At 73.0% G+C, this 115,343-nt stretch carries 96 protein-coding genes and 1 riboswitch (1 of these 97 cut by a window edge); of the genes, 53 read left to right on the top strand and 43 right to left on the bottom strand.

The annotated features are described in order from the left end of the window. The 4 genes from ASD48_RS25130 to ASD48_RS25115 all read right to left on the bottom strand — a co-directional run. A protein-coding gene (locus ASD48_RS25130; RefSeq protein WP_057603979.1) for a hypothetical protein crosses the window boundary here: on the bottom strand, positions 1-1,603 show its 5' portion. It extends 1,193 nt beyond the left edge of the window; the window shows 1,603 of its 2,796 coding nt (coding positions 1-1,603); the start codon lies at positions 1,601-1,603; its stop codon lies beyond the left edge, outside the window. Positions 1,604-1,782: 179 nt separating this feature from the next. After that, complete coding sequence (locus ASD48_RS25125) at positions 1,783-2,196, bottom strand: zinc ribbon domain-containing protein (protein WP_057603978.1); 414 nt, start codon at positions 2,194-2,196, stop codon at positions 1,783-1,785. A 195-nt stretch (positions 2,197-2,391) separates the two neighbouring features. After that, complete coding sequence (locus ASD48_RS25120; RefSeq protein ID WP_199875972.1) at positions 2,392-3,150, bottom strand: TetR family transcriptional regulator; 759 nt, start codon at positions 3,148-3,150, stop codon at positions 2,392-2,394. Positions 3,151-3,271: 121 nt separating this feature from the next. After that, positions 3,272-4,120, bottom strand: a complete 849-nt coding sequence (locus ASD48_RS25115) for a bifunctional methylenetetrahydrofolate dehydrogenase/methenyltetrahydrofolate cyclohydrolase (RefSeq protein WP_057603976.1) — start codon at positions 4,118-4,120, stop codon at positions 3,272-3,274. A gap of 185 nt (positions 4,121-4,305) precedes the next feature. Between ASD48_RS25115 and ASD48_RS25110 the strand changes: the two genes are divergently transcribed. Together ASD48_RS25110 and ASD48_RS43655 are read left to right on the top strand one after the other, a co-directional pair. Beyond that, entirely contained in the window at positions 4,306-5,133 is an 828-nt protein-coding gene (locus ASD48_RS25110) for a hypothetical protein (protein ID WP_057603975.1), read from the top strand. 56 nt (positions 5,134-5,189) lie between these two features. Continuing rightward, positions 5,190-6,041, top strand: coding sequence for a peptidoglycan-binding domain-containing protein (locus ASD48_RS43655; RefSeq protein ID WP_057603974.1), 852 nt, complete (start codon positions 5,190-5,192; stop codon positions 6,039-6,041). Positions 6,042-6,258: 217 nt separating this feature from the next. Here ASD48_RS43655 and ASD48_RS25100 read toward each other — a convergent pair whose 3' ends face one another. From ASD48_RS25100 to ASD48_RS25075, 6 genes are all read right to left on the bottom strand, one after another. Beyond that, positions 6,259-8,640 (bottom strand): SpoIIE family protein phosphatase, encoded by a 2,382-nt coding sequence (locus tag ASD48_RS25100; protein ID WP_057603973.1) that lies wholly within the window; start codon positions 8,638-8,640, stop codon positions 6,259-6,261. Between the two features lie 102 nt (positions 8,641-8,742). Continuing rightward, the gene (locus ASD48_RS25095) at positions 8,743-9,123 is read right to left on the bottom strand and encodes a hypothetical protein (RefSeq protein ID WP_199875952.1); all 381 of its coding nucleotides are present in this window, start codon (positions 9,121-9,123) and stop codon (positions 8,743-8,745) included. A gap of 302 nt (positions 9,124-9,425) precedes the next feature. Then, a complete protein-coding gene (locus tag ASD48_RS25090) occupies positions 9,426-10,349 on the bottom strand; it encodes a MurR/RpiR family transcriptional regulator (RefSeq protein ID WP_057603972.1) in 924 nt (307 codons plus the stop codon). A 98-nt stretch (positions 10,350-10,447) separates the two neighbouring features. Then, positions 10,448-12,106, bottom strand: coding sequence for a phospholipid carrier-dependent glycosyltransferase (locus ASD48_RS25085; protein ID WP_057604343.1), 1,659 nt, complete (start codon positions 12,104-12,106; stop codon positions 10,448-10,450). Positions 12,107-12,202: 96 nt separating this feature from the next. Continuing rightward, positions 12,203-14,119 (bottom strand): phosphatase PAP2 family protein, encoded by a 1,917-nt coding sequence (locus ASD48_RS25080; RefSeq protein WP_057603971.1) that lies wholly within the window; start codon positions 14,117-14,119, stop codon positions 12,203-12,205. A gap of 276 nt (positions 14,120-14,395) precedes the next feature. Next, positions 14,396-15,304 (bottom strand): BadF/BadG/BcrA/BcrD ATPase family protein, encoded by a 909-nt coding sequence (locus ASD48_RS25075; protein ID WP_057603970.1) that lies wholly within the window; start codon positions 15,302-15,304, stop codon positions 14,396-14,398. 321 nt (positions 15,305-15,625) lie between these two features. Here ASD48_RS25075 and ASD48_RS25070 point away from each other — a divergent pair, with 321 nt between their 5' ends. The 6 genes from ASD48_RS25070 (at position 15,626) to ASD48_RS25045 (ending at position 23,920) form a co-directional block, all read left to right on the top strand. Continuing rightward, positions 15,626-16,759 carry an ROK family transcriptional regulator gene (locus tag ASD48_RS25070; protein ID WP_242432726.1) on the top strand — a complete coding sequence of 378 codons (1,134 nt, stop codon included), beginning with the start codon at positions 15,626-15,628 and terminating at the stop codon, positions 16,757-16,759. 278 nt (positions 16,760-17,037) lie between these two features. Then, positions 17,038-18,360 (top strand): sugar ABC transporter substrate-binding protein, encoded by a 1,323-nt coding sequence (locus tag ASD48_RS25065; protein WP_057603968.1) that lies wholly within the window; start codon positions 17,038-17,040, stop codon positions 18,358-18,360. Positions 18,361-18,482: 122 nt separating this feature from the next. Continuing rightward, positions 18,483-19,394: a sugar ABC transporter permease gene (locus ASD48_RS25060; protein WP_057603967.1), complete on the top strand. Its 912-nt coding sequence runs from the start codon at positions 18,483-18,485 to the stop codon at positions 19,392-19,394. After that, complete coding sequence (locus ASD48_RS25055) at positions 19,391-20,293, top strand: carbohydrate ABC transporter permease (protein WP_057603966.1); 903 nt, start codon at positions 19,391-19,393, stop codon at positions 20,291-20,293. The genes ASD48_RS25060 and ASD48_RS25055 overlap by 4 nt, the downstream gene beginning before the upstream one ends. A 2-nt stretch (positions 20,294-20,295) precedes the next feature. Then, positions 20,296-22,014 (top strand): hypothetical protein, encoded by a 1,719-nt coding sequence (locus ASD48_RS25050; protein WP_057603965.1) that lies wholly within the window; start codon positions 20,296-20,298, stop codon positions 22,012-22,014. Between the two features lie 70 nt (positions 22,015-22,084). Beyond that, the gene (locus ASD48_RS25045; protein WP_057603964.1) at positions 22,085-23,920 is read left to right on the top strand and encodes a hypothetical protein; all 1,836 of its coding nucleotides are present in this window, start codon (positions 22,085-22,087) and stop codon (positions 23,918-23,920) included. On the opposite strand, the gene ASD48_RS25040 is transcribed toward ASD48_RS25045, so the two are convergent. Continuing rightward, positions 23,910-24,545: a DUF6461 domain-containing protein gene (locus ASD48_RS25040; protein ID WP_057603963.1), complete on the bottom strand. Its 636-nt coding sequence runs from the start codon at positions 24,543-24,545 to the stop codon at positions 23,910-23,912. The genes ASD48_RS25045 and ASD48_RS25040 overlap by 11 nt on opposite strands. A gap of 10 nt (positions 24,546-24,555) precedes the next feature. Further along, positions 24,556-25,227 carry a nucleoside/nucleotide kinase family protein gene (locus tag ASD48_RS25035; protein ID WP_057603962.1) on the bottom strand — a complete coding sequence of 224 codons (672 nt, stop codon included), beginning with the start codon at positions 25,225-25,227 and terminating at the stop codon, positions 24,556-24,558. A 64-nt stretch (positions 25,228-25,291) separates the two neighbouring features. On the opposite strand from ASD48_RS25035, the gene ASD48_RS25030 reads away from it, so the two are divergent. From ASD48_RS25030 to prcB, 4 genes are all read left to right on the top strand, one after another. After that, positions 25,292-25,687 (top strand): SgcJ/EcaC family oxidoreductase, encoded by a 396-nt coding sequence (locus tag ASD48_RS25030; RefSeq protein WP_057603961.1) that lies wholly within the window; start codon positions 25,292-25,294, stop codon positions 25,685-25,687. Positions 25,688-25,744: 57 nt separating this feature from the next. Beyond that, positions 25,745-26,524 (top strand): beta-phosphoglucomutase family hydrolase, encoded by a 780-nt coding sequence (locus ASD48_RS25025; RefSeq protein WP_057603960.1) that lies wholly within the window; start codon positions 25,745-25,747, stop codon positions 26,522-26,524. After that, the gene (locus ASD48_RS25020; RefSeq protein ID WP_057603959.1) at positions 26,521-28,863 is read left to right on the top strand and encodes a glycosyl hydrolase family 65 protein; all 2,343 of its coding nucleotides are present in this window, start codon (positions 26,521-26,523) and stop codon (positions 28,861-28,863) included. Before ASD48_RS25025 ends, ASD48_RS25020 begins: the two co-directional genes overlap by 4 nt. Positions 28,864-28,949: 86 nt before the next feature. Further along, positions 28,950-29,816, top strand: coding sequence for a proteasome subunit beta (gene prcB / locus ASD48_RS25015; protein WP_057603958.1), 867 nt, complete (start codon positions 28,950-28,952; stop codon positions 29,814-29,816). 16 nt (positions 29,817-29,832) lie between these two features. Here the strand turns inward: prcB and ASD48_RS25010 are convergent, their stop codons facing one another. Then, on the bottom strand, positions 29,833-30,723 hold the full coding sequence (locus tag ASD48_RS25010; RefSeq protein ID WP_057603957.1) for a sigma-70 family RNA polymerase sigma factor: 891 nt from the start codon (positions 30,721-30,723) through the stop codon (positions 29,833-29,835). An 81-nt stretch (positions 30,724-30,804) separates the two neighbouring features. Between ASD48_RS25010 and ASD48_RS25005 the strand changes: the two genes are divergently transcribed. Beyond that, complete coding sequence (locus ASD48_RS25005; RefSeq protein ID WP_057603956.1) at positions 30,805-31,254, top strand: carboxymuconolactone decarboxylase family protein; 450 nt, start codon at positions 30,805-30,807, stop codon at positions 31,252-31,254. A 41-nt stretch (positions 31,255-31,295) separates the two neighbouring features. Here ASD48_RS25005 and ASD48_RS25000 read toward each other — a convergent pair whose 3' ends face one another. Next, entirely contained in the window at positions 31,296-32,255 is a 960-nt protein-coding gene (locus ASD48_RS25000) for a hypothetical protein (RefSeq protein ID WP_057603955.1), read from the bottom strand. Positions 32,256-32,266: 11 nt separating this feature from the next. Next, the gene (locus ASD48_RS24995) at positions 32,267-33,739 is read right to left on the bottom strand and encodes an APC family permease (protein ID WP_057603954.1); all 1,473 of its coding nucleotides are present in this window, start codon (positions 33,737-33,739) and stop codon (positions 32,267-32,269) included. Positions 33,740-34,068: 329 nt separating this feature from the next. On the opposite strand from ASD48_RS24995, the gene ASD48_RS24990 reads away from it, so the two are divergent. Further along, positions 34,069-34,530, top strand: a complete 462-nt coding sequence (locus ASD48_RS24990) for a DUF5709 domain-containing protein (protein WP_057603953.1) — start codon at positions 34,069-34,071, stop codon at positions 34,528-34,530. 30 nt (positions 34,531-34,560) lie between these two features. On the opposite strand, the gene sthA is transcribed toward ASD48_RS24990, so the two are convergent. Together sthA and ASD48_RS24980 are read right to left on the bottom strand one after the other, a co-directional pair. Then, positions 34,561-35,964 carry a Si-specific NAD(P)(+) transhydrogenase gene (gene sthA / locus ASD48_RS24985; protein ID WP_057603952.1) on the bottom strand — a complete coding sequence of 468 codons (1,404 nt, stop codon included), beginning with the start codon at positions 35,962-35,964 and terminating at the stop codon, positions 34,561-34,563. A gap of 62 nt (positions 35,965-36,026) precedes the next feature. After that, the gene (locus ASD48_RS24980; RefSeq protein ID WP_057603951.1) at positions 36,027-36,233 is read right to left on the bottom strand and encodes a hypothetical protein; all 207 of its coding nucleotides are present in this window, start codon (positions 36,231-36,233) and stop codon (positions 36,027-36,029) included. Positions 36,234-36,380: 147 nt separating this feature from the next. Between ASD48_RS24980 and ASD48_RS24975 the strand changes: the two genes are divergently transcribed. Continuing rightward, entirely contained in the window at positions 36,381-38,636 is a 2,256-nt protein-coding gene (locus ASD48_RS24975) for an MMPL family transporter (protein ID WP_057603950.1), read from the top strand. Here the strand turns inward: ASD48_RS24975 and ASD48_RS24970 are convergent. Further along, the gene (locus ASD48_RS24970) at positions 38,581-39,684 is read right to left on the bottom strand and encodes a PP2C family protein-serine/threonine phosphatase (RefSeq protein ID WP_057603949.1); all 1,104 of its coding nucleotides are present in this window, start codon (positions 39,682-39,684) and stop codon (positions 38,581-38,583) included. The genes ASD48_RS24975 and ASD48_RS24970 overlap by 56 nt on opposite strands. A 230-nt stretch (positions 39,685-39,914) precedes the next feature. Here ASD48_RS24970 and ASD48_RS24965 point away from each other — a divergent pair, with 230 nt between their 5' ends. After that, on the top strand, positions 39,915-40,802 hold the full coding sequence (locus ASD48_RS24965) for a GNAT family N-acetyltransferase (protein ID WP_057603948.1): 888 nt from the start codon (positions 39,915-39,917) through the stop codon (positions 40,800-40,802). Positions 40,803-40,976: 174 nt separating this feature from the next. Here ASD48_RS24965 and ASD48_RS24960 read toward each other — a convergent pair whose 3' ends face one another. The 4 genes from ASD48_RS24960 to ASD48_RS24945 form a co-directional block, all read right to left on the bottom strand. Beyond that, positions 40,977-41,867 (bottom strand): Gfo/Idh/MocA family oxidoreductase, encoded by an 891-nt coding sequence (locus tag ASD48_RS24960; protein ID WP_057603947.1) that lies wholly within the window; start codon positions 41,865-41,867, stop codon positions 40,977-40,979. Between the two features lie 178 nt (positions 41,868-42,045). Continuing rightward, complete coding sequence (locus ASD48_RS24955) at positions 42,046-42,249, bottom strand: hypothetical protein (protein ID WP_057603946.1); 204 nt, start codon at positions 42,247-42,249, stop codon at positions 42,046-42,048. A gap of 71 nt (positions 42,250-42,320) precedes the next feature. Next, positions 42,321-43,712 carry a hypothetical protein gene (locus ASD48_RS24950; RefSeq protein WP_057603945.1) on the bottom strand — a complete coding sequence of 464 codons (1,392 nt, stop codon included), beginning with the start codon at positions 43,710-43,712 and terminating at the stop codon, positions 42,321-42,323. 150 nt (positions 43,713-43,862) lie between these two features. After that, positions 43,863-45,989, bottom strand: coding sequence for a helix-turn-helix domain-containing protein (locus ASD48_RS24945; protein ID WP_057603944.1), 2,127 nt, complete (start codon positions 45,987-45,989; stop codon positions 43,863-43,865). Positions 45,990-46,237: 248 nt separating this feature from the next. On the opposite strand from ASD48_RS24945, the gene ASD48_RS24940 reads away from it, so the two are divergent. The 14 genes from ASD48_RS24940 (at position 46,238) to ASD48_RS24875 (ending at position 65,587) form a co-directional block, all read left to right on the top strand. After that, entirely contained in the window at positions 46,238-47,158 is a 921-nt protein-coding gene (locus ASD48_RS24940) for a lipase (RefSeq protein WP_057603943.1), read from the top strand. Positions 47,159-47,386: 228 nt separating this feature from the next. Then, positions 47,387-50,737 (top strand): LuxR C-terminal-related transcriptional regulator, encoded by a 3,351-nt coding sequence (locus ASD48_RS41365; RefSeq protein ID WP_063887498.1) that lies wholly within the window; start codon positions 47,387-47,389, stop codon positions 50,735-50,737. Positions 50,738-50,845: 108 nt separating this feature from the next. Then, positions 50,846-52,207, top strand: coding sequence for a helix-turn-helix domain-containing protein (locus ASD48_RS24930; RefSeq protein ID WP_057603942.1), 1,362 nt, complete (start codon positions 50,846-50,848; stop codon positions 52,205-52,207). 493 nt (positions 52,208-52,700) lie between these two features. Then, complete coding sequence (locus ASD48_RS45560) at positions 52,701-53,444, top strand: hypothetical protein (RefSeq protein WP_057603941.1); 744 nt, start codon at positions 52,701-52,703, stop codon at positions 53,442-53,444. A 197-nt stretch (positions 53,445-53,641) separates the two neighbouring features. Then, positions 53,642-55,843: a glycosyltransferase gene (locus ASD48_RS24920; RefSeq protein WP_057603940.1), complete on the top strand. Its 2,202-nt coding sequence runs from the start codon at positions 53,642-53,644 to the stop codon at positions 55,841-55,843. Continuing rightward, the gene (locus ASD48_RS24915; protein ID WP_057603939.1) at positions 55,840-57,132 is read left to right on the top strand and encodes an acyltransferase; all 1,293 of its coding nucleotides are present in this window, start codon (positions 55,840-55,842) and stop codon (positions 57,130-57,132) included. Before ASD48_RS24920 ends, ASD48_RS24915 begins: the two co-directional genes overlap by 4 nt. Before the next feature lie 339 nt (positions 57,133-57,471). Beyond that, positions 57,472-58,251 (top strand): ABC transporter ATP-binding protein, encoded by a 780-nt coding sequence (locus ASD48_RS24910; protein WP_057603938.1) that lies wholly within the window; start codon positions 57,472-57,474, stop codon positions 58,249-58,251. Then, a complete protein-coding gene (locus ASD48_RS46045; protein ID WP_057603937.1) occupies positions 58,248-59,138 on the top strand; it encodes an ABC transporter ATP-binding protein in 891 nt (296 codons plus the stop codon). The genes ASD48_RS24910 and ASD48_RS46045 overlap by 4 nt, the downstream gene beginning before the upstream one ends. Then, positions 59,135-60,031, top strand: coding sequence for a branched-chain amino acid ABC transporter permease (locus ASD48_RS24900; protein ID WP_057603936.1), 897 nt, complete (start codon positions 59,135-59,137; stop codon positions 60,029-60,031). Before ASD48_RS46045 ends, ASD48_RS24900 begins: the two co-directional genes overlap by 4 nt. Further along, the gene (locus tag ASD48_RS24895) at positions 60,024-61,136 is read left to right on the top strand and encodes a branched-chain amino acid ABC transporter permease (protein WP_057603935.1); all 1,113 of its coding nucleotides are present in this window, start codon (positions 60,024-60,026) and stop codon (positions 61,134-61,136) included. The genes ASD48_RS24900 and ASD48_RS24895 overlap by 8 nt, the downstream gene beginning before the upstream one ends. After that, positions 61,133-62,410 (top strand): ABC transporter substrate-binding protein, encoded by a 1,278-nt coding sequence (locus ASD48_RS24890; protein ID WP_057603934.1) that lies wholly within the window; start codon positions 61,133-61,135, stop codon positions 62,408-62,410. The genes ASD48_RS24895 and ASD48_RS24890 overlap by 4 nt, the downstream gene beginning before the upstream one ends. Before the next feature lie 169 nt (positions 62,411-62,579). After that, a complete protein-coding gene (locus tag ASD48_RS24885) occupies positions 62,580-63,440 on the top strand; it encodes an aldo/keto reductase (RefSeq protein WP_057603933.1) in 861 nt (286 codons plus the stop codon). A 26-nt stretch (positions 63,441-63,466) separates the two neighbouring features. Further along, a complete protein-coding gene (locus ASD48_RS24880) occupies positions 63,467-65,236 on the top strand; it encodes an ABC transporter ATP-binding protein (RefSeq protein ID WP_057603932.1) in 1,770 nt (589 codons plus the stop codon). A gap of 105 nt (positions 65,237-65,341) precedes the next feature. Then, entirely contained in the window at positions 65,342-65,587 is a 246-nt protein-coding gene (locus ASD48_RS24875; protein WP_057603931.1) for a DUF5133 domain-containing protein, read from the top strand. A 64-nt stretch (positions 65,588-65,651) separates the two neighbouring features. Here the strand turns inward: ASD48_RS24875 and tgmB are convergent, their stop codons facing one another. The 3 genes from tgmB to ASD48_RS24860 form a co-directional block, all read right to left on the bottom strand. Further along, positions 65,652-66,638 carry an ATP-grasp ribosomal peptide maturase gene (gene tgmB / locus ASD48_RS24870; protein WP_057603930.1) on the bottom strand — a complete coding sequence of 329 codons (987 nt, stop codon included), beginning with the start codon at positions 66,636-66,638 and terminating at the stop codon, positions 65,652-65,654. 16 nt (positions 66,639-66,654) lie between these two features. Further along, a complete protein-coding gene (tgmA, locus tag ASD48_RS24865; protein WP_020129087.1) occupies positions 66,655-66,846 on the bottom strand; it encodes a putative ATP-grasp-modified RiPP in 192 nt (63 codons plus the stop codon). Positions 66,847-67,069: 223 nt separating this feature from the next. Further along, positions 67,070-67,354: a DUF1232 domain-containing protein gene (locus tag ASD48_RS24860; protein ID WP_057603929.1), complete on the bottom strand. Its 285-nt coding sequence runs from the start codon at positions 67,352-67,354 to the stop codon at positions 67,070-67,072. Between the two features lie 227 nt (positions 67,355-67,581). Here ASD48_RS24860 and ASD48_RS24855 point away from each other — a divergent pair, with 227 nt between their 5' ends. Next, the gene (locus ASD48_RS24855) at positions 67,582-68,712 is read left to right on the top strand and encodes a hypothetical protein (protein ID WP_057603928.1); all 1,131 of its coding nucleotides are present in this window, start codon (positions 67,582-67,584) and stop codon (positions 68,710-68,712) included. Here the strand turns inward: ASD48_RS24855 and ASD48_RS24850 are convergent. The 4 genes from ASD48_RS24850 to ASD48_RS24835 form a co-directional block, all read right to left on the bottom strand. Continuing rightward, on the bottom strand, positions 68,709-70,823 hold the full coding sequence (locus ASD48_RS24850; RefSeq protein WP_057603927.1) for a xanthine dehydrogenase family protein molybdopterin-binding subunit: 2,115 nt from the start codon (positions 70,821-70,823) through the stop codon (positions 68,709-68,711). The genes ASD48_RS24855 and ASD48_RS24850 overlap by 4 nt on opposite strands. Further along, complete coding sequence (locus ASD48_RS24845) at positions 70,820-71,860, bottom strand: xanthine dehydrogenase family protein subunit M (protein ID WP_057603926.1); 1,041 nt, start codon at positions 71,858-71,860, stop codon at positions 70,820-70,822. Before ASD48_RS24845 ends, ASD48_RS24850 begins: the two co-directional genes overlap by 4 nt. A gap of 51 nt (positions 71,861-71,911) precedes the next feature. Further along, on the bottom strand, positions 71,912-72,472 hold the full coding sequence (locus ASD48_RS24840) for a 2Fe-2S iron-sulfur cluster-binding protein (RefSeq protein ID WP_057603925.1): 561 nt from the start codon (positions 72,470-72,472) through the stop codon (positions 71,912-71,914). Between the two features lie 159 nt (positions 72,473-72,631). Continuing rightward, entirely contained in the window at positions 72,632-73,801 is a 1,170-nt protein-coding gene (locus ASD48_RS24835; RefSeq protein ID WP_057603924.1) for a hypothetical protein, read from the bottom strand. A gap of 574 nt (positions 73,802-74,375) precedes the next feature. Here ASD48_RS24835 and ASD48_RS24830 point away from each other — a divergent pair. The 4 genes from ASD48_RS24830 to ASD48_RS24815 all read left to right on the top strand — a co-directional run bounded on the left by ASD48_RS24830 (position 74,376) and on the right by ASD48_RS24815 (position 78,364). After that, on the top strand, positions 74,376-75,464 hold the full coding sequence (locus ASD48_RS24830; protein WP_057603923.1) for an enoyl-CoA hydratase/isomerase family protein: 1,089 nt from the start codon (positions 74,376-74,378) through the stop codon (positions 75,462-75,464). A 58-nt stretch (positions 75,465-75,522) separates the two neighbouring features. Beyond that, positions 75,523-75,670, top strand: a riboswitch (cobalamin riboswitch). A 36-nt stretch (positions 75,671-75,706) separates the two neighbouring features. Continuing rightward, positions 75,707-75,928 (top strand): CbtB-domain containing protein, encoded by a 222-nt coding sequence (locus ASD48_RS24825; protein ID WP_057603922.1) that lies wholly within the window; start codon positions 75,707-75,709, stop codon positions 75,926-75,928. 25 nt (positions 75,929-75,953) lie between these two features. After that, the gene (locus ASD48_RS24820) at positions 75,954-76,715 is read left to right on the top strand and encodes a CbtA family protein (protein ID WP_057603921.1); all 762 of its coding nucleotides are present in this window, start codon (positions 75,954-75,956) and stop codon (positions 76,713-76,715) included. Between the two features lie 560 nt (positions 76,716-77,275). Continuing rightward, entirely contained in the window at positions 77,276-78,364 is a 1,089-nt protein-coding gene (locus ASD48_RS24815; RefSeq protein WP_057603920.1) for an FAD-dependent oxidoreductase, read from the top strand. A gap of 61 nt (positions 78,365-78,425) precedes the next feature. Here ASD48_RS24815 and ASD48_RS24810 read toward each other — a convergent pair whose 3' ends face one another. Both ASD48_RS24810 and ASD48_RS24805 read right to left on the bottom strand, forming a co-directional pair. Then, the gene (locus tag ASD48_RS24810; protein WP_057603919.1) at positions 78,426-79,412 is read right to left on the bottom strand and encodes an NADPH:quinone reductase; all 987 of its coding nucleotides are present in this window, start codon (positions 79,410-79,412) and stop codon (positions 78,426-78,428) included. Next, positions 79,409-79,999: a PadR family transcriptional regulator gene (locus tag ASD48_RS24805; RefSeq protein ID WP_057603918.1), complete on the bottom strand. Its 591-nt coding sequence runs from the start codon at positions 79,997-79,999 to the stop codon at positions 79,409-79,411. Before ASD48_RS24805 ends, ASD48_RS24810 begins: the two co-directional genes overlap by 4 nt. Before the next feature lie 186 nt (positions 80,000-80,185). Here ASD48_RS24805 and msrA point away from each other — a divergent pair, with 186 nt between their 5' ends. After that, on the top strand, positions 80,186-80,698 hold the full coding sequence (msrA, locus tag ASD48_RS24800) for a peptide-methionine (S)-S-oxide reductase MsrA (protein ID WP_057603917.1): 513 nt from the start codon (positions 80,186-80,188) through the stop codon (positions 80,696-80,698). A 346-nt stretch (positions 80,699-81,044) separates the two neighbouring features. Here msrA and ASD48_RS24795 read toward each other — a convergent pair whose 3' ends face one another. Continuing rightward, complete coding sequence (locus ASD48_RS24795; RefSeq protein ID WP_057603916.1) at positions 81,045-83,303, bottom strand: serine protease; 2,259 nt, start codon at positions 83,301-83,303, stop codon at positions 81,045-81,047. A gap of 69 nt (positions 83,304-83,372) precedes the next feature. Then, on the bottom strand, positions 83,373-83,690 hold the full coding sequence (locus ASD48_RS24790) for a trypco2 family protein (RefSeq protein ID WP_057603915.1): 318 nt from the start codon (positions 83,688-83,690) through the stop codon (positions 83,373-83,375). Positions 83,691-84,381: 691 nt separating this feature from the next. Here ASD48_RS24790 and ASD48_RS24785 point away from each other — a divergent pair. Beyond that, the gene (locus tag ASD48_RS24785) at positions 84,382-85,956 is read left to right on the top strand and encodes a protein kinase (protein WP_057603914.1); all 1,575 of its coding nucleotides are present in this window, start codon (positions 84,382-84,384) and stop codon (positions 85,954-85,956) included. A 144-nt stretch (positions 85,957-86,100) separates the two neighbouring features. On the opposite strand, the gene ASD48_RS24780 is transcribed toward ASD48_RS24785, so the two are convergent. After that, the gene (locus ASD48_RS24780; protein ID WP_057604342.1) at positions 86,101-86,511 is read right to left on the bottom strand and encodes a MarR family winged helix-turn-helix transcriptional regulator; all 411 of its coding nucleotides are present in this window, start codon (positions 86,509-86,511) and stop codon (positions 86,101-86,103) included. Positions 86,512-86,575: 64 nt separating this feature from the next. Between ASD48_RS24780 and ASD48_RS24775 the strand changes: the two genes are divergently transcribed. After that, positions 86,576-87,337, top strand: a complete 762-nt coding sequence (locus tag ASD48_RS24775; protein ID WP_057603913.1) for an alpha/beta fold hydrolase — start codon at positions 86,576-86,578, stop codon at positions 87,335-87,337. Between the two features lie 92 nt (positions 87,338-87,429). On the opposite strand, the gene ASD48_RS24770 is transcribed toward ASD48_RS24775, so the two are convergent. The 3 genes from ASD48_RS24770 to ASD48_RS24760 form a co-directional block, all read right to left on the bottom strand. Beyond that, positions 87,430-88,131 (bottom strand): response regulator transcription factor, encoded by a 702-nt coding sequence (locus tag ASD48_RS24770; RefSeq protein WP_057603912.1) that lies wholly within the window; start codon positions 88,129-88,131, stop codon positions 87,430-87,432. A gap of 189 nt (positions 88,132-88,320) precedes the next feature. Next, positions 88,321-89,028: a CBS domain-containing protein gene (locus tag ASD48_RS24765; RefSeq protein WP_057603911.1), complete on the bottom strand. Its 708-nt coding sequence runs from the start codon at positions 89,026-89,028 to the stop codon at positions 88,321-88,323. 41 nt (positions 89,029-89,069) lie between these two features. Next, the gene (locus tag ASD48_RS24760; protein ID WP_057603910.1) at positions 89,070-89,540 is read right to left on the bottom strand and encodes a cyclic nucleotide-binding domain-containing protein; all 471 of its coding nucleotides are present in this window, start codon (positions 89,538-89,540) and stop codon (positions 89,070-89,072) included. Positions 89,541-90,086: 546 nt separating this feature from the next. Between ASD48_RS24760 and ASD48_RS24750 the strand changes: the two genes are divergently transcribed. From ASD48_RS24750 to pflA, 3 genes are all read left to right on the top strand, one after another. Further along, positions 90,087-91,010 carry a carbamate kinase gene (locus tag ASD48_RS24750; protein ID WP_057603908.1) on the top strand — a complete coding sequence of 308 codons (924 nt, stop codon included), beginning with the start codon at positions 90,087-90,089 and terminating at the stop codon, positions 91,008-91,010. Positions 91,011-91,172: 162 nt separating this feature from the next. Further along, positions 91,173-93,431 carry a formate C-acetyltransferase gene (pflB, locus tag ASD48_RS24745; RefSeq protein WP_057603907.1) on the top strand — a complete coding sequence of 753 codons (2,259 nt, stop codon included), beginning with the start codon at positions 91,173-91,175 and terminating at the stop codon, positions 93,429-93,431. After that, positions 93,428-94,165, top strand: coding sequence for a pyruvate formate-lyase-activating protein (pflA, locus tag ASD48_RS24740; RefSeq protein ID WP_079073967.1), 738 nt, complete (start codon positions 93,428-93,430; stop codon positions 94,163-94,165). The genes pflB and pflA overlap by 4 nt, the downstream gene beginning before the upstream one ends. On the opposite strand, the gene sulP is transcribed toward pflA, so the two are convergent. Then, positions 94,159-95,871, bottom strand: a complete 1,713-nt coding sequence (gene sulP / locus ASD48_RS24735; protein WP_057603906.1) for a sulfate permease — start codon at positions 95,869-95,871, stop codon at positions 94,159-94,161. The genes pflA and sulP overlap by 7 nt on opposite strands. A 219-nt stretch (positions 95,872-96,090) precedes the next feature. Between sulP and ASD48_RS24730 the strand changes: the two genes are divergently transcribed. The 4 genes from ASD48_RS24730 to ASD48_RS24715 all read left to right on the top strand — a co-directional run bounded on the left by ASD48_RS24730 (position 96,091) and on the right by ASD48_RS24715 (position 99,723). Beyond that, entirely contained in the window at positions 96,091-96,720 is a 630-nt protein-coding gene (locus ASD48_RS24730; RefSeq protein WP_057603905.1) for a DoxX family membrane protein, read from the top strand. A gap of 152 nt (positions 96,721-96,872) precedes the next feature. Then, positions 96,873-97,778 carry a universal stress protein gene (locus tag ASD48_RS24725; protein ID WP_057604340.1) on the top strand — a complete coding sequence of 302 codons (906 nt, stop codon included), beginning with the start codon at positions 96,873-96,875 and terminating at the stop codon, positions 97,776-97,778. Between the two features lie 44 nt (positions 97,779-97,822). Further along, a complete protein-coding gene (locus ASD48_RS24720) occupies positions 97,823-98,845 on the top strand; it encodes a zinc-dependent alcohol dehydrogenase (protein ID WP_057603904.1) in 1,023 nt (340 codons plus the stop codon). A 5-nt stretch (positions 98,846-98,850) separates the two neighbouring features. Then, entirely contained in the window at positions 98,851-99,723 is an 873-nt protein-coding gene (locus ASD48_RS24715) for a universal stress protein (RefSeq protein WP_057604339.1), read from the top strand. A gap of 15 nt (positions 99,724-99,738) precedes the next feature. Here the strand turns inward: ASD48_RS24715 and ppk2 are convergent, their stop codons facing one another. Next, positions 99,739-100,542 (bottom strand): polyphosphate kinase 2, encoded by an 804-nt coding sequence (gene ppk2, locus ASD48_RS24710; RefSeq protein ID WP_057603903.1) that lies wholly within the window; start codon positions 100,540-100,542, stop codon positions 99,739-99,741. 36 nt (positions 100,543-100,578) lie between these two features. Between ppk2 and ASD48_RS24705 the strand changes: the two genes are divergently transcribed. From ASD48_RS24705 to ASD48_RS24690, 4 genes are all read left to right on the top strand, one after another. Then, positions 100,579-102,987 (top strand): phosphoketolase family protein, encoded by a 2,409-nt coding sequence (locus ASD48_RS24705; protein ID WP_057603902.1) that lies wholly within the window; start codon positions 100,579-100,581, stop codon positions 102,985-102,987. Positions 102,988-103,020: 33 nt separating this feature from the next. After that, positions 103,021-104,034 (top strand): type I glyceraldehyde-3-phosphate dehydrogenase, encoded by a 1,014-nt coding sequence (gap, locus tag ASD48_RS24700; RefSeq protein ID WP_057603901.1) that lies wholly within the window; start codon positions 103,021-103,023, stop codon positions 104,032-104,034. Positions 104,035-104,186: 152 nt separating this feature from the next. Beyond that, positions 104,187-106,907 (top strand): bifunctional GNAT family N-acetyltransferase/acetate--CoA ligase family protein, encoded by a 2,721-nt coding sequence (locus ASD48_RS24695; protein ID WP_057603900.1) that lies wholly within the window; start codon positions 104,187-104,189, stop codon positions 106,905-106,907. Positions 106,908-106,999: 92 nt separating this feature from the next. Beyond that, positions 107,000-107,512, top strand: a complete 513-nt coding sequence (locus tag ASD48_RS24690; protein WP_057603899.1) for a flavodoxin domain-containing protein — start codon at positions 107,000-107,002, stop codon at positions 107,510-107,512. Between the two features lie 102 nt (positions 107,513-107,614). Here ASD48_RS24690 and ASD48_RS24685 read toward each other — a convergent pair whose 3' ends face one another. Together ASD48_RS24685 and ASD48_RS24680 are read right to left on the bottom strand one after the other, a co-directional pair. After that, the gene (locus tag ASD48_RS24685) at positions 107,615-108,310 is read right to left on the bottom strand and encodes a universal stress protein (RefSeq protein WP_242432725.1); all 696 of its coding nucleotides are present in this window, start codon (positions 108,308-108,310) and stop codon (positions 107,615-107,617) included. Between the two features lie 280 nt (positions 108,311-108,590). Further along, complete coding sequence (locus ASD48_RS24680) at positions 108,591-109,172, bottom strand: hypothetical protein (RefSeq protein WP_057603898.1); 582 nt, start codon at positions 109,170-109,172, stop codon at positions 108,591-108,593. Positions 109,173-109,507: 335 nt separating this feature from the next. Here ASD48_RS24680 and ASD48_RS24675 point away from each other — a divergent pair, with 335 nt between their 5' ends. The 4 genes from ASD48_RS24675 to ASD48_RS24660 all read left to right on the top strand — a co-directional run bounded on the left by ASD48_RS24675 (position 109,508) and on the right by ASD48_RS24660 (position 112,904). Continuing rightward, positions 109,508-110,578: a zinc-dependent alcohol dehydrogenase family protein gene (locus ASD48_RS24675; RefSeq protein WP_057603897.1), complete on the top strand. Its 1,071-nt coding sequence runs from the start codon at positions 109,508-109,510 to the stop codon at positions 110,576-110,578. Positions 110,579-110,597: 19 nt separating this feature from the next. Next, entirely contained in the window at positions 110,598-111,272 is a 675-nt protein-coding gene (locus ASD48_RS24670; protein ID WP_057603896.1) for a pyridoxamine 5'-phosphate oxidase family protein, read from the top strand. A gap of 113 nt (positions 111,273-111,385) precedes the next feature. After that, on the top strand, positions 111,386-111,826 hold the full coding sequence (locus tag ASD48_RS24665) for a pyridoxamine 5'-phosphate oxidase family protein (protein WP_057603895.1): 441 nt from the start codon (positions 111,386-111,388) through the stop codon (positions 111,824-111,826). 247 nt (positions 111,827-112,073) lie between these two features. After that, the gene (locus tag ASD48_RS24660) at positions 112,074-112,904 is read left to right on the top strand and encodes a universal stress protein (protein WP_057603894.1); all 831 of its coding nucleotides are present in this window, start codon (positions 112,074-112,076) and stop codon (positions 112,902-112,904) included. Positions 112,905-113,012: 108 nt separating this feature from the next. Here ASD48_RS24660 and ASD48_RS24655 read toward each other — a convergent pair whose 3' ends face one another. Together ASD48_RS24655 and ASD48_RS24650 are read right to left on the bottom strand one after the other, a co-directional pair. After that, positions 113,013-113,465 (bottom strand): pyridoxamine 5'-phosphate oxidase family protein, encoded by a 453-nt coding sequence (locus ASD48_RS24655; RefSeq protein ID WP_057603893.1) that lies wholly within the window; start codon positions 113,463-113,465, stop codon positions 113,013-113,015. A gap of 250 nt (positions 113,466-113,715) precedes the next feature. Continuing rightward, positions 113,716-115,287, bottom strand: coding sequence for an oleate hydratase (locus ASD48_RS24650; protein WP_057603892.1), 1,572 nt, complete (start codon positions 115,285-115,287; stop codon positions 113,716-113,718). Positions 115,288-115,343 lie beyond the last annotated feature (56 nt).

The following is a 115,343-nucleotide window of genomic DNA, read 5'->3' as shown; positions in this document are numbered from 1 at the left end:
CCGGGTCGGGGTCCGCCCAGCACACCCGGCCGCCGGTCACCTCGACGCCGCCGTCGGGCACGAAGCCGCCCGTACGGCGGGCGCCGACCGCGTGCGTCAGGACGCGGGCCGGGTCGGCGGAGGGCGCGCGCTTCCCGGTGCCGTCGAGCAGCGGGCGCACCCGGTCGTCACCGGCGACGAACAGCCGGGCCGCGGCGGCGATGTAGGTCGCGCCGGCCCGGTGCTGCTGGTCGGCGGTCAGCCGGGTGGGGGCACCGGTGGAGCAGACCGGGTCGGGCTGCTGCGCGTCCGGGTCCTCCCAGAAGTCGTCGAAGGAGGGAGCCACGGCCTTGCCCGGCGTCCACTCGGTGTTGAAGAAGTTGTGGTTGGCGCCGACCATGTAGACCGCGCTGTGCAGGGCCCTGCCGTTGCTGATGCCGCGCGTCCCGTCGAGGTACGTCTCGCCCTCGAGATCGGCGACGTCGCCGTCGCAGCCGGGCAGGATGGTCGCGGACGGGACGTCGGCGACGGGATTCTGGCCGAAGACGGTCGGTCCGACGAGAACGGTTCCCCGGATCTTCCAGCGGACCGGGCCCCGGTAGCCGTCCTGCGCGGCGGGCGGCGGGTACAGGCTGTCCAGGGCGGCGCGGTTGACGCCCTCGCCGCCCCGCGAGTGGCCCACGAGCAGGACACGGGAGAGGTCGGCCTTCGTCGCGTCGGGCACCGACGCCGGGGCGTGGCCCGGGTGCGCGGCCCAGTCGGCCCACATGGCGAGGTGCCGGCGCACCAGCGAGGAGCGCGCCTGCGCACCTCCGTCCTCGGCCTCGCCGTCCTGGCCGTTGATGCCGTTCGCGGAGATCGACACCGTGACGTAGCCCTGCGAGGCGAGGAGCTTCTGGTCCTCGCGGTAGCCCTGGTGGCTCGGGATCGACTTCATGCCGGCCGGGCAGGGCCAGGAGATGTCGAAGTCGTCGCTGCCCGGCCGGTAGCAGGTGGTGTGCCGGCCGTGCAGGAACAGCGCGAAGGGCCGCTTGCCGGTGGCCCCCTTCGGTGCCACCACGACGGCTTTCATCTCCACCGGTTGCGCGAACCCCGGCAGCTTCACCGGGGCGAGGTCGTACTCGCCGCTCACCGTGCGGTACGCGCCCGGCCTGCCGGGGTCGACGGAGTTCGCCGGAGCCGGAGCCGGGGCAGGGGGCTGGGCCGGGGGCTGCTCGGCGGTGCGGGAACGCCGTCCACCGGGGGCGGAGTTGTCGGCGGCGGCGTCCAGACGGCGTCCGCCGGCCAGTACCCGCAGGTCCGTCAACGGGGCGTCGCCCGCGTCGGCGAGGGAGAGCCGGAACGTGCGGCCGTCCCGCTCCGTCCTCGGTGTCCCGAGCAGTCGGTCGCCCGAGCGGAACTCCACGCGGGCGTCGCCCAGGGGCACGGGCGTGGGCGACCGCCAGACCAGGGCACGCGCGGCGCCCTCCCCGCCGACCTGCCATCCCTGTGGCAACGGGCTGTCGGTGGTGGTGGTCGACGGTCTTGTCTCGGACGGCTGTCGGGCTTGTGCCAGTCCCGGTGTTCCCGCCAGGGCCGCGAGCGCGGCCACGGCGGTGACACCTATTCGCCGGGCACGGATCAAGGTCCACTCCTCAACATTCGGAGCGCGGGGACCCCGTCCGTATCGGGAGCCCCTCGCGCCCCGAAGGAAGCGAAAGCACCTCTGTGGGTTGCCTGTGACCAGGAATCAGGTCGGCGCAGCGCAAAGATCCGGACAGCGGGGATCCGCTGTCCGGACTCGGCCCGGGTGACGCGAGGGTTCTAGTGCCAGGCCCGGTACGGCTCGTCGAGGAGCTGGAACACCGGCTCGCCGCGTACCGGGTCCTTGACCGTGGACAGCCTGACGCGGTCACCGCTGTGGATGCCGATGAGCGGGCCCATGACCCGGCCGCGTACGACGAACCCCTCGGCCATCTCGACCAGGGAGACATTGCGGGCGGCGGGGGTGTTGCGGTTCACCACCGTGGCGTGGCGGACCGTGCCGGAGCCCTCGCTGCGCTCAGTGCGCAGGTCGCTGCCCTGACACACCGGGCACAGCAGCCGGTGGTACATGGCGGTGCCGCACCAGGTGCAGCGCTGGAAGAGGATCGTGTCGCCGTCGGTGTCCGCGCGGTCGAGGACGCCCGCCGCGGAGCCGGCGGCCTGCTGTACGGCGTTTCCTGAGTAGTGGTACACGCGGGTCAACTCCCTGCACTCGGCCGGAATCCACGTGCCCGGCCCACCCGTGCACGCACGTGCCCGGTCAGCCGTGCCACCGTGCACGCCCACAGCGTATGGCACTCAGTGCCACTCGTAAAGGCACTGCGTACCCACAATCTTGAGGGGGTTCGGCGGGCGTTCGGCGGTGGTCCGGCGGGGGTGCCGAGGGGTTCAGTCCCGTCCGAGGGTCGTCTCGATCTCCTGCACCACACGCCACAGCGGTGCCCCGCGCCGGCAGACCACCACGACGACATCGTCCGGCACCTCGTCGGCGGGCGGCATCGGGAGAGACGGGAGAGACGGGAGAGACGGGAGCGGCGGGAGAGGCGAGAACGCGGGGCGGGCCGTGGGGGTCGTGGACGCCGGGGCGGCGGAGGGTGTGCCGAACGCCGACTGCACGTACCCCAGCGCGTGGTCCACGGTCGTGCTCGCGTCGCCCTGTCCGGCCGAACGCAGCCAGGAGCGCAGGGCGTTGTTGTGCGCGGCGACCACCGCGGCCGCGATCACGTCGGCCTGCAGGTTGCCGTCGGGCCGGCCGGTGAAGCGGTCCCGGAGGTAGTCGGCGAGGGCGCGTTCGTAACGCCAGACGACCGACAGTTCGTACGCCCGCAGCCCGGGCACCTGCTTGGTGAGCCGGTAGCGCTGGACGGAGAAGGAAGGGTTCTCGGCGTACATCAGCAGGACGAGCCGGGCGGCGTCACAGACGCGGCGCACCGGCTCGTGCTCCGCTCCGCTCGCGGCGAGGAAGGCCGTCATGTCGGCGAGGCACCGCTCGTGGTCCGGGAAGACCACGTCCTCCTTGGAGGGGAAGTAGCGGAAGAAGGACCGCCGGCCGACGCCCGCGAGGGCAACGATGTCGTCGACGGTGGTCTGCTCGTAGCCCCGCTCCAGGAACAGCCGGAAGGCCGCCGCGACCAGGGCGTCCCGCATGGGCGGTTTGGCCTCCGCCTTGTGAGTGGCGCTCATGGACGCGAACGTAACACCTGATCGGCGCCGATGGCACTCAGTTCCCTCCGTCGGGGAACCGAGTGCCCGGCGCCGGGTGCCGAGGTCACATCCGCTCGGCGGCCTCGACCACGTTGGTCAGCAGCATCGCCCGCGTCATCGGCCCGACACCGCCGACCGGCGGCGAGAAGGACCCGGCGACATCGCTCACGTCGGGGTGGACGTCGCCGAGGATGCCCTCGACCGTGCGCGTCAGACCGACGGACAGCACCGTCGCGCCCGGCTTGATCCAGTCGGGCCTGACCAGGTGGGCCACTCCGGCCGCGGCCACCACCACGTCCGCCTCGCGGGCGTGCGCGGCCGTGTCCTGGGTGGCCTCGTGGCACAGGGTCACGGTGGCGTGCTCGGTGGAGCGCGTCAGCATCAGGCCCAGCGGCCTGCCCACCGTGACACCGCAGCCGATGACGCAGAACTGCTGCCCGGTGATCTCCACCCGGTTGCGCCGCAGCAGGTCGATGATGCCGCGCGGGGTGCAGGGCAGCGGGGCCGGGATGCCCAGCACCAGCCGGCCGAGGTTGGTCGGGTGGAGTCCGTCGGCGTCCTTGACCGGGTCGATCAGCTCCAGCACGGCATGGGTGTCGATATGGGCCGGGAGCGGGAGCTGCACGATGAAGCCGGTGCACGCCGGATCGGCGTTGAGCCGCAGCACGGCGGCCTCGACGTCGGCCTGGGAGGCGTCGGCGGGGAGTTCCACGCGGATCGAGGCGATGCCGACCTGCGCGCAGTCGCGGTGCTTGCCGCCGACGTAGGAACGGCTGCCCGCGTCGTCGCCCACGAGGATCGTGCCCAGCCCCGGATGGATGCCGCGCTCCTTCAACGCATCGACGCGGAGGGCGAGTTCGGTCTTGATGTCGGCCGCGGCGGCCTTGCCGTCGAGCAGTGTTGCGGTGGTCACGGGAGTCGACGAGCCCTTCGGGAGAAAAACGACGGTCCTGTCATCGTACGACCCGCGCGCCCGCCGTCCCTCGGGAGTCCCGGGGGCCGCTGCCGTCCCTCCGGCCGCCGCGGACCCGCCCCGGACCGCCCGCACACCGTCTGACGTAACCTTTCCGCACCGTTCGACCGCCCTCAGGAGACCGCATGTCCGCCGCCCGCCCCCGTCTCCTCTACGTCACTGACCTGGCCTACCAGGCGCGCGGACGCCGCTACTGCGACGAGGACGTCTTCCTCACCTCCCGGCTGCGCGCGGAGTTCGACCTGGCCCTGTGCCACCCGCTGGACGCCGCCGCCCTGATGCACTCCTTCGACGGCGTCGTCGTCCGCAACAGCGGCCCGGTCCTGGGCTATCGGAAGGAGTACGAAGCGTTCCGGGAGCGCGCGCTCCACGACGGCGTACGCGTCTATAACCCGCTCACCGGCCGCGCCGACATGGCCGGCAAGCAGTACCTCCTCGACCTGAGCGCCGCGGGCCACCCCGTCATCCCCACCGTCGACCGACCCGAGGACCTGCACCGGCTGCCCGCGGCCGAGCGGTACGTCGTCAAGCCCAAGCTCGGCGCCGACTCCATAGGCCTGCGGATCCTCCCGCCCGACGCGCTCCCCGCCCTGGCCGACGGATCGGTGCTGGTCCAGCCGTGCGTCGACTTCGCCTACGAGGTGTCCTTCACCTACATCGACCACGACTTCCAGTACGCCCTGTACGCACCGCATCCCGACCGCCGCTGGCAGCTGGAGCCCTACCGGCCCACCGTGCGGGACCTGGAGTTCGCCCGGCGTTTCATCGACTGGAACGGCCTCGCGCACGGCATCCAGCGCGTCGACGCCTGCCGTGCCCCCGACGGCGAACTGCTGCTGGTCGAGCTGGAGGACCTCAACCCGTATCTCTCCCTCGACGCGCTGGACGAGGCCGGACAGGACTCCTTCGTCGCCGCGACGATCAGGTCCCTGCACCGTTTCCTCGCCGGCTGAACCCGTCCGCCGGTCCGCCCGTATCTCTCCTGGGGGACCCACGGGAGGAGACGAGCGTGCCGACACCGGACGAACCCGGAAAGCCGCACGAACGCCCGGTCCTGGAACCCATCCGGGTCCTGCGGCCGCGCAACACCGACGCCCTCGCGGAACTGTTCCGCGAGATGACCGAACTGACCCAGGACCCTGACGCCTACGAGTCGATACCCCTGCGGCCCGAGCCGCAGGCTGTGGACGAGGCGGAGACGGAGGAGCTCCCGCCGCTCTCGCCACCGGAGCCCCTCGGGGCGACCACGGCCACGCGGATGCCCACGACCACGCCGACGCCACGCGGCGGCCGGGACTGGGCGAGTGAGCGCGGCGGCCCCCGGCCGCTGCCCGGCGGCGACGGCCCGGGCAGCCGCGACCGTGCGGCGCGGGAGCGGAGCGGATCGCGGGCCGCACCGGCGGCGGGCGGTGCGCGGGCCCGCGCCCGCACCGGGTCCGGTGCGGGGGTGCGACGCGGCGCCATCACGGTCGGCGTGTGCGCGGCGGCCCTCGTCGGCTTCGCCGGCGCGCTGCTGCTGCCGGGCCGGGGCGGCGAGGCCGCCGCGCAGACACCCCCGCCGGCGGCGGCCACCCCTTCGCCGGCCGACACCGCCACCGCCCCCGAGTCCGTCGACCCCGACGGCGCCGGCACCCTGCGCGAGGGGGACAGCGGCGCCGAGGTGAGCGACCTCCAGCAGCGCCTGCTGCGCATCCCGGACGTGTACGCCGACGGCCCCACCGACGGCCGGTACGACACCGTCCTCACCGAGGCCGTGGCACGGTTCCAGCTCTGGTACGGCATCCGCGGCGACGAGAGCGGCGTCTACGGCGACGACACCCGCCGCGATCTGGAGTCCCGTACCGGCTCGGCCGGCGGATGACCGGGTAAAGCCTCGGAAACAGGCCCCGGCCGGGCGGTGTGCCGCGTGTCACCATGGACGGCGGGCCGGCGCGCGTTCGGCACCTCGGCCCGCCGAGCCGAAAGCCGTCCGTATGAACGTGTCCCGCGTCCCGGGTCTGGTGCTGCCCGTCGTGTTCCTGCTCGCCGTCGTCGTCGGGGCGCTGTGGTACTGGCGGCACCGCGACGACTGAGCCGTCCTACCGCCCGGCGTCCGCCGGCACCCTGATGTCGAGCACGCACACGTCGTCCCGTCCCTCGGGTTCCAGCGTCGCGCCGAGCAACTGGTCCAGCGAAGCGGGCGCGGCCCCGGCCCGGGGTGTGGCGGCCCCGGCCAGTCGCTCCAGGCCGCGGTCGATGCTCTCCGAGGGCCGCTCCACCAGACCGTCGGTGTAGAGCAGGATCTGGTCGCCGGGCTCCAGACGGACCTCCGCCGCCTCGTAGCGCGGCGCGTCGGTCGCGCCGAGCAGCATCCCGAAGGGGCGCTCGAGGTAGCGCGCCTCACCGGCGCGCACCAGCAACGGCGGCATGTGGCCGGCCTGCGCCCACTCCAGCCGCCGTCCGCGCGGGCTGTAGCGGGCCAGCGCCATGGTGGCCGAGCCGTGCGCGTCGCGGGAGTGCAGCAGCAGGGCGTTGAGGCGGCTGAGGGCTCCGGTCAGCGACGAGCCCGTGATGACCATGCCCTTGGCGGTGAACCGCAGCAGCGCCATCGAGGCCACGGCGCCCATCCCGTGCCCGGCCACGTCACCGACCACGAACAGGGCGTCGCCGTCGGGCAGTTCGATGGCGCTGAACCAGTCGCCGCCGACGCTGAGGCCCGACTGCGCGGGCAGGTAGGCGATGTCCACGCGCAGCCCGGCCAGCCGGACGGGCTCCTTCGGCAGGGGCAGCAGCGCGTCCTGCAGCCGGGCGGCCACCAGACGCTCGGCCTCGAGCATTCCGTGCTGGGTGAGCATGGCCCGCTCGCTCGCGACGAGGGCGAGTTCGGCGCTGCGCTGCGCGGTGAGGTCCTGTACGAAGCCGTGCACCTCGACGGGGGTGCCGTGGGCGTCCGAGACGGCCTCGGCGACCACCCGCAGATGCCGGACACCGGCCTGGGCGGCGATCCGGAACGGCACGTCGCACGGCCGCCCGTGCCGCACCAGCTCGCCGACGGCGCGGGCGAGCGTCGGCAGGTCCTCGGGGGCGGCGAGGCGCGGCAGCCCGGAGAGCGGGACGACACCCTGCGCGGCGTCGCGCTCGAAGATGCTGAAGACCTGGGAGGACCAGTTCCCCTCGCCCGTGTCCAGGTTCCAGGTGACCCAGCCGAGGTTGCCCAGCCGCTGCACGTCCGCGAGCCGCTGTTCCTGCCGGTCGGACGGATCGTGCCGGACCCAGCTGACGACCAGTCCGTCGCCCAACCGCATCACCCGTGCCGAGTAGGTGGCCAGCTCACTGACCCCGGAGACCATCTGCTGCCGGGCGAACGGCTCGCTCTCGTACGGCCGTTCGTCGGCCAGGACCTTCAGGCACCCCTCCCACAGCGGATCGCGGGCGATCTCCGGCCAGCACTCCAGGAAGCGCAGGCCGACCAGCTCGCGCCCGCTGCGGCCCACGGCGTCGGATGTCACGCTGGTCGCGGCGTCGACGCGGAAGTCCTCGACGTCCCCCGACGCCGAGCGCAGCGGGGCGAGGAGCACGGCCGCGACGGGCAGCCGGTCGAGCACCGTCTGCACGGCGTCGGCGGTCTCACCGGCGGCGGGGTGCGGCCGGGTGCCGAACGTGCGCAGCGGGCCCGCGCACAACTGGGCGACGGCCAGCAGGTGTTCGCGTACCGGGGGCGGGAAGCCGCCCTCGCGGTGGCGCAGGATCCCGAGCACGACGTCGGCCGACTCGCCGGTCACCACCGGCAGCCAGGCCCGGGACGGCCACCGCTCGGGCGGGTCCCCGATCAGCTGGTACCGGTGGGCGTCCTCCGGGAGGTTCTCCAGCCAGCGGGGCTTCCCGGCGGTGAGGGCGTCCAGTGCGGCGATCCCGCTGACCGGCGGCACCCGGCTCCACTGTTCGGCCAGCGTCCGGTCGATGCCGGCGTGCCCGGTGAGCTCCAGCCAGCCGCCCGGCCGCCGGGCGAAGATCATCACCGCGCCCGCTCCCACGTCCGCGGTGAGCCGGTCCAGCAGGCACCGGGCGAGATCGTGCGGGGTGCCGACCCGGACCAGGGCCCGGCTCAGGCGGCCGAGGGCCGCGGCGTCGATTTCGTCGGGGGCGGGCCCGGGCGTGATCCCGCGCGCGGGGGCTTCGGCCGGAGTCGGCCCGGCGACGTCGTGCGGCCGGCCGGAGAGTGCGCCGAGGCTGATCCAGCATTCCTCCAGCAGCGTCCGCTCCCCGGCCTTGGCCCGCTGCTGAAGCTCCTCCTGCGCGGCGTCCGGCGAGCAGCCGAGCCGGGCCATCACCGCGCCCTTGGCCCGCTCCAGCACGGCCGCGGTGGCCGCCAGATCCTGCAGCCGGTCCAGCTCCGCGCGCTGGCGCGCCACGACCCGGGTCAGCGCCGCCACGTCGGGCGCGTCGCCGGAGTGTGCGGGCAGGGCGGGTTCGCTCGTCACGCCTTGAGCATGGCACATCGGGGTGACTTCGATCCGGGTCTTGTGGCAACGCTCCCGCCAGGCGTGATACCCGTCCGGGGGGCGCCGGACGGATCTTCCGTCTCAGCGTCCGGGGGTCTGCTCGGCCAGGGCCTGGGTGACCGCCCGGACGCTGCGGGCGATGTGCTGCAACTGCATGACCTCGGCCGCGTACATCTTGATCGTGTGCTCGATGACGGACTCGGGCAGGCCCAGTCGGGGCAGGTCGGCGCGGGCGGTCTGGAGGGCGGTGCGGGCCACCCGGACCTCGTTCTGGACCTGGATCTGCGCGTGACGGGCGAGCAGCACCGGGTGGCGCAGCAGCGCCGGGTAGCTCGCGTAGCGCGCGGGCACCAGCTCGCGCAGCCACTTGGCCGCCGAGCGCTCCCAGTCGTAGCTGCCGGGAGTCTTGACCTGGCACGGCCAGTCCGAACTGATGCGCGTCGTCGTCAGGGTCATGATCATCGCTTCCGGTGTTGGCGTCGTGACGGTGGTCCGACGGTTCGGGGCGGCCCCGGCCCAGGGGAAGACCGGGGCCGCCACGGGCGCTCGCGCAAGCGATGCCCCGAACACCCTGGGCGCCGACGCGGGTAGGGGACGGCGGCTTCGGGTGCCCGTATATGAGCCCTTGGCGGGCGGATGCGGCCGTGAGCAGTATTTATATATGCCGACCTCTTTGCAAGACGTATGAAAACATTCATGCGCGAAATGCCCGCAATGATCCCTCTGTGTCGTGCGGGGGAGGGGGGTGGCCTTCGGGAGGCCGGTCACTCACGCAGGAAGAACTGGTGCTGCTCGGCGATCTGCTCGTACTCCTCGAGCCGCGCCTGGGTGCGTTCGGGGCCCGCGTCGGTCATGGCCTGGAGCAGCGCCGCGGCCATCACGCCGGGAGCGGCGTAGGAGTCGAAGACCAGGCGGGACCCGGTGCCGGTGGCGAAGGTGGCGTCGGCCTCGTCGGCCACCGGCCCCAGTGCCAGGTCGGTGATCAGGGCGACCTTGAGACCGGCACTGCGCGCGACCCGTACGGCGGTCAGCGTCTCCTGCGCGTGCCTCGGCATCGAGAACGCCAGCACCCAGGTCCCGCCCGCCTCCCGGGACTGCAGGAGCGCGTCGTAGGCGACGCTGCCGCCCCGGGTCACCAGCCGTACGTCCGGGTGGACCCGGCGGGCGGCGTAGGCGAAGTACTCGGCGAGCGAGACGGAGATCCGCAGCCCCAGGATGGTCAGCGGCGTCGACTGAGACAGTTTGCGGCCCACGTCGATGACCCGGTCCGGGTCGGCGAAGTCGCGCCGCAGGTTCTCCAGGTTCTCGATCTCCGCCTCGACCGCCGCCTGGAGCTCGTTGCTCCGGTTCTCCTCGGCCGCCGCCGGACCGCCGGCCAGGGCGCCCAGCGCGATCGACTGGAGCCTCTCCCGCAGCGCGGGGTACCCGCTGAAGCCGACCGCCGCGGCGAACCGGGTCACCGAGGGCTGGCTTACCCCGACGCGGTCCGCGAGGTCGGTGATCGACAGGAACGCCGCCTCGGTGATGTGTTCGATCAGATACTGGGCGATGCGCCGTTGCCCCGGGGACAGATGGGGTCCGTCGAAGAGCGCCCTGAGCCGGGAGGTCGGGGACACCTCCGTCTCCGGACCGCTTCTGCCCGAGGTGATCGCGGATGCCTGTGCGCGTGCCTGTTGCGGCGATGGCACCGGTGCGCCTCCTTTGTCTTCCACGGGCTCAACATACTTCAGGGACCGTGTCGGACAGGGTGGGCGAAGACGCCCCTCGCGCACCCGGTGATCGTGGATTACCGCCGGTACAGCGTGATCGAGTCGCCGACCTCGTCGACCGGCCGGCCGGAGCGCAGCAGCACGTCCAGCCCGTCCCTGCCCTCGGCGACCGCGGAGTCCGACACCACCAGCAGCCCGTGCACCTGCTCCGGCGGCACCCGCCTCGGGTCGGAGGCCTCGATGCCGTAGTAGGCGGGCACCCCGCTGCCCTTGTACACGAGCCACACCCGCTCGCCCCGGTAGCGGCCGTGCAGCCGGTCCGCCAGCCGTCCGAGGTCCTGGCCCCAGTCCACGTTGGAGTCGTGCAGCAGCAGATGCGTCCTGGCCGGTCCGCCGAACGCCTCGTTGGAGTAGGGCAGGTAGCAGGGGTACGTCCGCAGCGAGCTGACGGCGACGAACACCGTCAGCGCCCCCACCACCACGGGGGCCCACCGCCGGCGCACCGCCAGGACGCACCCCGCGGCCACCGCGAGGAACATCGGCAGGAAGACGGCGTACCGGGTGCCCAGGTCCCGTGCCCCGGTCATGGCCGAGGCCAGCAGCACGGCGGCCGGGACCAGCACGTACGGCGCCGCGGGCCGCAGCCGTCGCAGCGCGACCGTCGCGACCGCCCCGGCCGTCCACAGGGCGAGCATGCCGAGCGGGGTCTTCACGACCAGGGCGACCGGCAGGTAGTACCAGCGGGCGCCCGAGTACCGGTGCCCGAACAGGAAGCCCTGCCACGACCGGTTCTCCAGACCGAACTGGATCCGCATGCCGTCCCGGTACGCCTCGGGGAAGGGCAGCATCCGGACGAGGTGCCCGTGCAGGCCGTGCACGACGGGCACATGGGTCGCCCCGGGATCCCAGCGCAGCAGCGGATCGACCGCGAGATACGCGGCCCAGACCACGGCGACGGCGGTCACCGTCACCACTCCCGCCGCCCGCAGCGCACGCCGGGCGTCGAGGGGCCGCCCGGCGCACACCGACAGCGCCGCCAGGGCCGCCAGCACGGGGACCGCGGGCAGCGTGCTCATCTTGGTGGCGAGCCCCGCGCCGAGCGCTGCCCCGGCGAGCGGCAGGAAGCGGCGGGCGCTGCCGTCGCGGGCCCGCCACAGCAGCCACACCGAGGTCAGCAGGAAGCCCGCCGCCGGGACGTCGAGCGTCGCCAGCGAGCCGTGCGCGACGACGTCGGGGGAGAGGGCGTACAGGGCCAGTGCCGTCAGCGCGGGCGCCGGCCCGGCGAGGTCACGCGTGAAGGCGAACACCACCAGGCCGAACAGCAGGGTCAGCGCGATCACCGGCAGCCGGGCCCACAGCATCAGCCGCCAGGGGTCGTTGCCGGACTCGTAGAGGAGGTGGCGGCCCGCCGCCTCCTGCGTGCCGGTGAACGACGGGTCGAGGTGCGGGCGGGCGAAGGCCACGCCGGCGGCCACCACGAGTTTGCCGAGGGGCGGGTGCTCCGGGTTGAGCCGCACCCGGTGCTCGCGCAGGTAGCCGGCCGCCGTGGCGACGTACACCGGCTCGTCGATGGTCGGGGTCTGCCGTACCGCAGCGGTGACCATCGCGACGGCCATCTGGGTCAGCAGGACGGCCACCAGGACCGGCACGAGCAGGCGCCGGCGGGCCGGTCGCGGGGGCCGCGCCGGCTCCGCGTCGGGGGTGGTCCCCAGGACCGGATGCGCTGGGATCGCCATCGTCCGCCCTGCGGTGACACCGGCCGGGCGGCGGCCGGAGCCGGTGCGGAGCCGCCTCGGGGGCTCGCTCCGCACCGGCTCCCGCCGCGCGGGGTGTCAGCGCTTCAGGAGTCGTACCGACAGACCGTCTGCCGTGTACACGGGTACGGCGCGCAGGCGGTCGGAGTTCAGCTCGACGCGGTCGAACCGGCCGCGCAGCGCCGAGGCGCCGATCACCGGGACCGTCGTCCCCGCGGCCGGCGGCCGGTCGGCGTCGAGGCGCAGCGACAGCACGGCCCCCCGCTCCAGCCGGACGCGGCCGGACACCGTGAGGACGGGCCCGTGGTGCCCGCGCAGCGTCAGGTCCAGCACCGCGCCGGACTCCTGGGCCCACGCGCCCCGCACCCGCACCGGGGCGTCCGCGCGCAGTGTGCCGCCGGTCAGCCGCACATCGCCCTGGCCGAGAGCGTCGGCGTGCCCGGCGACGAGCGCGCCCTCCGCCAGCACGGTGCCGCCGTGGTAGCGGTTGTGCCCGGTCAGGGTGAGCGTGCCCGAGCCGCGCTTGGTCAGACCGCCCTCGCCCTCGATGTCGTTGCGCCAGACGTCGGCGGCGTCGAAACCGCCCTTCGCCGCGTCCAGCGTCACCGTCACGCCGGAGTCGAAGGCGCCGTACCCGTCCGCCGCCGCGAACAGGTTCAGCCGGCCCCACTGCTCGAAGCCGTCCAGCAACACGTACCCGGAGGGCAGCGCGGTCGTGCGCAGCACCTCACGGCGCTGGGCCGCGCTCAGGTACGGCTGCCGGGTCTCCAGCAGCACCTCGGCGCCCTTGGGCACGGTGAGCGGCGTCCTGCGGCCCTCGCGCTCGAGGACATAGGTCAGGCGGGGCTCGTTGGCGCGCGCGTTGGCCTCCCGGTCGGCGTACGCGTCCGAGGCGTCGGAGTGCGCGTAGGCGGCCAGGGTGTCGGCCGTGGTGCCGGTCTTCTCGGTGAAGTAGGCCAGGGCCTGGGCGCGGGCGGCGGCCTTGAGCTCGGCGTTGGCCGGGTCGGCGAGCGCGGCCGCGGCGAGGGCGGTGGCCATGATGCGGCCGCCGAGGACGTCCACGGTGGAGTGCATGCCGGAGACGATCCGGGTGTGGCTGAGTTCGAGGGCGCGGGTCACCAGCTCCTGGAACCGCTCGGGCACGGCGTACGCGAACGCCAGCGACGCCAGGTGGAAGGCGTTGGTGTGCCCGCTGGGGAAGCCGCCGTCGTCGGTCGCCGAGGTACCGCGCTGACGCAGCAGCTGCGGGACGACGACCACCTTCGAGTCGTACACCGGGAAGCCGAGCGCATCGGTCTTCCCGGTGTCGACGACCTCGCTGTTCTCGTTCATGCGCCAGGGGCGCGGGTACTGGAAGGCGTACTTGCCCGGGTTGCCGGAGGCGAACGGGCCGCGCACGGTGTCGACGAGCCTGGCGACCTGACCGAGGTCGGAGGTGTAGGAGCCGGCGCCGATGGCGGAGCCGGCGGGCGCGTCCGCGGGCACCGCGTCACTGATCGTGGTGGCGGGAGTGGTGTCCGGCGCGCTGGTGATCGACGTGACGGCCCTGGCGCCGCTCTTGTAGAGCTCCGTCAGGGGACCGAGTCCGCCGATCATCGCGTAGCTCTGGTGCTGGCGGTCGTAGACGAACGCCTGCCGGCCCGCGGCCTCCGTGCGGGAGCGGGTGACCGCGATGCAGTAGCGCATGTTGGCGCGCAGGGTCTCCGGGCGCAGCGGGGTGCCGGTGTTCCAGGCGGCGCCGGTCTTCCACACCTGGGCGAAGCCGCCCAGGATCCGCACCACGGCGTTGGTCTCGGGCGTGAGGTTCGTCGTGACGTTCGTCTTGTAGTCGTCGACGAACGGCAGCGGGCCGGTGGCGGCCTTGGCGTCGGCGGCGCCCAGCCAGGAGACGAGCGTCGGAGCGGCCACCAGGGCCGCTCCGCCGCCGAAGGAGACCTGCAGGAAACGCCTTCTGTTCACGGCCGAGGGGGTGGACTGCCCGGCGGGTGACGGCATGAGTGTGCCTCTCTCGAGCTCTTCGGCCGTGCGGCCGGGAGGACGTGCGGGATACCTGCGGTGATGCGTGCGGAGCGGTGGTGCGCGGGGAGTTGCGGGGAGGTGCGGGACACGTGCGGGGCACGTGCACGTGCGGTCGGGCGCGCCCCGGATGTCTTTTCGACGACGGGTGAGCCGTAGGACGCGTACGAGCGAAGATCTACGGCCGAGTCGTGTCGCGTCCGCGATGACCCGGCGACCGGTGCGTGTCCTGCGGGTGAACGAGGGGCCCGCGCCTCACAGGAGGGCGCGCGCCAACGCCACCGCGCCCTCGACCGGCGGCACGGTGAGCGGCCGGGGCCGCGCCCCGGGCACGGCGTCGGCGAGCCCGGCGGCGAACGCCTCGTAGAGCGCCGGCTGGCCGAGCACCGTGCCGCCCGCCACGACGACGTCGTCGACCGCGACACCGCGTGCGGCGAGGCGGGCGACCAGCGCGGCGAGCGCCGCACCGGCCTCGGCGATCACGGAGCGGGCGAGCGCGGAGCCGCCGGCCGCCGCCGCGAAGACGGCGGGCGCGTGCCGTCCCCACTCGGCGGAGACGTCCGAGGCGCCCTCCAGGGCCGCGCCGAGCGCCGGCACCTCGGGCACGCCGAAAGCGGCGAGAAGGGCCCGAGCCAGCGCTCCGGGTTCCTCGCCGCGGTCGTGGGCCGCCCACACGGCCCGGGCCGCCTCGCGGACCAGACCCGCGGCGCCGCCCTCGTCGCCGAGGACCGCGCCCCAGCCGCCGACCTGGACGGGGTCGCCGTCCGGCAGCCGGCCCACCGCCACCGAGCCGGTGCCGGCCACGAGGCCGACTCCCTTGTCGAGTCCGGCGGCGGGCACGAGCAGTTCGGCGTCGCCCACCACGCGCGCGGGCACACCGAGGGAGAGTTCGAGGGCTTCGCGGATCGCCGCGCACTGGCGGGGTGTCTCGCAGGCGTGCGCGCCCACGGCGACCGCGGCCGGGCGCGCGCCCTCGGGCAGCGTCGCGCGGACGAGCCCGGTCAGCAGGCGGGCGGCCGCGGCGGGGTCGTGCGGCCGCCAGCCGGTGCTGGCGCGGACGTGGTCGGTCACGACGGCGTCGCCCGTGAGGGCGCGGAGATGGGTCTTGGTGCCGCCCACGTCGATGCCGACCACGAGGGCGGCCGAAGGTGGAGAGTCCTGCACGGATCCTCTTTCGTCGTTGCTGCGCGGAGCAGCGACGGCGGGCGAACCGTGTCTGAGGGATGGCGGATCGGTGAACTAGGGAAGCCCCGGGACGGGCTTCTGACGAGCACGGCAGGCGAGTACCGTGAAGTTCGTTAGGAAGTTAACTAACGAAGTACAGTGCGTCAAGAGCAATCGCGCACTCGACCGTCCAGGCTCCCGTCCGGGCCGCCGCGGGACGGGAACGCGCGACGTCGGAGCATCCCATCGCCGCAGCCCGCCGGGACGATCGGTCCGGGCGCGCGGCCCTGTACCCGTGTGGGGGAAACTGTGGAACTCGACGTGGCGGAAGCCCCCCGCCTGACCGAGAGCGCGAGTGCGGTGTTCGCCGTGCTGGCCCAGGCGGGCAGCGCGACCCGGCCGCAGCTCGCGAGCCTGGCGGGCCTGTCCAAGCCGACGGTGTCCGCCGCCGTGGCGGAGCTGGAGAGCGCCCGGCTCGCCACCCACTCCGGGACCTCCTCCAGCGGCACCGGGCGTACCGCGGCCGTCTACTGCCTCGGCCCCGCCGCCGGGGCCGTGCTCGCCGTCGACCTCGGCCCCGCCCTCACCCGGGTCCGCGGCTGCGCCCTGGACGGCTCCCTGCTTGCCGAGGCCACCGCCTCCCGGACGGACGCGGCCGACGCCGTGCGCGAGGCGCTCGGCGCGCTGCCCGCCGGCCTTCCGCTGCGCAGCATCGTCGTCGCCGTCGGTGACGTGGCCGCGCGGGACCGGCGGGGCAGCGGTATGCGGCCCGCGACCGCCAAGGCGGGCCCGGTCTTCGACGCCATGGCCGTCGCGCTGCCGCCGGGCGTGCCCGTCCACCTGGAGAACAACGTCAACTGCGCCGCGCTGGCGGAGCTGCACGAGGGGGCCGCGCGCGGCCGGCACACCTTCGGCTATCTACGGATCGGTGTGGGCATCGGCCTCGGCATCGTCGTCGGCGGCTCGGTGCTGCGCGGCTCGAACGGCGCCGCCGGAGAGCTGTCCCGGCTGCCCTACCCCTGGGACGACGGCCGTGAGCCGCGCCAGGAGGCCCTGGAGGAGTACATCGGGGCCCGTTCTCTGCTGCGCCGGGCCGCGGCGGCCTGGAAGGCCGCCGACGGCCCCTGCCCGCGCACCACCGAGCGGCTCTTCGTCCTGGCCGGGGAGGGCTGTGCCCCGGCCGTCGAGGTCGTCGGCCGCCATGCCGCGGACGTGGGCCGGCTGGCCGCCGCCGTGACCGCCGTGCTGGACCCGGGCCTGATCGTGCTGGGCGGCGGTACGGGCGCCGATCCGCAGCTCCTGCCCGGTGTGCGGGCCGAGCTGGCGCGGCTGAGCTGGCCGACCGAGGTGGTCAGCAGCACGGTCGGGGACACCGGCACCGTCGCGGGTGCCGCGCGGCTCGCGGTCGCCCGGGGAGTCCAAACCGTGACCGAGGCCGCGCGGGTCAAGGATTGACGGCCCGCAACTCAGTCTGCCAATGTCCGGACAAGCGCTTTCTAAGTCGGCCGGGACGCCGGCTTGGGTTGAGCATCCCGCCCGTACGTGAAGTACGGCAGCCGCACGAGGGCGTGCTTGTGCGACGACGGCCCTCATGGCCGGGGATCCCACCCGCAGAGGCGACGCGGCCGGGCGAGGCCGACGCCATCGGAAAGCAAACCTTCCTGCAAAATGCACCCGTGCCGCCTCGGTCGGCGCCGTGCTCCGTCCCCTACGACGAAAAAAAGGGATCGAAGATGACCACTGTGGGTGTGCGGCGCTCCAGCCGACTCGGCCGCGGCGGCATACGCCGCCTGGTTCCCCTCGCTGCGGGGGCCGCGGCAGGTGCCCTGCTTCTCTCCGCATGCGGGTCGGGATCCGGCTCGGGCGGGACCTCCAAGTCGCTGACGTTCTGGATCTCCACGGTTCCGGGACAGGACGCGGGCTGGAAGAAGATGGTGGCGCAGTACAAGAAGGAAACCGGCGTCAACGTCAAGCTCGTCAACATCCCCTACGACGGCTACACGACGAAGCTGCACAACGCCGCGCAGGCGAACTCCCTGCCCGACGTGGCGGCCGTGCCGGCGCTGGACCCGATCTGGTCGAGCAAGCTGATCGACCTCAGCTCGATCGCCAACAACAAGACCAACAAGATCAACGCCAACTTCCTGGCCAAGGACTCGTCAGGGAAGGTGCTGTCCATCCCCTCGGACGTCACCGCGTCCGGCCTGTTCATCAACAAGACGCTGTTCGAGAAGGCCGGCGTCGCCGTCCCGACCTCGCCCCAGGACACCTGGACCTGGACGGACTTCATCAAGGCGGCGGACACGGTCCGGGAGAAGACCGGCGCCAAGTACTCCCTGACCTTCGACCAGTCGCCGTCCAGGCTGCGTGCCATGGTCTACGAGATGGGCGGCAAGTACGTCCACGCGGACTCCTCCGGCAAGTTCTCGGTGGACGCGGCGACCAAGAAGGCCGTGAACTACTTCGTCGGACTGAACGACGACAAGACCATGCCGAAGTCGGTGTGGACGAGCGGCGCCGACCCGTCGGCCATGTTCCAGAGCGGTGACGTGGCCGCCTTCTGGTCCGGTGTGTGGCAGGTTCCCGCCTTCGCGGAGAGCATCAAGAAGTTCGAGTGGGCGAGCGTCCCGACCCCCGCCCAGCCGGTGCAGGCCAGTGACGTCAACAGCGGCGGCATGACGGTGGGCTTCAACAACAACGGCGACGCGGCCACCGCCGCGACGAAGTTCCTGTCCTGGCTGTACGAGCCGGCCCACTACCAGGCGCTGTGCGAGGCGTCCGGCTTCCTGCCGGTCGAGAGCGGTCTGAACCCGAAGTACCCCTTCACCTCCGAGGCGGCGCAGGCGGCGTTCAAGCTGTACAACGAGTCGATCCCGCTCTACGCCCCGATCTCCGGCTACTTCAACGGCGCGCAGACGAACTGGGTGCTGAAGGGCAAGAGCCTCACCGAGGACCCGACCAAGACGGAGCTCGGCAAGGCCATCAACGGCCAGCAGTCGGCCGACAAGGCCCTGGAGAACATCGTGGCCGGCTACAACCAGCAGGTCGGCGGCTGATCGCAGGACCGGGGGCCGGGCGGCGGGAACGAGACACCGCCGCCCGGCCCGGGCGCCCACCCAATGCCGGGCTCATGGCGTGAGCCCACAGGAATCCCTTCCACCAGCACGGAGTCAGGAAGATGACAAAACGCGCCTCGGACGTGTCCGCGAGCCCGCCCAGGAGACGCAGCAAGTACACCCTTGCGCCGCTCGTCCTCATCGCGGCCAACGTCGTGCTCTTCTCGCTGTTCTTCGTCTGGCCGGCGGTGATCGGGCTCGTCTACTCCTTCACGAACTACACGGGCGTGGGGGCGTTCAGTTTCGTCGGCCTGGACAACTACCAGAACCTGTTCGGCGACTCCATCTTCTACGACGCGCTGGGCCGGACGCTGCTGTACGCCGTCCTCGTGGTTCCGCTCAACTTCGCGCTCTCGCTGCTCATCGCCAACCTGGTGGTCAGCAAGCAGGCCAAGGGCGCGTCGATCGCCCGTGTCGTCTTCTTCATCCCGTGGCTCATCTCGCCCATCGTCGTGGGCGTCCTGTGGCGGTGGCTGTTCGGTGAGAACTTCGGACTGATCAACTACGTCATCGAACAGCTCGGCGGAGACCCGATCGCGTGGCAGTCGAACGCGGACCTGTCGCTGGGCGTGGTCGTGATGGCGGGCGCCTGGTGGGGAACGGCCTTCTCGATGCTGCTGTTCATCGCGGCGATCAAGAACGTGCCCACCTCGTACTACGAGGCGGCCTCGCTCGACGGCGCCGGCCCCTGGCGCCAGTTCGTCAGCATCACCCTGCCGAGCATCGCGCCCACGTCCTTCATCGTCATCCTGCTCAACACGATCAACGCGATGAAGGAATACCCGCTCTTCCTCGCCCTCAACAACGGCGGACCGGGCACCTCGAACAACCTGCTCGTCCAGTACATCTACCAGACCGGCTTCAAAACGGGCCAGATCGGCTACGCGAGCGCCGCGTCGTTCGTGCTCATGCTCATCCTGATGGCCGTCGCGATCATCCAGCTGATCGTCAACCGGCGGATGGAGAACCGATGACCACCACAGAGGCGCCGCGCAAGACCGACGCCGATTCCGTACGGGCCCTCCCCAGGAAGCGGTCCCGCAGAGCGAGCAGCGGCAGCCTCCGGGGGGCGGTGTCCGCGACCACCCTGCTGTGGATCCTGGCGGCCCTCTACGGGCTCCCGGTGCTGTGGTTCGTCCTCAGCTCCTTCAAACCGGCCGGCGACCTGTTCTCCCTCCCGCTGACGGTGCTTCCGCACAACCCCACCCTGTCGGGTTACGAGGCGGCGTGGGACAGCGCCAACTTCTCGCAGTACTTCGTCAACACGGCCCTCGTGTGCGTCGTCACGACGATCCTGACGGTGGGAGTCAGCTGCTGCACCGGCTACGCGCTGGCCAAGTACGACAACAAGTGGCTCAAGGTCTTCTTCCTCTGCATCCTGGCCACCACGATGCTGCCGTCCGAGGTCATGCTCGCCCCCGAGTTCCTGGTGGTCCGCAACCTCGGCCTCTACAACTCGTTCGCCGGCATCATCCTCCCGGCCGTGCTCACCGCGACCGGATGCTTCATGTTCCGCCAGTTCTTCCTGACGGTCCCCGACGAGCTCGTCGAGGCGGCCCGCATCGACGGCGCCCGCGAACTGTCGATCTTCCTGCGGATCATGGTGCCGATCTCCCGGCCCATCATGCTGACGCTCGCCATCCTGTCGTTCCAGTGGCGGTGGAACGACTACATCTGGCCGCTGCTGATGCTCAACGACCCCGACAAGTTCACCGTGCAGATCGGCATCCAGAGCCTCGTCGGTGCGCAGAACATCAACTGGTCGGTGCTGCTCGGCGGATCGGTCATCTCCATGATCCCGCTGATCGCCGTCTTCCTGGTGTTCCAGCGGTACGTCATGAGCGCCGACATCAATGCCGGACTGAAGGACTGACCTTGCCCACCCCGCTCGACCACGAGTTCGGCCGCGCGGTGGCCCGCGCGGCCGACCGGCCGGCCGCCCCGCTGGCGGCCGGCCCGGACGTGGAACCCGCCGGTGTGACCCACCGCGTTCTGGCCCGCCGGGTGAAGACCCTGGTCGCGGCGTACCGTTCCCCGGACTCGGCACTGCACGGCAGCGGAGCGGCCGTGGCCGCCGCGCTGACCCACCTCCGTGCCCTGCGGGCCGCGCAGACGGCCTCCGGCCTCTTCGCGGGCGGCGACAACGTGCAGTCGCCGCCGGACTCCGCCTTCACCGTCAACGACGTGTGCGACGCGCACGTCCTCGCCGCCGGCGCGGGACCGGAACTGCGCGAGGTCACCGCCGCGCTCGCCGAGATCGCCGGCGCCGCCTCCGGCAGCCTCCTGACCGGCGGGGTGCACACCCCGAACCACCGCTGGGAGCTGTGCGCGGCGCTGGCCCGGCTGCACCGGTCGTTCCCGGACGACCGGCTGCTCGACCGAGTCGGGGAGTGGCTCGCCGAGGGCGTCGACATCGACGCGGAGGGCCTGTACTCGGAACGCAGCGCCGTCTACGCGAGCCATGTGTCCAACCCGTCGCTGCTGCTCCTGGCCGACGTGCTCGGCCGCGCCGACCTTCAGGACGCCGTCGAACGCCATCTCGCCACGACCCTGGACCTCATCAGGCCGGACGGCACGGTGGAGACCGTCCACTCGCGACGGCAGGACCAGAACCACCGGTTCCCGCTGGCGCCCTACCTGCCGCACTACCGGCTGCTCGCGATCCGCACCGGCCGGGGCGACTTCGCCCGCGCGGCACTGCTGGCGGCCGCCGACGGCATCGACGACTCCGACCTGCTCGCCCAGACCCTCCTCACCCCGGATCTGTGCCGCGCCCTGCCCGCACCGGCCGTGGAGCCACTGCCCCGCCACCGCCACCTCACCACCGCCCGCCTCGCCGCCCGCGCCTCGGCCACCGCGCACACCGTGGTGTACGGCGGCTCCGACGTGCCCGGGCACCGGCGCATCCGCTCGGGCCTCGCCTGCAACCCCACCTTCCTGCGCCTGTTCGCCGGCGACGCCGTCCTCGACGCGGTCCGTCTCTCCCGGGGGTTCTTCGACCTGGGCCCGTTCCGCGCCGCCGGCATGCAACAGCGCGCCGAACACCGGTACCGGCTCACCGAAACCCTCACCGCCGCCTACTACCAGCCGCTGCCGCCGGAGCGCCGACGGGACGACGGCGCCTACCGGGTGGCGGACGAGGGACGCTTCTCGGCCGCGATGGCCTTCCCGGACCGCCCCCGGGACGAGGTCTCCCACACGACCCGCGTCGAGGTGGACCTGCGGGAGGACGGCGCCGACCTGCGGATCGACATCGGCGGACCACGGGTGCCCTGGGCCCTCGAACTGGCCTTCCGGCCGGGCGGCGTGCCGGAGGGGGCCGTACCGATCGGCGACGGGCGCTGGTGCCTGACGACCGGGCCGATGACCTACCGGGTCGGCGACGACGAGATCCGGGTCGAGGCCGACGTCGAGGCAGGCGAACCGCTTGCCGGGCCCGACCGGAGCGACGTACTGCGCTACGACCCGGGGCAGGACCACACCGTGGTGGGCGGCACCGACGCGACGACCGGGAACCGCGTCTACCTCGGCGGACACGGCCCGCACACACTGACCGTCGCACTGCGCGCCCGCCGGCCCGCACCCGTCGTGTGACTCCGACGACCCACGCCATGGCCATCTCAGGTATGAAGGGCTGACCCCCGTGCCCCCTACGTCCCCTCCCGTGCACCTCCTCCACCAGCGCGGCCCGCTGCACGACCTGCCCGACACCCCGCAGGCCTACGACGACGTCCTCGCCGACGTCACCGAACAGGCCCTGCGCCGCCTGACCCCGCAGGGCAACCTGGAGCACCCCGACTGCGTCGACGACATCGGCGACACCTCGCTCGGCATCACCTCCCTGCTGGCCCTGGCCTGGCAGCGCACCAAGGACCCGCGGCTGCCGGAGGCGGTGCACCGCAGCCTCGCCTTCCACCTGCGCGAACGGGTCTACCGGGACGACAACCCGGGCTATCCGAACCTGAGGGTGCGCGGCTGCGGACTCCCGTACGCCCGCTACACCCTGGCGGCCGGCGCGCACCCCGTCGGCGACTGGCCGAGCACGGTGTGGGCACTGCTCCAGGCCGTGAACGTGCTCGACACCGCCGACGGCCTGGTGCCGGACGAACAGCGCGCCGAACTGCTGGAGCTGGCGCGCGGCTACTGGAGCTGGCTGACCGAGGCGACCTTCTTCAACCCCCAGGAGGCCGGCAACCAGGCGATCGGCTGCGTGGTCGGCGGCCTGATGCTGGCCCGCCACCTCCCGCCGCGGGACGGCGAGCCGGTCCGCGCACGGGCCCTCGCGCTCTACTCCGAGGAGATCCGCGCCCACCGGGTCCGCGACCGGGGCGCCCTGCTGCCCCCCGAGCACGGCGGCGCCTACGACAACAACTACGGCCCGATCTCCCTCTCCTTCCTCGCCCAGGCGCACCGGATCAGCGGCGAGGAGGTCTTCGCCGAGGACGGCGAGGCGCTCGCCCGCTATCTCGACGCCCGGCTCACCGGCGGCGGCTTCGACAACGGCGGCCCCCGCTACAGCGAGCAGCACTCCGCCTTCGAGTCCGTCCTCGGCCTGCGCTACTTCGGCGCCCGGATCGGCGCCGACCTGGGCCGCTACCGGGGCGACAGCCGCTGGGCACGGCACGCCGTCAAGGCGGACGGCGGCGTCGACGGCCACTTCGCGTGGATGCTGGTCTGGCAGATCCAGGACACCACGCGCTGGCACCGCGAGCCGTCCACCGGATCCGCACGGCACCAACTGCGCTCCGGCACGGTCTCGGTGGCCTTCGACGACCGGATGACCCCGGCACTCGTCGAGGCGGCCGGCACCTACTACCTGCCCGCCGCCGTCGACCGCCAGCACGGCTTCGGCCCCGTCACCGACGGCTTCCTGCTGTGCCGGCCGATGGGCGAGGTCCGGGTCCGCGACGCCCGCGCCGGCGGTCTGACCGCCAAGCTGGTCACCAAGCCGGTCGTCGGCCGCGACCACGTACTGCGCAGCGTGCGCTCCCTGTACGTCACCGACGGCGCCACCCTGTGGACGACGGTCGCCGTCGAGCGCCTCGACGGGACGCCGTACCTGCTGGCCGGCCTGCCGTACGCCGAGGACGACGGCGACCGGGTCCGCCGCACCGCGCACGGAGCGGTCTCCTCGCCGGGCGGCCTGCGCCTCACGCACCCCGAGGCGCAGGGCGCCGAGCACTTCGACGCCCGCGCCGAACTCACCCAGCAGGAGGCCGCCTTCGCGCTCGCCGCCGACCCGCGCGGCTACGGCAACCCCGACGAGGGCTGGAGTCACCTGGTCAGCTCGACGGCGCTGGAGGCGGGACCGCTCCCTGACGCGCCGGACGACCTGCACGTGTTCGCGGTCCGCCACGGCACCCAGGAGCCGTTCACGGTCTCGGTCGAGTGGGCCGAGGAGGGCCTCACCGTGCGGACGGACGCCTTCACCGCCGTTCTCGGCCCCGACGACGCGCACGCCGAGCCGACGCTGACGCTGTGCCCCGCCGTCAGGGGCTGAGGGTCATCCGCGGGGTGCCGCGCACCGCGTACGCGGGCAGCCGGGCGTCCCGGAGGAACGCGGGGGAGAGGGACAGCCCGAACCGCCGCTCCACCACACCGAGGCTGCGACGGGAGCCCGTCCGGTAGTCCTCGTCCTCCGGCGGAAGCCATGTGCCGCCGTCGGAGGACAGGATGCCCGCGGCGACCAGGTCGGGCAGCAGCAGATCCGGCTCCGCGCCCCAGCGCCACACCTCCTCCCGCAGCCCGTAGCCGGACACGAACACGCCGTCGCGCGCGTAGTGGAAGTCGGCGGGCGGGTGCTCCTGGGGCGGCACGTACCGCACGGCCTCCACGCCGTCGCGCGATATCTCCGCGAGCAGGTCCCCGCCGGTCGAGTCCCCGTACTCCAGGGCGAACGACCAGTCCCCGGAGCTGCCCACCCGGACCACGCCGTCCCCGTCCTCGGCCGGCCGCCACTGCGTGATCCCGAGCTGCCACACCTCGGCGTCGGTGATCGGCTCCGTGGCCCCGCCCGGGTCGGCTCCCATGCGCCGGGCCAGCTCCTCGGGGGAGATCCCGCGCGCGAACACGACGCTGGACATCCAGCCGTCCAGATCCACGAGCCACACGATTCCGTCGGTCATGGGATCGAAGCTAGCGCCCGCCACCGACAACGCCCGGGGGGCGGCGGGGCAGGGTCACGACCAGATCGGCCCGGTCCCGCGTCGTCGCCACCAGCTCGGCGTTGCGCTGGTCGCTGCGCAGCACCCAGGCCACGGCCTCGTCGTGACCCTTGCCGAACTCCTCGTGCCGGGCGATCAGCCGACGCAGGCGCTCGTCCTCGTCCGTCTCGCAGAACCACACCTCGTCCAGGGCCGCCCGCACCCGCGCCCACGCACCCGTGCCGACGAGGAGGTAGTTGCCCTCCGTGACGATCAGCCGGGCCGTCGGCGCTACTGGCACGGCCCCCGCGACCGGCTGCTCCAGCTCCCGCTCGAAGCCCGGCGCGTAGACGAGGTCCTCCCCGTCCGTCTCCTCCCGCAGCCGCCGCAGCAGCGCCGCGTACCCGGCCGCGTCGAAGGTGTCGGGCGCCCCCTTGCGGTGCCGTCGGCCGAGGCGGTCCAGTTCCACGTCGGCGAGATGGAAGCCGTCCATCGGGACGTGCGCGACCCAGGGATCCCCGGTGCCGTTCAGCTCCCGCACCAGACGCTCGGCGAGCGTCGTCTTGCCCGCGCCCGGACTGCCCGTGATACCGAGGAGCGCGCGTCGGCGGCCGTCCCCGGCGAGGGCGCGGGCACGTATGAGCAGATCGTCGAAAGTGAGCACACAGCAGAGTGTCGCAGTCTCCTGGAAGGTGACCCGCAAGGCCGCAAGGAGAGGAGGGACGACCGTGTCCGACGACGAACTGCAGATCCGCACCCTGATCACCCGCTGGGCCGACGCCGTCCACCGGGGCGACCTCGACACCGTCCTCGACCAGCACGCCGAGGACCTGGTGATGTACGACGTGCCCGCGCCCCACGAGGGCATCCGGGGCCTGGCCGCCTACCGGGCGACCTGGCCGCCCTTCTTCCTCTGGCAGGCCCAGGGCGCCCGCTTCGACATCGACACCCTCGACGTCACCGCAGGCAACGACGTCGCCTACGCCCACGCCCTGCTGCGCTGCGGCACGCCCGAGGAACTCGCCGAGTGCCCGAGCCTGCGGCTGCGGCTCACCTTCGGCCTGCGCAAGGAGCACGGCCGCTGGCTCATCGCCCACGAGCACCATTCCTTCCCGCACGACTGACCCGGTGTGGCGCGCGACACACCGGTGAGCGGCCCGATGCGGGGGAAGAGGGACCGTATGACGTCGACGCTCGGTCTCCCCGGAACGATCCAGGCCTGTCTCTTCGACCTCGACGGGGTCGTCACCCGAACGGCCGTGGTGCACGCGGCCGCCTGGAAGGAGACCTTCGACGCGTTCCTGTACGCGCACGGAGGCAAGGACTTCCGGCCGTTCGACGAGTCCCACGACTACGACGAGTACGTCGACGGCCGCCCCCGCGCCGACGGCGTCCGCACCTTCCTCGCCTCCCGGGGCATCGAACTGCCCGAGGGCGAACCCGGTGACCCGCCCGACGCGCACAGCGTCCACGGGCTGGGCAACCGCAAGAACGAGCTGCTCCTGGAGAAGATCCGCACCCAGGGCGTCCGGCCCTACGACGGCACCCTGCGCTACATAGCGGCGGCACGCGCACGCGGCCTGCGGACGGCGATCGTCTCCTCCAGCGCCAACACCCGTGACGTGCTGCGCTCGATCGACGCCGAGCACCTCTTCGAGGTACGGATCGACGGCGTCGTGGCGGCCGAGCGGGAACTGCCGGGCAAGCCGCGCCCCGACACGTTCCTGGCCGCCGCCCGCGACCTCGGCGTCGAGCCGGCGAGGGCGGCCGTCTTCGAGGACGCGCTGGCCGGAATGGACGCGGGCCGCGCCGGGAACTTCGGTTACGTCGTCGGCGTCGACCGGGTGGGGCAGAGCGACGCGCTGTACGCGCACGGCGCGGACATCGTGGTGAAGGACCTCGCCGATCTCGCGGAACCGGGAGACCTCCCGGGCGGCGTCGACGGGGGAGAGCAGGAGTGATCAAGGACCGGTCCTACACCGTCGAGCCCTGGTACGTGCGCGAGACGCGGCTCGACCTCGACGTCCTCGCGCAGAGCGAGTCCGTCTTCGCGCTCTCCAACGGGCACGTCGGCTGGCGCGGCAACCTGGACGAGGGCGAGCCGCACGGTCTGCCCGGCGCCTACCTCAACGGCGTCCACGAACTGCACCCGCTGCCCTACGCCGAGGCGGGCTACGGCTACCCGGAGTCCGGGCAGACCGTCATCAACGTCACCAACGGCAAGATCCTGCGGCTGCTCGTCGACGACGAGCCGTTCGACCTGCGCTACGGGCGGCTCGTCTCGCACGAGCGGGTGCTCGACCTGCGCCGGGGCGTCCTGGAGCGGACCTGCGAGTGGACCTCGCCCGCAGGGTCCACGGTCCGGGTGCGCTCGACCCGGCTGGTCTCGCTCACCCAGCGGGCGGTGGCCGCCGTCGCCTACGAGGTGGAGGCCGTCGGCAGCACCTCCCGGGTGGTGATCCAGTCCGAGCTGGTCACCAACGAGAGCCTGCCCGACCCGAACGGCGACCCGCGCGCGGCCCGGGCCCTGAAGTCACCGCTGGAGCCGGAGGAGGACGTGGCCGTCGGCCGCCGGCTGCGGCTCGTCCACCGCACGAAGCGCAGCGGACTGCGGGTGGCCGTGGCCGCCGACCACGAGGTCACCGGCCCGGAGCGGACCACCGTCGCCGGTGAGAGCAACGTCGACGTCGCCCGGCTCACCGTCACCTCCGTGCTGGAGCCGGGTGAGAAGCTGCGGGTGGAGAAACTCGTCGCGCACGGCTGGTCCGGCGCCCGCTCCCGGCCCGCGATGAGCGACCAGGTGGAGGCGGCCCTCGCAGCGGCCGGGCACAGCGGCTGGTCGGGCCTCCTCGACGACCAGCGCGCCTACCTCGACGACTTCTGGTCCCGCGCGGACGTCGAGGTCGACGGCGACGAGGAGATCCAGCAGGCCGTCCGCTTCGCCCTCTTCCACGTGCTCCAGGCCGGTGCCCGCGCCGAGCAACGCGCCATCCCCGCCAAGGGGCTGACCGGGTCCGGCTACGACGGCCACGCCTTCTGGGACACCGAGACCTTCGTGCTGCCCCTGCTCACCTACACCGCTCCCGGCGCGGTCGCCGAGGCGCTGCGCTGGCGGCAGAACACCCTGCCCGCCGCCCGCGAACGGGCCGTCCAGCTCGGCCTGCGCGGCGCCGCGTTCCCCTGGCGGACGATCGAGGGCTCGGAGGGCTCGGCGTACTGGCCGGCCGGGACCGCCGCGTTCCACGTCAACGCCGACATCGCCGACGCCGTGGTCCGGTACGTCACCGCGACCGGGGACCGGGACTTCGAGGCGGCCACCGGCGTCGAACTGCTGGTTGAGACCGCGCGGCTGTGGCGCTCGCTCGGCCACCACGACGCGCACGGCACCTTCCACATCGACGGCGTCACAGGACCCGACGAGTACAGCGCGGTCGCCGACGACAACACCTACACCAACCTCATGGCCCGGTCGAACCTCCTGGCCGCCGCCGACGTCGTCGCACGGTACCCGGGCGAGGCCGCGCGGCTCGGCGTGGACGAGGAGGAGAGCGCGGCCTGGCGGGACGCGGCCGAAGCGGTGCACGTGCCCTACAACCACGAACTCGGCGTGCACGAACAGCACGCGGGCTTCACCCGCTACCAGCAGTGGGACTTCGCGGGCACCCGCCCCGACCAGTACCCGCTGCTGCTCAACTTCCCCTACTTCGACCTCTACCGCAAACAGGTCGTCAAGCAGGCCGACCTGGTCCTGGCGATGTACACCTGCGCGGACCACTTCGACGAGGAGCAGATCGCCCGCAACTTCGCCTACTACGAGCCGCTGACGGTCCGGGACTCCTCCCTCTCGGCCTGCTGCCAGGCGGTGATCGCCGCGCAGGCCGGCCATCTGCGACTGGCCTACGACTACACGACCGAGGCCGCGCTGATGGACCTGGCCGACCTGGAGCACAACACCCGCGACGGGCTGCACATCGCGTCCCTGGCGGGCACCTGGATGGCCCTGGTCGCCGGATTCGGCGGGCTGCGCGGTGACAGCGAGGGCCTGCGCTTCGCCCCCCGGCTGCCGGAGAGGTTCAGCCGTCTCGCCTTCAGCGTCCAACTCCTCGGCCGCCGCCTGCGGGTGGAGATCGGACCGGACAAGGCGACGTACACCCTGCTGTCCGGCTCCCCCCTGAGGATCCGGCACCACGGCGCTCCCGTGCTGGTGAACGGCGACGGCCCCGTCGTCCGCGCCGTACCGCCCGTGCCGGACCGGCCGACGCCCCGCCAGCCTCCGCACCGGGGGCCGAACACCCGCTGAGCGCCGGGCCGGTGTCCGGCGGTGTGTTTCCCGGCCGCCGGGTGCTGGTAGGTAGGGGGGAGTCGCGGTCGGCGAGGGGGAGTGGCATGGCGCGGAGTGGGCACGAGGGGCGGCTCGCGGACGGGTTCCTCACGGCGGGCGGCTCGTCCTTCAGCGATTTCCTGGCGGCGCACCGCCCCGAACTCCTGCCGACGCGCAGCCCGTTCGCCGACGGGTTCCGCGCCGCCCCGGACACCTTCCCGCACGGTACGACCGTGCTGGCCCTCGTCTACCGCGACGGTGTGCTGATCGCCGGCGACCGCCGGGCCACGATGGGGAATCTCATCGCGCAGCGCGACCTGGAGAAGGTGTACCCGGCGGACGACCACACCGCCGTCGCCTTCGCCGGCACGGTCGGACTCGCCGTGGACATGGTGAAGCTGTACCAGGTCGAGCTCACGCACTTCGAGAAGGTCGAGGGCGCCGCGATGACCCTCGGCGCGAAGGCGCGCAGACTGGCCACGATGATCCGGCAGAACCTCGGCCAGGCCATGCAGGGCCTCGCCGTCGTCCCGCTCCTCGCGGGCTACGACACGGCGGCCGCCCCGGGCGCCAGGAGCCGCATCTTCAGCTTCGACGTGGCGGGCGGCCTGTACGAGAAGGCGCCCTTCCACGCCGAGGGCTCCGGATCGCCGTACGCGCGCGGGGCGTTGAAGAAGCTGTACCGCGCCGACATGTCCCGGCGCGAGGCGGCGCTGGCCGCCCTGCAGGCCCTGTACGACGCGGCCGACGACGACTCCGCGACCGGCGGCCCCGACCTCGGCCGCCGTATCTTCCCGGTCGTCTCGGTCATCACCGGGGAGGGATTCGAGCGGCTGCCCGAGACGGAGACGGAGCGACTCAGCCACGAGATGGTCGAACGGCGCCGCGACAGACCGGACGGCCCGCACGCCACCGAGCCGCGTTCGTCGTAGCCGACGCCGTCGGACGTCACCCGGGGCCCGGCAGATCCATCGCCGCGAGCCTGGCCGGATCGGTCACGATCGCGATGGCGATGATCCGGCCGTCGGTGACGGTGAAGGCCATGACCGAGAGCGGTGAGCCGTCCTCGTGCCAGGACACCAGCCCCGGCAGGCCGCCCACGCGCACCGCTCGCCCCCGGGCGGCCGCACCCGCGGCCAGCTTCGCGCCGGTGGCGACGCGGGTGGCGCCGAGGGTGACGATCACGCCGTCGGGAGTGTCGACGGCGAGCCTCACCCCGGGGTCGAGCACGCGCAGCAGTCCCTCGAAGTCGCCCTGGCGGGCCGCCGTCAGGAACGCCTCGACGACCTCCCGCCGCTCCCGCCCCTCCCGCCCGACGAGCGTGGACCGCTCGGTGGCCCGCACCTTTCTGCGGGCGCGGCTGGCGAGCATCTTGCTGGCATCGCCGGACCTGCCGAGGATCCGGCCGATCTCGTCGAACGGCACCGCGAACAGGTCGTGCAGCACGAACGCCAGCCGTTCGCTCGGCCCGAGCGACTCGAGGACGACCAGGAGCGCGAGGCCGACCGAGTCGGCGAGCACCGCGTCGTCCTCCGGCGCGGGTCCGTCGGCGGCCGTCGCCGCCATGAGCTCGGGCAGCCCGTCGTCGTAGGACGCCTCGGGGCGGGCCTGGCGCGCGCGCAGGACGTCGAGGCTGATCCGGCCGACCACCGTGGTCAGCCAGCCGCCGAGGTTGTGGATGGCCGCCGTGTCCTGGCGGGAGAACCGCAGCCAGGCCTCCTGGACCACGTCCTCCGCGTCGGCGTGCGAGCCGAGCATGCGCCGGGCGACCGCGCGCAAGCGGTCGCGCTGGGCCTCGAACGCCTCGGCCACCGGATCCGTCGGGCTGGTGTCGGACATGTTGTTACCTTCCCTGGCTCTGCTCCGTCATGGAGATGACGGGCCCGGAGGGGCACAGGTAACCGATGAAGGAGCCGGACGATGGAAGCACGCATGAAGGGCCCGGCGAACGCCGACGTGATCACCGCGATCCAGCACCTCGTCAAGGCGGTCCACGCGGGGGGTGTCGATCCGCGCCTGCTCGAACTGGTCCACCTGCGGGCAAGCCAGATCAACGGATGCAGCCCGTGTGTGTTCGCCGGTGTCGAGGCGGCGAAGAAGCGAGGGGAGACCGACCGGCGGCTGCACAGCGTGGTCAGCTGGCGCGAGACCCCCTTCTTCACCGACGAGGAGCGGGCGGCGCTCGCGCTGACCGAGGCCGCGACCCGGATCCAGGACGGAGCGGCGGGCGTGACCGACGAGATCTGGGACGCCGCCGCCGACCACTTCGGCGAGGAGCAACTGGCGGCGATCATCCTGGAGATCGCGATGACCAACTTCTTCAACCGCATCAACCACACGATCCGGGAGCAGGCCGGCACGACCTGGTGACCGGCCGCTCCGGGGCCGTGCGGCGGCGGGAGGGGGCGGGCTCAGTCGCGCACGCCCCACTCCTTGCGCCGTCTGGCGATCTGCTGGGCCGGGTCGCCGGTGTACGACCAGGGCGTGCGGGTCGCCCGGTGGCCGAGGATCCGCAGCAGCGGCGTCGCCACGTCCTCGGTGCCCGCCGAACACGCCGCGTGGGCCAGGTAGTTGAAGTCGCGCAGCTCGCCCGGGGCGACGGCGTCGTCCTTGCGGCCCATGACCCATCGCTCCCAGGTGCGGCGGACGTCGCTGACGGCACCGTCGTTGTTCCAGTGCTGGCCGAGCCGCGCCGCGGTGGAGCGGTCCGGTGTGGAGTCGAGGGCGTGGCGGAACTCCTCGACGCGCGCGTACTGCACCAGCACCGGCAGCGGACACCCCGGCGGGGCCGCGCCGGCCGCGTCACGGGCGAAGTCGTACATCAGCCCGTGCGAGCCGTGCCAGCGGGCGGAGTAGTAGTGCAGCACCTGGAGGTGGCCCTCCATGCTGTACGGATCCCGCTGATGCAACTCGTCCCACCAGCGCGCCAGTTCCTGCCGGCGCACCCCGGCCGGGTAGAGACGGGCGACCGAGATCAGCGAGGTCCACGGCGTCGGGTCGTCCAGGTACGCCTCGGCTGCGGACAGACACGACAGCACCGCCGCGTCGACCCGCGTCTGGTCGATCGGCACACCACGGCCCGCGGTGATCGCCAGGTTGAACGCCCGGGCCGTCTCCGTGGCCGCCCGCAGCACCAGCGCGTCGGCGCTGTGCGGCTCGGCGGCCAGCCAGGTCTCCACCGTCGAACTGCCCGCGCAGGCCTGCGCCAGCAGCCGGACCCGGTGGCCGCGGGCGAGCCAGTCGGGGCCGGTGGCGCGCAGCAGGTCCCGCAGGCCCTGCCAGCGGCCGATGACGATGTCGTGCCGGGTGGAGGAGAGGGGAGCGTCCCCGCAGTCGGGGTCGAAATCGGGAGCGAAGCGGTCGCGCGCCATCGGAGCCCCTCTCAGAAGTCGGTGGAGAGGCCCTCGTGGCCGGCCGAGTGCGTCGCCGGGCGGCCCTCGGGCACGTAGTCGGCCTCGACGGTGCGCGAGGCGTCCAGCCGGGCGGGCCGGTAGTAGTCGCTGCCCTGCCGCCAGTACCAGAGCATCGGCACCAGGCCCACGGCGAGCCCGCCGATGCCGATGGCGACCGCCGCGGGGGCCAGTTCACCGAGCGACTCCACGAAGATCCAGAACATGAACGCGGCGCCGAACAGCGGCCACAGCCCGCCGAGGAGGAAGTCGGCGGGGGACTTGAGCAGCGTCTTGCGGTACGCGACGACCGCCGCCAGGCCCGCCAGCCCGTAGTAGACGGCGATCTGCAGGCCGATCGCCGAGATGGCGTCGGCGAGGATGTCGCCCACCGAGCCCAGCGCGTTGGAGGCGACGAACAGCACCAGCGCCACCCCGCCCACCACCGCGATCGCCACCCAGGGCGTGTTCCAGGTGCGGTGCACCCGGCCCAGCGCGGACGGCATCGTACGGTCCCGGCCCATCGCGAACAGCGAGCGCGTCACCTGGATCAGGGTCGTCTCCAGGGTGGCGACGGTGGACAGCAGCACGGCCACCACCAGCACCTTGCCGCCCCAGCCCGGCCACACCTCCTCGCCCAGCGCCGCCAGCACGTTGGCCCCGTTGCTCTCGATCTGCTGCGAGCTGAGGACGACGTTCACCGCGATGGTGAAGACCTCGAAGAGGAGAAAGACGATGCCCACCCCGATCAGCCCCGCCAGGCCCGTCGTACGGCGGCTGTCCCGGGTCTCCTCGCTGAGGTTGCTGGTCACGTCCCAGCCCCAGTAGTAGAAGGCCGCGACCAGGGCCCCCGACGCGAAGCCGGACACCCCGTCGAAGTGGCTGAATCCGAGCCAGGACCAGTCGAACGGCAGCGAGTTGTCCGTGTGGAAGACGGCGAGCACCGCGAAGAGCGCCAGAATCGCCAGCTCCACACCCGACATGATCAACTGCGCGCGCACGGTCAGCCGGGCACCGCCCAGCACCACCGCCAGCATCACCAGGAACCAGGCCGCGCCGACGAGGGTCGACAGCGCCGTGTCGTCGGCGAGGCCTTCGTCGAACAGGGCGAGCGTCATCGACCCGGCCGGCAGCGATCCCGCCACCATGAAGATGGTCGCCGAGATCACCAGCGCCCAGCCGCTGACGAAGCCGAGGAAGGGGTGGAGCGTGCGCCCCACCCAGGAGTAACTGGCGCCCGCGTTGACGTCGATCCGGCTGAGTCGGCTGAAGGCCAGCGCGATGCCCAGCATCGGTATCGCGCAGTACAGCAGCGCCGCCGGTCCGGCCAGGCCCACTGCGCCCGCCAGGACCGCCGTCGTGGCGGCGATGGAGTAGGCCGGCGCGCTGCCGGCGACCGCCATCACCACCGTGTCGAAGGTGCCCAGGACATTCGCCTGGAGACCTCTTCCGGTGCTGTTGCTCATGGTTGCGCTGCTTTCCGTCGTGCACGCCGCCCGGGCGGGGACGACCCGGCGACGTATGGGGGGTGAGGGTGAAGCGCCGCCGCGCGTCGCGAGGGGATGACCTCGGGGACGTCGGCGGAGAAGGGCGCGGAGGGGACCATCCCAGCACTGTGTTCGCGGACGGTCACACCGAGTGTGCGAGTGACTATAGCCCCAACTATTGAGCTTTCAAGATTGACGGACGGGTAAGTTCCGCCTCGCCCGTGCGGGTGGCATGTGCCGCGATTGGAGCGGGCCGCACGGGAAACGCGGACGGGGAGACAACAGACCCCGACGGCAAGGAGCAACCCATGGGTACGGAGTCCGAGGCGATGGGCGACGACGTGTATCAGCCCACCGGAACGAACGAGGAACAGCAGGACGCGGCCCCGCTCGACCTCCAGGACGCCGTCGGCGAACGCACCTACGACGACACCCTCGACGAGGGCTGGTCCCCGCCCGAGAAGCCGCTCGGCGTGACCAAGTACGGCACCACCGCGGCCGAACAGCACGAGGGCGAGAGCCTCGACCGGCGCCTCGCCCAGGAGGTCCCGGACGTCTCGGAACCGGCCGGCGACGGCGTCGGCGACCTCCCCGACGGCGAGGGCGAGCCCGTCGACCCCGAGGCCGGTGACCGGCGCGCCGGCCGGCTCGTCGCCCCCGACGAGGGCGCCCACCCCGACGCCACCCCCCAGGAGATCGCCCGGGACGTGGGCATCGACGGCGGGGCCGCGGGCGCCGAGGAGGCGGCCGTCCACATCGTCGAGGAGTGAGCGCCCGCGGCCCGGGGGTTCGCGCCGCCCTCAGTCGCCGATGCGGTCCAACTGCCGCAGCCGGTTGGTGGCGTCGAGGGCGGCGACCTTGTACGACTCCGCCAGCGTCGGGTAGTTGAACACCGCGTCCACCAGGTAGTCGACGGTCCCGCCGCAGCCCATCACCGACTGCCCGATATGGATCAGCTCGGTGGCCCCGGTGCCGAAGCAGTGCACCCCGAGCAGCGTCCGGTCCCCGGGCGAGACCAGCAGCTTCAGCATGCCGTGGGCGTCGCCGATGATCTGACCGCGGGCCAGTTCGCGGTAGCGGGCTATGCCCACCTCGAACGGCACGCTGTCCTCGGTGAGCTGATCCTCCGTCCGCCCCACGAAGCTGATCTCCGGGATCGTGTAGATGCCGATCGGCTGGAGGCGGTGCATCTGCCCGACGGGCTCGCCGCACGCGTGGTAGGCGGCCGCCCGACCCTGCTCCATCGCCGTCGCCGCGAGCGCGGGGAAGCCGATGACGTCGCCCACGGCGTAGATGTGCGGGACCGGCGTGCGGTAGTGCTCGTCGACCTCGATCCGGCCGCGCCGGTCGGCCGTCAAACCGGCCTTGTCCAGATCCAGTTCGTCGGTCAGGCCCTGCCGGCCCGCCGAGTACATCACCGCGTCCGCGGGGATCTTCTTGCCGCTCTCCAGCACGGTCAGCGCACCGCGCGCATGCCGTTCCACGGCGGCGACGGTCTCCCCGAACCGGAACGTCACCGCCAGGTCCCGCAGGTGGTACTTGAGCGACTCGATGACCTCGACGTCGCACATGTCGAGCATCCCGGCCCGCTTCTCCACCACCGTGACCTTGCTGCCGAGCGCGGCGAACATGGACGCGTACTCCATGCCGATCACACCGGCGCCGACGATCACCATGGACTGCGGAACCCGCTCGATCGTCAGCACGTTGTCCGAGTCGAGGATGGTCCGCCCGTCGAACTCCACGCTGTCCGGCCGCGCCGGGCGCGTCCCGGTGGCGATCACGATGTGCTCGGCGCGGATCAGCCGCTCCTGCCCGGTGATCTCGCGCAGCGCGACGGTGTGGTCGTCGACGAACCGCCCCGTGCCGGCGAACAGGGCGACGTGGTTGCGGGACAACTGACTGCGGATGACGTCGATCTCACGCCCGACCACATGCTCGGTACGGGCGGTCAGGTCGGCGACGGTGATGTTCTCCTTGAGGCGGTAGCTCTGCCCGTACAGGTCCCGCTGCGTGAGACCGGTGAGATACAGCACCGCCTCGCGCAGCGTCTTGGAGGGAATGGTGCCGGTGTGGAGGGAGACCCCGCCGACCATGTCGGGGCGGTCTACGACGGCGACCCGGCGGCCCAGTTTGGCCGCGGCGATGGCGGCCTTCTGACCGCCGGGACCTGATCCGAGGACGAGCATGTCGAAGTCGGGCACGCCCCGGAGTCTGGCAGCCGCAGGGCCGCCGCGAAAGGGCGGACCCCGATTGCCCAGGATTACTAGGGCAGCAGCTTCTCGATCGCGCTGGGTCCCTCCTCGGCGAGCTTGCGCCGCGCCCACTCGAGACTGCGCGGGGTGATGTCCCGGCCGGTGGCGAGGACCATGTCCTCCGGCGACACCTCGGTGCCGGTACGGGTGTGGAGCAGGTTGTCCGGGGTGGCGCGCTCCGGGGAGGGCCGGGAGCCGCCTGGCTGTGACGTCGGCATGATGTCTGCTCCTCGCGTCCGAAGGGAGGCTTCGGCCCGGTGCGGTCATCGGGTCCACTAACACCATTCATCCTGGAGCCGCACCGTGCAATCCCGATCAGCTCGTTCCGGGATGCCGGGAAGATCAAGCGGGCGTCTAATGGCTGCATGGCACCCACCACCGCCGGGAACCCGCACCGCGGGGGACTGCGCAGGCTCGGCGCCTGGTGCGCCCGTCACTTCGTCGTCGTCATCATCGCCTGGCTCGTGGCCGTCGTCGCCCTCCAGGTGGTCAGCCGCTCCGTCGGCGGCGTCTACGAGGACAATTTCCAGCTGCCCGGTGTGCAGTCCACGGACGGCCTGGACGTGCTCAAGGAGCACGACCCGCAGGCCGGCGGCTACAGCAGCCAGATCGTCCTGCACGACGACAAGTCCGTCAGCAGCCTGAGCTCCCAGCTGTCCACGGCCGTCGGCGACCTCCAGAAACTCCCCCATGTGCTCACGGCCGTGAACCCGCTCTCCGTGACGTCGTCGAAGGTCGGCCCGGTGTCGAGCGACGGCAAGACCGCCTATGTCACCGTCCGTTTCGACGTGCAGCCCTCCACCCTCGGCGACGACTACCTGAACGGCGTCGACAAGGCCGTCCAGCCGTTGCGGTCGGCCGGCGCCGACGTCGAGTACGGCGGTTCGCTCGGCGAGCTCGCCCGCCCCGCCGCGAACGACCGGATCAGCGAGCTGATCGGCTTCGCGGTCGCCATCGTCGTCCTGCTCGTCGGCTTCGGCAGCGTCATCGCGGCCGGACTGCCCCTGGTCACCGCCCTGATCAGCGTCGTCGGCGGCCTCGCCTGCCTCGGGCTGCTGGCCGCCGCCTTCACCTTCGCCACCGTCTCGCCGACCCTCGCCACCATGATCGGACTGGGCGTCGGCATCGACTACGCCCTCTTCCTCACCACCCGGCACCGGCAGAACCTGATGAACGGCGCGGATCCCGCCGAGGCCGCCGGGCACGCCAACGCCACCAGCGGCCGCGCCGTGCTCGTGTCCGGCACCACCGTGATCATCGCGCTCTTCGGCCTGTACGCGTCCGGGGTGTCCTTCATCGGCAAACTCGGACTCGCCGCCGCCGTCACCGTCGTCTCCGCCGTCGCGGGCGCCCTCACCCTCGTGCCGGCCCTCCTCGGGCTCATCGGCAGACACATCGACCGCTACCACGTCCGCAAACCGGTCGCCGAGACGGACGCCGAACCGGGCTCCACCCCGCACGGCACCTGGCACCGCTACGCCAAGCGCGTGGAGCGCAGGCCCTGGCAGTACCTCGGTGCCGGTGTCGCCGTCATCGCGGTCCTCGCGATCCCCGTCTTCTCCATCCAGCTCGGCCACATCGGCGACGGCGCCGACCCGACCTCCTTCACCGACCGGCGGGCCTACGACCTGATGACCGACGCCTTCGGACCCGGCTCCAACGGACCCCTCACCGTCGTCATCGACCAGACGTCCGTCCCGTCCGACAGGCGCTCCGACCTCTCCTCCCAGGCACAGAAGACGCTGAGCGCGGTGCCCGGCGCCGCCACGGTCACCCCCCTGACCCCCACCAGCGACGGCGACGTGCTGCTCGCCACCGTCTACTCCCGGCAGGCCCCGCAGGACGCGAGCACCACCGAGCTGACGAACCGGCTCGTCGACGACACCCTCCCCGACGCGGTCTCCGGCTACGACGCCAAGGGCTATGTCACCGGCACCACGGCCGCCCAGGTCGACTTCCGTGACATCGTCGCCAGCCGGCTGCCCCTGATCATCGGCGTGGTCGTCCTGCTCGCCTTCCTGATCATCCTCGCCGTGTTCCGCGGCCTCCTCGTCGCGGTGAAGGCCGCCGTCCTCAACGTCCTGTCGATCACCGCCTCGTACGGCGTCGTCGTCGCCGTCTTCCAGTGGGGCTGGGGCGGGCCCGCGCTGGGCGTGCACGGCGACGTGCCCATCGAGAGCTATGTGCCGATGATGATGTTCGCGATCATCTTCGGCCTCAGCATGGACTACGAGATCTTCCTGCTGTCCCGGGTGCACGAGGCCTGGCTGCGCACCGGCGACGCCAAGGACTCCGTCGCCCACGCCCTGGAGATCACCGCCCGGGTCATCACCTGCGCGGCCCTGATCATGGTGAGCGTGTTCTCGGCCTTCATCATCAGCGACAACATCGTCGTCAAGATGCTGGGTCTCGGCCTCGCCGTCAGCGTGCTGATCGACGCCACGGTGGTGCGGCTGCTCATGGTGCCCGCCGTCATGACCCTGCTGGGCGCGCACGCCTGGTGGACCCCGCGCTGGCTGGACCGGATCCTGCCGCACATCGACGCCGAGGGGGACGCGGAGAGCCTCAGCGGTCCGCCCGGCGGTCCGCCCGACCCGCCGGCTCGAGAACGAGCATCGTGACGTCGTCGCGGACGGCGGGGCAGTGGCGCCGGACGTCCGTCCACACCCGCTCGGCCGTCGTCACCGGGTCGCCGTCGGCGGCGAGGGCGGGCAGCCGGTCGAGCAGGGGGTAGAAGACTCCGGCGGCGTCCCTGGACTCGGATACGCCGTCGGAGGCCAGGAAGAGACGGTCGCCGGGGCGCAGCGGCAGGACGTGGGCGGTGAGCGGGGCGCCCTCCGGGAGACCGAGCCCCAGCGGCGTCCACGGGACGACGGCCAGCTCCGTGGCCGTGCCCTCGCGCAGCAGCACCGGCGGCGGATGCCCGCAGACGACCACGCTCACGGCGTCCGCGTCCGGCGTGAACTCCAGCAGGACCGCCGTCGCGAACAGCTCGGCGTGCGTGACCCGCGCCGAGTCCACCGTCAGCCGCCGGTCCAGACGGGCGGCGACCCGCGCCAGGTCCGGCTGGTCGAGCACCGCCTCCCGGAACGCCCCCAGGAGCGAGGCCACCGTCGCCACCGCCGCCAGCCCGTGCCCCTGGACGTCGCCGAGCACCGCCCGCACCCCGTGGTCGCTCGCCCGGACGTCGAAGAAGTCACCGCCGACCAGCGTCCCGCGCTGGGCCGCCCGGTACAGACCCGCACAGCGCACCGGCCCCACCCGCTCGGGGACCGGCGGGACGACGGCGTTCTGCGCGGCCTCGGCGATCGTGCGCTCGGTGTCCAGCTGGTCGTCCCGGCGGCGGCGGACGTACGCCACGAACACGCTCAGCACCGCGACGAAGGACACCGTCAGCACATCGGTCTGGCCCGGCTGGTCGAGCTGGAACGCGGGCAGGTTGAGCATCACGACCACGGCCGCGCCGAGCAGCGCGGTCGCCGCCGGACCGTACGACAGCACGGCAAGCGGCGGGATCGCGCCCAGCATGAAGCCGATGTCCAGCGGCTCGGGGCTGATGAGCGTGGCGACACAGACGCCCGCGACCAGGACGAGCGGCAGCGCCCGCACCCAGCGCGGCGGCGGCGCGCCCCGCAGCCAGCCCCGCCGGTCCGCGTCCAGTCGTCCCACACCCCCCACGCTCCACCGTGGCCGCGGCGGGCGCACGCCGAAAACCGGTGGACGCGACCGAGGCGGGCCGCCTACCGTGTGATCGCACGCCCGGACACCCACGGAAGGAGGCGAGCGCCATGCGAACCGCATTCATCCCGCGCTCCCGCCCCGTGACCCCGGCGTGCCGCGTCTGACCCTCGTCCGACGCCCCGGGAGCGCACCACGCCGTACGCGACCCGGAGGAATCCGTGACCGATCTGGTCATCCGCGCTCTCGACGAGAGCGACGCCCATCTGTTCGACACCCTGCCCGACCCGCTGCGCGCCGGCGACGCCTTCGGCAGGATCGCCTACCGGCCCGACTGGAAGCGCGTCGCCCTGCGGGACGGCCGGGTCGTCGCCCGCGCCGTCTGGTGGGGCGGGCCCAACGACACCGAACCGCTCGTGGTGGAGTGGTTCGACTTCGCCGACGGCGAGGAGGAGGCCGCGGCCGAACTCCTGCGCACCGCCCCCTGGCAGGTCGGCCTGGAACTGGTCATGCCCGGCGGCTGGCGCGAGGACCCCGCCATGCGGGCCGCCGCCGAGGCCCGGCACGCCGCCGCCCGCGCGGCGGGCCACACCCCGCTGGTGGAACGCTACGTGTACCGCTGGACCCCGGAGTGCGGGCTTCCCGACCGGCCCGGCCGCCTGAGCTTCGCCCCCGAACCGGACGACGCGGTGTTCTTCGACGCACTGCGCCGCATCCACTCCGACACCCTCGACGCCCACGCCCGCAAGGCCATCGCGGAAGGCGGCCTCGACCGGGCGGCTCAGGAGGAGATCGACTTCTTCCGCTGGTGCCCGTCGCCGCGGGAGTGGTGGCAGGTGGCCCGCACCCCGCGGGGAGAACTGGCCGGCATCCACATCCCCGCCCACAACCCCTCGGGACCCTGCGTCGGCTTCATCGGCGTGCTGCCGGACCACCGGGGGCACGGCTACGCCTACGACCTGCTCGCCGAGTGCACCCACTATCTCGCCGAGCGGGGTGCCGAGTTCATCGCCGCCGCCACCGACCAGGGGAACTTCCCGATGGCGGCGCACTTCGCCAGGGCCGGCTATCCCATCGTCCGGGAGCGGGTGAACTTCGAGCTCGGGTGAACTTCGAGCTCGGGTGAGCGTCGTACTCGGGTGAGCGTCGCGCTCGGCTGACCGCCGACCGGGCCCCGGGGACGGACCCGGCCGGGCCTGGCAGGTCCCGGCCGCTTCTGGCCGGTCCTGCCGGGAGCCGGGAGCCGGGAGCCGGGAGCCGGGAGCCGGGGGAGGGGCGGTGCGTCAGTGCGCTCCGTCCTCCAGCAGGGCCTCGACGTCGGCCAGGATCTCCGTGACGCGCAGGCCGAACGCGGCGTCGCAGGCGTGGGGCCGGCCGTCCCGGGCCGACGTGAGCAGTTCGCCGGCGGCCCGGGTGAGGGCGGCGGCGGCGTCGCCGCCGCCCTGGGGGAGCCGCGTCACCCCGGCCGTGCCGCGCAGTTCCACGCCCGAGCCCGTCGCCGCGGGAGGGGCTGTCAGACTCAGCGTCAGGGTGCTGGAGGCGCCGTCCGCATGGTCCAGGACCACATGGACGGTGTCCCGGGGACCACGGGCCGCGGCGGTCACCCGGCGGACGTCGCCCAGGACCGGCAGCAGCACGGACAACGCGTGCGGACCGACGTCCCACAGGGCACCCTTCTCGCCGCGCCAGGGCGTGGCGAAGGGGTGGTCGCCCGTTCCGTGGAACACGTCGCCCAGCCACTCGGCGTGTCCCGTGAACCATCCCCCGGTCTCCGCCTGCGCGGCGATCCAGGCAGCGGCCTCGGGCACGAACCGGGTGGTGAAGAAGACGACCGAGGCGACCCCGGCCTCCCGCGCGGCCCGGACCACGGCCCGCGCTCCCGGCACCGTCGCGGCGACGGGTTTGTCGAGCAGGAGATGACAGCCGGCCCCGGCGGCCCGCACCGCGAGCTGCGCCTGGACGTCCGGCGGCAGCGCGACGGCCACCGCGTCCACGTCCGTGAGCAGGGCGTCCACGTCGTCGTAGGCCCGTGTCCCGTGCCGGTCGGCGAGTTCCTTCGCCGCCTCCGGGCGGCGGCCCCAGACGCCGACGAAGTCGAGAGCTTCGTGCGCTTCCAGGACGGGGGCGTGGACCATCTGTGCCCAGGGGCCGGTGCCGAGCAGACCGATGCGCATACCGCTGACTCTCCTGATGCCGACCGACGTGACGGGTGACGTGACGGTGAAGTGACGGGTGACGTGACGGTGAAGTGACGGATGAAGTGAAGGACGAGGTCCCTCGCCGGGCCGCCGGCTCCGACCGCGAGCCTCGCACACCGCCGCCGTCCGGGACACCCCGGGCGGCCCCCGGCCGTCAGGCCGCCCGGGCCCCCGGCGGGCGGGAGTCGTCCGCCACCGGGGCGGCGGCGGAGGCGCCCCGGACCAGGCGCAGGTGGCGCCTGGGCCCGGCATGGCGCCGCCGGTCCTGGACCGGCGCGAGTACGCGTTCCTCGACCCGGTCCATGACCGCCATCAGGACGGACAGCAACGGCAGCAGCAGCACGGCAACCCAGAGCACGGTTCTCTCCTCGGCAGGCGACGCCATGCCGGGTGCTCAGAATCGGGCCGCTGATGCCTGCCGGAAGCGGGTCAGGTGCGAGAAGGCGCGGCGAAGCCCGTCAGCAGGGCGTCCGCCTGGGCCAGTCCGCTCTCCGCGGAGATCTCCCGCACCGTCTGCGCGGAGCGGATCGTGGCGAACGTGACCCGGTCGTCCACGAGCCGATAGCCGTACACGGCGGGCCTCGGCAGGCTGTTGTACGACCAGTGTGCCGAGAAGTAGTACCCGCCCGTGTCGTGCAGCACCACCAGGTCCCCCTCGGAGAGGGCGGGCAGCGGCCGGTCGTGCGCCACGACGTCCCCGGCGAAACAGAGCGGCCCGGCGACGTCCTGCCGGACGAGGGGCGTGCGCTTGGGCGTGCCGTCCGGGCCGTACGCGGACACCCGCACCGGCCAGTCGTCCGGCATGAACACGGTGCGGGTGGCGACCTGCCCGCCGGCGTGGGTGAGCGCGACCCGGCGGCCACCGGCGTCCTTGACGTACTCGACGAGGGCCGCCGTGAAGCCGTTCTTCGCGATCAGGGAGCGGCCGAACTCGGTGACCACCTGGTAGCGGCCGTCCAGCAGCGCCGGCTCGGCGGCGCCGAGCGCGGCCACGTATTCCGGGTAGGTGGGCGTGACCGTGTCGTCGGCGAAGTTCACCGGCAGGCCGCCGCCCAGGTCGAGGCTGGTCACCTGACGGCGGCCGACGTACGCGTTGATCTCCTCGGCGAGCCGGTGCGTCTGCGCGAGGCCCTCGGCGATCAGCGGCAGGGGGCAGCCCTGCGAGCCCACGTGCGCGTGCAGCCGGGTCAGCCACGGCCGCCGCGCGAACGCCTCCACGACGCGGGTCCTGGCCCCCGGATCACGCAGGGCCACCCCGAACTTGGAGTGCGCGGTCGCCGTGCTCATCGCGCCGATCGACCCGCCCCCGACCTGCGGGTTCACCCGCACTCCGAGCACCGACGCGCAGTCCTCGGGGCGCAGCTCGTCGATCCGGTCCAGTTCGTCGAGGTTGTCCGCGTTGAGCGCGACGCCGAGCGCGAGGGCCTCCCGGATCTCCCGGCGGGTCTTCGCCGGGGAGTCCAGCACGATGCGCGGCGGGGGGAACCCCGCGTCCAGGGCCAGTCGCAGCTCGCCGGGGCTCGCCACCTCGCAGCCCATGCCGGCGTCGGCGAGCAGCCGCAGCACGGGCACCAGGGAACAGGCCTTGGCGGCGAAGGTGTGCAGGACGTCCGGCACCTGCGCGAACGCCTCGTGCAGGCCGGCGACGCTGTCGCGCACGCCCCGTACGTCGACGAACCCGGCCAGCGGCCGGTCCTCGCCGAGCAGCCCGTCCGTGACGGCCTGCCGGACGGCGAGGGCGACGGGAGAGTCGTCGGTCGGCTGGTCGGTCGGCTGGTCGGCTCGCCGGCCGGTCCGCTGGTTCTCGGTGGGGAGCAGCACGTGCTCGTCTCCTTCGGGCGAGGAAGGGTGTCACGCGGTCGGGTGACACTTCCAGGTTCCTCCCGCGCCGGCCGCGCGTCTTTGGAGGCCGGGCCAAAGACAAGCGGAACCTTTGTGTCATCGGACGGACTGCATCCGGCACTCGGGCGCTCAGGACCCCTCGGGCGGGGCCAGCCGGGCCGCGAGGGTCAGCAGCAGCCGGGTGTCGGGATCGTCCAGGTCCACGCCGTACCGCTCCCGGACCCTGCCCAGCCGGTAGCGGAGCGTGTTGGCGTGCACGACCAGGCGACGGGCCGCCTCGGGGACGTCGCCCCCGGCGTCGAAGTAGGCCGCCAGGGTCCGTACCAGCTCGCCGCCCGCCGCGAGGTCCGTGCGGATCAGGTCGTGGACCGGCCCGCCGCCGGACTCCCACACCGGACGCGCCGCGTCCAGGATCCGCAGCACCTCCAGCGCCGCGCCCGCACCGGCCGCGTCGGCATACCGCGGCGGCCTCGGCCGCCCGGCGGCCGACGCCCTGGTCTCCCGCTCCCGCAGCGCCCGGACGACGAGCCCGGCCCGCCCGTACGACAGGTCGGCCCGATCCGGGGTGACGACCGGGCCGACGCCCAGCCATACCGCCGGCGCACCCGGCAACGACGAGACGACCGCGTCCAGTTCGCGCACCACGCCGAGCACGGCCCCCGCGTGGTCCACCGCGGCGGCGTCCCCGGTGAGGAACAGCGCGATCCGGTCGCCGTCCCGCAGGATCCCGGTGCCCGGGCGGTGCGCGGAGACCTCCAGGGCGAGGACGTCCAGGGCCCGGTCGTCGGCCCGGTCGCCGGGCCGCGGGCGCGGCCGCCGCTCGGCCACCACCACCGCGCACGGCGCGTCCGGGGACAGGCCCAGCGACCAGGCGTGCGTGCGCCGGTCCCCGAGCCCGTGCAGCAGGCCGCGCAGCGCGGCCTCCCGACGGTGGGCCGTACCGCTCTCGCTCAGCCGTTCGCGCACCAGCAGCGGAGCGGCGAGCCCGGCGGCCGTGCGCAGATAACGGGCGGCGTCCGGGGCCAGGGCGGCGCCGTCCGCGGCGGCCCAGATCGAGCCGAGAACCTCCCGCCCGCTGCGTACGGCGACGACCAGCCGCTCCGGGTTGTCGCCGTCGGCGGGCCGGTGGATGACGTCCTCGGAGGTCCACAGGGCGCGCAGCAGACCGCTGCGCCGCAGCTCGGCGACCCGCCAGTCGGGCACCCGGCCGCCGAGGATGACGGTCCGGCGCAGCGGGTCGGCGCCGGGGCCGGTCGCCGAGTGCGCCAGGACCCGCAGCCGGGTGTCCTCGATGGTGATCGACCCCCGCACGTACGCGGCGACCCGCGCCGCCAGGACCGCGAGGGAGGGCGCCGTCTCCGGGCCCCGGAGCGCCTCGGCGTCGTCGGCCCGGCCGGCCCGGACGTAGGTGAGCGCCGACCGCAGCAGCGCGGCGGCCTCGGCCCAGCCGGTGCCCTCGGCGCGGGCGAGCAGGGCGACACCGGTCTCCCGGGCCGCCTCCATTGGCCCGGTGGCCCCAGAGCCTGTGCCTCCTGGACCGGTGCCTCCGGAACCGGTGGCCCCCGAACCGGCGACCCCTGGGCCGGTGGCCCCCGCGCCGATGCCCTCCGCACCGATGTCCTCCGAACCGGCGACGCCGGAACCGGTGGCCTCCGGGCCCGTGACCTCCGCGCCGGTGTAGCCCAGCACCACGGCACAGGCACCCCGCCGGGCGGCCTCGCGCACGGTATCGGCGTCCGGGGCGGCGCCCACGGCCAGCAGCAGGACGCCGCCGCCCGCCGGACGTCCCGGACCCGGATCTGGACCCGGCCTCGGGGCCGGACCCGGTCCCTGTCCCGGCCTCGGTTCCAGACCCGGACCCGGTCCCGGTGCCGGTCCGGATGCCGATCCGGGCTCAGGGGCCGGTCCGGATGCCGGATCCGGATCAGCTGCCGATCCCGGTCCGGATGCGGATCCCGGATCAGGGGCCCTTCCCGGACTGGGGCCCGGTCCCGGTGCCGGTTCCGGCCCCCGCCCGAGGCCGTCCGGCTCGCCGAGGCCGTGCGGCTCGCCGAGGCCGTGCGGGATCTCGGGGTCGCCGGGACCATCGAGATCATCAAGGCCGTCGAGGTCGTCCAGGCCGACGGCGATCCGTCGGACGACGGTGTCGGGCGCGGCGGGCGCGTACAGCAGTCGCACCGCGTTGCCGTCCTCGAAGGCCAGCAGGGACCGCAGTGTCGCGGCGGCCTCCCGCGGGGCCGGATCCTCCTCGTTCATCGCCCGACGCTCCCGCCCTCGTCCCTGTGACGCACCCCGTGTGCTCCTTGCCGACCATAGGCGTCCCGGGCGGCGACGCGGCCGCACCGGGACGTCGGCCCCACGGTCTCGTCCGGGGAAAGCCACGAGACCGGTGACATCGCCGATCCCCACGCACCGGTCCGGCCCCGACAGTGGCACCGCCATCCCAGCGGCGGCGCCCCCCGCGGCCCGCCCGACCGAGAGGACGACTCCTCGTGCAGGATCACATGCGCACCGGTGCGGCCCACCGCGCCTCCACCGGCTCCCCCCACCGCAGGTCCGGACAGCTCGCCCGGCTCGCGACGGCGGTCGCCGCCGTCGTCGGCCTCACCACGCTCAGCGGCCCCGGCGCGCACGCGGCGGACAACCCCTACGAGCGGGGCCCGGCGCCGACCACCGCGAGCATCGAGGCGGCGCGCGGCCCGTACGCCGTCTCCCAGACCACCGTCTCCTCGCTCGCCGTGACCGGCTTCGGCGGCGGCACCATCTACTACCCGACCAGCACCAGCGACGGCACCTTCGGCGCGATCGCCGTCTCGCCCGGCTACACCGCCACCCAGTCCTCCATCGCCTGGCTGGGCCCGCGGCTGGCGTCCCAGGGCTTCGTCGTCTTCACCATCGACACCCTCACCACGCTGGACCAGCCCGACTCCCGAGGCCGTCAGCTGCTCGCCGCCCTGGACCATCTCACGCAGGTCAGCTCCGTCCGGACCCGCGTCGACAGCAGCCGGCTCGGCGTCATGGGCCACTCGATGGGCGGCGGCGGCACCCTGGAGGCCGTCAAGGCGCGGCCCTCGCTCCAGGCCGCGATCCCGCTCACGCCGTGGAACCTCGACAAGACCTGGCCCGAGGTCACCACACCCACGCTGATCGTCGGCTCCGACGGCGACACGGTCGCCCCTGTCGCCTCCCACGCCGAGCCGTTCTACACCAGCCTGCCGTCCTCACTGGACCGCGCGTACCTGGAGCTGAACAACGCCACCCACTTCACCCCGAACTCGTCGAACACGACGATCGCGAAGTACGGCATCTCGTGGCTGAAGCGCTTCGTCGACAACGACACGCGCTACGAGCAGTTCCTGTGCCCGCTGCCGCGGCCGAGCACGACGATCGACGAGTACCGGGGCAACTGCCCCCACACGTCCTGAGTCCGGGTGAGGAGCGCGGGGTCGCTGCCGTCCTCGCCGCCGTCGCCGCTGCCGCCGCTGTGCCGGTGCACGCGGCGCGGCGGCGGCCGTTGGGACCCGGCACAAGGTGTGTCAGGCCCGTCGTACACGAACCCACTGGTGACAGGGCCCGAACGGCCCGGATCGGCGGCGTCGTCGGCACGGTCGCACGGCTTCCACCGCCCGTTACCCGTACGTAACGTCACGGGAATGACCGGACAGACGACCGCCGCCGACGGCGGTGTGCGGGTGGTGACCGGTGAACCCGGTTGCGGCCGCACGGCGTTCCTGGCCCGCGTCGCCCGCTCGTGCCCGGACGCGTTCGTGGTCGTCGTCCGGGCCGACCGGGTGGCGTCGGCCGTACCCCTCGGGGGTCTGCGCGCGCTGCTGCGCGCACTCGGCGCACCGGCGGGCCCGTGGTCCGCCACCGGACAGCCCGGCACGGCACTGCTCGACGCCTTGCGGACCGCCTCCGCCGGCAGGCCGATGCTGCTGTGCGTCGACGACGCGCACCTGTGGGACGCCCCCACCAGGGCCGCGGTGGGCCGCGCCGCCGAGCGGCTGCGCGGGAACGGCCGGCTGAGCGTGCTGCTGAGCGTCTCGGGCCACCGCCCGGTCGACCGGGAGTTCGCCGCGCTGCCGGTGGTCCGCGTCGACCCGCTCTCCCCGGTGGAGGCCGCCGCGCTCCTGGACGAGGCGACGGACGGTGCCCTCGACCGGGCCGTGCGCGACGACCTGGTGGACGCGGCCGAGGGCAGTCCGGCCCTGCTGCTGGCCATGGTCCGCCGGCTCTCGCCCGCCCAGATCCGAGGTCACCGGAGGCTGCCCGGCCCGCCGGCCGACGCGGAGCTCCTGACGGGCCTGGTCGGCGGCTTCCTGACCGGGTGCACGCCCGCGCAGGAGGACCTGCTGCTGACGGTCGCGGCGGCCGTACGGGACGCGGACGACACGGAGGACGCCCGGATCGGCCTGGCACTCGCCCGGCGCGGAGCGGAGCACCTGCGGGGCGCACGTCCCGGCGCGGAATCCGTTCCTCCCGCCGATCCGCTGCCCGAGGTGCTCGTCCTGGCCGACGGCGAGGTCGGGTTCCACAGCGACCTGCTGCGCCGCGCGGTGTACGCGGGTGCGCTGCCCGAGCGGCGTCGGGCCGCGCATCGCGCGCTGGCCCGGGCCCTGGAGGAGGCGGGAGCGGCCAGGTTGCCCGCCCTGCTGCATCTGGCCCGGTCCGCCACCGTGCCCCGGCACGGGACGGCGGTCGAACTGGCCGTGGCGGCCGACGACCAAACGTGTCCCCGCAGCCTGCGGTGCGCGGCGTACGCCCACGCCGCCGCACTGGCCGGGGACGGCACGCGGCGCGCGGAGTGGTACACGGCCGCCGCCGAGCAGGCCCTGCTCGGCGGTCGCACGCACCGGGCCCTGCGACTGCTCGACAGGGCCCGGGACAGCGCGGTGCCCACGGCGCTGCGCGGCCGCGTCGAACTGGTACGCGGCACCACGATCCTGTACGACGGCCCGGTCGACGAGGCCCGCGCATCCCTGCTCCTGGCGGCCCACCTGCTGACCGAGTCGTCCCCACCACAGGCCCAGTCGGCCCTCCTGGCCGCGGTGGACGCCGCCTGGGCGGCAGGCGACGCCCAGGGCTGCCTGCACCTGCTGAGCACGGAGACCGACTCCCCGGCCGTCACCTCAGGACGCCTCCACGTACCGGCCGACGACGAGGACAACCTCCCGGATCCCGAGGCGCGTCCCGCCCTCCGGCCGTTGGGGGAGGGGCCGGTGGACCGGTCGGGGTGGTCAGGCGGGGCGCCGGGTCGTCTGCCGGTGCCGGGTGGTGGGGGCGACCTCCCGGATCCCGACACACGACCCGGCCTCCGGCCGTTGGGGGAGGGGTCGGTGGACCGGTCGGGGTGGTCAGGTGGGGCGCCGGGTCGTCTGCCGGTGCCGCGTGGTGGGGGCGACCTCCCGGATCCCGACACACGACCCGGCCTCCGGCCGTTGGGGGAGGGGTCGGTGGATCGGTCGGGGTGGTCGGGTGGGGTGCCCGGTCGTCTGCCGGTGCCGGGTGGCGGGGACGGCCGGGCGGGCATCGACGCGCGTCCCGGATCCCGGCCGTTCGGGGAGCGGACCGCGGACCGGCAGGGGCAGCCGGGCGACGCGCCGGGCGGGCCGCATCTGCCGCGTGGGGAGGGCGGTGAGCCGGACGCGCGCCCACTGCCCGGCGCCCGGCCGTCCCAGGACCTTTCGGGGGACCGGCCCGGGTCACCCGGTGATCCGGCCGACCACCCCGGTGTGCCGGTCCGCGCAGGCGGCAGTGCCGTGTCGGGTGGCTATCGCACCGGCCTCCGGGCCCTGCTCGAAGGGCAGTTCGCGCAGGCGGCGGGGCCGCTGCGGCGGCTGGTGGCGGACGCGGAGGCCGCGGGCGGTCCGGGGGGCGCGACCGGCGCCGACGAGCCGGACACGGCGTTGCGCGCGGCGGCCGCCGCCCTGTTGCTGGGCGACCTGGCGGCCGCCCGCCGTGCCGGGGCGCGGGCCCTGGCCGCCGCCCGTACCCCCGGGACCGCCGCGGCCCTCGCCCGGGCCCGGGAGTACCTCGCCTATGCCGAGCTGCGCGCCGGACGGCACACGCTGGCCAGGACCCACGCGGAGGAGGGTCTGCGGGCCGCGCATCGCACGGGGCAGCGCAACACGGCCGCCCACCACCACGCGGTGCTCGCCCTCGCCGCGTCGATCGAGGGCGCTCCGCAGGAGGTCGCCGCCCATGTGGAAACCGCGCTGGCCACCGCCCGGCGGCACGGCCTCGTCCAGGCCGCGACGCTGGCGGAGTGGGCTGCGGCCCGCGCCGACCTCGCCCGCGGGCGCCCCCGGGAGGCCGCGGACCGGCTCGGGCCCCTCGTGCGTCCGGGCCCGCGCAGGGGGCACTTCGCGGTGTGGATGCTCGCCGTGCCCTGCTTCGTGGAGGCCGCCGCCTCGACCGGACGGGCCGACGACGGCGTCGCCGAGGTGGTCGAGGAGTTCGCCCGGTGGGCCGGATTCGGCGCCGACCCCCAGGCCCCCGCCCAGTTGACCCGCTGCCGTGCGCTGCTGGCTCCGGCGGACCGGCCCGACGCCCTGTTCCGCAGCGCGCTCGACCTGCACGACGTGGCCGCGGGCGGTGATTTCGAACGTGCCCGCACCGAACTGCTGCACGGCAAGTGGCTGCGCAGGCGCCGCCGGCTGAGCGAGGCCCGCGACCGGCTCGGCGCCGCCCTGGTCGGATTCGAACGCTGCGGCGCGCGCGCCTGGGCGGACCAGGCCCGCGCCGAACTGCGGGCGGGGGGCGTGGCACCGGGAGGCGGCGTGCGGGCGACGGGGCCGGGCCCGGGGCTCGACGGACTGACACCGCAGCAGCTGCGGATCGCCCGGTGCGTCGCCGAGGGCGCCACCAACCGGGAGGTGGCGCTGACCCTCTCGGTGAGTACCCGAACCGTCGACTACCACCTGCGGAAGGTCTTCGCGACGCTGGGCGTCCGTTCCCGCGTCGAACTGGTGCGGATGGTCGAGAAGGCCGGACAGGAGGGTTGACCGGAGAGAAAACAATGGTGCACACCCCTAGGGACCGACCGGACGGTATGCCATCCTTCGTGGCAGGACGAGTCGGACGGCTGGACACTGCCCCGGGGGAGGACCGCGATGCATCAGGCCCTACGGTCACGGACCGTGTTCCGCCCCGCGGGCGGCGTGCCGGCGTCTCCCGGCCCCCGGCCGCATCCGCAGCACGTCCGGCCGCTGATCGACGCCGACGCCCTCCGGGTCCTGCACCGCGCCGCCCGGGTGCTCCTGGCGGACCTGCCCGACCTCACCGACCGGCTGGTGGCCGCGCTCCAGGACCAGGAGCCCGCCTACCGCGCGGCAGTGACGAGCGATCCCGCCGCCATCTGGCAGGAGGTGCACCGCTCGCTGCGGCACAGCGTGTCCTCGCTGATCGACCCGCGCGGCAGCCGGGACGCGGCCCGCCGTTGCTCGTGGAAGATCGGCGCGACCCGCGCGGAACAGGGCCTTCCGCTGGACGCCCTGCTGCACGCGTTCCGGCTGGGCGGCTCCCTGGTGTGGCAGGGCCTCATCGAGGAGACCTGCCGCACGGCTCCCGAGGACGTGCGGCTGCTCGTGCACATCGCCGCCGACGTGTGGAACTTCGTCGACGAGCACTGCACCCTCGTCGCGGACGCCTACCGGCAGGTCGAGCGGCAGCTCGCCTGGCGACGCGAGAACCGGCTGCGGGTGCTGGCCGGCGCCCTGCTCGACGGCGCCAGCCGGATCGCGGACCTGCCCGAGACCGCACAGGCACTGGACCTCCCCGAAGAGGGCCGGTACGTCGTCGTGGCGGTGACGGCCGGCTGTCCCTCCGACGGCGCCGGGGCGCGGGCCGCCCACGGCCGGGGCAGGCGCGTGTACTGGCACACGGGGGTGGAGGTGGACTACGGCATCGTCCTCCTGGGAGAGAACGAGAGAGAGATCGAGGCCGAGGCCGGGGGTGTGGGCGGGGGCGCGAGCGTGGGTGGGGGCGTGGGCGGGAGCCGGGACGTCGGCTCTCCGTGCCCGACGCCGGCCGTGCCGCCGGCCTCCGGCAGCGCACGCACCGGGGTCAGCACGGCGGTGTCGGGTCTGGCCGCGGTCGGTGACGCCCGCCGCCTCGCGGACATCGCGCTGGACATGTGCCCGCGGACCGGCGGCGCGATCCGGCTGACCGAGCACCTCCCGGCCGCGCTGGTGGTCTCCACGCCCGACCTGGGCGCGGCGCTGGTCGAGCGGGTACTCGGCCCGCTGAGCGGTCTGGAACCCGCCGACGAGGCCGTCCTGCTCGACACCCTGGCCACCTGGCTGTCCTGTGACGGCTCCGCCCAGCGGGCGGGGGAGCGGCTGTACTGCCACCGCAACACCGTCCTCAACCGGCTGCGCCGCTACGAGCAGTTGACGGGCCGTTCCCTGTCCCGGCCGGCCGACCTGGTGGAGATCAGCCTCGCCCTGACGGCGCGGGGCCTGCACACCCGCTGAACGCTCACCGTCAGCGTTTTGCCCCGACCGTCACCTTTTGACCGGACTTTCCGAACAGTCGTCTATGGCGCCACCCGTGAAAGTCGTCCGCCTTGTGAGATGGGATGCATTCAGCGGGCACGAATGTGCGAGGATCATTTTCAGTCACGCTGGGCGGACCATCTTCTTCACACTTCTGACACAAATTTCACGCTTTCACCAGGTGAGTTATAGTCACCGTCCAAGCATCAACTATTCGGGGGGCGCTCGGACCAGGTGGGGGCTTGGTCCGGCCGACGTGTGCCTGGCATCGTCTGCGCACCCCCGCAGCAGTCTCGTGGGGGTTCGGTAAGTGGAACGTTGGCTGGATGACGCCCAACCTGAAGGGTCGGACGACGCATCCGGGCCTGACGGCGTCGCGTTCGCCGGGCGCAGGACCGGCCTTCAGGCGAGGACGTCAAGAGCCGGGAGCTTCTGGGAGGCCGCGGAGGAATCCGGTTCCGCACGCACCGAGGTGACGGTCCCCCTGCCCGGCGCCACCGCGGCGTACCCCGCCTTCGCCGACACCTTCACGGACGCCGCCCCGGCCGAACCCCTCCATGATGCGCACGAACTGACGGTGCAGCTCGCGGGCTTCGACCCGGCGTCCACGGCAGATGCCGCCGGCCGCCGGCCCGCGGCGCACGGCGACCCGGTCACCCCCGGCACCCCCGTGTTCGTAGACGAGTCGGGCCGCCGCAGCCGTCGGCTGCGCCGGCTCGGTGTGGCCGTCGGTATCGCCTGCTCCGTGTACGCCCTCGTCATCGTGGCCACCCTCGTCTCCGGCAACTCCAGCGCGCCCTGGCTGCCCCTGCCGGGACAGGGCGACGACACGCCCGCCGGGAAGGTCGAGACCTCGACCGTGCCGTCGGTGTCGGGGAGCCCTTCGGGCTCGGACCGCGCCGCTCCGAACGCGGGCTCGTCGGATTCCGTGCCGACGGCGTCGTCCATGGGCGGTGCCACCGACAAGCCCGGTGCCACCGCGAGCCCCGGCGGGATCGAGGCGTCCGCGCTGCCCCAGGCGTCCACCGGGACGACGACCGTGCGCCCCAGCGCCACGGCGACCGCGTCCGTCCCGGCCGCTTCGGAGTCCGCCGCGGCCTCGCCCGAGGCGAGCCAGCCCGACACCGGCGCGAGCGCCTCGCCGAGCGCCGTCGACGACACCGGGGGAACCGGCGAGATCCTCGGCGAGGCGAACTCCGTGACCTCCGTCGGCTGACGGCCCTTCCGCCCGGCCGGCGGCCCTTCCGCCCGGCTGCCGCCCGGCGGCAGCTCAGCCCTCCCCGCTCGGTCCCCGCCCAGCTCCGCTCATCCCCTACTTCCCCTCCCCTCCCCCCTCTCCTCCCTTCCGGTCTCCTCCCTTCCGGTCCCGTCCCGTTCCATCCCGTTCCGTCCTGTTCTGGAGCACACCTTCCGATGGCATTCCCCGCCCGCCGTCGCGGGGCCGCAGCCGCGGCCCGTGACAGCGCCGCCCGGCGCCGCCGCGTATCGATGCGCCTGATGCTGCCCAGCCTCGTCCTCGTCGCCATGATGGCGATGCTGATGGTGCGCGGTTACGTCCACAGCGAGATCCTGGCCGACCACCGTGTCCAGCCCGAGGCGTCCGCCGGCAAGGTGCCCGACGAGATCCTGGACGGCGGCCCGGTCATCGACAGCCGCGGCGGCCGCAGCACCAGCCGTGAGGTGCCCGACCACCGGCTGGTCCTGACCTTCGACGACGGACCCGACCCGGTCTGGACCCCCAAGGTCCTGGACGTGCTGAAGAAGCACCACGCGCACGCCGTCTTCTTCGTGACCGGCACGATGGCCTCCCGCTATCCCGACCTGGTCCAGCGGATGGTGGACGAGGGCCACGAGGTCGGTCTGCACACCTTCAACCACCCTGACCTGTCCTTCCAGTCGAAGAAACGTATCTCCTGGGAGCTCTCGCAGAACCAGCTCGCGCTGGCGGGCGCGGCGGGCATCCGCACCTCGCTGTTCCGGCCGCCGTACTCGTCCTTCGCCGACGCGATGGACGACAAGTCCTGGCCGGTCACCCGGTACATCGGCTCACTCGGCTACCTGACCGTCGTCAACAACACCGACAGCGAGGACTGGAAGAAGCCCGGCGTCGAGGAGATCATCAGGCGCGCCACGCCCGAGGGCGGCAAGGGCGCGATCGTCCTGATGCACGACTCCGGCGGCGACCGCCACCAGACGGTCCAGGCACTGGACCGCTTCCTGCCCGAGCTGAAGTCCCGCGGCTACGAGTTCGAGAACCTCACCGAGGCCCTCGGCGCGCCCAGCGCCCACACCCCGGTCACCGGCCTCGACCTGTGGAAGGGCAAGGCCTGGATCTTCCTCGTCGGGGCCGCCGAGAACATCACCGGGGTACTGGTGGTCGGCCTCGCGGTGATCGGTGTCCTGGTCATCAGCCGGTTCGTGCTCATGCTGCTGCTGTCCGCCCTGCACGCCCGCAGGGTGCGCAGGCCCGGGTTCGGCTGGGGCCCGCCCGTCACCGAACCGGTGTCGGTGCTGGTGCCGGCGTACAACGAGGCCAAGTGCATCGAGAACACCGTCCGCTCGCTGATGGCGAGTGAGCACCCCATCGAGGTGCTCGTCATCGACGACGGTTCCTCCGACGGCACCGCGCTGATCGTGGAGGCCATGGCCCTGCCGAACGTCCGGGTCGTCCGGCAGCTCAACGCGGGCAAGCCCGCCGCCCTCAACCGGGGCATCGCCAACGCCCGGTACGACCTCATCGTGATGATGGACGGCGACACCGTCTTCGAGCCGTCCACCGTCCGTGAACTGGTGCAGCCCTTCGGCGACCCGAAGGTCGGCGCCGTGGCGGGCAACGCCAAGGTCGGCAACCGGGACTCGCTGATCGGCGCCTGGCAGCACATCGAGTACGTGATGGGCTTCAACCTCGACCGCCGGATGTACGACGTCCTGGGCTGCATGCCCACCATCCCCGGTGCGGTCGGCGCCTTCCGCCGCTCGGCCCTGGAACGGGTCGGCGGCATGAGCGACGACACGCTCGCCGAGGACACCGACATCACCATGGCCATGCACCGCGACAACTGGAAGGTCGTCTACGCGGAGAAGGCCCGCGCCTGGACCGAGGCCCCGGAGTCCGTGCAGCAGCTGTGGTCCCAGCGGTACCGCTGGTCGTACGGCACCATGCAGGCGATCTGGAAGCACCGCCGGGCCGTCTTCGAGCGCGGCCCGTCGGGCCGGTTCGGCCGCGTGGGGCTGCCGTTCGTCTCGCTGTTCATGGTCGTGGCCCCGCTGCTGGCCCCGCTCATCGACGTCTTCCTCCTCTACGGAGTGGTCTTCGGCCCCACCCAGAAGACGATCGTGGCCTGGCTGGGCGTCCTCGCCGTCCAGGCGGTGTGCGCGGCCTACGCCTTCCGGCTCGACCGCGAACGCATGACCCACCTGATCTCGCTGCCCCTCCAGCAGATCCTCTACCGCCAGCTCATGTACGTCGTGCTGCTCCAGTCCTGGATCACCGCCCTCACCGGCGGCCGGCTGCGCTGGCAGAAGCTGCGCCGCACCGGCGCGGTGGAGGCGCCGGGAGGCCCCGTGCCGCGTCAGCACGCCGGCAGCACCAACGACCGGAGGCCTGTCGCATGACCCAGGGTTACCCGACCGGGACGAACGCGGGTCCCGAGCGGACACCGGCGTTCGGGACACCGGCTTTCGGCGTCCCTCCGCAGCGGACCGCGCAAGCCCTCCCGGAGCGGCCCGCCACGGCCGGGCCCGAGGGCGCCACGGTCGTGAGGAAGCCGGGACGCGACCGCTACCTCGACCTGCTGCGCACCGTCGCGCTGGTCCGTGTGGTCGTCTACCACCTGTTCGGCTGGGCCTGGCTCACCGTGCTGTTCCCGTCCATGGGCGTCATGTTCGCCCTGGCGGGCTCGCTGATGGCGCGTTCGCTGAAGCGTCCGCCGCTGGGCGTGATCCGCGACCGCGTCCGGCGGCTGCTGCCGCCGCTGTGGCTGTTCGGGGCGGTCGTCCTGACGCTGATGTTCGCGGGCGGCTGGAACCCGCTGGACGACCCCGACCACGGGGGCACCCTGGGCGTCGTCGAACTGCTCAACTACGTCGTCCCGCTCGGCGCGCCGCCGTTCCCCTGGGACATCGGGTCCAAGTCCGGCCTGCTGGAGAACACCTGGGCGGTCCAGGCGGCCGGCGTGCTCTGGTACCTGCGGGCCTACCTGTGGTTCGTGCTCGCCTCGCCGCTGCTGCTGTGGGCGTTCCGCCGAGCGCCCTGGGTCACGCTCTTCGCGCCGCTCGCGCTGACGGCGGTGGTGGGCACGGGCGTGGTGTCCATACCCGGCGAGACCGGCAACGCGGTCGGTGACTTCGCGGTCTACGGCAGCTGCTGGGTGCTGGGCTTCGCCCACCAGGAGGGGACGCTCGCGCGGATACCCCGCTACGCGGCGGTCTCCTGCTCCGCACTCGTGATGGCCTTCGGCCTGTGGTGGGCCTCCGGGCACCTGGGACCGGACGGCTGGGACCTCAACGACATCCCGCTCGCCCAGGCGGCCTGGTCCTTCGGGTTCGTGGTGATCCTGCTGCAGTACTCGCCCTCGTGGCAGGAACTCCCGCGCGGACTGGCCCGGTGGGACAGGCTGATCACGCTCTCCAACAACCGCGCCGTCACGATCTACCTGTGGCACAACCTGCTGATCATGGCCACCGTCCCGATCATCGACCTGGCCTACGGACTCCCCTTCATGGAGAACCCGAGCTTCACGGGCGCCCTCGACGCCTCGTACATGCTGTGGATGTTCGTGCTGGTCTGGCCCCTCATCGCGGCGATGATCCTCGCGACCGGCTGGATCGAGGACCTCGCGGCGAAGAGGAAGCCACGCCTGTGGCCCGACGGCCGCAAGAGCAAGGCGCGTCGCGCGAAGTAGGAACCGCCGACCGACGATCACGGGTGCCACCGCGTAACGCGGCGGCACCCGTTCCGTTTCCGCCGTCGACACCGGCGGCACCCGTTCCGTTTCCGCCGTCCACGCCGACGGCACCTCGTGCCTCCCGCGTCACGCTGCGCACCCCGGGGCACCCCCGTCCCCCTCCTACGGGCACCACCGGCCCGGCCGCCTGGGCAGGCGCACAACCCCGCCGACCTCCCGTTGGGGTGGCGCAGCGACCCCGCGTCCGCGCCTGTACCGCGCCTCCTCCGGCGTGCTGTCGTGAGCTTCCCTTCCCCAGAAACTCCGTGCCCGCCGGCACGGACCCGAGGAGCCGCGATGCCCGGAGTACCCCCGCAGGAGCGGCCCGCGCTGCACGTCGAAGGTCTCGACGTGACGTACGGGCGGGCCTTGTCAGCCCTGCGCTCCGTGTCCCTGACCGTCCCGCACGGCGCGGTCGTGGCGCTGCTGGGCGCCAACGGCGCCGGCAAGTCCACGCTGCTGCGGGCGGTGTCGGGCACCCTGCGCCTGCACCGCGGCACCGTCACGGCCGGCCTCGTCCGCTACGGAGACACCGTCCTGGACGGCCGTGACCCGGTGGCGGCGGTGCGGGCCGGCGTCGTCCAGGTCCCGGAGGGCCGCCGGGTCTTCGCCGGACTGACGGTGGAGGAGAACCTGCGCACCGGCGGCCTCGGCCTCGGCCGACGGGCGCCCGACCAGGTCCGGGAGGCCCGCGACCGCGTGTACACGCTGTTCCCCGTGCTCGCCGAGCGGGGCCGGCAGGCGGCCGGTCTGCTGTCCGGGGGAGAGCAGCAGATGCTGGCCATCGGCCGGGCCCTGATGGCCGCGCCACGGCTGCTCCTGCTCGACGAGCCGTCCCTCGGCCTCGCCCCGCGCATGGTGTTCCGGATCGCCGAGGTGATCCGTGAGATCAACGCCCAGGGCACGGCCGTCCTGCTGGTCGAACAGAACGCGGGCATGGCGCTGTCCCTCGCCGACCACGCCTACGTCCTGGAAGTGGGCGAGGTCCGGCTGTCCGGCCCGGCCGACGACCTCGCGAGCACGGACGCCGTACGGCGCCTCTACCTCGGTGACGACGCCGACCAGGGGGCCGCGTGAGCCTGCGCCCCACCACCGCCACCGCTCCCGGCCGTCTCGCGGCGGCGCCGCCCGAACTCCGGGTCCGGGACGTGACCGTGCGCTTCGCCGGTCTCACCGCCCTGGACACGGTGTCGTTCACCGTCGCCCCGGGATCCGTGCACGCGCTGATCGGCCCCAACGGCGCCGGCAAGTCCACCTGCTTCAACGTCCTGTCGGGCCTGTACCGCCCGGTGTCGGGAGAGGTCCGGCTGGGCGAGGAGAGCCTCACCGGACTCGCGCCCCACCGGATCGCCGCCCTCGGCGTGGCCCGTACCTTCCAGAACATCGTCACCACCGAGGGCACCGTCGCCGACAACCTCATGCTCGGCCGGCACGTCCTCTCCCACGCGGGCTTCGCCGCGACCGCCCTGCGTCTGCCCCGAGCGGTGCGCGAACAGCGCGCCCACCTCGCGCGGGCCCGGGAGATCGCCGAACTCACCGGACTGGCGGCGCGCTTCGACACACCCGTCGCCCTGCTGTCGTACGGCGACCGCAAGCGCGTGGAGCTCGCCCGAGCGCTCTGTCTCGAACCGCGCGTGCTGCTGCTCGACGAGCCCGTGGCCGGCATGAACGGCGCCGAACGCGCCCGGACGGTCGAGGTGATCCACGCCGTCCGCGCGGAACTCGGCTTGTCCGTCCTGCTGGTGGAGCACGACATGGGCCTCGTGATGCGGCTGGCCGACGAGGTCACGGTGCTCGACTTCGGCCGGCGCATCGCCCACGGCACCCCCGACGAGGTCCGCCGCCATCCCGAAGTGCTGCGCGCCTACCTCGGCACCCCCGGGGACGACACCCCCGGGGACGACACCCCCGCGCAGGACACCGCCCTCGAAGAGGAAACCGACTCCGAAGGGGACTCCGTATGACCGCCTTCCTCGACAGCATCCTCACCGGGCTCGCGCTCGGCGCGGTCTACGCCCTGGTCGCGCTCGGCTTCGTCGTGATCTTCAAGGCGTCGGGGGTGCTCAACTTCGCCCACGGATCGCTGCTGCTGTTCGGCGGCTACCTCGTCGCCGTCCTCCACGACGACCTCGGTTTCGCCGGCGCCCTCGCGGTGTCGGTCCTGGCCACCGCGGCGCTCGCCGGAGCCCTCGACCGGCTGCTGCTCCAGCGCGGCGATCCCGACCCCAAGGCCGCCCATGTGCAGACCATCGTCACCATCGGCGTGGACATCGTGCTGCTCACCGACCTCTCCCGGCGCATCGGCGGCGACCTGCTGACCCTCGGCGACCCGTGGGGCGATTCGGTGACCCGCCTGGGCTCCGTGACCGTCGCGGACAGCCGGCTCGCCGCGATCGCCGTCTCCGCGCTCGCCATCGGCGCCGTCTTCGCCCTGTTCCGCTACACGTCCTGGGGCCTGTCCCTGCGGGCCGCCGCGGAGGACACGGAGGCGGCCGCCCTGATGGGCGTACGGCTGAGCCGGGTGCGGATGCTCGCCTGGTGCCTGGCCGGCGCGCTGGCCGCGCTGGCCGCCGTGTTCCTCGCCGCGTTCCCCGCCCCCGGGCTGGAACGGGCCACCGGCCAGATCGCCCTCAAGGCCTTCCCGGCCGCGATCCTCGGCGGCCTGACCTCCCCGCCCGGCGCCCTGGCCGGCAGCCTGCTGATCGGCCTGACCGAGGCCCTGGCCGCCGGCTACCAGTCCGAACTGCACGTGCTGGGCGAGGGGTTCGGCGACGTCGCCCCGTACGCCGTCATGGTCGCCGTCCTGCTGGTGCGGCCCACCGGACTCTTCGGCGCGAAGGGAGCGGCTCGTGTCTGAGCGGATCCCCAAGGGCGCCCTCGTGCTCCTGGCCGCCCTCCTGCTGTGCGCGCCGCCCTTCTACCTGGACGCCTTCTGGCTGCGCATCGGCCTGTTCTCGATGGCCGCCGCGATCGGCGCCGTCGGCCTGGGCCTGCTCACCGGCACCGCCGGCCAGCTCTCCCTGGGGCACGCCTTCTTCCTGGCGGTGGGTGCCTACGGCTACACCTGGCTGGCCGGAGAATCCGGCCCCGGACTGCCGACCGCGCTCGCCGCAGTCCTCGCCGTGCTGCTCGCCGGGGCGGCGGGCGGACTGTTCAGTCCGGTCGCCGGCCGGGTGCGCGGCATCTACCTGGGCGTCGCCACGCTGGCCCTGGTCTTCCTGGGCCACCATGTGCTGCTCACCGCCGACTCCGTCACCGGCGGGTTCAACGGCCGCTCCGTGCCCCCGCTGAGCCTCGGCGGGTTCTCCTTCGGCGACGACGGTGCGGGACTCGTCGTCCTCGGCGTGCCGTTCGGCGCCGAGGAACGCCTGTGGTTCCTCGGTCTGGCCCTGCTGGCCGGCACCTGGTGGACCGCGCGCGGTCTCCTGCGCGGACGACCGGGGCGCGCCCTGGCGGCCCTGCGCGACAGCGAGACGGCGGCCGCGGTGATGGGCGTCGACGTCGCCCGCCACCGCGCGTCGGCCTTCGTCGTGTCGTCGATGTACGCGGGCCTGGCGGGGGTGCTGCTCGCGCTGGCCTTCCGGCGGGTCGTCCCCGACTACTTCGGCCTGGCCCTCTCGGTCGACTACCTGGCGATGATCGTGATCGGCGGCCTCGGCTCGGTGGCGGGGGCCGCCGCGGGCGCCGTCTTCGTCACCGCGCTGCCCCTGCTGATGACCCGATACGCCGACCAGCTGCCGCTGGTGACCGCCCCCGGCACCACCGAGGGCGGGGTGGGCCCGACCGAGGCGGCCCGCTACCTCTACGGCGCGGCGATCGTCCTGGTCCTGCTGTACGCCCCCGACGGACTGACCGGCATCACCCGCCGTGTCCGCGCCCGTCTGCGCCCCGCCGCCCCGGCCCCGGCGCCCGCCACCCGTCCATCCGCCTCCGCCGTCCGAACCAAGGAGCCCACCCCGTGAACCGCACGCACCACAGGCACCGCGTCCCCGGAACCCTTCTCGCCGCCGCGCTCGCGGCCCTGCTCGTCGCGGCCACCGGCTGCAGTTCCAAGGCGGACGGCGACAGCGGCTCCGACAGCGCCGACGGCGTCAAGTCCGGCCCGGGCGTGACCGCGAAGACCATCAGACTCGGCGCCCTCACCGACCTGACCGGCCCCTACGCCACCCTCGGCAAGAGCATCGTGCAGGCCCAGCAGCTGTGGGCCGACGAGACCAACGCCGCCGGCGGCATCTGCGACCGCAAGGTCGAGATCGTCGTCAAGGACCACGGCTACGACGTGCAGAAGGCGGTCACCGCCTACGCCGACCTCTCCCCGGACGTGGTCGCGCTGCCGCAGGTCATCGGATCCCCCGTCGTCGCCGCCCTGCTGGACGACATCGAGCGCGACCACCTGCTGACCTTCCCGCAGGCCTGGGCGGCCTCCCTGCTGGGCAAGGACTCCGTCCAGGTGATGGGCACCACCTACGACATCGACATGATCACGGCCGTCGACTTCCTCACCCGCACCAAGGGCCTCGCCAAGGGCGACTCCATCGGACACGTCTACTTCGAGGGCGACTACGGCGCCAACGCCCTGGAGGGCTCGACCTGGGCCGCAGGGAAGGCCGGGCTGAAGGTCGTCCCGCAGAAGATCAAGGCGACGGACACGGATCTGACCGCTCAGGTGTCGGCGCTGAGCAAGGCGGGCGTCAAGGCCGTCCTGATCAGCGCGGGCCCGGCCCAGACCGCTTCCCTGGTCGGGGTCGCGGCCTCCCGCGGACTGAAGGTGCCCGTCGTCAGCAGCGCGCCCGGCTACGCGCCGCAGTTGCTGAAGACGCCCGCTGCACCGGCCCTGCTGGGCCTGCTGAACGTGGTCAGCGCGGCGCCCGCCGTCAGCTCGGACCTGCCCGGTGTCCAGAAGATGGTGACCGCGTACGGGAAGAAGTACCCGGCCTCCCCGGTGGACTCCGGGGTGCTGTCCGGCTACAACGCCGCCCAACTGCTGGGCGCCGACCTGAAGAAGGCCTGCGCGGCCGGGAGCCTCGCCCGGGAGGACGTGGTGAAGGCGCACCGCGGGCAGAAGAGCGTCGACACCGGACTCGGCTCCCCGCAGGACTTCTCCGACGTGTCCCGCCCGGCCGCCCTGTCGACCTATGTGCTCAAGCCGGACGCGAAGGCGGTCGGCGGCCTGGTGGGCCTGGAGGACGCGCACGAGGCGCCGGGGGTGACGGAGTACCTGGCGGGCCGCTCCTGACCCGCCATCCCGTGATTCAGCGGCCGCGCTGCTGAATGCGTTCGCTTATCTCCATTGGACCCGCGGGTGACGGCGGGGTCAGGCTGGAGGACGTCCGGTGCACCGCGATCACCTCCCGGTGCACCGGACTTCGCCCTGCCCGCCCGCATCCGAAAGAGGTCGCGAGCCCATGCAGACCCGCCGTATCGGTGACCTTGACATCAGCGCGATCGGCCTCGGCGCCATGCCCCTGTCGATCGAGGGACGCCCGGACGAGGCCCGGTCCCTGGCCACGATCCACGCCGCACTGGACGCAGGTGTCACCCTGATCGACACCGCGGACGCCTACCACCTCCACGCCGACGAGGTCGGCCACAACGAGACCCTGATCGCCAAGGCCCTCGCCGGCCACGACCGGGGACGGGACGTCCTGGTCGCCACCAAGGGCGGCCATCTGCGCCCCGGCGACGGCAGCTGGACCCTGGACGGCAGCCCCGCCCACCTCAGGGCGGCCTGCGAGGCGTCGCTGCGCCGGCTCGGCGTGGACGCCATCGGCCTGTACCAGTTCCACCGCCCCGACCCGCGGATCCCCTACGAGGAGTCCGTCGGTGCGGTACGGGAGCTGCTGGACGAGGGCAAGATCCGCGCCGCCGGCATCTCCAACGCGAACCCCGAGCAGATCAGGCAGGCGAACGACATCCTCGGCGGGCGCCTGGTCGCCGTACAGAACCAGTTCTCCCCGGCCTTCCGCTCCAGCGAGCCCGAACTGCGCCTGTGCGACGAGCTCGGCATCGCGTTCCTGCCGTGGAGCCCGCTCGGCGGCATCTCCCGCGCCCGCGGACTCGGCTCCTCCTACGCGCCGTTCGCCCATGTCGCCGAGGCCCACGGGGTCAGCCCGCAACGGGTCTGCCTGGCCTGGATGCTCGCCAGGTCACCGGTCGTGGTGCCCATCCCCGGCGCGAGCCGCCCCGAGACGATCCTCGACTCCCTCGCCGCGACGGACCTCGTCCTCACCGCGGAGGAACTCGCCGAGCTGGACGCCGCCGTCTGACACGACCACCGGGAGGACCGCCGCCCATGGCGTCGTCGTACGAAAGACCGCTCGACCACCGTTACCGGGGCGAGCACCCGATCCGCACCCTCGCCTACCTGTTGCGCGCCGACCGGCGCAGCCTCGTCGCCGCGGCCTTCGTCTTCACCGTCAAACACAGCCCGGTGTGGCTGCTGCCGCTCATCACCGCGTCCCTCATCGACACCGTCGTCCAGCACCAGCCGATCGCCAGGCTCTGGACGAGCACCGGCGTCATCCTGTTCATCCTGCTGGTCAACTACCCCCTGCACCTCCTCTACGTGCGGCTGCTCTACGGCAGCGTCCGCCGCATGGGCACCACCCTGCGGTCCGCGCTGTGCACCCGTATGCAGCAGCTGTCCATCGGCTACCACTCCCGGGTCAGCGCCGGTGTGCTCCAGGCCAAGGTGGTGCGGGACGTCGAGACCGTGGAGCAGATGGTGCAGCAGACCGCCGAGCAGGGGCTCGGCGCGCTGACCGTGCTCACCGGCGGCCTCGTCATCATCGCCGTGCGCACCCCCGAGTTCGTGCCGGTCTTCCTCGTCGTGGTGCCGGTCGCCGCCGTCCTCGTGGACCGCCTCAGGGCCCGGCTGCGCACCCACAACGAGGACTTCCGGCACGAGGTGGAGACCCTGTCCTCACGCGTCACCGAGATGACCCGGCTGATCCCGGTCACCCGCGCCCACGGGCTCGAGGGCAAGGCACTGCGCCGCATGGACGGCACCCTGAGCCGGCTGCTCACCTCCGGGATGCGTCTGGACCTGCTCAACGGGCGCTTCGGCTCGCTGGCCTGGGTGCTGCTCAACGTGATCGGGGTGCTCGTCCTCACCGGCGCCGCGCTCATCTCGTACTACGGCGTCTGGGGCGTCACCGCCGGTGACGTCGTCATGCTGAGCGCCTTCCTGACCACCCTCACCAACTCCACCACCACCCTGACCGGTCTGGCCCCGGTCATCACCAAGGGCCTGGAATCGGTGCGTTCGGTCGGCGAGGTCCTGCAGGCGCCCGAGCTGGAGGACAACGAGGGAAAGTCCGAACTCACCGCGCTGCACGGCTCCGTGACCTTCGATGGCGTCGGCTACGCGTACGACAGCGGCAGCCCGGCGGTGCGCGACTTCACCCTCTCGGTCACACCCGGGGAGACGGTCGCCCTCGTGGGTGCCTCCGGCGCGGGCAAGTCCACGGTGCTCAGCCTCGTCATCGGCTTCATCCGGCCGACCTCGGGCCGGGTGCTGCTCGACGGGACCGACATGAACAGCCTGGACCTGCGCACCTACCGGAGGTTCGTGTCGGTGGTGCCCCAGGAGTCGATCCTCTTCGACGGCACGATCCTCGAGAACGTGGCCTACGGCATGGAGGACGAGGCCGACGAGGAGACGGTCCGCGCCGCCCTGCGCGACGCCAACGCGCTGGAGTTCGTCGATCGCCTTCCGGACGGCCTGCACACCCTCGTCGGGGAGCGCGGGGCCCGGCTGTCGGGCGGGCAGAAGCAGCGGCTGGCCATCGCCCGAGCCCTGATCCGGGACCCCAAGGTGCTGGTCCTGGACGAGGCGACGTCCGCGCTGGACACCCGGTCCGAGGCGCTCGTCCAGCAGGCCCTCGCCCGGCTGCTGCGCGGCCGCACCACCTTCGTGGTGGCGCACCGGCTGTCCACCGTGCGCGGCGCGGACCGGATCGTGGTGATGGGGGAGGGACGGATCCTGGAGACCGGCACGCACGACGAGCTCCTGCACCGGGGCGGCGCGTACACGGACCTGCACAGCGGGCAGGTCGCGTGAGTGCAAGTGGCCGGATCCTGACCCCGGCGGGTGACTTTCCCGCCCGCCGTGCATGAATCACCCAGGTCCGGGCACACGCAGCGCAAACAGGAGAGAGGGGCGCTCGTGATCGTTCCGGACCCGAAGGTCGCCAGGACGTTGCTGACCCGGTACGCGACGCTGAGGATCGCTCAGGCGGAGTGGGACAGTCCGCAGACGGCTCGTGAACTGCAGGACGTGACGTACACCTTGTGCGTGCTGATGGACACGGCCGACGTCCGGGAGGCGGTCGCCGCGGCGGACGCCCTGCTCGAGTCCGCGGCGGCGGTGCCGGCGCGCGACCCGGAGAGCGGACTGTCCCTGGCCGTCTGAGGGAGGCCCGAACCGGACCCGGCGCGGCGGTGTGCCCCAGTGGTGCCCGCCGCGCCCGGACGTCTCACGAGGTGGTGGAGCCGCACCGGTCGGGCTGCCGGGCATCGTGCTCCGGGGGCGCGCCGGCCAGCCACTCCGCGATGGTGCGCGCGATCGGCTGCCCGGTGTCGACCTCCACGAAGCCGAACTGGCCGGACTGGTTGCACTCCAGGAACCACCACGTTCCGTCGGCGTCCTCCGCGAAGTCGAAGGCCCCGTAGGCCAGTTCCGCCTCCCGCAGATACCTCAGCACGGCTTCGGCGAGGCGCGGCGGGACGTCGGCGGGACGCCACGGTGTGGTGGACGGCGAGTAGCGCACGTCCACCACGTCGGGGTCACCGCCGGGGACCGTCTCCTTGCGGGCGGCCAGGATGCGGTCGCCGACCGCCGTCAGCCGTATGTCGGCCCGCTTGGCCACCCGGCGCTGGAGCAGCGTCGGTCCGTAGGCGACGGCGGCGAAGTCCGCGCCCGGCGGGACCCGGGTGGTGGGCACCGCCCGGGGCGGGTCCTGCGGATGTGCCCCGGACACCGGCTTGACCACAAGATCCGGGTAGCGGTCCGCGAACTCCCGGGCCGCCTGCGGGAACGTCGTGACGATCGTGGCCGGCACGGGCAGCCCGCTGAGTTGCGCGAGCCGCAGCTGCCACGGCTTGTGCCGGGCGCGCCGGGACGCGTCCGGGTGGTTCATCCAGCGTGCCCCGGTACCGCGGAGCATGCCGTACAGCGCCTGCGAGGCCTCCTCCGTGAGCCACGCGGACGGCTGGGCCGCCCGGGCCGCCGCCTCGCCGGGCCGCCGGACCCACACCGACCGCAGGCCCTCGAGGCTCACCAGCCGTCCGGCGGACGACAGGTGGCCCCGGAAGGCACCGTGCACGTACTCGCCGGAGAGCGCGACGGAGTGGGTCAGGTCGGCCGGGTCCAGCCGGACGACGGGGACGCCCGCGGCGTTCAGGTGCACGACCACCATGTCCGCCGTGACGTCCTCTTCACAGGTAAGGATGAGCACGGTCATTTTCGTCGGCCCGTGTTCAGTCGTCGAAGTGGGTCTTGGAGCCCGCCGTCGAGGTCGTCGTCCCGAGTTCTCTCAAAAGAGCGTGGTCACGAGCGGCGATCCGGCCGTCGAGAGTGACGTTCAACTGCATTCCGGGGTCATAGGCGTACGGAGTGCTGAACTCCAACTCGGCCGCTGGGCGTGCGTAGTTGAGCGTGAACGGTTGCATCGTCTCTCCCTCGTCGGTACTGCTTCGATCAAGCGGTGCCGCTGTGCGACGTCACTCGGGCCCGCTGCGTGGTACTGGATAGGTGCGTCCTTCAGTCACTTATACGAATCGAACGGGTGGTTGGTTTCCTTACTCTCCGTGATCATCGCGCGGTCGGGCACCGAACAGGGCGCGGAGCAGGGGAGATCGGGTCGAGCGGGGGTGAAAACCTCTTCCCGGACGGTCAGTCGGGGAGGTGCGCGGTGTCACCGGGGGTGCGGCGCAGGGAACGCAGAGCCAGCAGGAGGACGCCGATGTCGTCGAGATAGACGGGGTCCGGCAGTACGTCGGTGGGAAGCACGAAGTACAGGACCGCCCCCCAGAACACCCAGCGGGGCCCGGTGGGAAGCCCCGCTCGTCTCAGGCCCCGGCGGGCGCGGACCAGACGCACGAGCACGGTGGCGGCCACGGCGAACAGCGCCGCGGCCGCAAGCACCGCGACGACGACGAGCGTGGTTGGCGCATCCACGGGCCCTCCCATATGGTCCGTCGCGCGACGTCTGCTCTTACTCGATTTCCCCGCTTTCGGTTTCCGGATTCCCGTTTCCGGCGGGATTACCGCATCGGACGCGGCTCACACGGCTGCCGCGTCCGAGTGGCGGAGCACGCCGGGCGGCCCGTGTAATGGGCAGGGTCACTTCGCGTGTCGCATCTCGGGGATGCAGGGGCGACCGCACCCTCCAGAGAGAGCTCAGCATGATCACCCGCTCCACACGGTCCGTCACGGACCGTTCCGCCTCACCCCTCCCCGACGCTTCCGCCACCACCGCACCGCCTCCGGTCCCACCGGCCGCTCCCGTGTACGGGCCCGACGCCGGCCCGCCGAGCGAGACCGGCCCCGCGTACCCCGACCCCGTCGACGGCCTCCTCCACGCCGCGGCGGCCAACCGGCCGCTCGAGGACGTCGCCCGGCTCATCACCCTGCTCGAACAGTGCGAAGGGGGCGTGGACGCGGCCGCCGGCGTGCTGCGCGTGGTCGGCACGGACCGGCCCCTGGAGGACGTACCCCGGCTGGTGACCGTGCTGTCCCGGCCGCCCCACCACGCGGAGCAGGCCGGCCACATGATCCGCGCTGCGGCCGAGAGCCGCTCCGTGGAGGAGGTCACCCGGCTCATGGCGCTGCTGTACCGCGCGCCCCTCGAGCCGCACTGCGGCGAGGAGGCGGTCCGGACCGCGGCCACCCACCGGCCGGTCGAGGAGGTCGTGGAACTCGTCGAACGGCTCGCGCGGGAACGGGCGGGGCTCGAGGCGCCGCCGTCCGTCCCGCAGGGGGAGGGATCACCCGAGCCGTCCCCCGCCGGCCCGACCGACGCCGAACTCCGGCCCGCACAACCGCTCCAGGCACACGCACCGGCACCGGCACCGGCGTGGGCGAAGGCGCCTCAAACGCCACCGGACAGGGAGGCGACGGTCGTGCCGTGGACGGCGTGGGCCGCCGCCGCGGCACTGGTCCTGTGCGGCGCCGCGTACGTCCCCGTGCACCACGACGGTGTCCCCCCGGGCATCCTGGCGGCCACGCTCGCGGCGGCCGGGATGTGTCTGCTGCTGGCCCTGCTGCTGGTCCGCAGGCCCACGCCCACGCTGCTCATGGTGGCCGTACTGGTGCCGGCGGTGCTGGCCGGCGCCCAACTGCTCTCCGGACGCGTCGAGATGACGCGATCGTCCGGGATCACGCAGGCGACCCTCGCGCCCGCCTGGCTCGCCGCCCCGACGGCCGCGGCAGCCGCGCTGACGGCGCTCCTCGCACTGCTCGTGAGCCTGCTGGGCGGGCGGCGGACGCGCGTGGCGCCGAGCCCCCCGGACCGGCACCCGCTCAGCGGCGGCTAGCCGGCCGGCGCCGGGTGCTGAGGGGTCTCCAGCAGACCCGTCAGCACCCGGTCGGGGGTGAGGGGCAGTTCGCGGAAGCGGACGCCCGTGGCGTGGTGCACGGCGTTGCCGAGGGCGGCCGCCGTGCCCACGATGCCGATCTCTCCGATCCCCTTGCCGCCCACCGGGTTGAGATGCGGATCGTCCTCCTCGATCCAGTGCGCCTCGATGTCCGGCACGTCGGCGTGCGCGGGCACGTGATAGGCCGCGAGATCCGCCTCGGCGAAGTCGCCGAAGGCGGGGTCCAGGGTGCTGCCCTCGGTCAGCGCCATGCCCAGGCCCATGGTCATCGCGCCGACGAACTGGGAGCGCGCGGTACGGGGGTTGAGGATGCGTCCCGCCGCGTACACCCCGAGCAGCCGGCGCACCCGCACCTCCCCGGTCACCGTGTCCACCGAGACCTCCGCGAAGTGCGCCCCGAACGCGTGCCGCGCGAAGGGGCTTTCGGCGTCGGCCGCCCCCTTGGTGTCGGCGCGCGCCTCCAACCCCTGCTCCGGCAGCGGACCCTGATGTTCCGCCAGCCGCGCGGCGAGCCGGACGCAGGCCTCGTGCACCGCCCAGCCCCAGGAGGCGGTACCCGAGGAACCGCCCGCCAGCGGGGCCGGCGGCAGATCACTGCTGCCCACCAGGATCCGCACCCGCTCCAGGGGCGCCTTCAGGGCGTCGGCCGCGATCTGCGCCAGGACCGTGCGGGCGCCGGTGCCGATGTCGGCGGCGTTCACCTCGACGAGGAAGGAACCGTCCGGCAGGGCACGCGCCGCCGCCCTCGACGGATACACCTGCACCGGGTACATGGCGGCGGCCACGCCCGTCCCGAGCAGCAGCGGACCGGCGGAACGCGTGCGGGGACGGGGGTCCCGCTCGGACCACCCGAACCGGCGGGCGCCCTCCCGCAGGCACTCGACGAGGTGCCGGCTGCTGAACGGCTTGCCGCTGTCCGGTTCGGCGTCCGGCTCGTTGCGGACCCGCAACTCGACCGGATCCATCCCGAGGGCCCCGGCCAGTTCGTCCAGCGCCGACTCCAGGGCGTACATGCCCGGCGCCTCGCCGGGGGCCCGCATCCAGGACGGCGTCGGCACGTCGAGCCGGACCACCCGGTGGCTGCTGCGCAGGTTCGGGGCGGCGTACATGACGCGGGCCGGCATGCCCGCGTACTCGACGAACTCCTTGATGCGTGACGTGTACGTGGTCACCTCGTGCACGAGCGACGTCAGCCGGCCGTCGGAGTCCGCGCCCAGGCGCAGCCGGTGGAGGGTGGACGCCCGGTGGCCGACGGAGGTGGGCAGCGTACGGCGGGGCAGGACCACGGTGACCGGGAGTCCGGTGTGCCAGGTGGCCATCGCGGCGAGCACCACGTCGGGCCGGGGCGTGCCCTTGGAACCGAAGCCACCGCCGACATGCTCGGCGAGGACCGTGATCCGCTCGTTCGCCAGCCCGAACATCGTGCCGAGCACGGCGCGTACGACCGTGGTGCCCTGGCTGGAGGTGTACACGGTGAGCCGTTCGCCGTCCCAGTGGGCGGTGCTGGCGTGCGGCTCCATGGGGTGGTTGTGCAGGGGCGGCACCCGGTACCCGACGTCGACCCGCACGTCCGCGTCGGCGAACGCGCCGTCGGGGTCGCCCAGTTCCCGCACGCCGGGAAACATCCCGTTGACCTTCTCGGGGACGTACGCCTGCGGGTGCGTCGCGGAGAGCGTGACGTCGTGCTTCTCCTCGACGCAGGTGACCCGCACGGCGGCGGCGCCTGCCCGGGCCGCCTCCGGGCTGTCGGCCACCACCAGGGCGACGAACCAGCCCCGGTTCGGTACCTCGGGGTCCTGGAGCACGGCGAGGGTGGCGTCGTCCGCCGAGGCGAGGCGGGGCGCGTTGCGATGGGTGAGCACGGTGACGACACCGGGCAGCGCCAGCGCCGCCGTGTCGTCGATGCCGGTCACCCGGCCCCGCACGATCGCCGCCGGGACGGGACGGGCGAACAGCCGCCCGGGAAGAGGCTGTTCGGCGGCGTAGCGGGCCGTTCCGGTGACCTTCTCCCGGCCCTCCCTGCGCTCGGCGGGGGCGCCCACGGCGGTCATGAGTCCTCCTCCCGCGATCCGGGCTCGTGCGGTGGCGGCCCCTCCGGCCCGGGCTCGTCCGGTACGAGTCGGGCCAGGACGTCGACGGCGAGGTTGCGGGCCAGCGGCACCTTGTAGGCGTTCTCGCGCAGCGGCCGGGCTTCGGACAGTTCCAGGTCGGCGGCGCGTTCGAAGGCCGCCCGGGTGGGAGCCGCGCCGAGCAGTGTCTCCTCGGCCCGCCGGGCCCGCCACGGGCGGTGGGCCAGCGCGCCGAAGGCGATCCCCACCCGCGAGACGACTCCGTCGGCGACCTCCAGGACCACGGCGACGGAGGCCAGCGCGAAGGCGTACGAGGCCCGGTCGCGCGCCTTGCGGTACGCGGACGGCAGCCCGGCCGTTGCGGCGGGCAGCAGGACGGCGGTGACGAGCTCGCCGGGTTCGATCACGGTGTCCCGCTCCGGCTCCGCGCCGGGCAGCCGGTGGAACTCGGCCGCCGCCACCCGGCGCACGCCCGCCGTGCCGTACAGCTCGACCTCGGCGTCCAGCGCGGCCAGTGCCACCGCCATGTCCGACGGGTGGGTGGCGATGCAGTGCTCGGAGTACCCGAGCACGGCGTGGTCGCGGTGCACGCCGTCCCGGGCGGCGCAGCCGCTGCCGGGCTCGCGCTTGTTGCACGGCTTGGAGAGGTCCTGGAAGTAGGGGCAACGGGTGCGCTGCAGCAGGTTCCCGCCGGTGGTGGCGGCGTTGCGCAGCTGGCCTGAGGCGCCCGCGAGCACCGCCTGGGAGAGTACCGGGTAGCGGTCACGCACCCGGGGGTGCGCCGCGAGGTCGCTGTTGCGCACCAGGGCGCCGATCCGCAGCGATCCGTCCGGCAGCTCCGTCACCTTGTCCAACGGGAGCCGGGTGACGTCGACGAGGGCGGTCGGCCGTTCCACGCCGAGCTTCATCAGGTCGACGAGATTGGTGCCGCCGCCCAGATAGCGTGCGCCCGGGTGCGCGGCGAAGGCCTCGGCGGCCTCCGCGAGACTGGCGGCCCGTACGTAGGCGAAGGTTTCCACCGGATCACGTCCTCTGGTTGCCCCGGTCGTGCCCTTGGGCCGTCGGCCCGGTCATGTGCTGCCCGCCCCGGTCACGTCCTCGACCGCGTCGACGATGCGGGGATACGCGCCGCAGCGGCAGAGATTGCCGCTGAGCCGCTCGCGGATCTCGTCCCGGTCCAGCGCGACCGGCCGTCCGGAGGGGGCCGCCGGGTCCGTGACGTGCGAGGGATGGCCCGCCTCGGCCTCGGCGAGGGCGCCCGCCGCCGAGCAGATCTGTCCGGGCGTGCAGTATCCGCACTGGAAGGCGTCACGCTCCAGGAAGGCCTGCTGGAGCGGATGCGGATCCTCGCCGTCGCCGGACAGGCCCTCGACGGTCGTGATGTCGCAGCCGTCCAGTGCGACGGCGAGCAGCAGACAGCTGTTGACGCGCCGCCCGTCGACGAGGACCGTGCACGCGCCGCACTGACCGTGGTCGCAGCCCTTCTTCGCTCCGGTGAGGTCCAGATCCTCCCGCAGCAGGTCCAGCAGCACGCGCCGGTGGTCCACGGAGAGGGTGTGCGGCTTGCCGTTGACGCGCAGCGTCGTGTCGGATCGGTGGGGCGATGACCGGGGGCCGTGCTCGCTGCCCATGTGCTGGTCCCTTCCGGCGGTCCGTGGTGCCGTGGGGACCGCGTATCCAGACAGGGGCATGTGACACGTCCCGGTACGAGGCAATTCGGGCACGGGCGGCCGTGAGCCGCCCGTCGGCGCCTGCCGACCTGCCGACGCCGACCTGCCGGCCCCGACCCCTTACCGGTCGGTGACCTCGGGTTCGTCGCCGCCGGTGGCCCCGGCCGGGCCCCTGGTGCCGCCGGTGCGGTCCTGTTCCGGCGACTCCCCCCGAGCCCCGGCAGTGGCGGACGGCACCGGCCGCAGGGCCTTGGTCGTCTCCTTGAACCGCTCCAGGGTCCGGCCCAGCTGCTGGAACGGCGAACCGCTCTTCCGGGCCGGAGCCTGCCGCGGTTCCCCGGCCTCGGCCGCCGCCTCGCGATAGGCGGCCAGCGCCTCGTGGGCGTGCTCCGCGGCTTCCCGGTACAGGTCCCGGGACTCCGTCATCGCCTCCAGCGCCTCCTTGTACATCACCACGAGCTTGCGTTCGCGCGCGAGCTCCTCCTGCGGGGTCAGCAGCTGCCACTCCTCCCGCAGTGCGGTGAGCGCGGCGTCGGCGTCCTCCGGCAGCGGCCTGGGCAGCGCCGCGAAGCGCCGTACGGCGTCCAGCAGCTCGGTGGGATGCGTGCCGTCCAGGAAGACGCTGCGCACCGAGTAGTCGGCGGCGTCGTAGTCGGCCGGGGCGGGAGCGCCGGGCAGGACCAGCGCCCCGCCGCGCGGCACCTCCACCCGGGCCTCCTTGAGGGCCCAGTTCACGGTGCGCAGCTGGTGCGGGGCCGCGCGGTGCTCGACGACCCGGTGGTGCAGGCCGGGCGGCAGCAGCGGGACCAGCGACCGCCGGCCCAGCTCGTCGGGTGTCATGGCCTCGTGCACGACGAGGTGGACGGTCCAGGTGTCCCGCAGCGCGGCCCGCAGCGCGCGCCGCAGCTCCTTGTCGTCCGCCGGGAGCGGGTTCGCGGCGAGGAACCGCTCACCGGTGACGGTCTCGTTGCCCCACGGGGTGTCCGCCTCCCAGGACCAGAACATTTCGGCGGGCGACGGCCACCGCTGGTCCCACGGCCGCTCGGCCTCGGCCGTCAGCGTCCATTCCTGGCCCTGGCCCGACCACTCGGCCAGCCTGAGCCGGGCACGGACGGTCACCTCCTCCGCGAGCAGCCACCGGGCCTCGAAGGCCGTCTCGCCCTCGGGGGTGTCGGTGTCGGGCAGCTCCATGAAGTCCTGGACGGTCTCGGCGTCCTTGAGTGCCTGAAGGTGTTTGCGCAGGACGTCCGGAGCGGTGGGGCCGGTGTGACGGCCACGGGTCTGCCACACCGTGGAGGGCGTCGTGGGCGGAACGGTCGCGGAGATGTGTGTCAGTCCATTCGTGAGGGTGGTGACGACGTGCGTAGGTCAGTATCGCCCGCCGCCGGGGGTGTGCGATCAAGCGGGGCGCCGGCGCGGACACCCGCGGACGCCCCGCAGGGGTGTGCCTTCCCCGGTCCGACACAGGTCACGCGTGCGGATCCGGCCGCGGGCCGGCGGCCCGCGCGGGGTCCGCGCGGGGGTGTGCGCCACTCGTACGGGGTGTGCGCCGTTCACCACGGCCGGCGCCCGCGCACCCATGGGCCCGCCGGCCTCCGGGCCCCGAGAATCGGAGCCGGTGGACAGGGCTCGCTCTCCATCCGCGTCGGAGCGAGCCCTGTCCGCGTGCCCCGGTGTGCCGCCTCCACCGCCACCGCCACCGGATGCCCGGCGTCCGGCCGGGTTCCCCGCCGGACGGGGCAGGGGCTTCCTCGGCGAGCACGGTACGGAGAAGATCGTCCATGACCCGTGCGTCCAGCACCCTGGAAGGAAGCAACGAGATCATGCGCGTCAACATGGCCCGCGGCCTGACGGAGGCATCCGGATGAACGACATCGAGGACCCCGTCCTGCTGCACACCGCCGGCCGGGCCGCCCACATCACGCTCAACCGGCCGAGGGCCATCAACGCCCTGAACCACGCGATGGTGCGCCGCGTCGACGGCGCGCTGACGGCGTGGGAGCGCGACCCGGACGTCGAGACCGTCGTCATCTCCGGCGCGGGGGAGCGCGGCCTGTGCGCGGGCGGAGACATCCGCGCCGTCCACGACGACGCCCGCGACGGCACCGCCTCGGCCGCCTTCTGGCGCGACGAGTACCACCTCAACGCCCGCATCGCCCGTTACCCCAAGCCCTACGTCGCCCTGATGGACGGCATCGTGATGGGAGGCGGTGTCGGTGTCTCCGCGCACGGCAGCGTCCGGGTCGTCACCGAGCGGTCGCGGATCGCGATGCCCGAGACCGGCATCGGCTTCGTACCGGACGTCGGCGGCACCCACCTGCTCGCCCGTGCCCCGGGCGAACTGGGCACCCATCTCGCCCTGACGGGTGCGCAGATCGGCGCCGGGGACGCGATGGAGTGCGGGCTCGCCGACCACTACGTGCCGTCCGCCTCGCTCCGGCAGCTGGCCGACGACCTCGCCGCCCTGCCCGTCCGGGAAGCCCTGGACCGTCATGTACAGCCCGTGCCTGCAGGCGAGTTGGCCGACCGGCGGGCGTGGATCGACAGCTGTTACGCGGCCGACTCCGTCGAGGAGATCGTCCGACGGCTGTTCGCCCACGGCGACCCGGCGGCCAAGGAGGCCGCGGAGACCCTCCTGACCAGGTCGCCCACCTCGCTCAAGGTGACCCTGGCCGCCCTGCGCCGAGCCCGGCGGCTCGACTCGCTGGAACGGGTGCTGGAACAGGAGTACCGGGTCTCCTGCGCCGCTCTGAGCACGCCCGACCTGGTCGAGGGCATCCGCGCCCAGGTCATCGACAAGGACCGCGACCCGCGTTGGTCGCCGGCCACCCTCGCCGGGGTCACCGCGGCCGACGTCGAGCGCTTCTTCACCCCGCTCGGCGAGCGCGAACTCGGGCTCGCCCCAACCGACACCACCGCGGAGGGGGTTCACCGGGCGGGACCTTCGTCGTGATCCGGGCCACCTGGCCGTGGAGAGCGGAATCACGCCAGGTGGGGCGCTATTGGCCAGGGGCCCGACACGCGGTACCGTCGCTCTGATATCGACGACGGCGAGACGGAAGCCGGTGAGAACCCGGCACGGTCGCGCCACTGTGGACGGTGTACCCCGAAGGGGCACGCACCGCGAGTCAGACCCGTGGCCGTCGTCATGTGCACCACCGAGATGGGACGCGAACTCCCAGAGGAGGTCCTGCCATGGCGCAGCATGTCGCCCGGCCGACTACCACCACGCCCGTCGTACCCGCCAAGTTGCCGCTGAAGGACATCGCCCCGTGGGCGGTCTTCTTCGGCGTCCTGATGCTGGTCCTGCTGTACTTCGTCGGCGCGGAGCAGGGCGCGACAGCCGTCGTCTCCGGCGAGGACGTTCACGAGTGGGTGCACGACGCCCGCCACCTGCTCGGCTTCCCCTGCCACTGATCCCGAGGGGAACCCCGCCACACCCATGAACTCCGCAACGGTAAGAAACCTCCTCGTGCGGGGCATGCTCGCCGGCCTCGGTGCCGGCGTGCTCGCCCTGATCGTCGCCTACTTCCTCGGTGAGCCGAACGTCGACGGCGCGATCGGCTTCGAGGAGTCCCACGCCGCGGGCCACGAGCACCACGAGGTGGAACTCGTCTCCCGCAGCCTCCAGTCCACCGCCGGCCTCGCCACCGGCGTGCTGATCTACGGGGTGGCCTTCGGCGGCATCGCCGCCCTCGCCTTCTGCTTCGCCCTCGGCCGCGTAGGCCGCTTCGGCCCCCGGGCCACGGCACTTCTGCTGTCGGGGACCGCCCTCGCCGCCGTGTACGTCGTGCCGTTCCTGAAATACCCGGCGAACCCGCCCGCGGTCGGCGACCCCGACACCATCGGCAAGCGCACCACCCTGTACTTCCTGATGATGGTGCTCAGCGTGCTGCTCGCGGTCGCCGCGGTGATCCTCGGCAAGCGGCTCGCACCGAGGCTGGGGACCTGGAACGCCACCGTCGCGGCCGTCCTCGGTTTCGTGCTGGTCGTCGGGCTGGCCTACGAGTTCCTGCCCGCCGTCAACGAGGTGCCGAGCGACTTCCCGGCCGCCCTGCTGTGGCGGTTCCGGCTGTCCGCCCTCGCCATGCAGGTCACGCTGTGGGCAGGCTTCGGCCTCGTCTTCGGCGAACTGGCCGAACGGCTGCTGCACCCCAGGCGCGCCACGGTGACCGCGGGCACGCCGGTGGCCGCCCCGCACTGACCCGCCGACCGGAGGGACGATCCGGTGAGAGGGCCCACGGAACCTTCCCGTGGGCCCTCTCGCGTTCGCGAGCCGACGCCGGATCAGCAGCGGTCGCGCCGCGCGAGGACGGTGGCGTGAACATCCAACCGGCCGCCCGTGCACGGCAGATGTCCGCGGGGCTCCCGTGCTCGCTCTCGGCGGCTTCGCCATCAGCGCCGGCCTCGGCCGCACCGCACCGCTCCCCGTCGGCGCCGCCGTCGTCCTGAGCGGACTTGCCGGGTTGATCCTCGCCGCCCGTCGAGCGGACGGGCGGACGGGCGGGTGGGCGGGCGGACGGGCGGGTGAGCGGCACCACCGACCACGGGGCCGCCCAGGACCGGGTGCCCGCGGGCTGAGGACGGGCTGAGGACCTCGCGGCCGACCGCCGGTGAACAGTGCGCCGTCCGCCTGGGGCAAGGCCCAGCCGCGGCCCACCCCCTCCACCTGGCACCCGCGGAGGTGCCCGCGCTTACGATCGAGTCCGCTGTCATCGCCCGCGCTCCGCTCGCGGGCACCGACCGGATCCCCGGGGAGGGACTGTGATCGCCGTCGTCGGCGCCGGGCTCATGGGCGCGGCCACCGCCTGGCAACTGGCCCGCAGAGGCCACGACGTGACGCTCGTCGAGGCGTACGACATCGGCCACCGGCACGGAAGTTCGCACGGCAGCTCACGGATCTTCCGGCGGGCGTACGCCGACCCCTTCTACGTACGGCTGACCGGACAGGCCTACGAGCAGTGGCGGGAGCTGGAGGACGACGGTTCGGCCGCCCTGCTGCGCACGACCGGTGGGCTCGACATGGGCGAGGACCACGACCCGAAGGCGCTCGCCGACCTCCTCGGCGCGGCCGGCGTGCCCCACGAACTCCTGGGCCCGGAAGCCGCCGCCGAGCGCTGGCCGTACATCCGCGTCACCGGTCCGGTGCTCCACCACCCGGACGCGGGCGTGGTCGACGCCGACGAGACCGTACGGACCTGCGTCCGGCGGGCGATCGACCACGGGGCGCGGGCGGTCCTCGGCACCCGCGTCACCGGCATCGACGTCCGGGGGAGCGGGAAGGTGCGCCTGCACACCGACGACGGCCGCGAGACGGTCGCCGACACGGTGGTGATCGCGGCCGGCGCCTGGCTGCCCGAGCTCGAACTGCCCTTCGCCCTGCCGCCGTTGGCGGTGACCCAGCAGCAGGTCTTCCACTTCCGGCAGCGGGACCCGTCCGTCACATGGCCGACCCTGATCTGGGACGGCGCGCTGCACCTGTACGGCCTGCCGTCCGGAAGCGACGGGGGCCCGCTCCCGGCGTTCAAGGTCGCCGAGCACGACCGCGGCACCCCGGCCACCGCCCGCACCCGCAGCGGGGTCGTCGACGCGTCGTCGCGGACGCGGGTGAGCGGTTTCGTACGCGACCGCCTCCCGGGCCTCGAACCCGACCCGGTCGCCGAGGCTACCTGCCTCTACACCACCACCCCGGACGAGGACTTCGTCCTGGACCGCCACGGCCCCTTCGTCGTCGTCTCCCCGTGTTCCGGACACGGCGCGAAGTTCGCCCCGCTCATCGGCGCGATGGCCGCCGACCTCGCCACCGGCCGCGCCGAGCCCCATCCCCGCTTCCGCCTGGGACGCACGGCCTAGGCCGGGGGAGCGGCGCGGCCGGTGCCGGTCGCGCCGCCGCGGCTGCCCTTCTGCTCCCGGGCTAAAGGCGGCCCGGGACGGTGATCAGGACCCGGCCGCGTCCGCCCGCGTCCACCCGGTCGTGGGCCTCGGCGATGTCCGCCAGCGGGAAGCGGCTGCTGATGCCGACCGTGAGGGCACCGGCCGCGGCCGCCGCGGTCAGCTCGCGGGCGGCCTGCCGCTTCGCCGCGGCCGGGAAGTCGTCGCTGCCCAGCAGCCGCACGGTGACGTTGTTGAACAGCAGAGGCCAGAAGGGCAGTTCGGTGCGGTCGGCGTGGGTTCCGTAGGCGGCGATGACGGCGTCGAGCGCGGAGACCGCGTTGTCGAGGTCCGCGTTGGCGGACAGGGACACCTCGACGATCCGGTGCACGCCGTCGGGCGCGTGGGCGCGGATCGCCGCGACGGGGTCGTCGCGGTCCAGGGCGACGGCGTGCGCGACGACGGCCGGGTCGACCCGGTCCAGGTCGGCACCGCGCCGTACGGTTCCGATGACGGTGGCGCCGCCCCAGTGCGCGAGCTGGGCGGCCAGTGATCCGACGCCGCCGAGCACGCCGTGCACGAGCACGGCCCTGCCGTCGACCGGCCCGTCGGCGAAGACGGCACGGTGCGCGGTGATGCCGGGGATGCCCAGACTCGCGCCGAGTTCGTCGCCGAGGTGGTCGGGCAGCCGGACGGCCTGGTGGTCGGGTACGACGGTGTACTGGGCGGCTGTGCCGAAGGCCCGGTAGGACTGGGCGCCGTACACCCACACCCGCTGCCCCACGCGGCGGGCGTCGACCCCGTTCCCGACCGCGTCGACCACACCGGCGGCGTCGCTGTGCGGAATGACCCGGGGGTAGGGCATCGAGGAGCCGAGCCAGCCACGACGCTTCTTGGTGTCGCCGGGATTGACGCCGGAGACGGTCACGCGGACGCGGACCTCGCCCGGGCCGGGCAGGGGGTCGGGCAGCTCGCCCACGCGCAGGACCTCGTCGGCCGGCCCCTGTCCGTCGTACCAGGACGCGATCATGCGGAATCTCCCGTAGTGGTTGGGGCGGCGGGTCGGGGTGATGGGCCGGAGGGGGCGGGGTCGTCCTCGGGCGGCTCCTCGCCGAGGACCTCGCGGAGCCAGGCGCGCTCGGTGCGGCTGACGGCGCGGGCGGTGAGCAGTGCGCCGCGCCGGTACGGATCGTCGACCTCCTCGGCGCGCAGCGGCCTCTCTCCGTCGTAGAAGAAGCTGGCCGGTTCCTCCAGGAAGGCCAGGCGGCGGCGCAGCACGGCGTGCTGTTCCCCCACGTCCGGGAGCTTGGAGAGGAAGGCCAGGAGGGTGAGGAACCGGGTGAAGTCGGTGATCTCGTGGTCTGCCGGTGTGCGCAGGCGCTCCAGCATGTCGGCGCGACCGGCCTCGGTCAGGCTGAGGACGAAGCGGGCGGCCCCGGCACGGGGATCGGCCTGGCGCACCAGGAGTCCAGCCTTGGCCAGCCGTTCGATCGCCGGGTAGAGGCTGCCGTCGCTGACCGGGCGGGTGTAACCGATCAGCTGGGTGACCTTGCGGCGCAGCTCATGACCGGGCAGCGGGCCTTCGGCGAGGAAGCCCAGGATCGTCAGTTCCCACATGCGTCCATCCTCGCACGCACATCGATTCGATGTTGACATCGAATCGATGTCAGCCTCCGGCCGACTGTGCGGGCACGGAATTGTTCAGGCCTCTCACGTGCTGTTGTATCCACAGAGGCTGGTACGTCGACGGTGTGCGAGCGAGCGGCTCGCGTGGCCGGGACGAGAGATACGGAAGGTGCTGAGATGGCAGCGCAGACGCAGAGGGCCGTGCTTGCGGGCGGATGCTTCTGGGGGATGCAGGACTTGATCCGCAGGCTCCCGGGTGTGACGGCGACCCGGGTCGGATACACCGGGGGTGACGTGCCGAACGCGACGTACCGCAACCACGGCACCCACGCGGAGGCCATCGAGATCCTCTTCGACCCCGAGAAGACCGACTACCGCGCGCTCCTGGAGTTCTTCTTCCAGATCCACGACCCGAGCACCAAGAACCGCCAGGGCAACGACATCGGCCTCAGCTACCGCTCGGCGATCTACTACGTGGACGACGAGCAGAAGCGGGTCGCCGAGGACACCATCGCGGACGTGGACGCCTCCGGGCTGTGGCCGGGTAAGGCCGTCACCGAGGTCGAGCCGGTGGGGCCCTTCTGGGAGGCCGAGCCCGAGCACCAGGACTACCTGGAGCGTTACCCCGACGGCTACACCTGCCACTTCCCGCGCCCGGGATGGCGACTCCCGTCCCGCACACAGGGCTGAACCACTCCACCGAGGCCCCGGAGCTCCGCTCCGGGGCCTGGCACGCAGGTCGGCGAGTTTCGGGCTGTGCGCGCCGAGGATCAGGCGACCTGGCCGCCGATGCCGGAGCGCCCTCGGGGACGGCCGGCGGGCCGACCGCCACCTGATGCCGTGTCAGCCGGATACGTCGGCCACCGTGTCGGTGATCGCGGTGATCGCGGTGATCGGGCGCGCGGGTGCGCGGGTGCGTCCGGCACGTCCCCGGCCTGGCCACCGGCTTGTCGGCGCCGCGCATCCGGAGTCTGACCACACGGTCGGCTGCGCGTCAGCACGATGCGTGGGTGTCGCCGTGCCGTCGTGTTCAGAGTCAGACGCCTGGGACGGGGGGTTCGTCCGGGCCGTCCGATCCGTCGGTCGCTTCGGGTAGTCCGCCCAGGTCGGTGTTGTCGCGGACACCGGTGCTGCCGATACTGCAGGGCCCGCTGTCCGGGCTGGTGCCGTCGAAGGGTCCGAGGTCGTCGAGGGGGTAGGTCTCTTCGTCCAGGCCGGTGTTGTCGTGCAGTTCCGGCTCGGCGTCGAACCGGTCCGGATGGACGAGATCGGCTGCGGGGGTGGGGGGAACATGTGGTTCCTCCGTGAACCACGGTGGCAGGCTCTCGCCCAGAGCGTCGGCGATCTCGCGCCCGAGACCAATGAGCTCAGGACGGTGGGATGCGCCCAGCAGTACCGTTTCGAGTCCCCGCCGGCGCTGGTCGCTGGCCAGCTCGGGAGCCGTGAGGATCGACCGCGTCAAGCCGTGATCGTGGCGTTCGGCGGAGTCGATCAGGTGCGCGGACAGGGCGTGCGGGCCCAGGTGACCCCACTCGTCGTTCTGAGAAGGGTAGAGGGCACTCAACAGGTAGTGCAGCGTCCTGAGCCGGTCGGGGCTCGGGGCATCGGCTCCCCAGTGCCGGTAGTGCGCACTGCGGCCCGCCCTGACCGCGGCCGCCGCCTCACGCCTGTCCCGGGCGCCGCACAGGGCCTGCGTGACGACGAGCGTCCTGAGCAGTGGCAAAGTCTCACGGCCGCTGGGCAATCCGCATGCCTCGGCACCGCGCATCCAGTACCGCTCCTCCCTGGCCAGGACGACCTCGTAGGGCGACACCGGTGCCGCCTGGCCTGGGGCGGCACCCTCGAACGCGCTGATCGCGGCCGCGCAGGCCGCCAGGCCGAGGGTGAACGGATCCCTGAGCGGATTGACGGGAAGCCACCCTTCGACGGCTGGTTCGATGAGATCGAACAGCGGATGGCGGACGTACAGCCGACGTGCGAAGGCGTGTGCTGCCCTGCTCAGGGGCGGGAGCGTCGCGTCGTGCTCGTGCGGCTCCAGTGCCCCCAGCCGGATCGATCTTTCCGCGCCCACGGGGAAACCCAGGTGCTCGCACCGTCGCAGGACGTCCTCCTGCCACTGACCCGCCACCCGGGACAGCAGGAGCAGCCGCACCCGCGCCCGGCCGCGGTATTCCGCCAACGCGCGCAGGACCGGTTCCACCCAGGCCGGCCTGGTCTCGGCGTAGTCGATCACCAGCAGGAGGGGGCGGGTGCTGGTGGTGAGCGGGTACAGCGCCGGTGGGGGCGAGGCATCGGGCGGTTCGGTCCGCAGGAATCCGGTGACCCAGTCGTCGTCCAGGTGCTGCGCGAGCTCGACGGCGAGCCGTGTCTTCCCGGCTCCCATCGCGCCCGTCACCACCATGGCGTCGAACGGACGGTCCGAATCGGCCCACGCACTCAGGCGGCGCAGTTCTGGGCCTCGCCCGATGAACGGCACCGTCCGGACGCGCGGGTGCAGGAGGTAGGAGACCGACGGACCGCCCTCGTGGGGCGCCGTCAACGCCCGCGGGCCGGGTCGGGGAGGAGCCTCCAGCAAGGGCTCCAGCTCGACGGATTCGAGCGGGGGTACCTCGCACTCCGGGCCGCACGGCGCCCGGAGAGCGGAGTGCGGCTCGTCCTGTCCGGGGGCGGGCTCCACACATCCGGTCCCGAACAACGCCCTGCGGAATTCGGCGCGCCGGAGCAGCCGACCGACGGGTACGGCATTGATCCGTCCCGCGTGGAAGCCCTCCGGGACGCTGCGTACCACGGCGATGAGCAGCGGACCGCAGAAGACGGCCGCGCCGGACATGCCGCGCCAGTCCTCGGCATTCTCCAGAGGGGCCAGCGCGATCTGGTATCGGCGGTTGAACCTCTGGGTCGATGCGTCGATGGTCCCCGAGACGCCCATCGAGTCCCGTCCGTGCCGCGTCGCTTGAACCTGGGGGAAGCCGATCACCCCGCACGCCACGGGGTGCTGCGGATCGGCGCCGGTGAGTTCCCCGTAGCGGACCGGGGCGGTGAACGAACGGTCCGTGGCCACAATCAGCAGTGCGGCGTCCAGGGGGCCGTCGTACCAGATCACATGGGCCTGTAACCAATCGTCGGCGCCCGGGTACATGAACCTGACCATCGCCGAGGTCGGCTCGCGGCGTGGCACCCCGTCCGTCAGGATGTGACCCACGGTGAGGACCACGCCCGCATCCACCTCGTACCCGGATCCGTAGGAACCGCCCTCCCCGAGAACCTCCACGACCGACCACGCGTCGAAGGTCACGCCTCTCCCCCCCCATCCTGCTCTTCAGCCGTGCGGCCACGCCGTCATGCCCGGTCCGACAGGCCCCGCTCAGTGATTTCCGGGCCGACGCGGCCGATCCCGGCCCACGTGATCGCGCACCGGCAGTTCCCCGCCCTCCGTGTCCGTCACGCGGAACCGGACGGTGATGTGCTGCGTCCGGGACCCCGCCGACTCGCGCCCGGCGTCGGCCGACAGCACATAGGCCTTCACCCCGCCGCCGGCCCTCGTGCTGTGACGCAGTTCGATCGACATGTCGAGGACCACCTCTTCGGGAACGAACCTCACCTCGCTGCCCGCGCCTTCGGCCCTGGCCCCGAGGAGCCCCGCACGCACCGCGGCGATCGCCTCCGACAGTTCCAGGTCCATGCCGTCCGGTTCCACGCGAACCCCCGCCCCGTCCACGGCCGCTCAAGCCCTGTCCTGTCGTCCATTGTGCGGATGCGCGCCGGTGCCGCCAGAGGGCGTGCCACGGCCAGGCGGCCCCGGCTGATCCACCGCGGCGCACACCGTGCCCGGCGGGCAAGGGCCACCCCCGCAGTACCTGCGCACATCCTCGTCGGCTCCCTCGCCGGGACCGGGCCGGCTCTCGACAGGAGCGAACTGACCCTGAACAACCGAATTCAGTGGCGCCGCGGGAAGGAACCCGAGGGCAGTCCGAGGGTCGAAGTCCGGGTCTGGCGGGGCAGGAGCGGGGAAGCTCCGGGGCACAGGGGTGGGGGCCGGGCGGGGCGTGCGGGGTGCGCAGACGTTCCGCCGAGCCGGTGTCACCCGGCTTCCGGTGCCGTGCCGGGTGGGGGAGGCCGGGTCATCTCCCGTAGTCGTGCGGCTATTTGCCGGGTTCGCGATGTCCGCCGGGCCCCGGCGGTCGGGTCCGACGGGGCCGGGAAGCCCCCGTCCGGGCACAACTTCTGCTCGGTGTCGGCGAGTTGGCGATAAGCGCGAACGGTGAACCCGTCCGGCATACTGGCGAGCGCGGACCACCCTGCTCACCAGCACGCAAGCCAAGGCCCAGCGCGTGGGTTCGAGCGCTGACGCACACTTCCGGGGAACAGTCGTCATGAACAACCTTCAGCCTTCGGACCCGACATCCATAGGCGGCTATCCGCTGCTCGGCCGGCTCGGCGCGGGCGGCATGGGGCAGGTGTTCCTGTCCCGTACGGGTTCGGGCCGGCTGCTCGCGCTGAAGACGATCCGCGACGATCTCAGCTCCGAGCCGGGGTTCGAGGAGCGGTTCGCCCGCGAGATACGCAACAGCGACCGCGTCCGGTCGCCGTGGACCGTGACCGTCGTCGACTACAGCGCCCCGGGCCGGCGCCCGCAGTGGCTGGCCACCGAGTATGTGCCCGCGCCGTCGCTCGCCGACTGGGTCGCCGCCCACGGTCCGCTGCCGCAGCCCGCGTTGCTCGCCCTCGCCGCCGAACTGTGCGGTGCCCTGCAGGCCGTGCATCAGGCCGGCCTCGCGCACCGGGACGTCAAGCCCGGCAACGTCCTGCTGGCCCGCGACCGGCCGCGGCTGATCGACTTCGGTGTCGCACGGGCCGCCGACGACAGTCGCCACACCCGCCTCGGTGTCTCCGTGGGCTCTCCCGGTTTCCTCGCACCGGACCAGGCGATCGGCAGCGTCGCGGCCGAACCCGCCGACGTGTTCTCGCTGGCCGCCACGCTGGTGTACGCCGCGACCGGGCGGGGCCCGTTCTCGCGCGCGGGGGAGCAGATCCCCGCGGCCACCCTGATGTACCGGGTGGTCCACGAGGAGGCCGACCTCGCGGGCGTCCCCCCGGAGCTGGTGCCGCCGCTGGCCGCGTGTCTGGCCAAGGACCCGGCCGGGCGTCCGACGGCGGCCCGGCTGAGCGCGTGGCTGGAGGAGAGCGGCGGCAGGACCGGGCGCTGGTCCGACGAGTGCCCCGCGGTTCTCGCCGGAGAGCTGACGGATACCGAGCACGCGGCGCGCACCCTGGTCGACCTCGCGGAGCATCCCACGGTGGCCGCCGCCGGTCAGGAAGCGGCCACGAGGACGACGAGGTCCGACACCGTCCTCGCCGCCCCGTCTGAACCCCGCCGGCGCCTTCGGCCCGCGTGGCTGCTGACCACGGCCGTCGCGGCGGTCGCGGTCGTGGTGGCCGTGGTGGCCGCCGTCCACTTCGGTACGCAGCGGTCCTCGGCCGACTCCTCCGGCGCGGCCGGGCCGGCGACCTCGGACAAGACGTCCGCCTCGACCCGGGAGCCCCGGGAGGCCGAGAAGTCCAAGGAGGCCGGGGAGTCCGAGCCCCGGAAGAGCCAGGAGCCCCAGGAAGGGGACGCGGCACCCAAGGTCGTGCAGGCCCCGTTCGAGCTGGCCACCGGAGAGTCCGTCGGGAGCGGCGCCAGGAGTCTGATCATCCAGCAGGACGGCAACCTGGTGATCTACGACCAGGACCGCAAGGCGCGCTGGGCCGCGATGACCAGCGGCGAGGGCAACACCGCCCGCTTCCAGCCGGACGGCAACCTGGTCGTCTACAACAGTGCCGGACGGCCCGTGTGGGCCTCGCGGACCGATGGTCACCCGGGAGCGGCCCTCGTGTTCCGGGCCGACGGAAACGTCGTGATCACGTCCGGCGACACCGTGCTCTGGGCGGCGGGCACGGACAACTGACGATCACGGTGCCCGATGGGGGCCGCCCTCCCGCGGCGTGAGCCCGGCCGGGCACCGGAGGTCCGACACCCGCCCGTCCGGGCGCCGTTTCCCCGCCCGGAACCCGGAACCCGGAACCCGGACGGTGACGTCTCCGTGTTCCTCTCAGCGCTCCTCGATCTTCCGCAGCAGGTCCAGCAGCGCCTCTCGCTCCGCCTCCGTCAGGCCCTCGAAGCACTCCGCGAGCACCGAGTCCGCCACCTCGTGGCCCGCCTCCAGCATCCGCTCGCCATCGGGAGTGAGGTGGTGTTCGAAACGCCGGCCGCGCCCGGGACGCCGGTCCACCAGTCCCTGCGCCACCAGGCGTCCGGCGAGCGTGCCGAACGCCTGCTCGCTCTGGAACGTCGCCGCCGCCAGTTCCCGTGCGCTGGAGCCCGGTGTGCGGCCGATCGCCCGTAGCGCGTCCCACTGCGCGAGCGTGCTGCCGACGGCCGCGAGGCGGCTATCGAGCGCTCGGTGCTGGCGGTACTGGACGGCCTTCACGGCCCTTCCGAGGATCTGTGGTTCGACGGACATGCCCATCAGGCTAGCACTCTGACTAAACTTGCTTATATAAACATCCTTAGTTACTGTCCTCGCCATGACTCCCGAACTGACGCTCACCGAATCCGGACCCGCCGCCGGCCGCCCCGTCCTCGTCCTGCACGGTGGCGGTGGCCCCGCCACCGTCGCCCCGATCGCCGAGCACTTCGCCGCGACGGCCCACACCCTGCTCCCCACCCACCCGGGCTGGAACGGCACTCCCCGGCCTGACGACCTCACCCGCGTGGCCGACCTCGCCGCCGCCTATCTCCGCCTCCTGCGCGAGCGCCGTCTGTCCGATGTCCTGGTCATCGGCTCCTCGCTCGGCGGCTGGATCGCCGCCGAGCTGGCCACGGCCGACACGCAGGGCCTGATCGGCGGGGTCGTCCTGGTGAACTCGGTCGGCATCGAGGTCGACGGCGAACCGGTCCGCGACTTCTTCACGCTCGACGCACGCGGCGTGGCCGAGTACGCGTACCACGACTCCGAGCGCTTCTACGTCGACCCGGCGACCGTCCCGGCCGAGCGGCTGGCCGTCCTCCGGGCCAACATGGCGGCCCTGCGCGTCTTCTCCGGCGGCCCCGCCATGAGCGACCCCGCGCTCCGCCCCCGCCTCGCGGCCGTCACCACCCCCACCCTCGTCCTGTGGGGCGAGAGCGACCGCATCGTGACCCCGGCCTACGGCAAGGAGTACGCCGCGGCGTTCGGCAACGCCCGCTTCGAAGTCGTGCCGGAAGCCGGTCACCTGCCCCATCTCGAACAGCCCGCGCGCACCTTCTCCCTGCTCGACGGCTTCGCCGCGCAGACCGCGCGCCGTTGAGGACTGTCCGGCGGGTCACGAGGGAGGCCGGAGCCGGGCCGCGGCGACGGACGAGGAGGCCGCCGGGGGGTTTGCGATGCGTCCCGTCCGCGTCACCTGGTCCGTGGTTCGCCCGCCGCCGGGTGCTCCAGGTGGGAGGCGAGGACGGCGGCCTGGACCCGGCGCTGCACGCCGAGCTTGGCCAGGAGGCGGGAGATGTGGTTCTTGACGGTCTTCTCCGACAGGTAGAGCTTCTTGCCGATCTCACGGTTGGTCAGGCCCTCGCCGATCAGCGCCAGGATGTCCCTCTCGCGCGGTGACAGGCTCGCCAGTTCGGACGGCACGGCGGGGGTCTCCGCCGGGTCGGCGCGCAGCGAGCGCATCAGGCGGGCCGTGGTTGCGGGATCCAGCATCGACTGGCCCGAGGCCACCGTGCGGACCGCCGATACGAGGTCGGACCCCTTGATCTGCTTGAGGACGTAGCCGGAGGCGCCGGCCATGATCGCGTCGAGCAGGGCCTCCTCGTCGTCGAACGAGGTCAGCATCAGACAGGCCAGCTCCGGCATCTGGCTGCGCAGCTCCCGGCAGACCGAGATGCCGTCTCCGTCCGGCAGGCGCACGTCGAGGACGGCGACGTCGGGGCGCAGCGCGGGGCCGCGGGCGAGCGCGTGGTCGACGGTGCCGGCGTCGCCGATCACCGAGATGTCGGGTTCGGCGTCGAGCAGGTCCGCCAGGCCGCGGCGGACGACCTCGTGGTCGTCCAGCAGGAACACCCGGATCGGGTTCTGCTCTGTGAAGGCGCGTGGCTCAGGCATGGTGGCGACCCCTCGTTCCCCGGTGGAGGACAGGCTGCGGGCTGTCCATGATGCCGATCATCACGCGCCCGGGCCGACAACACTAGGGCCGACCGGCCCCATTCCCGTGCGGTCCTCTTCCCGTGCGGGCCCGTTACCGGCGCCGCCCTTCCGGCGCCCCCCTTCCCGTGCGGTCCCCTTCGGTCCGGTTCAAGGGGAGGCTGTCCCGCGAGGCTCGTTCTCGGTGACACCCGCGGGTGCGTCCGTCGGGTTTCCGTGCCGGGTGAGGTCGAATTCCACGTCCACGACCCCTTCCACCGCGCGGACCAGCCGTGCCGCCACGGGTACCAGGGAGGTGTCCCGGACCCGGCCGACGAGCCGCACGACACCGTCCCGCACCTCTGTGCGCACGTTCGAGTTCGGAGGGGGAAACAGGTAGGACACGATCTCGCGCCGTACCTCCTCGGCGATCTCCTCGTCGGCGCGCAGGAAGACCTTGAGCAGGTCGGCACGGCTGACGACGCCTTCGAGCAGGCCCACGGCGTCGACGACGGGGAGCCGCTTGACCTTCGCCCGGGCCATGGTCCGGGCGGCCTGGGCGAGCGTGGTGTCCGGGTGGACGGTGAGCGCCGGGGAGGTCATGAGCTCCTTCGCGGTCACGGCACCGGCCTTCGACAGGTCGGACAACCGGCGCAGTTGGGTGTACCGGTCGGGGTCGCTGTCGCGGAACTCCTCCTTGGGCAGCAGGTCGGCCTCGGAGACGACGCCGATCACACGGCCCTCGCCCTCGATGGCGGGCAGGGCGCTGACCTTCCAGTCCTGCATCAGCCGCACGATCTCCTTGAAGGTCGCCCCGCTTCCGATCGCGGCGACCGTGTGGGTCATGACATCGCTGACGATGTGTGGGGTGCCGTGCATGGACACACCTCCGTTGCGTGGTGCGTTGTCGGTGCGCCGGGTCAGACGGTGCTGCCGGCGCCGTACGGGGCGTACAGGTCCAGGAGCCGGGTCCTGGCCGCGTGGAGACGGTGGGCGAGCACCTCACCGACCCACCGGGCGACGTCGTTGCCCAGTGCCGGGTCGTCCTGGCACATGGACCGGACGGCCGTGGCGTCGAACTCGTAGGCCCGCACCGGCGTGCTCGCCTCCGCGCCCAGGTGCCAGACGTGGGGCGTGAAGAGCCAGGACCAGCCGACCAGCTGGTTGTGCCCGAGGCTCTCGATGACAGCGGCCCGGCGGCCCGGCACATGCATGTCGAGCTCGATGGTTCCGGTACGGATGATCCAGAAACGGTCGGCGCGCCCGCCTTCCTCGAACAGGCGCGTTCCCTGGGGGATGGACACCTCCCGGGCGATTCCCAGCAGCCGCCGGCGGTGTTCGGCGGACAGCGCGCGCAGCAGGCCGGGGCCGGGCGTGAGGGGAGCGTTCATGGTGTGCCTCCGCAGCGGGGTGTACGGGCTTGCGAGGCAAGCGTCCGCCGGGCTCCGCGGGCAGGCCATGGGCCACCTGGTCCTTTGAACGCGCCGTACGGCACCGAAGGGGAGTTCTCGGGTGCCGAGCGGTTGGTCGTCTCGTGGCTGCCGCACCCGTGGTCCGCCCGGAGTCCGGACGCTGACGGAAGCTCAGGCAGGCGCTGTTCCGCCGGTACCCGGCGCGGGTCGGGGCTGTGGGGATGTCTCACGTCGGGACCTTCGGTACCTCCGCGGGGCCGAGTGGCCGCTGCCCTCATCCGGCGTGGCGGACGAGCATCGTCCTCGGATCGACTCATCCGCGGCGCGCATGCGACGCACCGCATGCCGGCCCAGCACGACGCCGCACCCACCTCGGTCACGACCGCTTCGACCACGACGGCCCGGACGGACCCGAAGCCACCGACGACGCCTTATCCTCGCCCGCGCCGATCGTCTTCGGCCAGACCGAGAACCGGCCGCGCACCAGCAAGGCCGTATTCGTCGCCACCCTGGAGGACTGAAGCCATGCGCATCGTCGTCGCCCTCGGCGGCAACGCCCTGCTGCACCGGGGCGAACGCCCCGATGCCGCGGTCCAGCAGGCCAACATCGACCGGGTCGCCACCGCCCTCGCCGCCCTGGCCCACGAGCACGAGATCGTCCTCACCCACGGCAACGGCCCCCAGATCGGTCTGCTCGCCACGGAGAGCGCGAGCGACCCGGCCCTCACCGCCCCGTACCCCCTTCATCTGCTCGGCGCCCAGACCCAGGGAATGATCGGCTCCCTGCTGGCCTGCACCCTGCACGACGCCCTGCCCGGCCGCCACATCGTCACGCTCGTGACCCACACCCTCGTACGGGCCGACGACCCGGCGTTCGCCCGGCCCACCAGGTTCGTCGGCCAGGTCCACTCCCGCGACCTGGCCCGCGCCCTCGCCCGGAAGCGCGGCTGGCACATCGCGCGTGACACCAACGGCTGGCGTCGTGTCGTCCCCTCCCCGGCGCCGGAGCGGATCCTGGAGACCGACACCGTCCACGAGCTGCTGAACAGCGGTGCCCTCGTGATCTGCGCGGGCGGTGGAGGCGTTCCCGTCACCGCGGACGACGACACCGGCGCGCTGACCGGCGTGGAGGCCGCCGTCGACAAGGACCTCACGGCCGCCCTGCTCGCCGAGGACCTGAAGGCCGACTTCCTGCTCGTCCTCACCGACGTCCCGTGCGTGTACGAGGACTACGGGACCCCCGCCCAGCGGCCCGTCCTCGACGCCACCCCCGCCGAGCTGCGCCGCAGAAGTCTCCCCGAGGGCTCCATGGGGCCGAAGGCGGAGGCCGCCGCGCGGTTCGTCGAGCGGACCGGAGGCCTCGCCGCCATCGGGGCGCTGGACGCGGCGTACGAGATCGTGCACGGCCGGTCGGGCACCCTGGTCCGCCCGGACCTCGCGGCGGGCTGACGGGGGACGGGGGACGGACAGGAACGGCCGGCGACCGGGCCGTCCGGCCCACGCGACCCGGGGCCGGACGGCCCGTCTCCCGGGCGCTGTCCGGCACTCCCCGCGACGATCACGCACGACGAGCATCGAAGCGCAGGACACGAACCGAGGAGAGGAACGGCGATGACCGCAACCGTGACAGCCGGCGACCGGGACACCGTGGCCGGGCGAGGCTTCGCCGGGACGCGCTGGCGCGAGCTGATCGACGTCCGCGACTTCATCCAGGCCAACTACACCCCGTACGAGGGTGACGCCTCCTTCCTGATCGGGCCCACGGACCGCACCCGGGCCGTCTGGGCGAAGGTCGGCTCGCTGTTCCCGGAGGAGCGTGCGCGCGGCATCCTCGACGTGGACGCCGCGACGCCGTCGACGATCACCTCGCACGCGCCCGGCTGGATCGACCGCGACCGCGAACTGATCGTCGGTCTCCAGACGGACGCCCCGCTGAAGCGCGCGATCATGCCCAACGGCGGTCTGCGCATGGTGGAGAACGGCCTCAAGGCGTACGGCTACGAGGCCGACCCGTTCGTCACGAAGGTCTTCGGGACCTACCGCAGGACCCACAACGACGGTGTCTTCGACGCCTACACGCCCGCCATGCGGACCGCGCGCAAGGTCGGCATCATCACCGGGCTGCCCGACGCCTACGGCCGCGGCCGGATCATCGGCGACTACCGGCGCGTCGCCCTCTACGGCACCGACCGGCTGATCGAGGCCAAGCGGGCGGAGAAGGCCCTGCTGGACGGGCGGCCGTCGAGCGAGCACGTGATCCGCGACCGGGAGGAACTCGCCGAGCAGATCAGGGCACTGGGCGAGCTGACCCGTATGGCGGCGACCTACGGCTGCGACGTCTCCCGTCCCGCGGGCACGGCGCACGAGGCCGTGCAGTGGCTCTACCTCGGCTACCTGGCCGCCGTGAAGGAACAGAACGGCGCCGCCATGTCGCTGGGCCGCACGTCGACCTTCCTGGACGTCTACCTCCAGCGGGACCTGGACGCGGGGACCCTCGACGAGACGGGCGCCCAGGAACTGATCGACGACTTCGTGATCAAGCTGCGGATCGTCCGCTTCCTGCGCACCCCCGAGTACGACGCGCTGTTCTCCGGCGACCCGACCTGGGTGACCGAGTCCATCGGCGGCATCGGCGACGACGGCCGCACGCTGGTCACCCGCACGTCCTTCCGCTTCCTCCAGACCCTCTACAACCTCGGCCCCGCCCCCGAGCCCAACCTCACCGTGCTGTGGTCGCCGCGACTGCCCGCCGGCTTCAAGAAGTTCTGCGCCCAGGTCTCCATCGACACCAGCGCCGTCCAGTACGAGTCCGACGAACTGATCCGCCCCCGCAACGGCGACGACGCCGCGATCGCCTGCTGCGTGTCCGCCATGGCGGTGGGCAAGGAGATGCAGTTCTTCGGCGCCCGCGTCAATCTCGCCAAGGCGCTGCTCTACGCCGTCAACGGCGGCCGGGACGAGATGACGGGCGACCAGGTCACCCCCGCGATGCCTCCGCTGACGGGGGAGTACCTGGACTTCGACGAGCTGTCGGCGGCCTACGACCGGGTGCTGGACTGGCTGGCGGAGACGTACGTCAACACCCTCGACGTCATCCACTACATGCACGACAAGTACGCCTACGAGCGCATCGAGATGGCCCTGCACGACCATCCCGTGCACCGCTTCATGGCCTGCGGTGTCGCGGGGCTCTCCGTCGCCGCCGACAGCCTGTCCGCCGTCAGGTACGCCCGGGTGAAGGTCGTCCGGGACGCCACCGGACTGGCCGTCGACTTCCTGACCGAGGGAGAGTTCCCGGCGTACGGCAACAACGACGACCGCGCCGACGCCCTCGCCGTGGGCCTGGTGGAGTCCTTCATGGCGAAGGTCCGCAGGCACCCCACCTACCGGGACGCCGAACACACCCAGTCGGTGCTGACCATCACCTCGAACGTCGTCTACGGCAAGCACACGGGCAACACCCCCGACGGGCGTCGCGCCGGGCAGCCCTTCGCCCCCGGCGCCAACCCGATGAACGGCCGTGACCGGCACGGCGTGGCCGCCTCCGCGCTCTCGGTCGCCAAACTGCCGTACGAGCAGGCCCGCGACGGCATCTCGCTGACCACCACCATCACCCCGGAAGGGCTCGGGCACGTCCCGGCGGAGCGTGCCGGACACCTGGTCGGCATCCTCGACGCCTACATGGCTTCAGGCGGCTTCCACATGAACGTCAACGTACTGAACCGGGAGGTGCTTCAGGACGCGATGGAACACCCCGAGAAGTACCCGGAGCTGACGATCCGGGTCTCCGGATACGCGGTCAACTTCGTCCGCCTGACCCGCGAGCAGCAGCTCGACGTGATCAGCCGCACCTTCCACGGAACGCTGTGAAGGCCGTGACGACCGGCCGGATCCACTCCTGGGACCTGTCCACCGGCGTGGACGGTCCCGGGACCCGGTTCGTCCTCTTCGTCAGCGGCTGCTCCCTGCGCTGCCTGTACTGCGCCAACCCCGACACCTGGCACATGCGGGACGGCCGGGAGACGACGGTGGACGAGGTGATGGCGGAGATCGACAAGTACCGGGCGTTCATCACCACCGCGGGCGGCGGGGTGACGATCACCGGGGGAGAGCCGCTGCTCCAGCCGGCCTTCACCGCCGAGGTGCTGCGCCGCTGCAAGGAAGCCGGCCTGCACACCGCTCTGGACACCTCCGGCTTCCTCGGCGCCCGTGCCTCCGACGAACTCCTCGCCGACACCGACCTGGTGCTGCTGGACATCAAGTCCTTCGACATCGGCACCTACCGGAAGCTGACCGGCGGCCGCCTCGCCCCCACCCTCGGCTTCGCCACCCGCCTCGACCGCCTCGGTGTCCCGATGTGGGTCCGCTATGTACTGGTTCCCGGCTGGACCGACGACCCGCGGTCCGTGGACGCCCTGGCCGACTTCGTCGCGGGGCTCGGCACGGTCGAGCGGGTCGACGTGCTGCCCTTCCACAAACTCGGAGCCCCCAAGTACGAGGCCCTCGGCATCCCCTTCCCGTTGCGCGACACACCGGTGCCCGGCCCGGCCCTGACCCGTGGTGTACGCGAGCGCTTCAGGCAGCGGGGCGTGGCCGCCTACTGACGGCCGAGCCACGCGCGGTACGCGGCCACGGCTGTCGGGAGTGTGGGGAACAGCCGGTCCCTGCCGACCGTGTCCGCGAGGCCGTACGCCTCCAGGTCGTCCAGCAGGTCCTGCTTCACCCGCGCGAGGGCGAACAGGACGCCGCGGTGGGTCAGTTCGCGGCGCAGCGCGTCGACCGCGTCGAGCGCGGTGATGTCGACCTCGACATTGGCCTCGGTGTTGAGGACGAACCAGCGTACGGGTTCGCTCTGTTCGTCGACGGCGGCCAGGGCCCGGCGCCGGAAGTTCTCCGCGTTGGCGAAGAACAGGGGCGAGTCGTAGCGGTAGACCAGCAGCCCCGGGATCGTCCGGGCCTGCGGGTAGTCGTCGACGTCGTGCATGCCGGCCACCCCGGGAACCAGACCCTCGACGGCGTCGTGCGGACGCGCCACCCGGGTCAGCAGCTCGGCCACCGACAGGCCCACGGCCACGATCACCCCGTACAGGATGTCGAGGGCGAGCACACCCGCGAGACAGCCGAGCGCCAGGAGCAGTTCCCGGCGGCGGAAGGACGCGAGCCGCCGGAAGCCGGCGAGGTCGATCATGCGCACCGCCGCGTAGACGACGAGCGCGCCGAGCACCGCGGAGGGAGTCCGCGCCAGCAGCGGGCTCAGGAAGAGCAGCACGGCGAGCACCACCGCTCCGGCCACCAGCGAGTACGCCTGGCTGCGGGCGCCCGCCGAGGAGGCCAGGGCGGTGCGGCTGGCGCTGCTGCTCACCGGGAAGCCGTGCAGCGCCCCGGCGCCCAGATTGGCCGCGCCCAGGGCGAGGAACTCCTGGTCGGCGTCGAGCCCGGAGCCTTCGTCGTCGGGTCCGGCGAACGCCCGCGCGGTGAGGATGAAGTCGGTGTAGGCGACCAGCAGCACGCCGAGCGCCGGCAGTACGAGGTGCGGCAGCTCGCTCAGGTCCGGGACGGCGAGGCCCGGCAGGCCGCCCGGCACCTCGCCGATCACCTTGAGGCCGTACCGCCCGTCGAGGTCGAAGACCACGACGGCGGCGGTTCCGAGGACGAAGGCGACCAGCGGGCCGGGCACGGCGCGGGCGTAACGCGCCGTCACGAAGAGGAACACCAGGACGACGGCGGAGAAGACGACGGTCGCCGGGTCCGCGTCGGGGACGTGGACGAGGAAGGACCACACCTGGGGGAAGAACTCCGCGCCCGTCGTCCGCACGCCGGTGAGTTTGGGCAGCTGGTCCACCATCATGATGAGCGCCACGCCCGCGAGATAGCCGATCAGGACGGGGCGGGACAGCAGGTCCGCGAGGAAGCCCAGCCGCACCGCCCGGGCGACCAGGCACAGCAGCCCGACCGTGACGGCGAGCGCCGCCGCGAGCGACGCGTAGCGCCCCGGGTGCCCGGCGGCGAGCGGTGCGACCACGGTGGCCGTCATGAGGGCGGTCGTGGACTCGGGGCCGACCGACAGCAGCCGCGAGGAGCCGAACACCGCGTACAGCGCGAGGGCGGGGAGGATCGCCCACAGGCCGGTGACCGGCGGCAGGCCGGCCACGCCCGCGTAGGCCATGACCTGCGGCACCAGATAGGCGGCCACGGTCACCCCGGCGAGCAGATCGCCGGTGAGCCACGCGCGCCGGTAGCCGAGGAGCGCGACGAGACCGGGCGCCAGCCGGCGCCACTGCGGGACGTGTCTGCCCGAGGCCTTGGACATGTGTCGCCTTCCGTCGTCTGCCCTCATGATCCACCGGCTGTGGGAGCCACGCCGAGAGCCCACGTGCCCGGCGTGCCGCACGCGGCCCAACGGACTTGCGGAACAGGGCCGTTCGGCCCCGTGGACACGGACCTTCGGCATCCGCCGCCGACCGGTGCGCGCGGCCAGAGTAAGGGATGTCAGGCACCGACCCGATCTCCCCGGAAGGGAACCACGACCATGGCCCTGCACGAGCACCCGCACCGGAGTTCCGGCTTCCACCTGCCGTCGCTGCGCAGGAACCGGACCGCCTCCGCGACCGAGACGGCCGTGTCGGCGGACACCGGCACGCACACCGCGCGGGCCTACGCCTTCGCGTCCCTGCGCCTGCTCACGGGGTTCGTCTTCCTGTGGGCCTTCCTCGACAAGACCTTCGGTCTCGGCTACGCCACCCCGTCCGGCAAGGGCTGGATCGACGGCGGATCGCCGACGAAGGGCTTCCTCGGCTCCGTCGCCGTCGGGCCGATGGAGTCAACCTTCCACGCCTGGGCCGGTGACCCGTGGGCGAACTGGCTGTTCATGCTCGGTCTGCTGGGCATCGGCCTCGCTCTCGTCGCGGGGGTCGCGCTGCGGCTCGCCGCCCTCGCCGGGACCGCGATGATGGCGCTGATGTGGATCGCCGAGTGGCCGCCGGCCAAGCACCTCTCGGACGGTTCGCCGAGCATGTCGACGAACCCGTTCGTCGACTACCACCTCATCTACGCGGCCGCCCTGATCGTCCTGGCCGCTGCCGCCGCCGGCGACACCCTGGGCGCGGGCCGGCTCTGGGCCAGGCTGCCCCTCGTCCGCGACCACCGCTGGCTGCGCTGAACACCGACGGCACGGTGGGCCCGTCGACCGGCCCGCCGCGCCGAGCCGTGCAGGGGGTCGGTCGGTCCCGATCCGGGACCAGTGGCCCCTGCACGAGGAACCGGCCGAAGACGACTCTGGAATCGGATCCCTCACCCCAGGAGGTGGAGATCATGCTCCGCACCATCACCGTAGGCCTCGACGGCTCGCGGGAGAGCCGGGCAGCCGCCGAATGGGCGGCCCGCGAAGCGAAGCTGCGCGGCCTGCCCCTGAAGATCGTCCACGTCTGGGAACCGGTGCCGGAGCCCATGGCACAGGCACCGCTTCTCGGCGCCGAGACCCATCAGCACTGGACCGAGAGAATTCCCCGGGAGGCCGCGGAGGGTGTCCGGCTGCGTCATCCCGGCGTCGAGGTGCGTACCGAGCAGGTCTCCGGCCACCCGGGCAACGCACTGGCCGAGGCGGCGAAGAGCGCCGAACTGCTCGTCCTGGGTTCGCGAGGCCTCGGCGGGATCGGCGGGTTCATGCTCGGCTCGGTCGGCCTCTCCGCGATCGCCCGCACGGACCGCCCCGTCGTGCTGGTGCGGGCGCTGGAAGTCGCCGCCGACGAGCACGAGACGGACCCGGCAGGCGTTCCCTCCGCCGCGACACCCTTCCGGCCCGTGGTGCTCGGACTCGACGTCGAGCACCCGGACGAGACACTGATCGAGTTCGCCTTCGACGCGGCCGAGCGCCGCGCGACGTCGCTGCGGGTCGTCCATGGCTGGAACCCGCCGCCCTACTACGCGTACGGCACGCCCGCCAACCCCGCGCTGCACGAGGCACTGGCACTCGGCGCAGCCGAGGCGCTGGCCGAGGTGCTGCGGCCCTGGCGGAAGAAGTACCCGGACGTGGAGGTCGTCGAAGCGTCCCGCTACGGCAGCGCGGCCGTCCACGTCGTGGACGCCTCCCATGAGGCCTCCCTGGTCGTCGTGGGCCGGCGGATCCGCCGCAGCCCGTTCGGCGCCCACATCGGGCACGTCACGCACGCCGTCCTGCACCACTCCAGCGCCCCCGTCGCCGTCGTCCCCCACGGCTGACCCGGCCGAGACCACTCCCGATCACCCGCGAGGAGAAGAGAACCATGAAGGCAGCGGTCGTACGAGCGTTCGGTGAGCCCCTGGTCATCGAGGAGCGCCCCGACCCGGAGCCCGGCCCCGGCCAGGTCCGCGTCCGGGTGGAGGCGTCGGGGCTGTGCCACACCGACATCCACGCGGCCCGGGGCGACTGGCCGGTCAAGCCCAGTCCGCCCTTCGTCCCCGGGCACGAGGGCGTCGGCCTGGTGGAGGCGCTCGGCGAAGGCGTCAGCCACCTCGCCCTCGGGCAGCGGGTCGCCGTGCCCTGGCTGGGCAGGGCCTGCGGGCGGTGCGAGCACTGCCTGTCCGGCTGGGAGACGCTGTGCGAGCAGCAGATCAACACCGGTTACGGCTGCGACGGCGGCCACGCCGAGAAGATGCTCGCCTGGGCCGACTTCGCGCAGCCCGTGCCCGACGCCATCAGCGCCCTGGAGGCCGCCCCGCTGACCTGCGCGGGCGTGACGACGTACAAGGCGCTCAAGGTCGCCGGGGTCAGGCCCGCCCAGCTCGTCGCGATCTCCGGGATCGGCGGACTCGGTCACCTCGCCGTGCAGTACGCGAAGATCGCCGGCGCCACCGTCGCCGCGATCGACGTCACCGACGAGAAGCTCCGGCTGGCCGCCGAACTCGGCGCGGACATCGTCATCGACGCCCGCAAGGAGAACGTCGGCGAGGCGCTCAGGCGGCACGGCGGCGCCCACGCGGCCATCGCGCTCGCGGTGGACGACGCGGCCTTCGAGGCCGTCAACTCCGGGCTGCGGCGCGGCGGCAAGCTGGTCATGGTGGCCCTGCCGGCGCACGGCACGGTCCGCGTCCCCGTCTTCGACACCGTCCTGAACGGCACCTCGGTGATCGGCTCGATCGTCGGCACCAGGCAGGATCTCGCCGAGGTCCTCCAGCTGCACGCGGCCGGCCGCACCGAGGTCGTCTACGAGGCCCGTCCCCTCGCCTCCGTCAACGACTCCATCGACGAGGTGCTGCGCGGCGAGGTCAAGGCCCGGATCGTGTTCGACCTCGGTGCGGGACGGTGAGCACGATGAACCTCCCCATCGTGGTCGGTGTGGACGGCTCGGAGCCGAGCCTGCGCGCCGTCGACTGGGCGGCCGACGAGTGCGCCCTGCGCGGGGCGCCGCTGCGGCTGGTGTACGCCTCCCTCTGGGAGCGGTACGAGGGCGAGTCCCTCGCGGCGGACGTCGGCAAGCCGTCCGAACAGGTGACGGCCGAGGACATCGTGCGGACCGCCGCGCGGCGGGCCCGCACGCGCCGCCCGGACATCGAGGTGTCCACCGAGGTGCTGCCCGAGGAACCCGAGTACGCCCTGGTCCGCGAGGGACGCGGCGCCGCCGCCCTCGTGCTCGGCACCCGCGGCCGCAGCGGCCTCGTCGAAATGCTGCTGGGATCGGTCAGCCTGGCCGTCGCCGCCCACGCGGACTGCCCGGTGATCGTGCTGCGCGGCAGTCACGACAACCGGGTCCGGGCCGGGACGCACGGCCGGATCGTCGTGGGCGTCGGCGAGAGGACGACGGACTCCGCCGCCCTGCGATTCGCCGTCCAGGAGGCCGGGCTGCGCCACGCGACCCTGGACGCCGTACGGGCCTGGCGGTGCCCCGCGCACGAGAGCACCGACCACCCCCTGCTCGCCGGCGAACCCGCCCGACTGCACGAACAGCACGCCGTCGAGGTCCTGGACAGGGCGCTGAAAGACACGCCCGCGGAAGTGGACCTGCGCCGGCGGACGGTCGAGGGCCCCGCCCGGAGGGTCCTGCCGGCCGCCTCGCACGAGGCCGACCTGCTGGTGGTCGGGGCCCGGCGCGACCCGGGACACCTCGGGCTCCAGCTCGGCCGCGTCGCCCACGCGGTGCTGCACCACTCCGCCTGCGCCGTCGCGGTCGTACCCGAGCAGGTGTGAGCGATGGCCCGCTGCTCAGAGGCTCGCCGCGTGGTCGGGGACATAGGTCTGCAGATCCCGCGGCGGGCGCTGGTAGCCGGTCGACGCCGGCCGCTCCGGGAGCTCCAGCACCGGCGGCGGCACCTCGCGGTACGGCACGGACGACAGCAGGTGGGCGATCATGTTCAGCCGTGCCCGGCGCTTGTCGTCGCTCTCCACCACGTACCAGGGCGCCTCGGAGATGTCGGTGTGCACCAGCATCTCGTCCTTGGCGCGGGAGTAGGCCTCCCAGTGGGTGATCGACTCCAGGTCCATCGACGAGAGCTTCCAGCGCCGCAGCGGATCCTCCAGACGGCGCCGGAAACGCTCCTGCTGCTCGGTGTCGCTCACCGAGAACCAGTACTTGCGCAGCAGGACCCCGGCCTCGACCAGCATGCGTTCGAAGATCGGGCACTGGCGGAGGAACAGCTGGTGCTCCTCCTTCGTGCAGAAACCCATCACATGCTCGACCCCGGCCCGGTTGTACCAGGACCGGTCGAACAGCACGATCTCCCCGGCCGCCGGCAGATGCTCCACGTACCGCTGGAAGTACCACTGGGTGCGTTCGCGCTCCGTCGGCTTCGGGAGCGCCGCGATCCGGGCCACGCGCGGGTTGAGGTGTTCGGCGACCCGCTTGATCGTCCCGCCCTTGCCGGCCGCGTCCCGTCCCTCGAAGACCACCACCAGCCGGGTGCCGGACGCCCGTACCCACTCCTGCAGCTTCACCAACTCGGTCTGCTGGCGCAGCAGTTCCTTCTCGTAGGTCTTGCGCGGCAGCCGCGCCGCCTTCTTGTCGGCCATGCCGCCTCCACCGCCCGATGACTTCCGGAGTCCCTCATGCCCAAGGTCGAACACCAGGACGCCACCGTACTTTCCGACGAGGAGCTGCGCACCCTGGACGCGCACTGGCGGGCCGCCAACTACCTGGCCGCCGGACAGATCTATCTGATGTCCAACCCGCTGCTGACCGAGCCCCTGCGGCCCGAGCACATCAAACCCCGGCTGCTCGGCCACTGGGGCACCTCGCCCGGCCTCAACCTCGTGTACACGCACCTCAACCGGGTGATCAAGGCGCGCGGACTCGACGCCCTGTGCGTGTGGGGTCCGGGCCACGGGGGACCGTCGATCCTCGCCAACTCCTGGCTGGAGGGAAGCTACGGCGAGACCTACCCGGACGTGCCGCGCGACGGGGCGGGCATGGCCCGGCTCTTCCGCCGGTTCTCCTTCCCGGGCGGTGTGCCCAGCCATGTGGCCCCGGAGACGCCCGGCTCGATCCACGAGGGCGGTGAGCTCGGCTACTCCCTCTCGCACGCGTACGGCGCCGCCTTCGACAACCCGGACCTGCTGGTCGCCTGCGTGATCGGCGACGGCGAGGCGGAGACCGGACCGCTGGCCGCCGCCTGGCACTCCAACAAGTTCCTCGACCCCGTCCACGACGGCGCGGTCCTGCCGATCCTCCACCTCAACGGATACAAGATCGCCAACCCGACGGTGCTCTCCCGCATCCCGGAGGCCGAACTCGACCAACTGCTCAGGGGATACGGCCACGAGCCGATCCACGTGAGCGGCGACGACCCGGCCCGGGTGCACCGCGCCATGGCGGCCGCGATGGACGACGCCCTGGACCGCATCGCCGTGATGCAGCAGACCGCCCGCGAGAACGGCGTCACCGAGCGCGTGCACTGGCCCATGATCGTGCTGCGCACCCCGAAGGGCTGGACCGGCCCCGCCGTAGTGGACGGCGAACCCGTCGAGGGCACCTGGCGCGCCCACCAGGTGCCGCTGGCCGGCGTCCGGGAGAACCCCGAGCACCTCCGTCAGCTGGAGGCCTGGCTGCGCTCGTACAAACCCGCAGAGCTCTTCGGCACCGACGGGCGGCCCGTCGCCGACGTCCTCGCCTGTGTCCCCGACGGCGCCCGGCGGCTCGGCGCCACCCCGCACGCCAACGGCGGCCTGCTCGTCCGGGACCTGCCCGTCCCCCCGCTCGACGACTTCGCCGTACCCGTCGACAAGCCGGGCACCACCCTGCACGAGCCGACCCGCGTCCTCGGCGACCTCCTGGCCCGGGTGATGAAGGACACCGGCGGCCGACGGGACTTCCGTCTCGTCGGCCCGGACGAGACCGCGTCCAACCGGCTCCAGGCCGTCTTCGACGTCAGCGGAAAGGCGTGGCAGGCCGAACACCTGCCGGTCGACGAACACCTCGAACACCACGGCCGGGTGATGGAGATCCTCTCCGAACACACGGTGATGGAGATCCTCTCCGAACACACCTGCCAGGGCTGGCTTGAGGGCTATCTGCTGACCGGCCGGCACGGACTGTTCTCCTGCTACGAGGCGTTCGTCCACATCGTCGACTCCATGGTCAACCAGCACATCAAGTGGCTCAGGACGTCGAGGGAGTTGCCCTGGCGGGCGCCGATCGCCTCCCTCAACTACCTGCTCACCTCGCACGTCTGGCGCCAGGACCACAACGGCTTCTCGCACCAGGACCCCGGTTTCGTCGACCACGTCCTCAACAAGAGCCCCGAGGTCGTCCGGGTCTACCTGCCGCCGGACGCCAACACCCTGCTGTCGGTGGCGGACCACGTGCTGCGCAGCCGCGACTACGTCAACGTCGTCGTGGCGGGCAAGCAGCCCTGCTTCGACTGGCTGAGCATGGACCAGGCCCGCGCCCACTGCGCCCGCGGCGCCGGCGTCTGGGAGTGGGCGGGCACCGAGAACGGCGGCGAGCCCGACGTGGTCCTCGCCTGCGCGGGCGACGTGCCCACCCTGGAGGTGCTGGCCGCCGCCCAGCTGCTCCGCCGGCACCTGCCCGGCCTCGCCGTCCGCGTGGTCAACGTCGTCGACATGACCCGGCTCCTCCCACGCGAGGAACACCCGCACGGGATGAGCGACTTCGAGTACGACGGCCTGTTCACCACCGACAAGCCGGTGATCTTCGCCTACCACGGCTACCCGTGGCTGATCCACCGTCTCGCCTACCGCCGCACCGGCCACCGGAACCTGCACGTGCGCGGTTACAAGGAGTCGGGTACGACGACCACGCCGTTCGACATGGTCGTGCGCAACGACCTGGACCGCTACCGGCTCGTCATGGACGTCATCGACCGCGTCCCCGGACTCGCCGTACGGGCAGCCGTCGTACGCCAGCAGATGGCCGACGCCCGCACCCGCCACCAGGCCTGGATCCGCGCACACGGCACCGACCTGCCCGAGGTCGCCGACTGGACCTGGAACAGCTGACCCGCCCCTCACCCCCGGAAGGAACCCACCGCCATGACCGTACGCGTCGGCATCAACGGCTTCGGCCGCATCGGGCGCACCTACCTGCGCGCCGCCCTCGACCGTGCCGAGGCCGGCACCCAGGACGTCGAGGTGGTCGCCGTCAACGACATCGCCTCGCCCGCCACCCTGGCCCACCTGCTCGAGTACGACTCGACCTTCGGGCACATCGGACGCGAGGTCGCGCACGACGACGGTTCCCTCACGGTCGACGGCCGCCGCATCGCCGTCACCGCCGAGCGCGACCCGGCCGCCCTGCGCTGGTCCGACCACGGCGCCGACGTCGTGATCGAGTCCACCGGACGCTTCCGCGACCGGGACTCCGCGGCCCTGCACCTGAAGGGCGGAGCGCACACCGTGCTGCTGTCGGCCCCCGGCAAGGGCGTGGACGCCACCATCGTGATGGGCGTCAACGACCGTGCCTACGACCGGAACAGCGACCGGATCGTCTCCGCCGCCTCCTGCACCACCAACTGCGTCGCCCCGATGGTGAAGGTGCTCGACGACGCCTTCGGCGTCGAACGCGGAGTGATGACCACCATCCACGGCTACACCAACGACCAGTCGCTGCTGGACGGCCCGCACAAGGACCTGCGCCGGGCCCGCTCGGCGGCCCTCAGCATCATCCCCACCAGCACCGGCGCCGCCCGCGCGGTGGGCCTGGTGGTGCCGGAGCTGGCCGGCGCCCTGGACGGGATCGCGGTCCGGGTCCCCGTGGAGGACGGCTCGCTCACCGACCTCGCTGTGGTGCTCGCCCGGGAGGCGGGCGCGGACGAGATCAACGCCGCCTTCGAAGCGGCCGCGGACGGCCCGCTGAACGGGATCCTGCGGGTCACGAAGGCTCCGATCGTCTCCCGCGACGTCATCGGCGACCCCTCGTCCTGCGTCTTCGACCCGGCGCTGACCCAGGCCAACGGAACCCTGGCCAAGGTCTTCGGCTGGTACGACAACGAGTGGGGCTACACCAACCGCCTCCTGGACCTCACGGCCCTCGTGGCGGACGACTGACCCGCCTGGACCGCCCGCCGTCACGGCGCGGGCGGGGCCGGTCGGCCACGGTGGCAGGGCCGACCGGCCCCGGGGCGGCCCGCACAGCCCATGGCCGCCGCCCCCGCTCCGCCGGACGATCGAGGTATCGAATGCCACGGAGGAGACCTGCGATGACGGACGACCTGCTCGACCGGCCCACCGTCCACGCCCTGCTCGCGGACGGCACCACGGTGTGCATACGGCCGGCGCTTCCGGGCGACCACGAACAGCTCCAGGGGTTCTACGAGGAGATGTCGCCGGAGAACCTCCGCCTGCGCTTCTTCGCGGCGAGCCGGCGCTCGGCCGCCATGGCCGCCGACCGGGCCTGCGCCCCGGCCCACCCCGGCTACCGGGCCCTCGTCGCCGAGACGGACGGCCGGGTGATCGGCCTCGCGGAATACGACACCGGCGGGGAGACGGGCGGGGAGACCGGCGGCGGGGAGAAGGGCGGGGCGGAGATCTCCATCGCCGTCGCCGACGGTCTGCACCACCGGGGCGTCGGCACCCTCCTCGTCGAGCACCTGGTCTCGGCGGCGCGCGCGGAGGGCATCACCACCTTCACGGCCGACGCGCTGAGCGAGAACCACGAGGTGCTCCGCCTCTTCGCCGACCTCGGCCTGCGCACCTCCCGCCGCTTCGAGGGGCCGGAGGTCCGGTGCACCATCCACCTCGACCAGGACGACACCTACCTGTCCGCCGTGGAGGCCCGCGGCCGTGCCGCCGACGTGGCCAGCCTGATTCCCCTGCTGCGTCCGGACGCCGTCGCGGTCGTCGGCGCCGGACGCACCCCGGGGTCGGTGGGCCGCGCCATCGTCCACCACCTGCACACCGGCGGCTTCACCCGCCGCCTCTTCGCGGTGAACCCCAGCCTCACGTCGGTGCTCGGCGTGCCGTCCCACCCGTCCGTCGCGGCCCTGCCCAGGACCCCCGACCTCGTGATCGTGGCCGTGCCCGCCGCGGCGGTCCCGGCCGTCGCCGACGAGTGCGGCCGGGCCGGGGTGCGTGCGCTCGTCGTCGTCACCGCCGGACTCGACCACGCCCAGGCACAGTCCTTGCTGGATGCCTGCCGCACCTATGGAATGCGGCTCGTCGGCCCCAACTGCCTCGGCGTGTCCAACACGGATCCGGAGGTGAGCCTCGACGCGACCTTCGCCGCCGAGCACCCCCGCCCGGGGACGGCCGGTGTCGCGGTGCAGTCCGGCGGGGTCGGCATCGCCCTGCTCGACGGGCTGTCCCGACTCGGCATCGGCGTCTCGTCCTTCGCCTCGCTCGGCGACAAGTTCGACGTCAGCGGAAACGACATGCTCCAGTGGTGGGAGAGCGACGGCCGCACCGACCTCGCCCTGCTGCATCTGGAGTCCTTCGGCAACCCGCGTGCCTTCTCCCGCACCGCCCGGCGCGTGACGCGCCGCATCCCGGTGCTCACCGTCGACGCCGGCCGCACCGAGGCGGGCCGCAGGGCCGCCGCCTCGCACACGGCGGCGGCCGCCACCCGCACCATGACCCGCGGCGCGCTGTTCACCCAGGCCGGCATCACCGCGACCCGTTCGGTCGGCGAACTCCTGGAAACGGCCGCCCTGTTCCACTCCCAGCCGCTGCCGGAAGGCAGCCGGGTGGGGATCGTCACCAACGCGGGCGGCGCCGGGGTGCTGGTCGCCGACGCCTGCGCGGAGGCGGGACTGGCGCTTTTGCCGTTCACCCCGGCGACGATCGACGAACTGCTCGCCGTGCTGCCGGACGGCGCCGCCGTCGGCAACCCGATCGACGCCACCGCGGCCGTGTCGGAGGAACAGCTCACCGACTGCGTGGACCGCCTGACCCGGTGCTCCGGCATCGACGCCGTCATCGTGGCGCTCGTCCCCACCGCGGTCGCCGCGGCCACCGGCGACGACCTGGTGCGGGCCGTCACCGCCGCTCCCGGTCGGCGGGCGCGGCCCGTGCTCGCGGTACGCCTCGAACAGGACCGGTCCGTCCGGCTGCTGCCCGCCGCCGACGGCGGCACGATCCCCTCCTACGGCGAACCGCAGGCGGCGGCCCGCGCCCTGGCCCACGCCGCCGAGCGCGCGGCCTGGCTCGCCCGGCCCGCCGGCGCCGTCCCCGACCTCGACGACACCGAGACCGCGCGGGCCCGCGCGGTCGTCGCGGAGTACCTGGCCGCGCACCCCGACGGCGGCTGGCTGGACCCGCACACCTGCGCCGATCTGCTGGCCTGCTACAGCGTCCCGCAGATCCCGTGGGCCTGGGCCGAGAGCGAGGACGAGGCCGTGCTCGCCGCCGAGCGGCTGCGCGGCTTCGACGGCCGGGTGGTCATGAAGGCCCACTGGCCCGGGCTGATGCACAAGTCCCGGCAGCGGGCGATCCATCTGGACCTGCGCGGTGACGCCCAGGTGCGGGCCGCGTACCGCGACCTGGAGACCCGTTTCGCCGGGCTCATGACCGGCGTCGTCCTGCAGCCCCTCGCCGCCCGCGGTACCGAACTCTTCGCCGGCGTCGTCCAGGACGAGGTCTTCGGCCCGCTCGTCCTGTTCGGTCTCGGCGGCACGGCCACGGAGGTGCTCGCGGATCACGCGGCCCGGCTCGCTCCGCTCACCGACCGCGACGTCCACGAACTGATCACCTCGCCGCGCTGCGCCCCGCTGCTGCTGGGCGAGCAGAGCGGCGGTCCCGTCGACCTCGAGGAACTGGAACAGCTGCTGCTGCGGCTGTCCCGGATGGCGGCGGACCTGCCGCAACTCGCCGAGGCCGACTTCAACCCCGTTCTGGCGGCACCGGACGGCGTCACCGTGCTCGACGCGCGCGTACGCCTGCTGCCGCGCCGCCCCCAGGACCCGTATCTGCGCCGGCTGCGCTGAGGAGGGAACGCCTGCGCACCGGGGAACCGGGCGGGCGACGCACGGCGTGGCCGACGACCGGCCGCGCCCACTGTGAGAGGAGGCGGACCACCATGACCGACACCGTGCTGGTCACCTACGGAACGACGAACGGATCCACGGCGCAGATCGCCGAAGCCGTCGCCGACGTCCTGCGCAAGGACGGGCTGACCGTCGAGGCCCTCCCGGCCCGGTCGGTCACGAACGCGGCGCGCTACGACGCCGTCGTGGTCGGCGGCGGGCTCTACGCGGGGCGCTGGCACAAGGACGCGCGGCGGTTCGTCCGCCGCAACCGCGTTCTCCTCGCGGAGCGCCCCGTGTGGTTCTTCAGCAGCGGCCCGCTCGACGCCTCGGCCTCCGAGCGGGACATCCCGCCCGTGCGGGGCGTGCAGCGGGCCGTGAACCGACTGGGCGTCCGCGACCACGTCACGTTCGGCGGGCGCCTGGAGGAAGGCGCCAAGGGGCGCGTGGCCGGGATGATCCTCCGCTCCGGCAAGGGCGGCGACTTCCGCGACTTCGGCGCGATCGAGGCCTGGGCGAAAGGCGTCGCCGATGCCCTGACGCACGCCCGGGAGGAGCGCGTCTGAAGGAGGAGATCTGAAGGAGGGGCGAGATCTGAAGGAGGAGAAGCGTCCCGATCCCGGCGATCGGCCCCGATGCCCGGTTCGAACCGGGCATCGGGGCCGACCTCATGGCGTCCTCCGGGCCGGTACCACGGCGACGGGGCACGCGGCCTCCCGCAGCAGGGTCCGCACGACCTCGCCCCACCCGGTGCCGGGGTCCGCGCCCACCACGACCAGAGACGCGCGCTCCGCGTGGTGGGCGAGTGCCCGGGCCGGGGTGAGGAGAGTGACGTCTTCGTACACCGGCACGTGCGGATACCTCTCGCGCCACGGACGCAGCACGTCGGCCAGGAGCTGCACCTCGTGGTCCTCCCAGGCCGCACGCTCACGCTCCGGCACGCCGAACGGCCACTCGGCGGCACAGGACGGAAGCGACCAGGTGTGCACGACGTGCAGGAGGGCGTCCCGTCTCCGGGCGCTGTCGAAGGCGAAGGCGATCACGTCGTCGGCAGGGTGCCGGGCGTCCGTTCCGAGAACGACCTGTCCGGAAGGCCGCGGAGGCGCGGTTCCGTCGGGGACGAGGACCAGCGGCCGGTCGGCCGCCCGGACGGCGGCGGGCAGCCGGGAGCCGGTCTCCGCGCCGGCGGTGCGAGCCCCGTGCGGGACGCCGCACACGATCATCTTCGCCCGGCCCGGGTCCGGCGGAGAGCCCTGGACCACCCGCACGGGCACACCGTGCAGCCGTGCCTCCCGCTCGGCCCAGTCGACCGCGGAAGGGCTCGGCGCCGACGGATCGGTCCAGGTGAGGATCACTCGTTGCATCGAAGTCCGCCTTTCCGGCGCAGCAGGCTCGTACAGCGGCGGGACGAGACGTCTCGCACGTGCACCCCGTGCCCCCAGCCTGTCGTGCCCCTTCGCCTCGGGGCAGGGGCCGAACGGCCCGTGCAGGCTCGCCTCCGGCCGAACCGTGCTCCGGACACACGGGAAGGCTCCAGGCCGCCCTTCGGCCCGGAGCCCGGATCCCGGTCCGTCGCGGGTTCTGCCGGTCTTCGGTTGCTGCGGTTGCTCCAGTTGCTGCGGTCGCTCCGGTCACTTCGGTCGTTCAGCCGGTTTTGTGGCCCCACCGCGGACCCACCAGATCCCACTCCCTGCCCCATTCGTCGACCCGGCGCCGGTCGAGTCGCCACCGGGCGACCGCTCCGGCGCCGAAGACCAGGCCGGCGAGGCCGGCCGCGGCCGCGACACCCAGGAAGCCCGATTCCATCGCCGCCTCCGTGGTGCTCGGCGGCGCGGTGGTGAGACGCCCGTGGCCGTCCTGCCAGACCGTGACCGTGGATCCGGCCTCGAGGCCGCCGTCCACCAGGGTCCGGCCGGTACGGGTCGAGCCGTCGGACGCCGTCCAGCGCACGGTCGTCGTCCGGCGGTCGGAGGTGCCACCGATCGAGGGGGCGCCCGACGGGACGTCGGTGAGGAGCACGGCGCGGACGGACTGCCGCTCGGCCCGCTGCCGAGCGAACACCTCGTCCGCGGCCTGGGCGGTCACCAGACCGGCGACGGTGCCGCCCACGACGAAGACGATCCAGACGGCCAGCACGATCCAGGCCTCGACGACGTCGTCGCGTCGTCGCAGCGGGTTGGCCTGCCATCGCCACAACCGCTTCCTCGCGTACGTGCCGCTGGGCATCGGTCCGCACCTCCTCCTCGTCGTCGTGACACCTTTGACAGTGACAGCGTCGCCCGTGCCCCGGCATGGGCCGACCAGACGCCGCCGCAGGGCCGTTGGGGCCGACTCCCCGGTCGGGAAGGGCCGTTCAGCCCCAGAGGTGGCGAGGTCCGCGGAACACCGTTCGGTCCCTGGCCTGGCGGATCGGACTGGGCCCCTCGCCACCGCACCCGGTCGGTCAGGACCGTCCGGGCAGGCGATCAGGGCCGGACGGCCCAAGCGGACCGGACGAATGCCGGACAAGCTGGATGTGTAGGGCGATATCGACAATCGGAGCACGGGATGGTGATGAACTCATGAAAGGCTTCGTCTTCCACGGCCCCGGGCAGTCCGCCTGGGAGGAAGTCCCGGACCCTGCCCTCAAGGAACCCACCGACGCCATCGTGCGGGTCGGCGCCGTCACCATCTGCGGCACGGACCTGCACATCCTCAAGGGCGACGTGCCCGAGGTCCGTCCGGGCACGGTGCTGGGGCACGAGGCCGTCGGCGAGATCGTCGAGGTCGGCAGCGACGTGCGGACCGTACGTCCGGGCGACCGTGTGCTGGTCTCCTGCATCAGCGCCTGCGGCCGCTGCCGCTACTGCCGTGAGGGCAGCTACGGGCAGTGCCGGGGCGGCGGGGGATGGATTCTCGGGCACCTGGTCGACGGCACCCAGGCCGAGTACGTCCGCGTCCCCTATGCCGACCTGTCCGTGCACGCCCTGCCCAGCGCGGTGGAGAGCAAGGACGCCGTCCTGCTGGCGGACATCTTCCCGACCTCCTACGAGGTGGGCGTCCTCAACGGGCACGTGCGCCCGGGCGACACCGTCGCCGTCGTCGGCGCCGGTCCCATCGGCCTCGCGGCGATCGCCACGGCGCGGCTGTTCGCCCCCGAGCGGATCGTCGCCGTCGATCTGGCCGCGCCCCGGCTGGAGGCCGCCAGACAGCTCGGCGCCGACGCCGTGGCCGACGCCCGCGAAGACCCCGAACAGCTGGTCGCCGACCTCACCGACGGACTCGGCGCGGACGTCGTCATGGAGGCGGTCGGTGTGCCGGAGAGCTTCGAGATGTGCACCCGCATGGTCCGGCCGGGCGGCCACGTCGCCAACATCGGCGTCCACGGCAAGCCCGCCACCCTGCACCTCGAAGACCTGTGGATCAAGAACGTGACGATCACCACCGGTCTCGTGGACACCCACTCCACGCCCACCCTGCTGCGCATGGCCGCCGCCGGCCGGCTGCCCACCGCGCAACTGGTGACCCACACCTTCCCGCTGGAGCAGATGGAGGAGGCGTACGACGTCTTCGCCCGGGCCGCCGGCACCGGCGCCCTCAAGGTGGTGCTCGGCGGGCAGCCCCACGAGGAGCTCGCCGTGAGGGCGGCATGACGAGAGGAGGTGACCGGTCGTGACCGAATGGACACGGGTGGACGTGACCGAGGGCCCGCCCTCGGGTGACCTGGGCCGCCGACTCGCCGCTCGCCGGGCCCGGCTCGGGCTGACGCGAGAGGAGACGGCCGCCCGGGCGGGCATGGCGCCCACCTATGTGGCGTACCTGGAGCAGCACTCCGAAGCCTCGCCCGGCAGGGGCGCCCTGCTCGCGCTGGCGGCCGTGCTGGAGACCACGGTCGCGGCGCTCACCGGAGGCGAGGCCGATCGGCCGCCCGGTCGTGGACAGGCCGGGATCGCCCCGGAGTTCACCGAGCTGAGCCGGGCCGAGTGTGCCGAGCTGCTGTCGACGCACGGCGTGGGAAGGCTCGCCGTGTGCACGGATCTCGGGCCGGAGATCGTCCCGGTGAACTACAGCGTGGTCGATGGCACGATCGTCTTCAGAACCGCACGCGGCGCGACGCCGTCGCTGGCGGCCGGCTGCCCGGTCGCCTTCGAGGTCGACCGCATCGACGACGTGTTCAGCCAGGGCTGGAGCGTGCTGGTGCGCGGCAACGCGCGCATGGTGACGGACCTCCGTGAGGAACGGCGGCTCGCGGAACAGGCATTCGGCGCACCGTGGGCCGGGGGCCGGCGCGACGTCTGGGTGCGCATCGAACCCCGTGGCGTCACGGGACGCCGCATCGTGGTCTGAACAGGGCCTTTCTCAGGAAGCCGGGGACCGATGGTCCCTGGCCGAGGCCGACCGCGCCTCGTGACGATGGGCAGTGTCACTACCGCGATGCCAGGTGAGAGACGAGAAGGCAGATGGACGCCAACGACGGATTCCGCGAACTCCACCGACAGGAGTGCCTGCGCCTGTTGGCCACCGTGCCGGTGGGGCGCATCGTGTACACGCGGCAGGCGTTGCCCGCCGTGCTGCCGGTCAACTTCTCGCTGGACGGCGACGGCGCGGTGCTGGTGCGCACGTCGGCCTCCTCGGAACTGGTGGGCGCGATCCTCGGTGCCCTGGTCGCCTTCGAGGCCGACGAGGTCGACGCCGCCACCCACTCCGGCTGGAGCGTCGTCGTGATGGGAACGGCCACGGTCGTGACCGACCCCGCCGAGCACACACGGCTGCTGCGGACCGGACCGCGTTCCTGGGCGCCGGCGCCGCGGGAGGTCTTCGTGCGCATCGACCCGGAGCTGGTCACCGGACGCGAACTCGTCGGCGGACGCTCCCTGTACGGCGTGCACTTTCCTACCTGAGCTCCGACTGCCCTGCCCTGCCCTGCCCTGCCCTGCCTTGCCTTGCCCTGCCTTGCCTTGCCCTGCCCTGCGTTGTCCCGTCCCGGACCGAACGGCCCTTTCCGCAAGGGTCGTTCGGCGTTTCCCCGGGTTCTCCCGGCTCATGTCCGGGGTGCCGGCGCACGAGGAGCATCGTGCGAGGAGGGCGGCGCGTCCGTCGAGCGCCGCCTCCGTCGGACGGTCACTCGAAGAAGGGACGCATACGGCCATGACCCCGCATCGCACAGTCGTCGGAGTGGACGGATCCCTGATATCCGTAAGGGCGTTGGACTGGGCCGCGGCCGAGGCCGTGCGGCACGGCGGCACCCTGCGCGTGCTGTACGCGGTCCCCGACCGTGACGAGGCGGCACCGGTCCTGGGCTACGCCGCCTCACGCGTCCGCGCGCGGTATCCGCGGCTGCCCGTGGAGACCGTCGCGGCGGAGGGCGGCACGGTGCGTGCGCTGGCGCGCGAGAGCGCGGACGCGGACCTCACCGTCGTGGGTACCCGCGGCCTGGGCGCGTTGGCCGGCCCGGCTCTCGGTTCGGTGAGTCTGAGGCTGGCCGCGCTCGCGCGAGGACCGCTCCTCGTCGTCCGCGGGGACCACCCCTGTGACGACGGACGGGACGTGCTGCTCGGCCTGGCGGACGACACGGACGACACGGACACCACGGAGGACAAGGACGACCGGGCCGTGGCGTACGCCTTTCAGGAGGCCGAGCGTCGCGGTGCGAGGCTCCGCGTCCTGCAGTTCCGGGGCCGTCGCCACATCACCCCCGAGCCGCCCTCCCTCGTGCCGGCCCGCGAGGCCGCCGCCGAGGAGGCCGTACCCCGCTTCGTGCTCGCCGGGCCCGCGGACCGGCATCCCGGCGTCACGGTGGAGACCCGCACGGTCCGTGCCGCTGCCGCGGACGAACTGCTGGCGGGGACACGGGAGGCGGCAGTCGTCGTGATCGGCGCACGCCGGCGCACGGGCAGGCTCGGCCCACGCCTGGGCCCGGTTGCCCACACGCTGCTTCGCCGGGCGCACTGCCCGGTGATCGTCGTCCCCCATGGGTGACCGGCCCCGGTCGCCGCCCGCTCGGGGCGGGAGGCCGGCGGCATCCGTCTTCGGCCATGCACCGCCGGGCGTCCTGAGACCGACGGGGGCCGCCGGTCACGGGGGACGTCACGGGGGACCGCCTGCCGTGAGGCGGATCCCGGTGACGAGATCGGGGCTGATCAGGACGGCGTGATCCATCGTCTGGGAGACCCACGGACGCAGCAGGGCCCGGTAGCGGGCCAGCTCCCGCGGGTCGGTGACCAGCCGTGCGTAGCCTGTGACGACGACGCTCCAGCCGAGATGGGTCCGGGGGTCGATGTCGTCGGCCTCGTACGCCACGACGGCCCCCGTCCCCTCGTTCTGCCGGGTGTACCGGGTCAGTGTGGCGTCCCCGTGGGTGCGGATGACGATGTCGCCGTCGACCAGGGCGTGGTTGACCGGGCGAACGGTCGGCAACGCGTGCCGGGTGAACACGATCCGCCCCAGGGACACGCTGCCCAGGAGCCGCAGCGCCTCGACGCCGTCCAACTCGACAGTCCTGTGGGCCTCCGAGCCGCTCGAAGGGTCGTCGCCTGCCATGGCCGTTTTCCGTGTCCTCGGGTCGCTCACGCTTTCTCCGTCTCCCGCCGCCACGCGTGCGCCGTTGCATCCCTTGGTCGTGCCGATGGACCGGCCCCGCGTGAGACGGAGCGACACCGCGGGGGATCGGTGCCGCTCCTGCATCCACTGTCTCGCGCGCCACGCCGGTCCCACAGATGCCGATGGTCCCCTCACCATGGGCCGGACGGCCCTCGTGCGTCCGGCGACCCACCGGCGTGCGTCCGGTGACCTACCGGCGGTGCATGGTCTCCAGAGCGTCGGCCAGCACGTGGGGATCGTGGTGGCCCTTGTAGACGGCGGGCGGCTGCCTGTCGAGCTTCAGGAGCTGCGCCACCGCCGTCCAGGCGGTGCGTACGGAGTACTCGACGGTGAAGACGACGTCGTCGGGCACCTCGGCGAACTGCCCGATGAAGGCGAGGTTGACCGACCCCTCCGGGACCACCCGGGGCCGGTCGCCGCGGCGGCGCGCCAGGAACTGGCTGGTGATGTACGGCATCACGCAGGGCACGACGGTGGAGGTGGCCAGGATCCGGGCCGCCGTCCTCTCGTCGAACGGGAGGTGGTGCAGGACCTCTTCGAGGATCTCGCGGCCGGTGCACATGGTCATCGGCTTTGGTGTGCTGTTGCCGGCGCGGCCGGGAAACAGACCGTATCCCCACCAGACCCCGACGTCCTCGGGCTGGTCGCGGTAGACGGGCTGGCGGTTGGCGACGATGGTGAGCAGCCAGTTGGAGGCGGTGAAGGTCATCAGGCCGCCCTTGCCGGTCGGACGGCCGCTGAACTCCTCGAGCGCCCGGAGGAAGGCGGGGTCCCTGGTGGTGACCGTGAACGACTCCCAGCGCGACTCCTTGACGCGCTTGTCGAAGACTCCCGGGTCGCCGAAGTCGGCACGGCCGCGGGCCAGTCGGTGCCACAGCAGCCAGGCGTCCGAACGCCGGGGCGCGGGCGGCGGCGCGGAGGTGTGTGAACCGAGGCTGGAGGCATCGGTCATGGAGCCGTTGGTGACGAGGACCAGGTCGTCGGGGGCGACGGTGACCTTCTCGTCGTGGCCGTGCCGGCTCAGGTAGAGGGTCTCGACCGTGCCGCTCCCGATGCCCGGGGTGAAGCCGAGGTCGGTGACCCGGCAGCCGGTGTGCACGGTCACGCCGCGTTCGTGGAGCCAGGCGGTCAGGGGCCGGACGATGGAGTCGTACTGGTTGTAGCGGGTCCGGTGGATGCCCGACATGGAGGCGAACCCGGAGAACAGGTGGACGAAGCGCCTGAGGTAGCGGCGGAACTCCATCGCGCTGTGCCAGGGTTGGAAGGCGAACGTGGTGCACCACATGAACCAGAATCCGGTGGTGAAGAAGTGCTCACCGAAGCAGTCGGTGATCCGCTTGCCGTCCAGGTGTCCTTCCGGAGTGGCCAGGCAGCGGACCAGCTCCAGCCGGTCGCGTTCGGAGAATCCCATCGACGTCGTGTCGACGATCTTGCCGTCGCCGTCGACGAGGCGGGCGATGTCGTCCCAGGCGAACTCCTCGTGGCCGGCCAGGATTTCCTCGGTCACGGAGACGGAGGGGTCGTCGAGGGTGGGAATGCCGGACAGCAGGTCGTAGGTGCAGTGGAACTCGGCCTCGAACATGCGTCCACCGCGCATGGTGTAGCCGGTGTCCGGGGTGCCGCCCGCGTCCAGACTGCCGCCGAGGGTCCGCTGTTCCTCGAAGAGGTGGATGTCGGACCCCCGGAAGCCGCCGTCGCGGATCAGGAACGTCGCCGCGGCCAGTGCCGCGATCCCGCCGCCCACCAGATATGCCCTCGCCATCACACAACTCCTCTTCCTCGCACGGCCGTTCGGGAGCCGTGCGTACACCGTGTCCC

Source organism: Streptomyces sp. Root1310, from assembly GCF_001426425.1.
Classification (GTDB): domain Bacteria; phylum Actinomycetota; class Actinomycetes; order Streptomycetales; family Streptomycetaceae; genus Streptomyces.
This window is presented reverse-complemented; position numbering and strand designations above follow the sequence as displayed.

Coding starts and splice junctions, on each gene's coding strand:
- ASD48_RS25120 (WP_199875972.1), bottom strand. CDS start 3,150: ATGCGGGACGCCCTGGTCGCGGCGGCCTTCCGGCTGTTCCTGGAGCGG.
- ASD48_RS25110 (WP_057603975.1), top strand. CDS start 4,306: ATGTCCGCCGCCCGCCCCCGTCTCCTCTACGTCACTGACCTGGCCTAC.
- ASD48_RS25095 (WP_199875952.1), bottom strand. CDS start 9,123: ATGATCATGACCCTGACGACGACGCGCATCAGTTCGGACTGGCCGTGC.
- ASD48_RS25085 (WP_057604343.1), bottom strand. CDS start 12,106: ATGGCGATCCCAGCGCATCCGGTCCTGGGGACCACCCCCGACGCGGAG.
- ASD48_RS25080 (WP_057603971.1), bottom strand. CDS start 14,119: ATGCCGTCACCCGCCGGGCAGTCCACCCCCTCGGCCGTGAACAGAAGG.
- ASD48_RS25065 (WP_057603968.1), top strand. CDS start 17,038: ATGACCACTGTGGGTGTGCGGCGCTCCAGCCGACTCGGCCGCGGCGGC.
- ASD48_RS25060 (WP_057603967.1), top strand. CDS start 18,483: ATGACAAAACGCGCCTCGGACGTGTCCGCGAGCCCGCCCAGGAGACGC.
- ASD48_RS25055 (WP_057603966.1), top strand. CDS start 19,391: ATGACCACCACAGAGGCGCCGCGCAAGACCGACGCCGATTCCGTACGG.
- ASD48_RS25040 (WP_057603963.1), bottom strand. CDS start 24,545: ATGACCGACGGAATCGTGTGGCTCGTGGATCTGGACGGCTGGATGTCC.
- ASD48_RS25025 (WP_057603960.1), top strand. CDS start 25,745: ATGACGTCGACGCTCGGTCTCCCCGGAACGATCCAGGCCTGTCTCTTC.
- prcB (WP_057603958.1), top strand. CDS start 28,950: ATGGCGCGGAGTGGGCACGAGGGGCGGCTCGCGGACGGGTTCCTCACG.
- ASD48_RS25010 (WP_057603957.1), bottom strand. CDS start 30,723: ATGTCCGACACCAGCCCGACGGATCCGGTGGCCGAGGCGTTCGAGGCC.
- ASD48_RS25005 (WP_057603956.1), top strand. CDS start 30,805: ATGGAAGCACGCATGAAGGGCCCGGCGAACGCCGACGTGATCACCGCG.
- ASD48_RS25000 (WP_057603955.1), bottom strand. CDS start 32,255: ATGGCGCGCGACCGCTTCGCTCCCGATTTCGACCCCGACTGCGGGGAC.
- ASD48_RS24995 (WP_057603954.1), bottom strand. CDS start 33,739: ATGAGCAACAGCACCGGAAGAGGTCTCCAGGCGAATGTCCTGGGCACC.
- ASD48_RS24990 (WP_057603953.1), top strand. CDS start 34,069: ATGGGTACGGAGTCCGAGGCGATGGGCGACGACGTGTATCAGCCCACC.
- ASD48_RS24980 (WP_057603951.1), bottom strand. CDS start 36,233: ATGCCGACGTCACAGCCAGGCGGCTCCCGGCCCTCCCCGGAGCGCGCC.
- ASD48_RS24975 (WP_057603950.1), top strand. CDS start 36,381: ATGGCACCCACCACCGCCGGGAACCCGCACCGCGGGGGACTGCGCAGG.
- ASD48_RS24960 (WP_057603947.1), bottom strand. CDS start 41,867: ATGCGCATCGGTCTGCTCGGCACCGGCCCCTGGGCACAGATGGTCCAC.
- ASD48_RS24945 (WP_057603944.1), bottom strand. CDS start 45,989: ATGAACGAGGAGGATCCGGCCCCGCGGGAGGCCGCCGCGACACTGCGG.
- ASD48_RS24940 (WP_057603943.1), top strand. CDS start 46,238: ATGCGCACCGGTGCGGCCCACCGCGCCTCCACCGGCTCCCCCCACCGC.
- ASD48_RS41365 (WP_063887498.1), top strand. CDS start 47,387: ATGACCGGACAGACGACCGCCGCCGACGGCGGTGTGCGGGTGGTGACC.
- ASD48_RS24930 (WP_057603942.1), top strand. CDS start 50,846: ATGCATCAGGCCCTACGGTCACGGACCGTGTTCCGCCCCGCGGGCGGC.
- ASD48_RS24920 (WP_057603940.1), top strand. CDS start 53,642: ATGGCATTCCCCGCCCGCCGTCGCGGGGCCGCAGCCGCGGCCCGTGAC.
- ASD48_RS24915 (WP_057603939.1), top strand. CDS start 55,840: ATGACCCAGGGTTACCCGACCGGGACGAACGCGGGTCCCGAGCGGACA.
- ASD48_RS24910 (WP_057603938.1), top strand. CDS start 57,472: ATGCCCGGAGTACCCCCGCAGGAGCGGCCCGCGCTGCACGTCGAAGGT.
- ASD48_RS24900 (WP_057603936.1), top strand. CDS start 59,135: ATGACCGCCTTCCTCGACAGCATCCTCACCGGGCTCGCGCTCGGCGCG.
- ASD48_RS24885 (WP_057603933.1), top strand. CDS start 62,580: ATGCAGACCCGCCGTATCGGTGACCTTGACATCAGCGCGATCGGCCTC.
- ASD48_RS24880 (WP_057603932.1), top strand. CDS start 63,467: ATGGCGTCGTCGTACGAAAGACCGCTCGACCACCGTTACCGGGGCGAG.
- tgmB (WP_057603930.1), bottom strand. CDS start 66,638: ATGACCGTGCTCATCCTTACCTGTGAAGAGGACGTCACGGCGGACATG.
- tgmA (WP_020129087.1), bottom strand. CDS start 66,846: ATGCAACCGTTCACGCTCAACTACGCACGCCCAGCGGCCGAGTTGGAG.
- ASD48_RS24855 (WP_057603928.1), top strand. CDS start 67,582: ATGATCACCCGCTCCACACGGTCCGTCACGGACCGTTCCGCCTCACCC.
- ASD48_RS24850 (WP_057603927.1), bottom strand. CDS start 70,823: ATGACCGCCGTGGGCGCCCCCGCCGAGCGCAGGGAGGGCCGGGAGAAG.
- ASD48_RS24840 (WP_057603925.1), bottom strand. CDS start 72,472: ATGGGCAGCGAGCACGGCCCCCGGTCATCGCCCCACCGATCCGACACG.
- ASD48_RS24830 (WP_057603923.1), top strand. CDS start 74,376: ATGAACGACATCGAGGACCCCGTCCTGCTGCACACCGCCGGCCGGGCC.
- ASD48_RS24825 (WP_057603922.1), top strand. CDS start 75,707: ATGGCGCAGCATGTCGCCCGGCCGACTACCACCACGCCCGTCGTACCC.
- ASD48_RS24820 (WP_057603921.1), top strand. CDS start 75,954: ATGAACTCCGCAACGGTAAGAAACCTCCTCGTGCGGGGCATGCTCGCC.
- ASD48_RS24810 (WP_057603919.1), bottom strand. CDS start 79,412: ATGATCGCGTCCTGGTACGACGGACAGGGGCCGGCCGACGAGGTCCTG.
- ASD48_RS24805 (WP_057603918.1), bottom strand. CDS start 79,999: ATGTGGGAACTGACGATCCTGGGCTTCCTCGCCGAAGGCCCGCTGCCC.
- msrA (WP_057603917.1), top strand. CDS start 80,186: ATGGCAGCGCAGACGCAGAGGGCCGTGCTTGCGGGCGGATGCTTCTGG.
- ASD48_RS24790 (WP_057603915.1), bottom strand. CDS start 83,690: ATGGACCTGGAACTGTCGGAGGCGATCGCCGCGGTGCGTGCGGGGCTC.
- ASD48_RS24785 (WP_057603914.1), top strand. CDS start 84,382: ATGAACAACCTTCAGCCTTCGGACCCGACATCCATAGGCGGCTATCCG.
- ASD48_RS24780 (WP_057604342.1), bottom strand. CDS start 86,511: ATGTCCGTCGAACCACAGATCCTCGGAAGGGCCGTGAAGGCCGTCCAG.
- ASD48_RS24775 (WP_057603913.1), top strand. CDS start 86,576: ATGACTCCCGAACTGACGCTCACCGAATCCGGACCCGCCGCCGGCCGC.
- ASD48_RS24770 (WP_057603912.1), bottom strand. CDS start 88,131: ATGCCTGAGCCACGCGCCTTCACAGAGCAGAACCCGATCCGGGTGTTC.
- ASD48_RS24765 (WP_057603911.1), bottom strand. CDS start 89,028: ATGCACGGCACCCCACACATCGTCAGCGATGTCATGACCCACACGGTC.
- ASD48_RS24760 (WP_057603910.1), bottom strand. CDS start 89,540: ATGAACGCTCCCCTCACGCCCGGCCCCGGCCTGCTGCGCGCGCTGTCC.
- ASD48_RS24750 (WP_057603908.1), top strand. CDS start 90,087: ATGCGCATCGTCGTCGCCCTCGGCGGCAACGCCCTGCTGCACCGGGGC.
- pflB (WP_057603907.1), top strand. CDS start 91,173: ATGACCGCAACCGTGACAGCCGGCGACCGGGACACCGTGGCCGGGCGA.
- sulP (WP_057603906.1), bottom strand. CDS start 95,871: ATGTCCAAGGCCTCGGGCAGACACGTCCCGCAGTGGCGCCGGCTGGCG.
- ASD48_RS24730 (WP_057603905.1), top strand. CDS start 96,091: ATGGCCCTGCACGAGCACCCGCACCGGAGTTCCGGCTTCCACCTGCCG.
- ASD48_RS24725 (WP_057604340.1), top strand. CDS start 96,873: ATGCTCCGCACCATCACCGTAGGCCTCGACGGCTCGCGGGAGAGCCGG.
- ASD48_RS24720 (WP_057603904.1), top strand. CDS start 97,823: ATGAAGGCAGCGGTCGTACGAGCGTTCGGTGAGCCCCTGGTCATCGAG.
- ASD48_RS24715 (WP_057604339.1), top strand. CDS start 98,851: ATGAACCTCCCCATCGTGGTCGGTGTGGACGGCTCGGAGCCGAGCCTG.
- ppk2 (WP_057603903.1), bottom strand. CDS start 100,542: ATGGCCGACAAGAAGGCGGCGCGGCTGCCGCGCAAGACCTACGAGAAG.
- ASD48_RS24705 (WP_057603902.1), top strand. CDS start 100,579: ATGCCCAAGGTCGAACACCAGGACGCCACCGTACTTTCCGACGAGGAG.
- gap (WP_057603901.1), top strand. CDS start 103,021: ATGACCGTACGCGTCGGCATCAACGGCTTCGGCCGCATCGGGCGCACC.
- ASD48_RS24695 (WP_057603900.1), top strand. CDS start 104,187: ATGACGGACGACCTGCTCGACCGGCCCACCGTCCACGCCCTGCTCGCG.
- ASD48_RS24690 (WP_057603899.1), top strand. CDS start 107,000: ATGACCGACACCGTGCTGGTCACCTACGGAACGACGAACGGATCCACG.
- ASD48_RS24685 (WP_242432725.1), bottom strand. CDS start 108,310: ATGCAACGAGTGATCCTCACCTGGACCGATCCGTCGGCGCCGAGCCCT.
- ASD48_RS24680 (WP_057603898.1), bottom strand. CDS start 109,172: ATGCCCAGCGGCACGTACGCGAGGAAGCGGTTGTGGCGATGGCAGGCC.
- ASD48_RS24675 (WP_057603897.1), top strand. CDS start 109,508: ATGAAAGGCTTCGTCTTCCACGGCCCCGGGCAGTCCGCCTGGGAGGAA.
- ASD48_RS24665 (WP_057603895.1), top strand. CDS start 111,386: ATGGACGCCAACGACGGATTCCGCGAACTCCACCGACAGGAGTGCCTG.
- ASD48_RS24660 (WP_057603894.1), top strand. CDS start 112,074: ATGACCCCGCATCGCACAGTCGTCGGAGTGGACGGATCCCTGATATCC.
- ASD48_RS24655 (WP_057603893.1), bottom strand. CDS start 113,465: ATGGCAGGCGACGACCCTTCGAGCGGCTCGGAGGCCCACAGGACTGTC.
- ASD48_RS24650 (WP_057603892.1), bottom strand. CDS start 115,287: ATGGCGAGGGCATATCTGGTGGGCGGCGGGATCGCGGCACTGGCCGCG.